The organism is Mycolicibacterium nivoides (assembly GCF_003855255.1).
Classification (GTDB): Bacteria; Actinomycetota; Actinomycetes; order Mycobacteriales; family Mycobacteriaceae; genus Mycobacterium; species Mycobacterium nivoides.
In genome coordinates, this window is sequence record NZ_CP034072.1 from 572,557 (window position 1) to 683,404 (window position 110,848).

120 protein-coding genes (2 of these 120 running past the window's edge) are annotated in these 110,848 nt (G+C 67.2%); 56 read left to right on the plus strand and 64 right to left on the minus strand.

The genetic code is table 11. The features are described 5' to 3' along the window. The 4 genes in view from infB to EH231_RS02815 are tightly spaced (at most 3 nt apart) and all read left to right on the plus strand, a layout consistent with a single transcriptional unit that may run on beyond the window. Nucleotides 1-2,490: the 3' portion of a translation initiation factor IF-2 gene (gene infB, locus EH231_RS02800; protein ID WP_090425206.1), read on the plus strand. It extends 333 nt beyond the left edge of the window; 2,490 of the gene's 2,823 nt are visible here — the last part of the coding sequence; its start codon lies beyond the left edge, outside the window; it ends in the stop codon at nt 2,488-2,490. Between the two features lie 3 nt (nt 2,491-2,493). Next, nucleotides 2,494-2,997, plus strand: coding sequence for a 30S ribosome-binding factor RbfA (gene rbfA / locus EH231_RS02805; RefSeq protein WP_090425207.1), 504 nt, complete (start codon nt 2,494-2,496; stop codon nt 2,995-2,997). Beyond that, the gene (locus EH231_RS02810; protein WP_090426079.1) at nt 2,990-3,994 is read left to right on the plus strand and encodes a DHH family phosphoesterase; all 1,005 of its coding nucleotides are present in this window, start codon (nt 2,990-2,992) and stop codon (nt 3,992-3,994) included. Before rbfA ends, EH231_RS02810 begins: the two co-directional genes overlap by 8 nt. Nucleotides 3,995-3,996: 2 nt before the next feature. After that, nucleotides 3,997-5,331 (plus strand): MATE family efflux transporter, encoded by a 1,335-nt coding sequence (locus EH231_RS02815; protein WP_090425208.1) that lies wholly within the window; start codon nt 3,997-3,999, stop codon nt 5,329-5,331. A gap of 110 nt (nt 5,332-5,441) precedes the next feature. Here EH231_RS02815 and EH231_RS02820 read toward each other — a convergent pair whose 3' ends face one another. Continuing rightward, nucleotides 5,442-6,053 (minus strand): class I SAM-dependent methyltransferase, encoded by a 612-nt coding sequence (locus tag EH231_RS02820; RefSeq protein WP_090425209.1) that lies wholly within the window; start codon nt 6,051-6,053, stop codon nt 5,442-5,444. 46 nt (nt 6,054-6,099) lie between these two features. Here EH231_RS02820 and EH231_RS02825 point away from each other — a divergent pair, with 46 nt between their 5' ends. Continuing rightward, nucleotides 6,100-6,543, plus strand: a complete 444-nt coding sequence (locus tag EH231_RS02825) for a MerR family transcriptional regulator (protein WP_090425210.1) — start codon at nt 6,100-6,102, stop codon at nt 6,541-6,543. A gap of 128 nt (nt 6,544-6,671) precedes the next feature. On the opposite strand, the gene EH231_RS02830 is transcribed toward EH231_RS02825, so the two are convergent. Further along, on the minus strand, nt 6,672-7,427 hold the full coding sequence (locus EH231_RS02830; RefSeq protein WP_090425211.1) for an enoyl-CoA hydratase: 756 nt from the start codon (nt 7,425-7,427) through the stop codon (nt 6,672-6,674). Nucleotides 7,428-7,472: 45 nt separating this feature from the next. On the opposite strand from EH231_RS02830, the gene EH231_RS02835 reads away from it, so the two are divergent. Then, complete coding sequence (locus tag EH231_RS02835; protein WP_164480747.1) at nt 7,473-7,736, plus strand: DUF2277 domain-containing protein; 264 nt, start codon at nt 7,473-7,475, stop codon at nt 7,734-7,736. Then, nucleotides 7,733-8,296 carry a DUF1802 family protein gene (locus EH231_RS02840; RefSeq protein WP_124711827.1) on the plus strand — a complete coding sequence of 188 codons (564 nt, stop codon included), beginning with the start codon at nt 7,733-7,735 and terminating at the stop codon, nt 8,294-8,296. Before EH231_RS02835 ends, EH231_RS02840 begins: the two co-directional genes overlap by 4 nt. Here EH231_RS02840 and EH231_RS02845 read toward each other — a convergent pair. Next, entirely contained in the window at nt 8,285-9,928 is a 1,644-nt protein-coding gene (locus tag EH231_RS02845) for a CocE/NonD family hydrolase (RefSeq protein ID WP_124711828.1), read from the minus strand. The genes EH231_RS02840 and EH231_RS02845 overlap by 12 nt on opposite strands. Before the next feature lie 32 nt (nt 9,929-9,960). Then, nucleotides 9,961-10,557 (minus strand): DUF3558 domain-containing protein, encoded by a 597-nt coding sequence (locus EH231_RS02850; protein WP_090425215.1) that lies wholly within the window; start codon nt 10,555-10,557, stop codon nt 9,961-9,963. 161 nt (nt 10,558-10,718) lie between these two features. Between EH231_RS02850 and EH231_RS02855 the strand changes: the two genes are divergently transcribed. The 3 genes from EH231_RS02855 to truB are packed head-to-tail and all read left to right on the plus strand — an operon-like array spanning nt 10,719 to nt 13,230. Next, nucleotides 10,719-11,675: an ACP phosphodiesterase PptH gene (locus EH231_RS02855; RefSeq protein WP_044519403.1), complete on the plus strand. Its 957-nt coding sequence runs from the start codon at nt 10,719-10,721 to the stop codon at nt 11,673-11,675. Next, the gene (gene pptT, locus EH231_RS02860) at nt 11,672-12,346 is read left to right on the plus strand and encodes a 4'-phosphopantetheinyl transferase PptT (protein ID WP_124711829.1); all 675 of its coding nucleotides are present in this window, start codon (nt 11,672-11,674) and stop codon (nt 12,344-12,346) included. The genes EH231_RS02855 and pptT overlap by 4 nt, the downstream gene beginning before the upstream one ends. 44 nt (nt 12,347-12,390) lie before the next feature. Further along, on the plus strand, nt 12,391-13,230 hold the full coding sequence (gene truB / locus EH231_RS02865; RefSeq protein WP_241178097.1) for a tRNA pseudouridine(55) synthase TruB: 840 nt from the start codon (nt 12,391-12,393) through the stop codon (nt 13,228-13,230). A gap of 10 nt (nt 13,231-13,240) precedes the next feature. Here the strand turns inward: truB and EH231_RS02870 are convergent, their stop codons facing one another. From EH231_RS02870 to mntR, 3 genes are all read right to left on the minus strand, one after another. Beyond that, nucleotides 13,241-14,458, minus strand: coding sequence for an SfnB family sulfur acquisition oxidoreductase (locus EH231_RS02870; RefSeq protein ID WP_124711831.1), 1,218 nt, complete (start codon nt 14,456-14,458; stop codon nt 13,241-13,243). After that, nucleotides 14,455-15,624 carry an LLM class flavin-dependent oxidoreductase gene (locus EH231_RS02875; RefSeq protein ID WP_164480749.1) on the minus strand — a complete coding sequence of 390 codons (1,170 nt, stop codon included), beginning with the start codon at nt 15,622-15,624 and terminating at the stop codon, nt 14,455-14,457. Before EH231_RS02875 ends, EH231_RS02870 begins: the two co-directional genes overlap by 4 nt. Nucleotides 15,625-15,697: 73 nt before the next feature. Continuing rightward, nucleotides 15,698-16,423, minus strand: coding sequence for a manganese-binding transcriptional regulator MntR (gene mntR / locus EH231_RS02880; protein WP_090425219.1), 726 nt, complete (start codon nt 16,421-16,423; stop codon nt 15,698-15,700). A gap of 80 nt (nt 16,424-16,503) precedes the next feature. Here mntR and EH231_RS02885 point away from each other — a divergent pair, with 80 nt between their 5' ends. The 6 genes from EH231_RS02885 to bla all read left to right on the plus strand — a co-directional run bounded on the left by EH231_RS02885 (nt 16,504) and on the right by bla (nt 23,185). Further along, complete coding sequence (locus EH231_RS02885) at nt 16,504-17,490, plus strand: bifunctional riboflavin kinase/FAD synthetase (RefSeq protein ID WP_044517712.1); 987 nt, start codon at nt 16,504-16,506, stop codon at nt 17,488-17,490. Between the two features lie 120 nt (nt 17,491-17,610). Beyond that, on the plus strand, nt 17,611-17,880 hold the full coding sequence (gene rpsO / locus EH231_RS02890; protein WP_044517714.1) for a 30S ribosomal protein S15: 270 nt from the start codon (nt 17,611-17,613) through the stop codon (nt 17,878-17,880). A gap of 10 nt (nt 17,881-17,890) precedes the next feature. Next, nucleotides 17,891-18,391, plus strand: coding sequence for an LppU family putative lipoprotein (gene lppU, locus EH231_RS02895; protein ID WP_407939257.1), 501 nt, complete (start codon nt 17,891-17,893; stop codon nt 18,389-18,391). Between the two features lie 292 nt (nt 18,392-18,683). After that, nucleotides 18,684-20,963, plus strand: coding sequence for a polyribonucleotide nucleotidyltransferase (locus tag EH231_RS02900; RefSeq protein WP_090425221.1), 2,280 nt, complete (start codon nt 18,684-18,686; stop codon nt 20,961-20,963). A gap of 29 nt (nt 20,964-20,992) precedes the next feature. Next, nucleotides 20,993-22,282, plus strand: coding sequence for a M16 family metallopeptidase (locus EH231_RS02905; RefSeq protein WP_110917945.1), 1,290 nt, complete (start codon nt 20,993-20,995; stop codon nt 22,280-22,282). An 18-nt stretch (nt 22,283-22,300) separates the two neighbouring features. Continuing rightward, a complete protein-coding gene (gene bla / locus EH231_RS02910) occupies nt 22,301-23,185 on the plus strand; it encodes a class A beta-lactamase (protein WP_124711832.1) in 885 nt (294 codons plus the stop codon). Here bla and EH231_RS02915 read toward each other — a convergent pair. The 3 genes from EH231_RS02915 to ald all read right to left on the minus strand — a co-directional run bounded on the left by EH231_RS02915 (nt 23,177) and on the right by ald (nt 25,539). Further along, the gene (locus EH231_RS02915; RefSeq protein WP_124711833.1) at nt 23,177-23,647 is read right to left on the minus strand and encodes an Hsp20/alpha crystallin family protein; all 471 of its coding nucleotides are present in this window, start codon (nt 23,645-23,647) and stop codon (nt 23,177-23,179) included. The two genes, bla and EH231_RS02915, sit on opposite strands and share 9 nt — an antisense overlap. A 127-nt stretch (nt 23,648-23,774) precedes the next feature. After that, nucleotides 23,775-24,326 (minus strand): DUF4334 domain-containing protein, encoded by a 552-nt coding sequence (locus EH231_RS02920; RefSeq protein WP_164480750.1) that lies wholly within the window; start codon nt 24,324-24,326, stop codon nt 23,775-23,777. A gap of 97 nt (nt 24,327-24,423) precedes the next feature. Beyond that, a complete protein-coding gene (gene ald, locus EH231_RS02925) occupies nt 24,424-25,539 on the minus strand; it encodes an alanine dehydrogenase (protein ID WP_090425226.1) in 1,116 nt (371 codons plus the stop codon). Nucleotides 25,540-25,633: 94 nt separating this feature from the next. Between ald and aldR the strand changes: the two genes are divergently transcribed. Beyond that, nucleotides 25,634-26,146, plus strand: a complete 513-nt coding sequence (gene aldR, locus EH231_RS02930) for an HTH-type transcriptional regulator AldR (protein WP_090425227.1) — start codon at nt 25,634-25,636, stop codon at nt 26,144-26,146. Between the two features lie 20 nt (nt 26,147-26,166). Here the strand turns inward: aldR and EH231_RS02935 are convergent, their stop codons facing one another. Continuing rightward, nucleotides 26,167-26,937 (minus strand): META domain-containing protein, encoded by a 771-nt coding sequence (locus tag EH231_RS02935; protein ID WP_090425228.1) that lies wholly within the window; start codon nt 26,935-26,937, stop codon nt 26,167-26,169. A 429-nt stretch (nt 26,938-27,366) separates the two neighbouring features. On the opposite strand from EH231_RS02935, the gene EH231_RS02940 reads away from it, so the two are divergent. The 5 genes from EH231_RS02940 to EH231_RS02960 all read left to right on the plus strand — a co-directional run bounded on the left by EH231_RS02940 (nt 27,367) and on the right by EH231_RS02960 (nt 30,816). Next, nucleotides 27,367-28,518, plus strand: coding sequence for an MCE family protein (locus EH231_RS02940; RefSeq protein ID WP_124714157.1), 1,152 nt, complete (start codon nt 27,367-27,369; stop codon nt 28,516-28,518). 164 nt (nt 28,519-28,682) lie between these two features. Further along, on the plus strand, nt 28,683-29,420 hold the full coding sequence (gene dapB / locus EH231_RS02945) for a 4-hydroxy-tetrahydrodipicolinate reductase (protein WP_090425229.1): 738 nt from the start codon (nt 28,683-28,685) through the stop codon (nt 29,418-29,420). Then, nucleotides 29,417-29,887, plus strand: coding sequence for a hypothetical protein (locus EH231_RS02950; RefSeq protein WP_124711834.1), 471 nt, complete (start codon nt 29,417-29,419; stop codon nt 29,885-29,887). The genes dapB and EH231_RS02950 overlap by 4 nt, the downstream gene beginning before the upstream one ends. Beyond that, on the plus strand, nt 29,884-30,339 hold the full coding sequence (locus EH231_RS02955) for a flavodoxin family protein (RefSeq protein WP_090425231.1): 456 nt from the start codon (nt 29,884-29,886) through the stop codon (nt 30,337-30,339). The genes EH231_RS02950 and EH231_RS02955 overlap by 4 nt, the downstream gene beginning before the upstream one ends. A gap of 12 nt (nt 30,340-30,351) precedes the next feature. Continuing rightward, a complete protein-coding gene (locus EH231_RS02960) occupies nt 30,352-30,816 on the plus strand; it encodes a hypothetical protein (protein ID WP_164480751.1) in 465 nt (154 codons plus the stop codon). 7 nt (nt 30,817-30,823) lie between these two features. On the opposite strand, the gene EH231_RS02965 is transcribed toward EH231_RS02960, so the two are convergent. Beyond that, a complete protein-coding gene (locus tag EH231_RS02965) occupies nt 30,824-31,741 on the minus strand; it encodes an HpcH/HpaI aldolase/citrate lyase family protein (RefSeq protein WP_124711835.1) in 918 nt (305 codons plus the stop codon). A gap of 22 nt (nt 31,742-31,763) precedes the next feature. Continuing rightward, entirely contained in the window at nt 31,764-32,513 is a 750-nt protein-coding gene (locus EH231_RS02970; protein ID WP_124711836.1) for a dienelactone hydrolase family protein, read from the minus strand. Nucleotides 32,514-32,555: 42 nt separating this feature from the next. Here EH231_RS02970 and EH231_RS02975 point away from each other — a divergent pair, with 42 nt between their 5' ends. Further along, entirely contained in the window at nt 32,556-33,356 is an 801-nt protein-coding gene (locus tag EH231_RS02975) for a thymidylate synthase (RefSeq protein WP_124711837.1), read from the plus strand. Further along, nucleotides 33,353-33,844 (plus strand): dihydrofolate reductase, encoded by a 492-nt coding sequence (locus EH231_RS02980; RefSeq protein WP_124711838.1) that lies wholly within the window; start codon nt 33,353-33,355, stop codon nt 33,842-33,844. Before EH231_RS02975 ends, EH231_RS02980 begins: the two co-directional genes overlap by 4 nt. On the opposite strand, the gene EH231_RS02985 is transcribed toward EH231_RS02980, so the two are convergent. Further along, entirely contained in the window at nt 33,826-35,067 is a 1,242-nt protein-coding gene (locus tag EH231_RS02985; protein ID WP_124711839.1) for a DUF4303 domain-containing protein, read from the minus strand. The genes EH231_RS02980 and EH231_RS02985 overlap by 19 nt on opposite strands. A 94-nt stretch (nt 35,068-35,161) precedes the next feature. Here EH231_RS02985 and EH231_RS02990 point away from each other — a divergent pair, with 94 nt between their 5' ends. Next, the gene (locus EH231_RS02990) at nt 35,162-36,364 is read left to right on the plus strand and encodes a winged helix-turn-helix domain-containing protein (RefSeq protein WP_124711840.1); all 1,203 of its coding nucleotides are present in this window, start codon (nt 35,162-35,164) and stop codon (nt 36,362-36,364) included. Here EH231_RS02990 and EH231_RS02995 read toward each other — a convergent pair. Further along, the gene (locus EH231_RS02995) at nt 36,341-37,747 is read right to left on the minus strand and encodes an APC family permease (RefSeq protein ID WP_124711841.1); all 1,407 of its coding nucleotides are present in this window, start codon (nt 37,745-37,747) and stop codon (nt 36,341-36,343) included. The two genes, EH231_RS02990 and EH231_RS02995, sit on opposite strands and share 24 nt — an antisense overlap. Nucleotides 37,748-37,778: 31 nt before the next feature. Continuing rightward, the gene (locus tag EH231_RS03000; protein WP_124711842.1) at nt 37,779-38,708 is read right to left on the minus strand and encodes a proline iminopeptidase-family hydrolase; all 930 of its coding nucleotides are present in this window, start codon (nt 38,706-38,708) and stop codon (nt 37,779-37,781) included. A gap of 69 nt (nt 38,709-38,777) precedes the next feature. On the opposite strand from EH231_RS03000, the gene EH231_RS03005 reads away from it, so the two are divergent. Further along, complete coding sequence (locus EH231_RS03005; RefSeq protein ID WP_124711843.1) at nt 38,778-39,566, plus strand: FadR/GntR family transcriptional regulator; 789 nt, start codon at nt 38,778-38,780, stop codon at nt 39,564-39,566. A gap of 16 nt (nt 39,567-39,582) precedes the next feature. On the opposite strand, the gene EH231_RS03010 is transcribed toward EH231_RS03005, so the two are convergent. The 6 genes from EH231_RS03010 to EH231_RS03035 all read right to left on the minus strand — a co-directional run bounded on the left by EH231_RS03010 (nt 39,583) and on the right by EH231_RS03035 (nt 44,859). Next, nucleotides 39,583-40,830 carry a sulfotransferase family protein gene (locus EH231_RS03010; protein WP_124711844.1) on the minus strand — a complete coding sequence of 416 codons (1,248 nt, stop codon included), beginning with the start codon at nt 40,828-40,830 and terminating at the stop codon, nt 39,583-39,585. Next, nucleotides 40,827-41,903 (minus strand): DUF1214 domain-containing protein, encoded by a 1,077-nt coding sequence (locus tag EH231_RS03015; protein WP_090425240.1) that lies wholly within the window; start codon nt 41,901-41,903, stop codon nt 40,827-40,829. The genes EH231_RS03010 and EH231_RS03015 overlap by 4 nt, the downstream gene beginning before the upstream one ends. Continuing rightward, nucleotides 41,900-42,454 carry a TetR/AcrR family transcriptional regulator gene (locus EH231_RS03020; protein ID WP_164480752.1) on the minus strand — a complete coding sequence of 185 codons (555 nt, stop codon included), beginning with the start codon at nt 42,452-42,454 and terminating at the stop codon, nt 41,900-41,902. Before EH231_RS03020 ends, EH231_RS03015 begins: the two co-directional genes overlap by 4 nt. A 139-nt stretch (nt 42,455-42,593) precedes the next feature. Beyond that, on the minus strand, nt 42,594-43,379 hold the full coding sequence (locus tag EH231_RS03025) for a bestrophin-like domain (RefSeq protein ID WP_090425242.1): 786 nt from the start codon (nt 43,377-43,379) through the stop codon (nt 42,594-42,596). Between the two features lie 71 nt (nt 43,380-43,450). Beyond that, nucleotides 43,451-43,732: a hypothetical protein gene (locus tag EH231_RS03030; RefSeq protein ID WP_090425243.1), complete on the minus strand. Its 282-nt coding sequence runs from the start codon at nt 43,730-43,732 to the stop codon at nt 43,451-43,453. Between the two features lie 260 nt (nt 43,733-43,992). After that, entirely contained in the window at nt 43,993-44,859 is an 867-nt protein-coding gene (locus EH231_RS03035) for a DMT family protein (protein ID WP_090425244.1), read from the minus strand. Between the two features lie 184 nt (nt 44,860-45,043). Here EH231_RS03035 and thyX point away from each other — a divergent pair, with 184 nt between their 5' ends. The 4 genes from thyX to EH231_RS03055 all read left to right on the plus strand — a co-directional run bounded on the left by thyX (nt 45,044) and on the right by EH231_RS03055 (nt 49,119). Beyond that, the gene (thyX, locus tag EH231_RS03040) at nt 45,044-45,796 is read left to right on the plus strand and encodes an FAD-dependent thymidylate synthase (protein ID WP_090425245.1); all 753 of its coding nucleotides are present in this window, start codon (nt 45,044-45,046) and stop codon (nt 45,794-45,796) included. A gap of 76 nt (nt 45,797-45,872) precedes the next feature. Beyond that, nucleotides 45,873-46,721: a 4-hydroxy-tetrahydrodipicolinate synthase gene (gene dapA / locus EH231_RS03045; protein ID WP_234927574.1), complete on the plus strand. Its 849-nt coding sequence runs from the start codon at nt 45,873-45,875 to the stop codon at nt 46,719-46,721. Then, nucleotides 46,721-48,397 carry a ribonuclease J gene (locus EH231_RS03050; protein ID WP_124711845.1) on the plus strand — a complete coding sequence of 559 codons (1,677 nt, stop codon included), beginning with the start codon at nt 46,721-46,723 and terminating at the stop codon, nt 48,395-48,397. The genes dapA and EH231_RS03050 overlap by 1 nt, the downstream gene beginning before the upstream one ends. 47 nt (nt 48,398-48,444) lie before the next feature. Then, entirely contained in the window at nt 48,445-49,119 is a 675-nt protein-coding gene (locus tag EH231_RS03055; protein WP_124711846.1) for a hypothetical protein, read from the plus strand. On the opposite strand, the gene EH231_RS03060 is transcribed toward EH231_RS03055, so the two are convergent. Together EH231_RS03060 and EH231_RS03065 are read right to left on the minus strand one after the other, a co-directional pair. Next, on the minus strand, nt 49,105-49,542 hold the full coding sequence (locus EH231_RS03060; RefSeq protein ID WP_090425249.1) for a hypothetical protein: 438 nt from the start codon (nt 49,540-49,542) through the stop codon (nt 49,105-49,107). The two genes, EH231_RS03055 and EH231_RS03060, sit on opposite strands and share 15 nt — an antisense overlap. Continuing rightward, complete coding sequence (locus EH231_RS03065) at nt 49,539-50,165, minus strand: helix-turn-helix transcriptional regulator (protein ID WP_090425250.1); 627 nt, start codon at nt 50,163-50,165, stop codon at nt 49,539-49,541. Before EH231_RS03065 ends, EH231_RS03060 begins: the two co-directional genes overlap by 4 nt. 73 nt (nt 50,166-50,238) lie before the next feature. Between EH231_RS03065 and EH231_RS03070 the strand changes: the two genes are divergently transcribed. Further along, nucleotides 50,239-50,646, plus strand: a complete 408-nt coding sequence (locus tag EH231_RS03070; protein WP_124711847.1) for a group III truncated hemoglobin — start codon at nt 50,239-50,241, stop codon at nt 50,644-50,646. Here the strand turns inward: EH231_RS03070 and EH231_RS03075 are convergent. The 3 genes from EH231_RS03075 to EH231_RS03085 all read right to left on the minus strand — a co-directional run bounded on the left by EH231_RS03075 (nt 50,643) and on the right by EH231_RS03085 (nt 52,749). Then, nucleotides 50,643-51,512, minus strand: coding sequence for an SAM-dependent methyltransferase (locus EH231_RS03075; protein ID WP_124711848.1), 870 nt, complete (start codon nt 51,510-51,512; stop codon nt 50,643-50,645). The two genes, EH231_RS03070 and EH231_RS03075, sit on opposite strands and share 4 nt — an antisense overlap. After that, nucleotides 51,509-52,336, minus strand: coding sequence for a mycofactocin-coupled SDR family oxidoreductase (locus EH231_RS03080; RefSeq protein ID WP_124711849.1), 828 nt, complete (start codon nt 52,334-52,336; stop codon nt 51,509-51,511). The genes EH231_RS03075 and EH231_RS03080 overlap by 4 nt, the downstream gene beginning before the upstream one ends. 95 nt (nt 52,337-52,431) lie before the next feature. Beyond that, nucleotides 52,432-52,749 carry a putative quinol monooxygenase gene (locus EH231_RS03085; RefSeq protein ID WP_090425254.1) on the minus strand — a complete coding sequence of 106 codons (318 nt, stop codon included), beginning with the start codon at nt 52,747-52,749 and terminating at the stop codon, nt 52,432-52,434. A gap of 159 nt (nt 52,750-52,908) precedes the next feature. On the opposite strand from EH231_RS03085, the gene EH231_RS03090 reads away from it, so the two are divergent. Continuing rightward, a complete protein-coding gene (locus EH231_RS03090; protein WP_170856235.1) occupies nt 52,909-55,494 on the plus strand; it encodes a DNA translocase FtsK in 2,586 nt (861 codons plus the stop codon). Nucleotides 55,495-55,551: 57 nt separating this feature from the next. Here EH231_RS03090 and EH231_RS03095 read toward each other — a convergent pair whose 3' ends face one another. After that, entirely contained in the window at nt 55,552-56,073 is a 522-nt protein-coding gene (locus EH231_RS03095; RefSeq protein WP_170856236.1) for an amino-acid N-acetyltransferase, read from the minus strand. A gap of 42 nt (nt 56,074-56,115) precedes the next feature. Between EH231_RS03095 and pgsA the strand changes: the two genes are divergently transcribed. The 5 genes from pgsA to pspM all read left to right on the plus strand — a co-directional run bounded on the left by pgsA (nt 56,116) and on the right by pspM (nt 59,484). Further along, complete coding sequence (pgsA, locus tag EH231_RS03100) at nt 56,116-56,721, plus strand: CDP-diacylglycerol--glycerol-3-phosphate 3-phosphatidyltransferase (RefSeq protein WP_090425256.1); 606 nt, start codon at nt 56,116-56,118, stop codon at nt 56,719-56,721. Then, nucleotides 56,699-57,187, plus strand: coding sequence for a CinA family protein (locus EH231_RS03105; RefSeq protein ID WP_090425257.1), 489 nt, complete (start codon nt 56,699-56,701; stop codon nt 57,185-57,187). Before pgsA ends, EH231_RS03105 begins: the two co-directional genes overlap by 23 nt. Before the next feature lie 97 nt (nt 57,188-57,284). Beyond that, on the plus strand, nt 57,285-57,626 hold the full coding sequence (clgR, locus tag EH231_RS03110; protein ID WP_044519414.1) for a transcriptional regulator ClgR: 342 nt from the start codon (nt 57,285-57,287) through the stop codon (nt 57,624-57,626). A gap of 203 nt (nt 57,627-57,829) precedes the next feature. After that, entirely contained in the window at nt 57,830-58,645 is an 816-nt protein-coding gene (gene pspA / locus EH231_RS03115; RefSeq protein WP_090425259.1) for a phage shock protein PspA, read from the plus strand. A gap of 20 nt (nt 58,646-58,665) precedes the next feature. Beyond that, nucleotides 58,666-59,484, plus strand: a complete 819-nt coding sequence (gene pspM, locus EH231_RS03120; protein ID WP_090425260.1) for a phage shock envelope stress response protein PspM — start codon at nt 58,666-58,668, stop codon at nt 59,482-59,484. 7 nt (nt 59,485-59,491) lie between these two features. Here pspM and EH231_RS03125 read toward each other — a convergent pair whose 3' ends face one another. Further along, a complete protein-coding gene (locus EH231_RS03125) occupies nt 59,492-59,926 on the minus strand; it encodes a limonene-1,2-epoxide hydrolase family protein (RefSeq protein ID WP_090425261.1) in 435 nt (144 codons plus the stop codon). A gap of 41 nt (nt 59,927-59,967) precedes the next feature. On the opposite strand from EH231_RS03125, the gene EH231_RS03130 reads away from it, so the two are divergent. The 3 genes from EH231_RS03130 (at nt 59,968) to EH231_RS03140 (ending at nt 61,628) form a co-directional block, all read left to right on the plus strand. Then, on the plus strand, nt 59,968-61,140 hold the full coding sequence (locus EH231_RS03130) for a glycosyltransferase (protein WP_124711850.1): 1,173 nt from the start codon (nt 59,968-59,970) through the stop codon (nt 61,138-61,140). Between the two features lie 9 nt (nt 61,141-61,149). Beyond that, nucleotides 61,150-61,344 carry a DUF3046 domain-containing protein gene (locus EH231_RS03135; RefSeq protein WP_090425263.1) on the plus strand — a complete coding sequence of 65 codons (195 nt, stop codon included), beginning with the start codon at nt 61,150-61,152 and terminating at the stop codon, nt 61,342-61,344. Between the two features lie 80 nt (nt 61,345-61,424). Next, on the plus strand, nt 61,425-61,628 hold the full coding sequence (locus tag EH231_RS03140; protein WP_090425264.1) for a hypothetical protein: 204 nt from the start codon (nt 61,425-61,427) through the stop codon (nt 61,626-61,628). Between the two features lie 10 nt (nt 61,629-61,638). Here the strand turns inward: EH231_RS03140 and hypD are convergent, their stop codons facing one another. The 18 genes from hypD to EH231_RS03230 all read right to left on the minus strand — a co-directional run bounded on the left by hypD (nt 61,639) and on the right by EH231_RS03230 (nt 77,229). Beyond that, nucleotides 61,639-62,763 (minus strand): hydrogenase formation protein HypD, encoded by a 1,125-nt coding sequence (hypD, locus tag EH231_RS03145; RefSeq protein WP_090425265.1) that lies wholly within the window; start codon nt 62,761-62,763, stop codon nt 61,639-61,641. Between the two features lie 16 nt (nt 62,764-62,779). Further along, nucleotides 62,780-63,052 (minus strand): HypC/HybG/HupF family hydrogenase formation chaperone, encoded by a 273-nt coding sequence (locus EH231_RS03150; RefSeq protein ID WP_044517788.1) that lies wholly within the window; start codon nt 63,050-63,052, stop codon nt 62,780-62,782. Between the two features lie 17 nt (nt 63,053-63,069). Beyond that, nucleotides 63,070-64,167, minus strand: a complete 1,098-nt coding sequence (gene hypE / locus EH231_RS03155; RefSeq protein ID WP_124711851.1) for a hydrogenase expression/formation protein HypE — start codon at nt 64,165-64,167, stop codon at nt 63,070-63,072. Further along, entirely contained in the window at nt 64,164-64,838 is a 675-nt protein-coding gene (locus EH231_RS03160) for a D-sedoheptulose-7-phosphate isomerase (RefSeq protein WP_090425267.1), read from the minus strand. Before EH231_RS03160 ends, hypE begins: the two co-directional genes overlap by 4 nt. Before the next feature lie 4 nt (nt 64,839-64,842). Further along, nucleotides 64,843-65,604 carry a phosphoheptose isomerase family protein gene (locus tag EH231_RS03165; protein WP_124711852.1) on the minus strand — a complete coding sequence of 254 codons (762 nt, stop codon included), beginning with the start codon at nt 65,602-65,604 and terminating at the stop codon, nt 64,843-64,845. Further along, complete coding sequence (locus EH231_RS03170) at nt 65,601-66,350, minus strand: DUF6390 family protein (protein WP_124711853.1); 750 nt, start codon at nt 66,348-66,350, stop codon at nt 65,601-65,603. The genes EH231_RS03165 and EH231_RS03170 overlap by 4 nt, the downstream gene beginning before the upstream one ends. Before the next feature lie 4 nt (nt 66,351-66,354). Continuing rightward, on the minus strand, nt 66,355-68,652 hold the full coding sequence (hypF, locus tag EH231_RS03175) for a carbamoyltransferase HypF (protein ID WP_124711854.1): 2,298 nt from the start codon (nt 68,650-68,652) through the stop codon (nt 66,355-66,357). Further along, nucleotides 68,649-68,903: a HypC/HybG/HupF family hydrogenase formation chaperone gene (locus EH231_RS03180; RefSeq protein ID WP_090425270.1), complete on the minus strand. Its 255-nt coding sequence runs from the start codon at nt 68,901-68,903 to the stop codon at nt 68,649-68,651. Before EH231_RS03180 ends, hypF begins: the two co-directional genes overlap by 4 nt. 3 nt (nt 68,904-68,906) lie before the next feature. Then, nucleotides 68,907-69,389 carry a hydrogenase maturation protease gene (locus tag EH231_RS03185; RefSeq protein WP_124711855.1) on the minus strand — a complete coding sequence of 161 codons (483 nt, stop codon included), beginning with the start codon at nt 69,387-69,389 and terminating at the stop codon, nt 68,907-68,909. Between the two features lie 13 nt (nt 69,390-69,402). Beyond that, complete coding sequence (locus EH231_RS34760; RefSeq protein WP_090425272.1) at nt 69,403-69,522, minus strand: DUF6893 family small protein; 120 nt, start codon at nt 69,520-69,522, stop codon at nt 69,403-69,405. A 12-nt stretch (nt 69,523-69,534) separates the two neighbouring features. Next, nucleotides 69,535-70,854 (minus strand): hypothetical protein, encoded by a 1,320-nt coding sequence (locus tag EH231_RS03195; RefSeq protein WP_124711856.1) that lies wholly within the window; start codon nt 70,852-70,854, stop codon nt 69,535-69,537. After that, the gene (locus EH231_RS03200; protein WP_124711857.1) at nt 70,851-71,501 is read right to left on the minus strand and encodes a DUF6084 family protein; all 651 of its coding nucleotides are present in this window, start codon (nt 71,499-71,501) and stop codon (nt 70,851-70,853) included. Before EH231_RS03200 ends, EH231_RS03195 begins: the two co-directional genes overlap by 4 nt. Then, entirely contained in the window at nt 71,498-72,130 is a 633-nt protein-coding gene (locus tag EH231_RS03205; protein WP_124711858.1) for a DUF5947 family protein, read from the minus strand. The genes EH231_RS03200 and EH231_RS03205 overlap by 4 nt, the downstream gene beginning before the upstream one ends. After that, the gene (locus tag EH231_RS03210) at nt 72,127-73,029 is read right to left on the minus strand and encodes a NifU family protein (RefSeq protein ID WP_124711859.1); all 903 of its coding nucleotides are present in this window, start codon (nt 73,027-73,029) and stop codon (nt 72,127-72,129) included. Before EH231_RS03210 ends, EH231_RS03205 begins: the two co-directional genes overlap by 4 nt. Nucleotides 73,030-73,032: 3 nt before the next feature. Continuing rightward, complete coding sequence (locus EH231_RS03215) at nt 73,033-74,832, minus strand: nickel-dependent hydrogenase large subunit (RefSeq protein WP_124711860.1); 1,800 nt, start codon at nt 74,830-74,832, stop codon at nt 73,033-73,035. A gap of 97 nt (nt 74,833-74,929) precedes the next feature. Then, nucleotides 74,930-75,985, minus strand: coding sequence for an NADH-quinone oxidoreductase subunit B family protein (locus tag EH231_RS03220; protein ID WP_090425278.1), 1,056 nt, complete (start codon nt 75,983-75,985; stop codon nt 74,930-74,932). Between the two features lie 118 nt (nt 75,986-76,103). Beyond that, a complete protein-coding gene (gene hypB, locus EH231_RS03225; protein ID WP_090425279.1) occupies nt 76,104-76,898 on the minus strand; it encodes a hydrogenase nickel incorporation protein HypB in 795 nt (264 codons plus the stop codon). Between the two features lies 1 nt (nt 76,899). Further along, entirely contained in the window at nt 76,900-77,229 is a 330-nt protein-coding gene (locus EH231_RS03230) for a hydrogenase maturation nickel metallochaperone HypA/HybF (RefSeq protein ID WP_090425280.1), read from the minus strand. A gap of 209 nt (nt 77,230-77,438) precedes the next feature. Between EH231_RS03230 and recA the strand changes: the two genes are divergently transcribed. After that, entirely contained in the window at nt 77,439-78,494 is a 1,056-nt protein-coding gene (gene recA, locus EH231_RS03235; RefSeq protein WP_090425281.1) for a recombinase RecA, read from the plus strand. Beyond that, complete coding sequence (gene recX, locus EH231_RS03240; protein WP_090425282.1) at nt 78,463-79,026, plus strand: recombination regulator RecX; 564 nt, start codon at nt 78,463-78,465, stop codon at nt 79,024-79,026. The genes recA and recX overlap by 32 nt, the downstream gene beginning before the upstream one ends. Here recX and EH231_RS03245 read toward each other — a convergent pair whose 3' ends face one another. Then, entirely contained in the window at nt 79,027-79,632 is a 606-nt protein-coding gene (locus tag EH231_RS03245) for a LysE family translocator (RefSeq protein ID WP_241177872.1), read from the minus strand. It lies immediately after the preceding gene. Between EH231_RS03245 and EH231_RS03250 the strand changes: the two genes are divergently transcribed. Continuing rightward, complete coding sequence (locus EH231_RS03250) at nt 79,583-80,254, plus strand: AAA family ATPase (RefSeq protein ID WP_241177873.1); 672 nt, start codon at nt 79,583-79,585, stop codon at nt 80,252-80,254. The two genes, EH231_RS03245 and EH231_RS03250, sit on opposite strands and share 50 nt — an antisense overlap. Nucleotides 80,255-80,258: 4 nt before the next feature. On the opposite strand, the gene EH231_RS03255 is transcribed toward EH231_RS03250, so the two are convergent. From EH231_RS03255 to EH231_RS03270, 4 genes are read right to left on the minus strand one after another with little or no spacing between them, the layout of a single operon-like run. Then, a complete protein-coding gene (locus EH231_RS03255) occupies nt 80,259-81,152 on the minus strand; it encodes an amino acid ABC transporter permease (RefSeq protein ID WP_164480753.1) in 894 nt (297 codons plus the stop codon). Next, the gene (locus tag EH231_RS03260; RefSeq protein WP_090425286.1) at nt 81,152-81,832 is read right to left on the minus strand and encodes an amino acid ABC transporter permease; all 681 of its coding nucleotides are present in this window, start codon (nt 81,830-81,832) and stop codon (nt 81,152-81,154) included. The genes EH231_RS03255 and EH231_RS03260 overlap by 1 nt, the downstream gene beginning before the upstream one ends. Nucleotides 81,833-81,853: 21 nt before the next feature. After that, complete coding sequence (locus EH231_RS03265; protein ID WP_090425287.1) at nt 81,854-82,669, minus strand: glutamate ABC transporter substrate-binding protein; 816 nt, start codon at nt 82,667-82,669, stop codon at nt 81,854-81,856. 38 nt (nt 82,670-82,707) lie between these two features. Further along, on the minus strand, nt 82,708-83,436 hold the full coding sequence (locus EH231_RS03270) for an amino acid ABC transporter ATP-binding protein (protein ID WP_164481144.1): 729 nt from the start codon (nt 83,434-83,436) through the stop codon (nt 82,708-82,710). Nucleotides 83,437-83,594: 158 nt separating this feature from the next. On the opposite strand from EH231_RS03270, the gene miaB reads away from it, so the two are divergent. Continuing rightward, on the plus strand, nt 83,595-85,148 hold the full coding sequence (gene miaB / locus EH231_RS03275; protein ID WP_124714158.1) for a tRNA (N6-isopentenyl adenosine(37)-C2)-methylthiotransferase MiaB: 1,554 nt from the start codon (nt 83,595-83,597) through the stop codon (nt 85,146-85,148). Beyond that, nucleotides 85,136-85,786, plus strand: a complete 651-nt coding sequence (locus EH231_RS03280) for an Rv2732c family membrane protein (RefSeq protein WP_234927108.1) — start codon at nt 85,136-85,138, stop codon at nt 85,784-85,786. The genes miaB and EH231_RS03280 overlap by 13 nt, the downstream gene beginning before the upstream one ends. Here EH231_RS03280 and EH231_RS03285 read toward each other — a convergent pair. Next, nucleotides 85,783-87,033: a DUF349 domain-containing protein gene (locus EH231_RS03285; RefSeq protein WP_164480754.1), complete on the minus strand. Its 1,251-nt coding sequence runs from the start codon at nt 87,031-87,033 to the stop codon at nt 85,783-85,785. The two genes, EH231_RS03280 and EH231_RS03285, sit on opposite strands and share 4 nt — an antisense overlap. Before the next feature lie 236 nt (nt 87,034-87,269). Between EH231_RS03285 and EH231_RS03290 the strand changes: the two genes are divergently transcribed. From EH231_RS03290 to hflX, 4 genes are read left to right on the plus strand one after another with little or no spacing between them, the layout of a single operon-like run. Then, on the plus strand, nt 87,270-87,956 hold the full coding sequence (locus tag EH231_RS03290; RefSeq protein WP_124711862.1) for a class III extradiol ring-cleavage dioxygenase family protein: 687 nt from the start codon (nt 87,270-87,272) through the stop codon (nt 87,954-87,956). Further along, complete coding sequence (miaA, locus tag EH231_RS03295; RefSeq protein ID WP_090426101.1) at nt 87,953-88,861, plus strand: tRNA (adenosine(37)-N6)-dimethylallyltransferase MiaA; 909 nt, start codon at nt 87,953-87,955, stop codon at nt 88,859-88,861. The genes EH231_RS03290 and miaA overlap by 4 nt, the downstream gene beginning before the upstream one ends. A gap of 4 nt (nt 88,862-88,865) precedes the next feature. Continuing rightward, nucleotides 88,866-89,732, plus strand: a complete 867-nt coding sequence (gene dapF / locus EH231_RS03300; RefSeq protein WP_124711863.1) for a diaminopimelate epimerase — start codon at nt 88,866-88,868, stop codon at nt 89,730-89,732. A gap of 45 nt (nt 89,733-89,777) precedes the next feature. Next, complete coding sequence (hflX, locus tag EH231_RS03305) at nt 89,778-91,187, plus strand: GTPase HflX (protein ID WP_090425292.1); 1,410 nt, start codon at nt 89,778-89,780, stop codon at nt 91,185-91,187. A gap of 27 nt (nt 91,188-91,214) precedes the next feature. Here the strand turns inward: hflX and EH231_RS03310 are convergent, their stop codons facing one another. Next, entirely contained in the window at nt 91,215-92,747 is a 1,533-nt protein-coding gene (locus EH231_RS03310; RefSeq protein ID WP_124711864.1) for a PE-PPE domain-containing protein, read from the minus strand. A gap of 108 nt (nt 92,748-92,855) precedes the next feature. Further along, nucleotides 92,856-95,144 carry a molybdopterin guanine dinucleotide-containing S/N-oxide reductase gene (locus tag EH231_RS03315; RefSeq protein ID WP_124711865.1) on the minus strand — a complete coding sequence of 763 codons (2,289 nt, stop codon included), beginning with the start codon at nt 95,142-95,144 and terminating at the stop codon, nt 92,856-92,858. A 100-nt stretch (nt 95,145-95,244) separates the two neighbouring features. Between EH231_RS03315 and EH231_RS03320 the strand changes: the two genes are divergently transcribed. Together EH231_RS03320 and EH231_RS03325 are read left to right on the plus strand one after the other, a co-directional pair. After that, nucleotides 95,245-96,405, plus strand: a complete 1,161-nt coding sequence (locus tag EH231_RS03320; protein WP_090425295.1) for an acyl-CoA dehydrogenase family protein — start codon at nt 95,245-95,247, stop codon at nt 96,403-96,405. Between the two features lie 179 nt (nt 96,406-96,584). Next, the gene (locus tag EH231_RS03325) at nt 96,585-98,960 is read left to right on the plus strand and encodes an LGFP repeat-containing protein (RefSeq protein WP_124711866.1); all 2,376 of its coding nucleotides are present in this window, start codon (nt 96,585-96,587) and stop codon (nt 98,958-98,960) included. A gap of 51 nt (nt 98,961-99,011) precedes the next feature. Here EH231_RS03325 and lexA read toward each other — a convergent pair whose 3' ends face one another. Next, a complete protein-coding gene (gene lexA, locus EH231_RS03330) occupies nt 99,012-99,731 on the minus strand; it encodes a transcriptional repressor LexA (protein WP_090425297.1) in 720 nt (239 codons plus the stop codon). A gap of 254 nt (nt 99,732-99,985) precedes the next feature. Between lexA and EH231_RS03335 the strand changes: the two genes are divergently transcribed. Both EH231_RS03335 and nrdR read left to right on the plus strand, forming a co-directional pair. After that, the gene (locus tag EH231_RS03335) at nt 99,986-100,483 is read left to right on the plus strand and encodes a LysM peptidoglycan-binding domain-containing protein (protein WP_124711867.1); all 498 of its coding nucleotides are present in this window, start codon (nt 99,986-99,988) and stop codon (nt 100,481-100,483) included. Nucleotides 100,484-100,647: 164 nt separating this feature from the next. After that, on the plus strand, nt 100,648-101,103 hold the full coding sequence (gene nrdR / locus EH231_RS03340; protein ID WP_019348288.1) for a transcriptional regulator NrdR: 456 nt from the start codon (nt 100,648-100,650) through the stop codon (nt 101,101-101,103). Between the two features lie 23 nt (nt 101,104-101,126). Here nrdR and EH231_RS03345 read toward each other — a convergent pair whose 3' ends face one another. From EH231_RS03345 to EH231_RS03355, 3 genes are all read right to left on the minus strand, one after another. Beyond that, nucleotides 101,127-101,813 carry a PhzF family protein gene (locus EH231_RS03345; protein ID WP_124711868.1) on the minus strand — a complete coding sequence of 229 codons (687 nt, stop codon included), beginning with the start codon at nt 101,811-101,813 and terminating at the stop codon, nt 101,127-101,129. 68 nt (nt 101,814-101,881) lie between these two features. Beyond that, complete coding sequence (locus tag EH231_RS03350; RefSeq protein WP_090425299.1) at nt 101,882-102,904, minus strand: alpha/beta fold hydrolase; 1,023 nt, start codon at nt 102,902-102,904, stop codon at nt 101,882-101,884. Between the two features lie 36 nt (nt 102,905-102,940). After that, the gene (locus EH231_RS03355) at nt 102,941-103,966 is read right to left on the minus strand and encodes a proteasome assembly chaperone family protein (protein ID WP_124711869.1); all 1,026 of its coding nucleotides are present in this window, start codon (nt 103,964-103,966) and stop codon (nt 102,941-102,943) included. A 167-nt stretch (nt 103,967-104,133) separates the two neighbouring features. On the opposite strand from EH231_RS03355, the gene EH231_RS03360 reads away from it, so the two are divergent. Then, the gene (locus EH231_RS03360; protein WP_090425300.1) at nt 104,134-104,958 is read left to right on the plus strand and encodes a trypsin-like serine peptidase; all 825 of its coding nucleotides are present in this window, start codon (nt 104,134-104,136) and stop codon (nt 104,956-104,958) included. Here the strand turns inward: EH231_RS03360 and sthA are convergent. Next, nucleotides 104,955-106,370: a Si-specific NAD(P)(+) transhydrogenase gene (gene sthA, locus EH231_RS03365; RefSeq protein ID WP_090425301.1), complete on the minus strand. Its 1,416-nt coding sequence runs from the start codon at nt 106,368-106,370 to the stop codon at nt 104,955-104,957. The genes EH231_RS03360 and sthA overlap by 4 nt on opposite strands. Before the next feature lie 166 nt (nt 106,371-106,536). Here sthA and EH231_RS03370 point away from each other — a divergent pair, with 166 nt between their 5' ends. After that, nucleotides 106,537-107,604 carry a DUF4192 domain-containing protein gene (locus tag EH231_RS03370; protein WP_124711870.1) on the plus strand — a complete coding sequence of 356 codons (1,068 nt, stop codon included), beginning with the start codon at nt 106,537-106,539 and terminating at the stop codon, nt 107,602-107,604. A 4-nt stretch (nt 107,605-107,608) separates the two neighbouring features. Here EH231_RS03370 and EH231_RS03375 read toward each other — a convergent pair whose 3' ends face one another. The 3 genes from EH231_RS03375 to EH231_RS03385 all read right to left on the minus strand — a co-directional run bounded on the left by EH231_RS03375 (nt 107,609) and on the right by EH231_RS03385 (nt 110,046). Further along, the gene (locus EH231_RS03375) at nt 107,609-108,298 is read right to left on the minus strand and encodes an iron-dependent transcriptional repressor DtxR (protein WP_055113255.1); all 690 of its coding nucleotides are present in this window, start codon (nt 108,296-108,298) and stop codon (nt 107,609-107,611) included. A gap of 194 nt (nt 108,299-108,492) precedes the next feature. Next, a complete protein-coding gene (locus EH231_RS03380; protein WP_273545707.1) occupies nt 108,493-109,482 on the minus strand; it encodes a sigma-70 family RNA polymerase sigma factor in 990 nt (329 codons plus the stop codon). 117 nt (nt 109,483-109,599) lie between these two features. Continuing rightward, nucleotides 109,600-110,046: a DUF3099 domain-containing protein gene (locus tag EH231_RS03385; protein ID WP_241178099.1), complete on the minus strand. Its 447-nt coding sequence runs from the start codon at nt 110,044-110,046 to the stop codon at nt 109,600-109,602. A gap of 87 nt (nt 110,047-110,133) precedes the next feature. Between EH231_RS03385 and EH231_RS03390 the strand changes: the two genes are divergently transcribed. After that, nucleotides 110,134-110,370 carry a DUF3039 domain-containing protein gene (locus EH231_RS03390; RefSeq protein ID WP_044517849.1) on the plus strand — a complete coding sequence of 79 codons (237 nt, stop codon included), beginning with the start codon at nt 110,134-110,136 and terminating at the stop codon, nt 110,368-110,370. Between the two features lies 1 nt (nt 110,371). On the opposite strand, the gene EH231_RS03395 is transcribed toward EH231_RS03390, so the two are convergent. After that, nucleotides 110,372-110,848: the 3' portion of a YihY/virulence factor BrkB family protein gene (locus tag EH231_RS03395; RefSeq protein WP_090425305.1), read on the minus strand. 516 nt of this gene lie beyond the right edge of the window; the window shows 477 of its 993 coding nt (coding positions 517-993); its start codon lies beyond the right edge, outside the window — the gene reads right to left on this strand; its stop codon occupies nt 110,372-110,374.

Consider the following 110,848-nt stretch of genomic DNA (forward strand, 5'->3'; position numbering starts at 1 on the left):
GCACCGGTCGCCGCGGCCCGGCCCGCAGCACCCAAGCCCGCCGCTCCGCAGCCCCCGGCCGCACCGAGCGTGCCGGCTGCTGCTGCGCCCAGCGCCCCGGCAGCGCCGACTCCGGGTGCTACGCCCGGTCCGCGGCCTACGCCCGGTGCCACGCCCGGCCCGCGTCCGGGCCCGGCGTCGGGTGCCCCGAAGCCGGCCCCGCGCGCTCCGCGTGTCGGCAACAACCCGTTCTCCTCGCAGCAGCCCGTCGAGCGGCCCATCCCGCGTCCGCAGCCGCGGCCGGGTGCCCCGCGTCCCGGCGGCGGCCCCCGTCCGTCGCCCGGCAACATGCCGCCGCGACCGGCAGGCGCCGGTGCTCCGGGTCGTGGCGGTCCGCGCCCCGGCCCGCGTCCCGGCGGCGGCCCCCGTCCCGGCGGTGCCGGTCAGGGTGCTCGTCCCGGTGGTGGTGGCGGTAACTACCGTGGCGGCGGCGGCGCCGGCGGTGGTGCCGGCGCAGGCGGAGCGGCTGCCGGCGGTTTCCGCGGTCGTCCCGGTGGTGGTGGCGGCGGTGGCCGTCCCGGCCAGCGCGGTGGCGCGGCCGGTGCGTTCGGTCGTCCCGGCGGAGCCCCCAAGCGCGGCCGTAAGTCGAAGCGGGCGAAACGCGCCGAATACGAGAACATGCAGGCCCCGGTCGTCGGTGGCGTGCGGTTGCCCAAGGGCAACGGTGAGACCATCCGGCTGGCCCGCGGCGCATCGCTGAGCGACTTCGCCGAGAAGATCGACGCCAACCCGGCCGCACTGGTCCAGGCGCTGTTCAACCTCGGTGAGATGGTCACCGCGACCCAGTCGGTCGGTGACGACACCCTGGAGCTGCTCGGCAGCGAGATGAACTTCAAGGTGCAGGTCGTCTCGCCCGAGGACGAGGACCGCGAACTGCTGCAGTCCTTCGATCTCACCTACGGCGAGGACGAGGGTGACGAAGAGGACCTCGAGTTCCGTCCGCCCGTGGTCACCGTCATGGGTCACGTCGACCACGGCAAGACCCGACTGCTGGACACCATCCGGAACGCCAGCGTCCGCGAGGGCGAGGCCGGCGGCATCACCCAGCACATCGGCGCCTACCAGGTCGAGGTCGATCTGGACGGCAACGTCCGGCCGATCACCTTCATCGACACCCCGGGTCACGAGGCGTTCACCGCCATGCGTGCCCGTGGCGCCAAGGCCACCGATATCGCGATCCTGGTGGTCGCCGCCGACGACGGCGTCATGCCGCAGACGGTGGAGGCCATCAACCACGCGCAGGCCGCTGACGTGCCGATCGTGGTGGCGGTCAACAAGATCGACAAGGAAGGTGCCGACCCGGCCAAGATCCGGGCGCAGCTCACCGAATACAACCTGGTGGCCGAGGAGTACGGCGGCGAGACCATGTTCGTCGACATCTCCGCCAAGCAGGGCACCAACATCGAGGCGCTGCTGGAAGCGGTCGTCCTGACCGCCGACGCATCCCTGGACCTGCGGGCCAACCCCGACATGGAGGCCCAGGGTGTGGCGATCGAGGCGCACCTGGACCGCGGTCGCGGCCCGGTGGCCACGGTGCTCATCCAGCGCGGCACCCTGCGCGTCGGCGACTCGGTGGTGGCCGGCGATGCCTATGGTCGCGTCCGCCGCATGGTCGACGAGCACGGCGACGACGTCGAAGAGGCACTGCCCTCGCGTCCGGTCCAGGTCATCGGCTTCACGTCGGTGCCCGGTGCCGGTGACAACTTCCTGGTTGTCGACGAGGATCGCATCGCCCGCCAGATCGCCGACCGGCGCAGCGCGCGCAAGCGCAACGCGCTGGCCGCACGCAGCCGTAAGCGGATCAGCCTGGAGGACCTGGATTCGGCGCTGAAGGAAACCAGCCAGCTGAACCTGATCCTCAAGGGCGACAACGCCGGCACGGTCGAAGCCCTCGAGGAAGCCTTGATGGGTATCGAGATCGACGACGAAGTGGAACTGCGGGTCATCGACCGCGGTGTCGGTGGCGTCACCGAGACCAACGTCAACCTGGCTTCGGCTTCGGACGCGATCATCATCGGGTTCAACGTCCGTGCCGAGGGCAAGGCGACCGAGCTGGCCAACCGCGAGGGTGTGGAGATCCGGTACTACTCGGTGATCTACCAGGCCATCGACGAGATCGAGAAGGCCCTCAAGGGCATGCTCAAGCCGGTGTACGAGGAGAAGGAGCTCGGCCGCGCCGAGATCCGGGCGATCTTCCGGTCGTCCAAGGTCGGCAACATCGCCGGTTGCCTGGTCACCTCGGGCATCATGCGCCGCAACGCCAAGGCCCGGCTGCTGCGTGACAACCTGGTGGTCGCGCAGAACCTCACGGTGTCCTCGCTCAAGCGGGAGAAGGACGACGCCACCGAGGTCCGCGAAGGTTACGAGTGCGGTCTGACTCTGACCTACAACGACATCAAGGAAGGCGACGTCATCGAGACGTACGAACTCGTCGAGAAGGTGCGTACATAAGCGATGGCTGATCCCGCACGGGCCAAGCGGCTCGCCAAACGGATCTCCACCATCGTCGCTTCGGCGATCGAGTACGAGATCAAGGATCCGCGGCTGAACGGCGTGACGATCACCGATGCCAAGATGACCGGTGATCTGCACGACGCCACGCTGTACTACACCGTCATCGGGACCAGTCTCGATGAGGAACCGGATTATGCCGGTGTGGCGGCGGCGCTGGAGAGCGCCAAGGGTGTGTTGCGGACCAAGGTGGGCGCCGGGACCGGGGTGCGATTCACCCCGACCCTGGCGTTCGTCCGCGACACCGTGCCCGACACGGCGCACCGGATGGAGGAGCTGCTGGCCCGGGCGCGGGCCGCCGACGAGGATCTGGCGAGAGTTCGGGAGGGCGCCAAGCATGCCGGTGATGAAGACCCGTACCGTGTGAGCGGGGCGGAAGACATGGACGGGCTTGCCGACGGGGCAGACACAGAGGATGCCGGTGACCGCGATCGAACGGATGACTGATACTGCTCATTCGGGGGCTCCCAACGGGCGCCCTTCCGGTCTGCGTGTCGACGCGCGTGCGGCAGCCGACCTCCTATCGGGCGCGGCGAGCATCAGCGTCGTGTGCCACGTCTATCCCGATGCCGACACCATCGGCGCCGGGCTGGCGCTCGCGCAGGTGCTCGACGACGCGGGCAAGCAGGTCGAGGTAGCCTTCGCGACTCCCGACCAGCTGCCCGAGTCGTTGCAGACCCTGCCGGGCGGACATCTGATGGTCGCGCCCAGCGCGATCCGGGATGACGCGGATCTGGTTGTCACAGTGGATATTCCGAGTGTCAACCGACTCGGCGCACTGAGTGAACTGGCCGAGAACGGTCGCGAGGTGCTGGTCATCGACCACCATGCGTCCAATCAGCTGTTCGGCACCGCCAATTACGTCGATCCGACGGCGGACTCCACCACGATGCTGGTGGCCGAACTCCTCGACGCCTGGGACAAGCCCATCGACAAACGGGTGGCGCACTGCCTGTACGCCGGCTTGACCACCGACACCGGTTCGTTCCGCTGGGCCACTGCCCGGGCACACCGGTTGGCGGCCCGGTTGGTCGAACTCGGGGTGGACAACGCCTCGATCAGCCGCGCACTGCTCGACACCCACCCGTTTGCGTGGCTGCCGATGCTGTCACGGGTGCTGGCTTCGGCCCGGCTGCTGCCGGAGGCTGTCGGTGGTCGCGGTCTCGTATATGCCGTTGTGCCGCATGACGAATGGTCAAGCGCCCGGCCCGAGGAAGTGGAGAGCATCGTCGACATCGTGCGCACCACCCAGCAGGCAGAGGTCGCCGCGGTGTTCAAAGAGATCGAACCGGAACACTGGTCGGTTTCCATGCGGGCAAAGTCGCTCAACCTGGCGACGGTCGCCAGCTCGTTCGGGGGCGGCGGCCATCCACACGCGGCCGGGTACTCCGCCGCAGGCCCCGCCGACGATGTTGTTCAGGCGCTTGCTCAGGCTCTTGCCTAGCCATGGTTGAGCCGGAAGGCGATATTCCGGTCACTCCCGCCACCACCCGCCGCATCGCCGGCCTGGCGATCCCGGCACTCGGAGTCCTGGCGGCCGAGCCCATCTACCTGCTGTTCGACATCGCGATCGTCGGACGCCTGGGTGCGCTCAGCCTGGCCGGGCTGGCCATCGGCGGCCTGGTCCTCGGCCTGGTCAATTCGCAGGGGACATTTCTGTCCTACGGCACCACCTCGCGTTCGGCCCGGCTGTTCGGGGCGGGTGACCGGAAGGCGGCGGTAGGCGAGGGCGTGCAGGCCACCTGGTTGGCGCTGGGGCTGGGGCTGCTCATCATCGCGGTCGTGCAGGCCGCGGCGGTGCCGCTGCTCGGGGCGATCGCCGGACATTCCGATATCGCGGGCGCCGCGCTGCCGTGGCTCCGCATCGCGATCCTGGCCGCCCCGGCGATCCTGGTGTCGCTGGCCGGCAACGGCTGGATGCGCGGCGTGCAGGACACCGCGCGCCCCCTGCACTACGTGGTGTTCGGGTTTGCGGTGTCGGCGGTGCTGTGCCCGCTGCTGGTGTACGGCTGGCTGGGCCTGCCCCGCTTGGAGCTGGCCGGTTCGGCGGTGGCGAACGTTGTGGGGCAGTGGGTGGCGGCGCTGCTGTTTCTGCGTGCCCTGGTGATCGAGAAGGTCGCGTTGGGGGTCCGGCCGGCGGTGCTGCGGGCGCAGCTGACCATGGGCCGCGATCTGCTGCTGCGATCGATGGCGTTCCAAGCCTGTTTCCTGTCCGCGGGCGCGGTGGCAGCGCGATTCGGTGCCGCCTCCGTCGCGGCGCATCAGGTCGTCCTACAGGTGTGGAGTTTCCTTGCCCTGGTGCTGGATTCGCTCGCCATTGCCGCACAGTCACTGGTGGGTGCGGCGCTGGGTGCGGGTCAGCTCGCGCACGCCAAGAGCGTGGCCTGGCGGGTGACACTGTTCTCCACCTTGGCCGGGGTGGTGCTGGCCGTCGTGTTCGCCGCCGGTTCGTCGGTGATGCCGTCGGTGTTCACCGACGATCGATCGGTGTTGGCCGCCGTCGGGGTGCCGTGGTGGTTCATGGTGGCCCAATTGCCCGTGGCGGGCATCGTCTTCGCGCTCGACGGCGTGCTGCTGGGTGCGGGCGACGCGAAGTTCATGCGCAACGCCACCCTGACGAGTGCGCTGGTCGGCTTCCTGCCGCTGATCTGGTTGTCGCTGCTCTACGGCTGGGGCCTGTTCGGCATCTGGTCCGGGTTGAGCACGTTCATGGTGCTGCGGCTGATCTTCGTCGGCTGGCGCGCGTTCTCAGGTCGCTGGTTGGTGCCGGGGACCGCCTAGTTCCACACCGCCGCGTCGTTGGCACCGCCTCGTTGCACCGCGAGCGACCGTGTCTGTACGCGACACGCCGCTCTTCTCTGTACAAGTGCGGTCGCTCACGGGGGCGGCGCTCACCTTCGCGTACCGCTGACCACCCAGACGGACCCCTTGCCGTCGCCACGCTCGGCCACTGAAACGTCGTCGAATCCGGTGTCGCGACACAGTGTCGCGAACGACTCGGCCTGCTGCAGCGTCCAGCCGTGGCTCGCCAATCCCGTGGCGTCGGGAGGTGATTGACGCTCGATCGCGATCAACCGTCCGCCGGGCACGAGCACGCGGCGTGCCTCGGCAACCGCTTTGTCGACGTCCTGCCAATGGTGCACGGTGGCCAATGCCCACACCACTGTCGCCGATCCGTCAGGCACCGGCAGGGCTTCGGCGGTGCCCACCCTCCAGCTGATGGGTGCGCGTTTCGGTGTGACCAGGCGCGCGATGCGCAGCATGGTCGACGCGGGGTCGACGCCCGTCACTCGCGCACCGCGGCGGGCGGCCACCCGGGCGGCGGTACCCGGTCCGCAACCCACATCCACGACGTGGTCCGCGGAGGAGAGCTGCGCGGTATCGGCGGCCAACCGAGCCTTCGCCCGGCCTACCAAGAGAAAGACCAGCCCGCACAACACCCCGGTGACACCCGCGAACCCAGGGTGATCGGCATGGTGATTGATCGCACGCGCGGCGTCCATGGGGTAGACCTTGCCGGTTCAAGGTGGGTTGAAGTCAAATGGCGGCATGGACGTGATCCCGATCGGCGAGGCCGCTGCGAGGTTGCAGATGAGCCCGTCGGCGTTGCGGTACTACGACGAACGTGGGCTGGTGTCCCCACGGCTGCGGCGGGCCGGCAAGCGCATGTACGGGCCCGAGGAGCTTCGCCGGCTCGCATTGCTCAAGATTGTGAACCGGTTGGGTCTTCCACTCGACACCGCGGCCGCGGTGCTCGACGCGCCGAGTGAGCAGTGGCGCGCGACGGTGCGCGAGCAGATCGCCGCGCTGGATCGGGTGATCGCGCAAGCGCAAGGGGCGCAACAGTTTCTGACGCATGCGTTGCGTTGCCCGAAAGAGCATCCCGCACGCGAATGCGACATGATGATCGGTGCGCTCGACAGGCTGGTCGACGGGATGAGCGTCGAGGAACTCGCCACCGGCGAGGCCGGAACGGGGTGGCTCGTCGACTGATCCTGCGCCTCCTCTGCCGCGCCTGCCGCGCGAGCGACCGCAGATGTACGCGACACACCGGGCGTTGCTGTACAGACACGGTCGCTCGCGGTGCAAGGGGCATCGCGGTGCCAGGAGGGGCGGCAGTGTCAGCGCACCTGCGCGCGCCCCCGCTCGATCACGGCACCGCGGTTGGCCGCGATGTCGTCACCGGTGGCCGTCGCCATCCATTCGCGCGCCGAGGCAGCCTCGATCCAGAGACCCTGATCGGTCTGGGACGCGTCGATGCGGTGATACGAGGCGAGCAGGGCCCGGACGGCGGCCTGATTGTTGGCGACGATCGAGGCGGCCACCCGGCGGGCGGCGGGCAGCAGCTCGTCGTGGGGGACCACCTCGGTGACCAGGCCGGCGCGCAGGGCCTCGGCGGCCGAGAGGTAGTCGCCGGTGAGGCTCATCCGACGGGCCAGGCCCACGCCGACCTTCTGCGGCAGTCGCACGCTCAGGCCCCAGGTCGGCAGCAGACCCACCCGGGCGTGGGTGTCCGCGAACTTGGCCTGCTCCGAGGCGATCAGGATGTCGCAGTACAGCGCCAATTCCAGGCCTCCGGTGACCGCGGCGCCGTTGATGGCCCCGATCACCGGTTTGGTCATCGCGGGCCATTTGGGGGAGATGTCGGGCAGTTCGGTGGTGTCGCCGAGTTCCTTGAGATCCAGGCCCGCGCAGAACACCGGGTCGGCGCCGGTGAGGAGGACGACGTCGACGGCGTCATCGGCCTGTGCTGTGCGCAGCGCACCGTAGAACTCCGTGCGCAGCTGCGTCGACAGCGCATTGCGCGACTCGGGCCGATTCAGCGTCAGGGTTCGGACCCGGTCGGTGGTATCGATCAGCAGCACTGGATCGGTCATTCGCTCACCGTAGCCGCCGGGCCCAACCGGCCTATCGTGGGTGGTATGTGCCGCAACATCACAGAGCTGCGCGGGCTGGAACCCGCCGCCAGCGACGAGGAGATCGAGGCCGCAGCCCGCCAGTACGTGCGCAAGGTCAGCGGTATGACCCGGCCGACCGGTGCCAACGTCGAGGCGTTCGAGGCCGCGGTCGCCGAGGTCACCGCGACGACGACACGGCTGCTCGACGGGCTGGCCCCGCGCCGTCAGCCGCCCAAGACCGTTCCGCCGCTGCGCCGTCCGGAGGTCCGCGCCCGGCTGGCAACATGATCCAGCGCGAGCTGACCCAACCCTCCCTCAAGGAGTGGAGTGCGGCCGTGCACGCGTTGCTCGACGGCCGTCAGACCGTGCTGCTGCGCAAGGGCGGTATCCACGAGAAGCGGTTCTCGGTGGCCGCACCCGAGTTCATCCTGTTCCCGACGATCGCGCACAGCCATGCCGAACGGGTGCGGCCACAACACGCGGACCTGCTCGACGCTGCCGCGCAAGACAGCACCGAGGACGCTGTGGTGATTCGGGCCGGGGCGAAAGTTGTTGCCGCAGTGGAGGTCAACCGCCCGGAGTTCATCGATGAACTCGCCGATCTGCACATCTGGACCTCCGAATCGGTGCGGGCTGACCGGCTCGATTTCCGCCCCAAACACCGATTGACCGTCCTGGTCGTCCAGGTCAGCCCGTTGCTTACACCGATCTGGCTGGCCCGCACACCCGAATTCGCCGGGTGCAAGAGCTGGGTCGACCTGCCGGTCCGGGCGGACTGGGGCCCACCGGTGCACGACGACGCGGTGCTGCGCGACGTCGCCGAGCGGGTGCGAACCTCAGTCGGCTGACGGCGGCACCGGGCCGGCGGGCAGCACCAGCCGCGACATCCCACCCTCGCCGTGATGCACGCTGTGGGTGGCCCGGACCAGCTTGGAACCGGAGATCGGCGGTTCGGCGGTGCCTAGATTGCGGGCGAACCGCGGATGCGATCCACCGGCGATCAGCAGCCGGATCCGTGCCCCTGCCCGGAAGTGGTGTGCGACGGCATCCAGCTCGAGGCGAACCGGCCCGGTGTGGCCGTTCAATCGGCGGAAAGCGTCGGATACGTTGCGGGACCGGCCCTTTGCGTCCACCTCGCTGATCCGGACGAAGATGTCGTGATGCGGGTTGTCGCAGTTGTGTGCCAGCTCGACGACCGGGTTGCCGGCCACGTACAGATCGGCCGAAAGTGGGTCGCCGGTGAACGTCAGCACATCGCTGCGCCGGGCCAGCCGGGTGTCGTCGCGGTAACCGCCCGTCGCGGCCAGCAGTCGCCCGCCGACCGTGGGGGTGGGGTCGGCGGGGTGGTAGGTGAATCCAGACGGTGGCGCGGATTCCGGCGGTGGTGTCTCGCCGAGGCGCCCCGCCGGCTGCAGGAACAACTCGTGTTCGGGCATGACCGGGGGCCAGTCGGCCAGCTCCACCCAACCGTGGCCGTTGACGTGGATCCGGACCGTGCTGCGGTTGGTTTCGCCGTCGCCGGCCAGGTGCGCACCGAGCCAGTCCAGCGATTCGCCGACCACGGTGGTGAGCCCTTTGGTCATCAGCTGCGTATGGGTCCACGGCCCGACCGTGAGCGCAACCGGGACGCCGCGCCGTTGCAGCTGCTCGTACTGCTCCAGCGTCTGGTTCAGGAAGAGGTCCTGCCACCCGCTCAGCAACAGAATGGGCAGTTCGACCCGTTGCAGGGCCTCGTGGAACCGCAGCCGGTCCCAGAACGGATCGTCGCGTTCGGGGTGTTCCAGCCAGGATTCGTACCACGGGGCGCCGTCGCCCAGCAGCTGGCGGCCGGCCTCACCCATCGGCAGGCCGGCGGTCGCCTTGGCCAGCTCCGCGGGGCCCCGCAGCTGCCGGTTCAGGGCCTGCACCAGGCCGGGGTCCTCCTGGCGGGCCACCATCGCGCTCCAGCCCAGAAAATCGTTCAGAGTGAACGCGCCGGTGCCCCAGGCTGATTCGCTGAAATCATGCGGGCCGACGGTGATGACGGCCGCTTTCATCTCCGGCGGCGGGTCGACCAGCAGCGCCCACTGGGTGAAGCCGAGGTAGGACAGCCCCACCGTGGCGAACGACCCGGTGAACCAGGGCTGGTTCCGCAACCAGGCCACGGTATCGGCGCCATCGGCCATCTCGTGCACCATCGGGGTGAACTGACCTCCAGAGCCGAAGGTCCCGCGCACACTCTGCAACACCACGTGATATCCGCGGGCCGCATAGACCTGCGCGAACACCGGGGAGAACGGGAAGCGGCGGCCATACGGTCCGCGTACCAGCAGCGTGCCCGCGGGACGGTCGGTGACGGGCGCGTAGTGGTCGGCGACCAGTTCGACGCCGTCGCGCATCGGCACCCGCAGCCCGTGCTGCACGGTGAAGTCGGTCTCGTGCGGCGGTAGGCCCAGGATCCTGCTGACGGCCTTGCCGGCGTACCGGCCGAATGTGCTCACCTAGCCAGGCTACGGATCGGTCGCGGCAACCCTCAGAACTTGTAGTACGGCGCCAGTTCGTGGGCTCGCTGCAAGTTGGTCTGCAGGCAGTCCGGCCGGTCCGGGGAGTGGACGGGCGAGTAGAACAGCGACTGCTGGATGACGCCGTAGCTGGTGTCGAAGGCGATCATGCAGGTGATCCACCAGCGGTCGTTCCAGTCGGTGGGCTTCATGATCCAGTACTGCGCGGCCCGGTGCCCGTTGATGTCCAGTTCGACCGCGTCGGGCGGGATGGTCTGCTCGTAGGTGCGCCAGACGAATGCCTCGACGGCCATCTGGTAGTCACCGGCGTCGTAGTGGCACCGCAGGCTGTCCTCGGGCTCCGGCGGGGTGAAGGCCAGGCCGAGCCGCTGAACCGCGTCGAACGGGATGTCGTTGCACGGATCGAACGGTGACGGGTCCGTGGTCTCGATGACCGGCCACTTGATCGTCGTGGACACGTTGGTCATCGGGAGGTCTGTGGCATCGAGGTGCAGCGGGCCGGCGCCCGCGACCTCGGTGGGGCCCGACTGCCACCCCACGATCACCGCCGATACCAGCGCCGCAACCATGCCTGTCGATGCCGACAGCAGACGCCACTTGGCGGCCATCACACCCCCTCGTAGTTTGGTGGCAAAACGTTCCCCGGCTTGCGGGGAGTGTAGCGGTCGGTTGCAACGGACTCGACCATAAACGAGAACCTGTTCTAGTTGTCAACGGCCTGCGCCGCCGCCGCCCGGTTAGGCTGGTCCGTTGTGGTGGTGCAACTGTGATTGATCACGAGTCGAGGGACCGGCAGCCGATTCTGTGGGCGATCAGCGATCTGCATACCGGGCACACCGGGAACAAGCCGGTCACTGAGTCCTTGTACCCGGCCTCGCCGGACGATTGGCTGATCGTCGCCGGTGACGTCGGGGAGCGCACCGACGAGATCCGGTGGGCGCTGGACCTGCTGCGCAAGCGGTTCGCGAAAGTCATCTGGGTTCCGGGCAACCACGAGCTGTGGACCACCAACAAGGACCCGATGCAGATCTTCGGCCGGGCCCGATATGACTACCTGGTCGACATGTGCGACCAGATGGGTGTCATCACCCCCGAGCACCCGTTCCCGGTCTGGACCGAACAGGGTGGCCCGGCCACGATCGTGCCGATGTTCCTGCTCTACGACTACACGTTCCTGCCCGAGGGGGCCTCCAACAAGGCCGAGGGGCTGGCCATCGCCCGGGACCGCAACGTCGTCGGCACCGACGAGTTCCTGTTGTCCAGCGAGCCCTACGCGACCCGCGACGCCTGGTGCCGTGACCGCGTGGCGGCCACCCGCAAGCGACTCGAAGACATGGACTGGATGGACCCGACGGTTCTCGTCAACCATTTCCCGCTGGTCCGCGAACCCTGTGACGCGATGTTCTATCCCGAGTTCTCGCTGTGGTGCGGTACGACGGCCACCAAGGACTGGCACACCCGCTACAACGCGATCTGCTCGGTGTACGGCCACCTGCACATTCCGCGCACCACCTGGTACGACGATGTGCGCTTCGAAGAAGTGTCGGTCGGTTATCCGCGGGAGTGGCGCCGCCGAAAGCCCTTCCGGTGGCTGCGCCAAATCCTGCCGGACCCCAACTACACACCCGGCTATCTCAACGAGTTCGGCGGACACTTCCAGATCACGGCCGAGATGCGCGCCCATGCCCAGCAGATGCAGGAGCGGATCAAGGCGAGGCGCTCATGAGCGACACGCTGCTGGGGCAGGTGTTGCCCGACATGCCGGACAAGCTCGCCGCGGCCGAGATGTACGACGACCCGCCGGGCCTGACGGCGCTGCCCGAGGAGGCGGCGCTGGTGGCCCGCGCGGTGGCCAAGCGCCGCAACGAGTTCACCACGGTGCGCTACTGCGCCCGCCAGGCGCTGGACGAGCTCGGCGTGGGTCCGGTGCCGATACTCAAGGGGGACAAGGGCGAGCCGTGCTGGCCCGATGGCATCGTCGGTAGCCTGACGCACTGTCAGGGCTTTCGGGGGGCCGTAGTCGGCCGCGTCGGTGGGGTGAGATCAGTCGGCATCGATGCCGAACCGCACGACGTGCTGCCCGACGGAGTTCTGGGCGCCATCTCGCTGCCATTGGAGCGTTCCGAGCTCGGCGGGCTGCCGGACGGCCTGCACTGGGACCGAATCCTGTTCTGCGCCAAGGAGGCCACCTACAAGGCCTGGTATCCGCTGACGCACCGCTGGCTGGGCTTCGAGGATGCCCACATCACGTTCGGGGTGGACGACACCGGCGCGGCCGGAACGTTCCGGTCCCAGATCCTCATCGACCCGGCCGCCGAACACGGGCCGCCGCTGACCGCCCTGGACGGCCGCTGGTCGGTGCGCGACGGCGTGACGTTGACGGCGATCGTGTTGTGAGCGGTCCAGAAGCCGGCCTGGTGATCGTCGACAAGCCGGCCGGGATGACCAGCCATGACGTGGTGGGGCGGTGCCGTCGGCTGTTCGGCACCCGCAAGGTGGGACATGCCGGCACCCTCGACCCGATGGCGACCGGCGTGCTGGTGGTCGGGATCGAGCGCGCCACCAAGATCCTCGGCCTCCTGACCGCCACCGACAAGTCCTATGCCGCGACAATCCGGCTCGGCCAGACCACGTCCACCGAGGACGCCGAAGGTGAAGTGCTGCAGACGGTTTCCGCTGCCCATGTCACCGACGATCAGATCGAGGACGCGGTCGCGGCACTGCGCGGGGAGATCGAGCAGGTGCCCTCGGCGGTGAGCGCCATCAAGGTCGACGGGCAACGGGCCTACAAGCTGGCCCGCGAAGGCAAGGCGCCGGAGCTTGCGGCTCGGCGGGTCAGGATCGACCGCTTCACGGTGGACGCTGTCCGTCGTGTTGAAGAGTTTGTCGACGTGGATGTCACCGTGGACTGTTCGTCGGGCACCTACATTCGGGCACTGGCCCGCGACGTCGGTGCTGCGCTCGGTGTCGGCGGACATCTGACGGCGTTGCGGCGCACCAAGGTTGGGCGCTACGGACTCGAAGAGGCGCGCACCCTGGAGCAGCTGACCGATGCCGCGAAATTGAGCTATTCGCTGGACGCCGCTTGCCTGCTCGGGTTTCCGCGCCGCGACCTCACCGACGCGGAGACCGAGGATGCCCGGCACGGCCGGGCGCTGGCACCGGCAGGCATCGACGGGATCTATGCCGCCACCGCACCCGACGGTCGGGTCATCGCGCTGCTGCAGGACGGCTCGTCGCGCACCAAGAACGTCGTGGTGTTGCGGCCCGCCACCTTGTAGGCGCCGTGCCTCAAAGCTGGCCGTGGCGAGGCGGTTTCGTGCCCGAGAGGGTGTAGTTGCCGATGTGACGGATCTTCCACCGGGTGGCGTCGTGCAACGTGTGGGTGCGGGCGTCACGCCAGTACCGCGACAGATTGCCCGATGCCGAGGCGCTGCGGGTCCCGCCGAATTCGAACAGTGCGCTGCCGGCCTGCACCGCCGCCCGCGCGGCGGACACCTTGGCGATCGCCACCGCGATCGAGGCCGCCGCGGCGCTGTCCTCGGTGAGATCGGCTCGGGCCGCATCGACCTGGCGGGCCGCCTCGATGAGAAGCGCTTCCGCACCGCGCACCGTCACCGTCAGCTCACCGGCCACCTGCACGAGGGTCGGGTCTTCGACGGCGCTGGACACCGCGGCCTCGAAATGTGGCCGGGCCTTGGCGGCCTGACGCACCGCTTCCTCCAGTGCGCCAGTGGCGATGCCCACGTCGAGCGCCGCATGCAGCACCTGGGCCCGGGCCCCGTACACCGTGGGGCGCGTGAAGATCGGGCTGAACTCGACCACATGTGCCGCCGGCACCTCGACGGCGTCGAGGGTGACGGTGCCAGAGGCCGTGGTCCGCTGGCCCATGCCGTCCCAGTCGTCGACGACCTCCACCCCGTGGGCATCGCGCGGAACGAAGGCGATGGCCTTGGGTGTGGTCGCCGTCGGCACCTGTCCCGAACCATCGGCCAGCGAGGCCCGCACGATCAGCCAGTCGGCGAACAACGCGCCGGTGGAGTAGTACTTGCGGCCGCTCAGGACATAGCCTCCATCGGCCACCGTGAGTGTTGTGGTGTCCACGTCGATGGGGTGCGGGCCCCGTTCGGACTGGGCATTGGCGAACAACGCCCCGTCCAGCACCAGCCCGTAGAAATATGCCTGCTGCGCCGGCGTGCCCTGTAGTCGCAGCGCCTCCAGGAACGTGAAATGCGAGTGCGGGATCTGACCGATGGACGGATCACCGTGTGCCAGCAGGCGGAACACCTCGGCGAGTACGGCGACGGGTACGTCGAGCCCGCCGTGCTCGGCGGGCACGGTCAGTGCCAGCAGGCCGGATTCCTTGAGGGCCCGCACCTGGTCGTGCGGCAGGACCCGGTGCGCGTCGCGGGCACCGGCCCCCTCGGCGAACGATCTCGACAGCTGCGTCGCGGCGGTCAGTGCGGCTTCCGTCGACGAGATGCGGGTGGCACCGGCCAGATCGGTCATCGCGGCGCGCCGACGAACGGTATCGAGGTCGGGGTGGCGGCCTGGTCGCCTCCGCCGAACAGACCGCGCTCGCGCAGGATCGGCACCACCCCCTCGCCGAACCAGAACAGCTCCTCCAGGTGCGGATAGCCGGAGAAGATGAACTCGTCGATGCCGATCTCGGCGTACTCGGCGATCCGGTCGGCCACCTCGGTGTGGCTGCCCACCAGAGCGGTGCCCGCGCCGCCGCGCACCAATCCGACGCCCGACCACAGGTTCGGGGCGATCTCCAGGCTGCGGGCGTCACTCCAGGTGCCGTTGGTGCGGTTGGCCTCGTGCAAGGCCAGCATGCGCTTCTGGCCCTCGGACTGGCTGCGGGCCAGTCCGGCCTGTGCCGCGGCGACGGTCTCCTCGTCGAGGGCGGCGACCAGCCGGTCGGCCTGGGCCCACGCCTCCTCGGAGGTGTCCCGGGAAATGGTGTGCAGGCGGATGCCGAATCGCAGTTTGCGGCCCTGCTCCTCGCCGAGTGCGCGGATCCATTCGATTTTCTTCCGTACGGCGGCCGGCGGCTCTCCCCAGGTCAGATAGACGTCGGAGTGCCGGGCCGCCACCGGGCCGGCGGCCTGCGAGCTGCCGCCGAAGTACAGCGGCGGTACCGGGGTGGGCGGCAGGGCCAGGGAGGCCTCTTCGACGTCGATGTACTCACCCTTGTGGGTCACCGTCTCACCGGCCCACAGCCGGCGGACCACGTCGAGGAACTCGTCGCAGCGCGCATACCGTGCGTCCTTGTCCAGGTGGTCGCCGAAGGCGCGCTGTTCGTGCGCTTCGCCTCCGACGACGACGTTCAGCAGGATGCGCCCCGGTGCGTGCCGGGCGAACGTGGCGGCCATCTGGGCCGACAGGGTCGGGCTGACCAGGCCCGGGCGGAACGCCACCAGGAACGCCAGCGAAGTGGTCTCGCGGGCCAGCAGTGCCGCGGTGATGAACGCGTCCTCGCACCAGGCACCGGTCGGGATGAGTGCGCCGGTGAAGCCGAACCGCTCCGCCGACCGGACGATCGAGGCCAGGTAGTCGATGGAGGCTTCACGGTCACCACCGGCGGCGCCCGCGGGCGTGCCGTGGCCGCCTCCGACGATCAGCCGGCTGTCGCCGTAGGTGGGAAGGAACCAGTGCAGAGAGACAGTCACGAACAGGTCATCTTGGTGCTGAATCGGCCAGAGCGCACGGGTAAAAATCGCCGTGATCCCCTCCGGCGTGTCGTCAGCTCGCGACGACCCAGATCGCCTCGGCCGCCGGATTGCCCAGCTCGACCTGGATGCCGGCGTCGTCTCCGCCGGTGGCCGCGTCGCCGGTCTTACCTGGGCTTTGTACGGCCACCGAGATCACGCCGGCGAAGTCACGTCGCGCCAATACCCGCACCCGGGAATCGAGGCTGATGCCGACGCTGTCGAAGTAGCGCAGCATCTCCGGATCGGCGTCGGAGATGCGGGCCACCGTGCCCGCGTCGCCGTCCTGGCATGCCGACAGCTGGCGGGCCGGCGGGGTCGGTACCTGGCCGTCGGCCGCCGGGATCGGGTCGCCGTGCGGATCGCGGGTGGGGTGGCCCAGCTTGGCGTCGATGCGGTCGAGCATCCGGTCGGATACCGCGTGCTCGAGGATTTCGGCCTCGTCGTGCACCTCGTCCCAGCCGTAGCCCAACTCCTGCACCAGGAAGGTCTCCATCAGCCGGTGCCGACGCACCATCGCCAGCGCCGCGCGTCGGCCCGCGTCGGTCAGCGTCACCGCGCCGTACTTCTCGTGGTGGACCAGGCCCTGGTCGGCGAGTTTGCGGATCGATTCCGACGCCGTGGACGCGGACACGCCGATCCGCTCGGCCAGCAGTTTCGTGCTGACCTTTTCGCGAGACCACTCCTGGGCTGTCCAGATGACTTTTAGATAGTCCTGGGCAACCGTGGAGAGGTCTTGATGGTTACCGTCGGGACTCACAGTAGGAAAGTTTAGGCAATCGTCACCTGATCGGGGGATCTAGAGGCGACCGTGCCGCCTTCGGGTCGTAGGCTGATTGCGTGCAGCGCTGGCGTGGGCAGGACGAGATCCCCACGGACTGGGGCAGGTGTGTAGTCACCATCGGGGTGTTCGACGGGGTTCACCGTGGACACGCGGAGTTGATCAGCCATGCGGTGAAAGCGGGCCGATCACGCGGAGTGCCGGTGGTTCTCATGACCTTCGACCCACATCCGATGGAGGTGGTGTTTCCGGGGAGTCATCCGGCGCAGTTGACGACGCTGACCCGGCGGGCCGAGCTCGTCGAGGAGCTCGGCGTCGACGTATTTCTGGTCATGCCGTTCACCTCGGATTTCATGAAGCTCACCCCTGAGCGCTACATCCACGAACTGCTGGTCGAAGACCTGCATGTGGTGGAGGTCGTCGTGGGGGAGAACTTCACCTTCGGCAAGAAGGCGGCGGGCAACGTCGCGATGCTGCGCGCGGCCGGGGAACGCTTCGGTTTTGCCGTCGAGAGCATGTCGCTGGTGACCGAAACGCTCGACGCCGAGCATCGGGATGAGCGGGTCACCTTCTCGTCGACATACATCCGGTCCTGCGTGGATGCCGGCGACGTAGTGGCAGCCACCGAAGCCCTGGGCCGTCCGCATCGCGTCGAGGGCGTGGTGGTGCGCGGTGACGGGCGCGGCCGGGTGCTGGGCTTCCCGACGGCCAACGTGGCGCCGCCGATGTTCTCGGCGATTCCGGCCGACGGTGTGTACGCCGCTTGGTTCACGGTGCTGGGGCATGGCCCCGTGATGGGCACCGTCATCCCCGGCGAGCGGTACGAGGCCGCCGTCTCGGTCGGCACCAACCCGACGTTCTCCGGGCGGACTCGCACGGTCGAGGCGTTCGTGCTCGACACCAACGCCGACCTGTACGGGCAGCACGTCGCGGTCGATTTCGTGGCCCGGATCCGGGGCCAGGAGAAGTTCGAATCGGTGAAGGATCTGGTCGTGGCCATGGAGGCCGACACCGACCGGGCCCGCGCGATTCTTGCTGCGCAATAGCACGCGATTCTGGCTGCGCAGCAGAAACTGCTAGACTTTCGGCCGATCCGGTGCATGCTGCAGTCCGCGGTGGCTGCGCCGAGAATATGTTCGCGGGACTGAAATGATGGAGTTACTTTCGTGGCGCTTACTGTCGAGCAGAAAAAAGAAATCCTGACCAGCTACGGCCTGCACGAGACCGACACCGGTTCGCCGGAGGCCCAGGTCGCCCTGCTGACCAAGCGGATCTCGGACCTGACCGAGCACCTCAAGCAGCACAAGCACGACCACCACTCGCGTCGCGGCCTGCTGCTGCTCGTCGGCCGTCGTCGCCGGCTGCTGAAGTACGTCGCCCAGGTTGACGTGGCGCGCTACCGCTCGCTGATCGAGCGCCTCGGGCTGCGTCGCTGACGCGGCGTCGATGCCACCACTTTCCGCGGCTGCCCCTATCGGGGCAGCCGCGATACTTTTCATCGCCGGTTTGACGGCATGCTCGTCCGCGGCGGCCGCGGACATGAAGGCAGGGGACTGCCTGAAGATGAGCGGCACGTACGAACGCCCGGACGCCAGTCGGGCGGAGTGCGGCAGCGACGCATCGAACTACAAGGTGATCTCCACGGTCACCGACAGCGACCAGTGCCCCGGCGACGTCGACACCTACTACTCGGTGCGCAGCGCATTCGATGACGAGACACAGACGCTGTGTCTGGACATCGACTGGATCACCGGCACCTGCATGAGCATCGATCCGGAGAACGACAAGGACCCGTACCGGGTGGATTGCGCGGATTCGTCTGCGCCGCACCGGCAACGGGCCACCGAGGTCCTCCGCGGGGTTTCGAACGTCGATCAATGCGCCAGCGGAGTGGGCTACGCATACTCGGAACGCCAGTTCACCGTATGCGTGGAGGACGTCTCCTAAGCAGGTCTGCAATGGCGGTCATGCTGTTGCTGCCGTGTAACATGAGGTCGTTCAGCGGCAGAAGTCTGCGCTGAACACAGGTGCGGCACCCGCGAACCGCGGGTGTTGTTCCTGCGAGTCATATCGGGCCCGCCTGGTCGGGCGGTCTTCGGTAGTGGCAGCCGGAACCCCATTGCGGGGCCCATCCGGCCGCTTCGATCGACGGCCGTAGCCGTAACCAGGGCCCGTGGCGTATCGCCACCGTGACGCCGCGAAAACAGTTGAATGAATTCGAAAGAGGCCAACGGACTCTATGTCTGTAGTTGAACTTGAAGACGGTGTGTTCGAATCCACCGCAACCCTCGACAACGGGAGCTTCGGCACCCGCACCATCCGTTTCGAGACCGGGCGGCTCGCCCAGCAGGCCGCCGGCTCCGTCGTCGCCTACCTCGACGACGAGACCATGCTGCTGAGCGCCACCACCGCCAGCAAGACGCCGAAGGATCACTTCGACTTCTTCCCCTTGACCATCGACGTCGAGGAGCGGATGTACGCCGCGGGCCGGATCCCCGGCTCGTTCTTCCGGCGTGAGGGCCGTCCCTCCACCGATGCGATCCTGACCTGTCGCCTGATCGACCGGCCGCTGCGCCCGTCGTTCGTCAGCGGTCTGCGCAACGAGATCCAGGTCGTGGTCACCGTGCTGAGCCTGGATCCGAAGGATCTGTACGACGTGCTGGCCATCAACGCCGCCTCGGCGTCGACCCAGATCTCCGGCCTGCCGTTCTCCGGTCCGGTCGGCGGCGTGCGCGTCGCCCTGATCGACGGCCAGTGGGTCGCCTTCCCGACCGTCGAGCAGCTTGAGAAGGCTGTCTTCGACATGGTCGTCGCGGGCCGCAAGGTGGGCGACGACGTCGCGATCATGATGGTCGAGGCCGAAGCCACCGAAAACGTGATCGAGCTGGTCGCCGGCGGCGCTCAGGCTCCCACCGAGGCCGTCGTCGCCGAGGGCCTGGAGGCTGCCAAGCCATTCATCGCGACCCTGTGCGACGCCCAGGCCGCGCTGGCCGAGAAGGCCGCCAAGGAGATCGCCGAATACCCGCTGTTCCCGGACTACGCCGAGGACGTCTACGACGCCGTGGCCGCGGTGGCCACCGACGCGCTGTCGGAGGCCCTGACCATCGCGGGCAAGCACGAGCGCGATGACCGCACCAACGAGATCAAGGTCGAGGTGCTCGAGCGCCTGGGCGAGACCTACGCCGGCCGCGAGAAGGAGATCGGCGCGGCCTACCGCTCGCTGACCAAAAAGCTTGTGCGCCAGCGCATCCTGACGGACCACTTCCGTATCGACGGCCGTGGTGTGACCGACATCCGCGCCCTCTCGGCCGAGGTGGCCATCATCCCGCGGGCGCACGGCAGCGCGTTGTTCGAGCGCGGCGAGACCCAGATCATGGGTGTCACCACGCTGGACATGGTCAAGATGGCCCAGCAGATCGACTCGCTCGGGCCCGAGACCAGCAAGCGCTACATGCACCACTACAACTTCCCGCCGTTCTCGACCGGTGAGACCGGTCGCGTGGGTTCGCCCAAGCGCCGCGAGATCGGCCACGGTGCGCTGGCTGAGCGGGCCCTGGTTCCCGTGCTGCCCAGCGTCGAGGAGTTCCCCTACGCCATCCGTCAGGTGTCGGAGGCCCTGGGCTCCAACGGCTCGACCTCGATGGGCTCGGTGTGTGCCTCGACTCTGTCGCTGCTGAACGCCGGTGTGCCGCTCAAGGCGCCGGTGGCCGGCATCGCCATGGGCCTGGTCTCCGACCAGATCGAAAATGAGGCCGGTGAGTCCGAGCGTCGTTTCGTGACCCTGACCGATATCCTCGGCGCCGAGGATGCCTTCGGCGACATGGACTTCAAGTGCGCGGGCACCAAGGACTTCGTCACCGCCCTGCAGCTCGACACCAAGCTGGACGGCATCCCGTCCAAGGTGCTGGCCGGTGCGCTGGCGCAGGCCAAGGACGCGCGCCTGACCATCCTCGACGTGATGGCCGAGGCCATCGACGCGCCCGACGAGATGAGCCCGTACGCACCGCGGATCACCACGATCAAGGTGCCGGTCGACAAGATCGGCGAGGTCATCGGGCCCAAGGGCAAGATGATCAACTCGATCACCGAGGAGACCGGCGCGTCGATCTCCATCGAGGACGACGGCACCGTGTTCGTCGGCGCCAGCAATGGCGAGGCGGCTCAGGCCGCGATCGACAAGATCAACGCCATCGCCAACCCGCAGCTGCCCAAGATCGGTGAGCGGTTCCTCGGAACCGTGGTCAAGACCACCGACTTCGGCGCGTTCGTGTCGCTGCTGCCGGGTCGTGACGGCCTGGTCCACATCTCCAAGCTGGGGCGTGGCAAGCGCATCGCCAAGGTCGAGGATGTGGTGAAGGTCGGCGACAAGCTGCGCGTCGAGATCGCCGATATCGACAACCGCGGCAAGATCTCGCTGGTGCTCGTCGATGAGGAGTCAGCAGAGCAGGCCGACGGTGGCGACAAGGCTGCCGACGGCGCCCCGGCCACGGCCGACGCCGCTGCCGCTGCCGAGTCCTGATCACCTCAGCTCGACACAAGGCGTCTGCACTGAACACCACACATGTCCGCCGGACAGATCTTCCCGGCGGACTCCGGGTGGTCACTGAGTACATCCCGTCGGTGCGTTCCGCATCCGTCGGGGTCTGGGTGGGTGTCGGTTCCCGCGACGAAGGACGAAGCGTCGCGGGTGCCGCCCACTTCCTGGAACACCTGCTGTTCAAAGCCACCCCGACGCGTAGCGCAGTCGAGATAGCTCAGGCTGTCGATGCCGTCGGCGGTGAGCTGAACGCGTTCACCACGCGCGAGCACACCTGCTACTACGCACACGTGCTCGACTCCGACCTGGAACTCGCGGTCGACCTGGTGGCCGACGTCGTGCTCCGTGGTCGTTGTGCCACCGAGGATGTCGAGGTGGAACGCGACGTCGTCCTCGAAGAGATCGCCATGCGCGACGACGACCCCGAGGACAGCCTCGGCGACGTCTTCCTCTCGGCGATGTTCGGCGATCACCCGGTGGGACGTCCGGTGATCGGCAGCGTCGAGTCGATCGAGACGATGACGCGCGCGCAGCTGCACTCGTTCCACGTCCGTCGTTACACGCCCGAGCGGATGATCGTGGCGGTGGCGGGCAACATCGACCACGACGTCGTGTTGTCGTTGGTGCGACAGCATTTCGGTCCGCGGCTGGAAGCGGGGCGCACCGCGGTGGCTCCGCGTAAGGGTGCGGGACGGGTCGGCGGCAAGCCGTCGTTGCTCGTGGTCGACCGCGACGGGGAGCAGAGCCACGTGTCGCTCGGCGTTCGCACGCCCGGCCGGCACTGGGAACACCGGTGGGCGCTGTCGGTGCTCAACACCGCGCTCGGCGGTGGCCTGAGTTCCCGTCTGTTCCAACAGATCCGGGAATCCCGCGGCCTGGCCTACTCGGTGTACTCGACGGTCGACACCTTCGCCGACAGCGGGGCGCTCTCGGTGTATGCGGGATGTCAGCCGGAACGGTTCGAAGAAGTGGTCCGGGTTACCACCGATGTCCTGGAAGGCGTTGCCAGAGACGGGATCACCGCCGACGAATGCCGCATCGCCAAGGGCTCGTTGCGTGGTGGGCTGGTGCTCGGGCTGGAGGATTCCGGTTCGCGCATGCACCGGATCGGGCGTAGCGAGCTCAATTACGGTGAACACCGGACCATCGATCACACGTTGTCCCAGATCGAGGCGGTTACTCTCGAAGAGGTCAACGCGGTGGCTCACCAGTTGCTGTCTCGGGACTACGGTGCCGCGGTTCTCGGTCCGTACCGTTCGAAAAAGACTCTGCCGCAACGGCTTCAAGCTCTCGCCGGCTGACCCGCTACGCTGGGTCCGATGACGGGACTCTCGCGACGCAATGTTCTGATCGGTTCGCTCGTGGCGGCGGCTGCCGTCGGTGCCGGTGTGGGTAATGCCGCACCGGCTCTCGCGGCCCCGGTCGACGACCAGATCGCCGAACTGGAACGTCGTGACAACGCCCTGATCGGCTTGTACGCGGCCAATCTGGATTCCGGGCGGATTCTCACGAACCGGCCCGACGAGATATTCGCGATGTGCTCGACGTTCAAGGGCTATGCCGCCGCGCGGGTGCTGCAGATGGTCGGGCGCCGTCAGATCTCGCTGGACAACCGGGTGTTCGTGGACCCGGAGGCGATCGTGCCGAACTCCCCGGTCACCGAGACCCATGCCGGTGCCGAGATGACGTTGGCGGAGCTGTGTCAGGCAGCGTTGCAGCGCAGCGACAACACCGCGGGCAACCTGCTGCTGAAAACGATTGACGGGCCAGCAGGTATCACCGCATTCGCCCGCAGCGTCGGAGACGAGCGCACCCGGTTGGACCGCTGGGAGGTTGATCTGAACTCGGCGATACCCGGCGACCCCCGGGATACCTCCACCCCGGCGGCATTGGCGGTCGGGTACCGCGCGGTGCTGGCCGGTGACGCGTTGAGCCCGCCGCAGCGCCGCCAGTTGGAGGACTGGATGCGGGCCAATCAGACCTCGAGCGTGCGTGCGGGGCTTCCGGAGGGCTGGACCACGGCCGACAAGACCGGGAGCGGGGATTACGGCAGCACCAACGACGTCGGGATCGCCTATGGGCCGAACGGGCAACGATTGTTGCTGGCGGTGATGACACGGTCGCAGGCCGACGACCCGAAGGCCGACAACCTGCGCCCGCTCATCGGTGAGTTGACGGCGCTGGTGCTGCCGTCGCTACTCTGAGTGCTCGGCGGATTCGATTGCCGTCGAGCCGTTTTCGGTGTTCTGGATCTCGATCTGGCGGGCACCGGCGGGGTTCTCCGACAACGGCACCCGCACGGTCAGGATGCCGCGCTCGTAGCCGGCGGTGATGTTGTCCTCGTCGGCTTCGGCGGGCAGTGTCACGGTGCGCAGGAACGAGCCGTAGGAGAACTCCGACCGCGCGGTGGTGTCGGCTCGCTCCGAACGCTCGGCCTTCACCGTCAGCTGGCCGTCGGCCACGGTGATCTGAACGTCGTTGGCCGGATCGATACCGGGGATCTCGGCACGCAGTTCGTAGTGGTCCTCGGTGACCTCATCCTCGATGCGCATGAGGTTGCGCTCGAAGATCGGCCGCAGGCTGGCGAACGGGGTGATCCCGGCGAAGAACTCCGAGAGCTCGGGCAGCAGCGGGCGGGGCTGGTGCGCGACGGGCAGGTTGACCATGGGTGACTCCTCAGTTCTGGAACGTCGATCGGAGGAAAAGGCCTTGTAACGCTTGCCCTTTCGATCCAAGCACCGACGTGGAGCCACCGGCCGAATGTGTGGTGAACAGCGTGCGTACGGGCGGCTGCTAGGTCACCCGCAGGGAGTCGTCGCGCTGCAGGACGAAGAAGTAGGGCTTGTGGGAGTTCCGCAGGTCCATCGCCCCGATCACGGCGTCGTCGGACAGGCGCCGGAACACGTCGTTGATGGGCAGCTGGTCGTAGACCATCGTCGCGGTATCGACGCCGCGGTAGCGGGTGGTCCGCAACCTGGCCTTGGGCGCACGGGTTTGTAGGACGGGCCGCAACGCTGCGATCGGCGCCGACATCGACCGGTTCCGAAGCAAAGGGATCTTGGTCGACACCGCGAGGCCCGCGAAGGCCGGCGCCGGGTTGAGGGCCCACAGCGACGTGCCGTCACCGGCGGGGAACAGCAGCGGGTGAACGGTCTCGCCGTCGACGAACTGTTTGCCCCACCAGCCGCTGGCCGCCAGCAGGCCGTCCATCGGATGGCCGGTCGGCAATTCGGCACCGTGCCAGGTGCCGAGCATGAACTCCGGCTCGACGGCCTCGGCCGCGTCGAAGGCGCCCAGCGCCTCACTCGTGGTCATCGGAACAGTGGGAAACAACTGCTGCAGCATGGACGCCACCATACTTGACACGTGTCAAGAATGGCTACGGGCCGAAATGCGCATCGCCCGGCCGGAGCGAACTCCAGCCGGGCGACAGTGCGTGAGATCAGGCCAGGACCGTGGCCGGATCGGTGAACGGCATGTTGAGGTCGAAGGCGACCTGCTCGGACAGCAGCGCGCCCTCGTGCGTCGAGAGGCCCTTGGCCAGTGCCTGGTCGGCCTCGCAGGCGGCCTTCCAGCCCTTGTCGGCCAGCTTGAGCACGTACGGCATGGTGGCGTTCGTCAGCCCGAAGGTGGACGTGCGCGGCACCGAGCCGGGCATGTTGGCCACGCAGTAGAACACCGTGTCGTGCACGGCGAACGTCGGATCGTCGTGGGTGGTGGGCCGCGAATCCTCGAAGCAGCCACCCTGGTCGATGGCGATGTCGACCAGCACCGCGCCCGGCTTCATTTGGGCCACGGTCGAATTGGTGACCAACTTGGGGGCCTTGGCGCCCGGGATCAGCACCGCGCCGATCACCAGGTCGGCCTTCTTGACGGCCTCTTCCAGTTCCAGCGACGACGAGTAACGGGTCTCGATGCTGCCGTTGTTCTCGTTGTCGATCTTGCGCAGCGTGTTGATGTTCAGGTCGAACACCGTGACGTGGGCGCCCATACCCTTGGCGATGCGCGCGGCGTTGTAGCCGGCGACGCCACCCCCGATGACGACGACCTCCGCCGGTGCGACGCCGGGGACGCCACCCATCAGCACGCCGCGGCCGCCCTGCGTGCGCATCAGGTGGTAGGAGCCGACCTGAGCGGACAGACGCCCCGCGACCTCGCTCATCGGGGCGAGCAGCGGCAGCGCTCCGTCAGCGGTCTGCACGGTCTCATAGGCGATCGAGGTGGTGCCCGAGGCCAGCAGCGCGTCGGTGCATTCCTTGGATGCCGCCAGGTGCAGATAGGTGAACAGCGTCTGGCCCTTGCGCATGCGCGAGTACTCGGCCGCGATGGGCTCCTTGACCTTGAGGAGCAGTTCGGCGTCGGCCCAGACCTGGTCGGCCGTGGTGACGATCTGAGCCCCTGCGGCCTTGAAGTCGTTGTCGGAGATGGCCGAGCCTTCGCCCGCGCCGGCCTGGATGATCACGTCGTGTCCGCGTCGGGTCAACTCCGCCACGCCCGCCGGGGTGATCGCCACGCGGTACTCGTTGTTCTTGATCTCGGTCGGGACACCGACGAGCATGATCGCTCCTTCACAGTTTGGGATGCTGAAATAATTGTGAAGAACCTTCGGTTATTGAGCAATATCTCCGATAAAGATTCGTTAGAATCGTCTAGTGGTGGAAGAATCGTCAATATTGCCCGGACGTGCGGCCCGTTCGCCGAAGGATGTTCGGCACGAACTCGATGAAGTGGACCGGCGCATCCTGCTGGCGCTGCATGCCGATGCCCGCATTTCCAACAGCGCGCTGGCCGACGCGGTTGGTGTCGCCGCGTCGACCTGTCACGGTCGGGTGCGCAGGCTCCAGGAGATCGGGGTGATCCGGGGCTTCTACACCGACATCGATCCGGCTGCTGTGGGGCTGAGCCTGCAGGCGATGATCTCGGTGAGCCTGCAGTCGAACGCGCGGGGCAAGATCCGCAATTTCATCGCCCACATCCGCAAACTACCGCAGGTGATGGACGTGTACTTCCTGGCCGGGGGAGACGACTTCATCCTGCATGTGGCTGCTCGGGACACCGATGATCTGCGGGCGTTCGTGGTGGAGCACCTCAACGCCGACGCCGATGTCGCGGGTACGCAGACGTCGCTGATCTTCGAGCATCTGCGGGGAGCGTCACCGCTCTGAAGGTCACCCCCCCCTTGACGTCACTGCGCCCGCAGTACCAGCCCGTTGCCGTCGGTGCCGGAGAGCTTCAGTTCATCGGCGTCGATGGCGGTCTGGACCGTGCCCTTGAGGACCCGCAGCACGGCCTGCTCAACTTCGCCGACCTCCGGTGCGCAGGCCATCCTGGTGGTGGCCAGCGGGCCGAACTCGATGACTGCCGGCGACCCGGAAACCGTTGCGTGGCCGGTGATCCGGTTGCATCCGGTCGAGCCACTCACGGCGCCGTCGTCCCCGATGGTCAGCGTGGGCTTGGACTGCTCGAGGGCGACCGAGGTGGTGACCGCCTGCGCGGACACCAGGCTGGTGACCTGCCAGGTGGTGCCGGTGAGCGGGCGATCGGGGTCGACCACCTTCTTGTCCCGCAACGTGACGGTCGCGGCGTCCGTGCGCAACGTGAGGGCATCGCCGGACAGCGACCAGGTGGGCTTGGCGTCGAAGAACTTCGATACCCAGGCGTCGGAATCGCCGACCGGTGGCGCGCAGGCCATCATCGTCATGGCCAGCTGTGTGGTGATCCGCCCATCAGCCAGATTGGCGGTGCCCGAGCCGTGGTTACAGCCGGCGAAGATGCTGATCTGCGTCCCGTCGAATCCGACGGTCAACGGGCCGCCGCCGGGGATCTGGTCGCCCTCGACCTGGACCGAGACAAAGGTGCGGCCGTTGAGGTCATCGGCGTCGGCAGCGGCGTTGTCAGAACACCCCATGAACAGAAGGACAGCGACGGCGAACGGCACCAGCGGGATCAGACGCATGGGTCCACCGTAGATGGCGGATTCCTCTGCGCCCCGGTTATATGCAATCAGCTTGGATGACAGTCGTTTTCGTCGCCATCTTCACTCGTATCGACGTCAGGCGCATGTCACTGAGGGATGGCGGGAGAGCTGCGCGTCCGGCCCGCGATGCTCCGGATGCGACTCGCGGAGCGTTAGGTCAGTTACTTCTACCCAGAAGGTGTGACGCGCGCCTCCCGCCGGTGGCAATTTGATGTTTGCCGCACTCGGGGCCTTGCAGTTGCAGTCGTCTCTGATCGTTTGCGAGAGTTCTGCTCGCTCACTCGCTGACCAACTGGTTGGCCGCGTCAACAGTTTGGAGGTTTGTGCGTGGCCTCATCGCGGTTCCAGCCCGAACGGCAATTCAAGCACTGGCGATACGACCCGCCCTACAAGACGGCGTGCGCGGGGATGATCATCGTGCTGGTCGCGGTGCTGACGCTGACGTGGATGCAGTTCCGGGGTGCGTTCGAGGAGAAGACGCAGCTGACCGTGTTGTCGGGCCGGGCCGGTCTGTCGATGGACCCGGGCTCGAAGGTCACCTTGAACGGTGTGCCGATCGGTCGCCTGGCGTCGGTCGACGTCGTCACCGTCGACGACAACCCCGAGGCCAAGCTGACCCTGGACGTCAAGCCTCAGTACCTGAAGCTGATCCCGGAGAACGTGACCGCCGAGCTGCGGGCCACGACGGTGTTCGGCAACAAGTACATCTCGTTCCTGTCGCCGGCCAACCCGTCGGCAGCGCGGTTGTCGCCCGGAACGCCGATCCGGGCCCAGGGTGTGACGACGGAGTTCAACACCCTGTTCGAGACGATCACCGCGATCTCCGAGCAGATCGACCCGATCAAGCTGAACCAGACGCTGACGGCCACCGCGCAGGCCCTCGACGGCCTGGGTGACAAGTTCGGCCAGTCGATCGTCAACGGCAACGACATCCTGTCGGACCTCAACCCGCGTATGCCCCAGATCCGCCGCGACATCGCGGGTCTGGCGGACTTGGGCGAGGTTTACGCGAATGCGGGTCCGGACCTGTTCGACGGTCTGACCAATGCGGTCGCCACCGCCCGCACGCTCAACGAGCAGCGCGACAATCTGGATCAGGCGTTGGTGGCGGCGGTCGGCTTCGGCAACACCGGCGGGGACATCTTCGAGCGCGGCGGCCCCTATCTGGTCCGCGGCGCCCAGGACCTGCTGCCCGTCAGCGAGATGCTCGACCGCAACAGCCCGGCGTTGGCGTGTTCTGTCCGCAACTATGCGGAGGCAGCGCCGAAGTTCGCCGCGCAGACCCGCAACGGCTACGCGCTTGAGCTGCACGATTTCCTGATCGGCGTTGGTAATCCGTACGTCTATCCCGACAACCTGCCGCGGGTCGACGCCAAGGGTGGACCCGAGGGCCGGCCCGGCTGCTGGCAGCCGGTCACCAAGGACCTGTGGCCGGCTCCATACCTGGTGATGGACACCGGGGCGTCGATCGCCCCGTACAACCACCTCGAGATGGGGCAACCTTTGGTGTCCGAGTACGTGTGGGGCCGCCAGATCGGCGAGAACACCATCAACCCGTAGGCGTCTGGACGAGCCAAACGGCCCGCCACACTGTTCATGATTCGAACGTTGGTTCGATGCTGTGACCCTCCTATTCGGTTTGAGGCTGCAGTGACAAGAGGGGTCAAAGTTTTCTCGGACCGGCCCGAACATCGCCGACAGCGCCGGGCAGTAGGCTCCCAACCATGCGAGTTGGCGTTCTCGGAGCTAAGGGCAAAGTCGGCGCGACCATGGTGCACGCGGTCGAATCCGCGGAGGATCTGACATTTTCGACCGGGGTCGATGTCGGTGATCCGTTGACGTTGCTCACCGACACCAAGACCGACGTGGTCATCGACTTCACCCATCCCGATGTGGTGATGGACAACCTGAAGTTCCTCATCGACAACGGTATTCACGCCGTCGTCGGCACCACCGGATTCACCTGGGAGCGCATCGAACAGGTCGAGGCCTGGCTCAAGGAGAAGCCCGAGGCGGCGGTGCTCATCGCGCCGAACTTCGCCATCGGCGCCGTGCTCTCGATGCACTTCGCCCAGAAGGCCGCCCGCTATTTCGAATCGGTCGAGATCATCGAACTGCATCACCCGCACAAGGCCGACGCGCCGTCCGGCACGGCCGCACGCACCGCGAAGCTTATCGCCGAGGCGCGAAAAGGCATGCCGCCCAACCCGGACGCCACCAGCACCGGCCTAGACGGCGCCCGCGGCGCCGATGTGGACGGCGTGCCGGTGCACTCGGTGCGACTGGCCGGGCTGGTCGCTCACCAGGAGGTGCTGTTCGGAACCCAGGGCGAGACCCTGACCATCCGGCACGACAGCCTGGACCGGTCCTCGTTCGTGCCCGGTGTGCTGCTGGCCGTGCGCAAGATCGGCGAGCGGCCGGGTTTGACCATCGGCATTGAACCGCTGCTCGATCTGTCGTGAGCGACGGCGCGCGGTCGCTGCGCATCCAACTGGTGATCGGCTTCATGTGCCTGGCCCTGATCGCCTACTTCCTGATGCTGGGGCGCACCGCGGTCGTCTTCATCGGCTCGGGGGAGCCGGCCGCGATCGGCCTGGGCGCAGCGCTGCTGGCTTTTCCGCTGATCGGTGTCTGGGTGCTGGTCACCACGCTGCGTGCCGGCCTGGCGCACCAGCGGTTGGCCCGTCTCGCGCGCGAGCAGGGCATGGAACTGGACGTCAGCGAATTGCCGACGCGGCCGTCGGGGCGCATCGAACGCGATGCGGCCGATGAACTGTTCATGACGGTCAAGGCCGAACTGGAAGCCGACCCGGACAATTGGGTTCGCTGGTACCGGCTGGCCCGAGCCTATGACTTCGCCGGTGACCGTGGTCGCGCACGCGAGACCATGCGCACGGCAGTGCGGTTGCAGGAGCAGCAGTCGGCATGACCAAGACACTGCTGGTGGTGCATCACACGCCGTCTCCGGCGACGCGAGAGCTCCTGGAAGCAGTGCTGGCCGGAACACACGATCCGGACATCTCGGGCGTCACGATCGAATCGAAGCCCGCGTTGGCTGCAACCGTCACCGACATGTTGTCCGCGGACGGCTATTTGTTCGGCACCACAGCGAATTTCGGCTATATGAGCGGTGCCCTGAAACACTTCTTCGATACTGTGTACTACCCGAGCCTCGATCATGTGGCCGGGCGTCCGTACGGGCTGTGGGTGCACGGCAACAACGACACGGTCGGTGCGGCGAGCGCGGTCGACAAGATTGTGACCGGGCTGGCGTTGGTCAAAGCGGCTGACGTGCTTGAAGTTACGGGTGAGGTAGACGGCGGTGTCCGGGAACGGGCCTATGAGCTGGGCGGCACCCTGGCCGCAACGCTGATGGAGTGATGGAGGGACGGTATGCCAGGAATCGCCGAACTTGCGCTAGGGGCGGCGCCCATCGCCGGTGGTGCGATGCTCGGGGTGATCGCGGGCAATCTCAAACCGCCGGACATCCGCGGCATGATCACCAAGGACCTCGACCTGCTGGACCGATTGCCGGCCGAGGATGTCGAGCGGAAGGCGCGGCTCAAGGCCAGTATCGACGAACGAATCGACGGCCTGATCGATGCGAGTGACCGCAGTCGCGAGATCCGTGAAGCCGCGATGTCCTACCGCGGGAATTGGCGGGACATCGTCGTTTTCGTCTGCGCGCTGCTGTTCACGTTCATCTGGTGGAACGTCAGTCACAGCCGGTCCAACTGGCTGGTGATGTTCATTGCGATGATCATCGTGTCTGTCGCCGCGGGCATCTACGCGGGCCGCGGTGTGACGCGTGCGATCAGTACGTTCCTGCACCGCAACGACGCCAACCCGCAGCCCTGAGCCACCCTCAGTAGTGGTACGTGTCGGACGGGGCCGGCACGTGATCCGGATCGTCGCTGTACTCGGGTTCGTGGATGCCGTACGCCCTGGCCAGATCGAGGATCTTGTTGGCCCGGGCGATACGGGGCAGGTCCGACCCGTTGCGGATCTCCCCGCCGTCACGCTGGAATTCGGCGAAAAACTCTTTGGCCCAGCTGATCTCGTCCTGGGAGGGGGCCAGGCCCTCGTTGACCGTCGGGCACTGGTCTGGCGTCAGGCAGATCTTGCCGGTCATTCCGAACTCGGCCGAGACCGCGGTGGCCTCCGATAGCCGCAGCGCGCTGGACCCCACGGTGGGGCCGTCGATGGCTCCGGGTAGCCCGGCGGCCTTGGCAGCGATGGTGAACCGTGACCGCGCATACGCCAGGGTTGCCGGGTTCTCGCCGAAGCCGGTGTCGCGCCGGAAGTCGCCGATACCGAAGGCAAGCCGGAACGCGCCCTTGGCTGAAGCGATCTCGGTGATCCGCTCCAGGCCGCGGGCGGTCTCGACCAGCGCGACGATCGGCACGTCGGGCAGGCGGCGGGCCGTCTCGGTGACGTGGTCCACCGACTCGACCATGGCCAGCATCACACCGCCGACCGATGTGCCGGCCAGCATCTCCAGGTCATCGGCCCACCACGGGGTGCCGAAGCCGTTGATCCGGACCCAGTCGCTGTTGTCGTCGGCCAGCCACCGGGTCACCTTCTCGCGCGCGGCCACCTTGTCCTTGGGGGCCACCGCATCCTCGATGTCGAGGACGACGATGTCGGCGCGGGAGCGGGCCGCCGGGGCGAACCGCTCATACTGTGCGCCGTTTACCAGCAACCAGCTCCGGGCCAATACCGGGTCGATCCGGAATCCGGGCTCGGTGGGATGGGACTCATCGGAGAAGGGCTGGTCATACACGCCGTCAATCGTCGCTTACTGCCTATGCCGGGGTGAAAGCGGCCCCGAACACCCGCTCGGTGTTCTCCCAGTGCCGCTTTGCGGCTGCTTCGTCATACACCGCCGCATGATCGGGCACCGCGAAGCCGTGCGCTGCGGGATAGAACTCGATGGTGTGGTCGACGGCGGCGCCCGACAACGCGTCCTCCAGCCGTTTGGCGTCGTCTTCGGTGAAAGAGGCGTCGTTCTCGGCTGCGGCCACGTAGACCACGGCCTGGATCTTGTCGGCCAGCAGGTGGGGGCTGTCCGGATCGTCGGCGACTGCCAGCCGGCCGCCGTGGAAGGAGAGCGCGGCCGCGACCCGCTCCGGCACCCGGGTGGCGACGATCAGGGATGCCCGCCCGCCCATGCAGTAGCCGGTGGTGCCGAACTTCTCCCCGGTGACATCCGGCCGGGCCGCGAGGTAGTCGAAGAACGCCTCGGCGTCGGCGGCGAGGATCTCCGGGGTGAGCGTGCTCATCAACTCGAAGAGCTTTTTGCGCTGCTCCTGGTCGGTGAACACGGTGTTGAGGTCGATGGGTCCCCAGCCGGGGTTTCGGTAGTAGACGTCGGGTACCAGCACGACGTAACCGAATCCGGCCAGCTTCGCCCCCATCTCTTCCATGGTGGGTCGCAGGCCGCCGGCGTCCGGGAACAAAACGACCCCAGGCCAGGGGCCGTCTCCCTCCGGCGTGGCGACGGTGACGCGGCAGGTGCCATCGGAGGTGGTGATCGTGTCAGTGGTGGTCGGCATGGCTACCGTTCTACTCCCCGTGACGGCACGTAAGCTGAGTGTGTGCCGATCCAGACCCCCTACGAGGACCTGTTGCGGAAGGTGACCGAGCAGGGGGTGGTGAAATCCGATCGCACCGGTACCGGCACCCGCAGTCTGTTCGGGCACCAGATGCGTTACGACCTGGCCGCCGGCTTTCCGTTGATCACCACCAAGAAGGTGCACACCAAATCGGTCATCTACGAGCTGCTGTGGTTCTTGCGCGGAGAGTCCAACGTGCGGTGGCTGCAGGACCACGGTGTCACCATCTGGGATGAATGGGCCAGTGAGACAGGCGATCTCGGTCCGGTTTACGGCGTGCAGTGGCGTTCGTGGCCGACTCCGTCAGGTGAACACATCGACCAGATCTCGAACGCCCTCGATCTGCTCAAGCGTGATCCCGATTCGCGGCGCAACATCGTCTCGGCGTGGAATGTCGGCGAGATCCCGCAGATGGCGCTGCCGCCGTGCCACGCCTTCTTCCAGTTCTATGTGGCTGACGGGAAGTTGTCCTGCCAGCTCTACCAGCGGAGCGCAGACCTCTTCCTGGGTGTGCCGTTCAACATCGCCAGCTATGCCCTGCTGACGCACATGATGGCCGCGCAGGCCGGGCTGGGCGTCGGTGAGTTCGTCTGGACCGGCGGTGACTGCCACATCTACGACAACCACGTCGAGCAGGTGGCCCTGCAGCTGAGCCGGGAACCCCGGCCGTATCCCGAACTTGTTCTGGCGCATCGTGATTCGATATTCGACTACACCTATGAGGACGTCGCGATCGTGAATTACGATCCGCATCCGGCGATCAAGGCTCCTGTCGCTGTATGACCGACGATCTTCGAGCCCTGTCGATGATCTGGGCCCAGTCGACCTCTGGCGTCATCGGCCGGGACAACGACATCCCGTGGCACTTGCCGGAGGATCAGGCCCGGTTCAAGCAACTCACCCTCGGGCAAACCGTGGTGATGGGTCGCCTGACGTGGGAATCGTTGCCCGCCAAGGTCCGTCCGCTGCCTGGGCGGCGCAACGTCGTCATCACCCGCGACCCCGGGTACGTGGCCGAAGGCGCCGAGGTGCTGACCGGACTCGATGACGTCTTCCGGGGCTGGGTGATCGGCGGGGCCCAGATCTATGCGCAGGCTCTTCCACACGCCGTCCGGTGCGAGGTGACCGAGATCGACGTCGACCTGCCGGCCGTCGCGGGGGATGCGTTGGCGCCGGTGCTCGACGACTCCTGGACCAAGACCACCGGGGAGTGGATGACCAGCGGCTCGGGACTTCGGTACCGGTTCTGCAGCTACGTGCGGGCGCGGTAGCCGGCCAGCCTGCGCACTTCGCTGTCGGGGTCGTCGGCCGCGAGCTCGTCGATCCGTTTCTCCAGGGCCTTCACCTCGTCGCTGTCGAGGTTGCCGGGGCCCATGGGGCCGATCAGATCGCTGATGACGATGACCGCGTGGCAGCGGATCAACGGCTTGGAATGGTCGAGTCCGAGCCGGGTGCCGGGCAGGTCAGCGGCGTCGAGCGTGCAGTATCCACGTCCCGGCTTCAGATCTTCTGCCACGATCGGCGCGACAGACGGATCCGCGAGCCCGGCGGCCAACAGTGTGTAATCCAGCGGCGGGTGCCCTCGCCCCTGATCGCGAAACGAACGGTACGGCGCGGCGACCGCGGCCGATCTGCTGCCCGCCGGCAGCTCGGTGCGGGCCAACACCTCCAGGCCGACGCCGAGGCGGCCCAGGGCAGTCGCCACCCAGTCGTGGGCGTTGCCGCGGAGCGGTAGCGCTGCCCACAGTGCGTCCAACACCTCGGGCGTCGCGATGTTCAGGTCCGCGAGGAGTTTGGCGCCCACCCACGCGGTCTCGGGGTGGCCGAGTGCCGCAATCCCGACCGGCACCGCGGCGGTACCGGTGTCGAGCAGGAGTTCGATCGCGCGTTCCCGGCCGAGTTCGGTGGGTGGCCCGGGGGCCAGTCCTGCCGCCGCGGCGAGGGCTGACACCCGCTGCTCAACCGGCATGGCCAGCACGTTTCGTTCGGTCTCGGCTGCGGCGACGTACTCGGGAAAGTGGCGCCGCAGTTCATCGGCGGTCAACGACCTAACGAGCAGCTCCGCGTCCTCGTCATCGAGGTAGACCACAGCGTCGGCGGGCAGGGTGCCGTCGGCGACGAGCGCCGTGCGGGTTCGGGCAGCGATGTTGAGCATCGCCTCCGCGAACCGCTCCCATTCCTGTTCCCACTGCGCGCGGGGCAGCCCGGTGACGGCTGCGCTGAGCCGCTCACCCCACTGCGGATCGGTGTCGGCCCACTCGTAGTGCTGGTATTCCCAGTCGGGCGGGCTGAACCGGCAGTCCGGGTCATCGACCGACTCCTCGGTGGCCAGCGCCAGGTTGGGGAGGTAGATCACCCCGGTGGTCTCGGCGTAGAACTCGCTGAACGCCACGGCGTACGGCGTCTCGGCGTCGGCCGCCTCGACCATCTCGCGGACCGCCTTCGCGGCGGCCATGCTCAACTCCGTCTCGAACGCATCCCAGTCGAACGCCACGCGGACCAGTATCGCCAATCCGCTTCGCTACTTGTCGGGCCCCTCGCTCCAATCCGCTTCGCTACTTGTCGGTCCCCTAGGGAACGATGGTCGGGTGGCCACACTGACTCCCACGCAGGCCCGCCGCATCGCCGTCGCGGCGCAGGGTTTTCACGAATCCAAACCCCGCGGCCCGGTCACCCGTGCGCACCTGCGCAAGCTGATCTCCCGGATTCAGGTGCTGCAGCTGGATTCGGTGTCGGTGGCGGTGCGGGCGCACTACGCCCCCGTGTTCAGCCGGCTGGGACCGTACGACCGCGACACATTGGACCGGGCCGCGTGGTCGCACAGCGCGCGTTCACCCAGGCTGCTGGTGGAGTATTGGGCACACGAGGCCGCACTGATGTCCGTCGAGGACTGGCCGCTGCTGCGGTGGCGGATGCGGGAGTACACCCACGGCCGGTGGGGCACCGAGATCGTCCGGAAGAACCCCAAGCTGGCCGAGGACATCGTCGCTGCCGTCGCCGAACTCGGCCCGTCGACCGCCGGACAGATCGAGGCTCACCTGGAATCGGAGCCGCGCGGCCGCAAGGGACCGTGGTGGGACCGCAGCGAGACCAAGTGGGTGGCCGAGGCGCTGTGGTCCTCGGGGGTCTTGACGACGGCGACGCGAGTGGGGTTCGCCCGGCACTACGACCTCACCGAACGGGTGCTGCCACCGGAAGTACTGGGCCGGGAGGTCGGCGACGAGGAGGCAGTTCGCGAGCTCGCGCTCCGGGCCGCCACCGCGCTGGGCGTCGGCACCGAGGCCGATATCCGTGACTACTTCCGGATGGGGGCCAGACAGGTCAAGCCGGCCATCGCCAAGCTGGTGGCAGACGGGGAGCTGGAGCCCGTCGACATCGACGGAACCCCGGCGTATCTCCGCGCGGGCCAGGCCGTGCCGCGCCGTGACCGCGGGACAGCGCTGCTGTGCCCGTTCGACCCGTTGATCTTCTTCCGCCCCCGGGTGGAGCGGATGTTCGATTTCCACTACCGGATCGAGATCTACACACCCGCGCCCAAACGCCAATTCGGTTACTACGTATGGCCGTTCCTGCTGGACGGTGAACTGGTGGCGCGGGTGGACCTGAAACGCACCGACGCGGCGCTGCAGGTGCCGGGCGCGTTCATCGAGAACGGCCAGGACCCCGCGCGGGTGGCGGAGGCCCTGGCCGTCGAGCTGAGGACGATGGCGTCGTGGCTGGGGGTGGGCGAGGTCGAGGTGGGGGGCCGTGGCGACCTCGCCGAGCCGTTACGTCGCCGGTTCCTCAGCTAGCTCGGGGACCCCGCGTCCTCGGATCATGTTGGTGATGAAGATGATCCCGCCGATCACCAGCCACACGATGCCGCCGATCTTGGCCAGCGCGTCGGCGTTGATCAACACGTAGCCGATGATCAGGAAGCCGATGGTCGGCACCACGAGGTGCAGCAGGTAGTTCTTCGACTTCTGGCGCACCAGGTAGTACCAGATGACCGAGGCGTGCAGCAGGCAGAAGCCGAACAGCGCACCGAAATTCACCAGCGACGAGATCAATCCGATCTGACCGACGAAGAACAGCACCAGCACCAGGCTCAGGGCGCTGACCACCAGGATGGCTGCGATCGGCACCTTGCGGGAGCTGATCGTGGACAGGAATGCGGGCAGCTGGCGGTCGCGGCTCATCGAGAACAGCAACCGGCTGGTGGCGGCCTGGGCTGCCATCGCGTTGGCGAAACCGACGGCCAGCACGTTGACCACGAAGAACGCGTTCATCCAGCCGGTGCTCGACGCGGCCTGCACCAGTAGGAAGAACGCGTTGCCCACCTCGTCGTCGCTGAACGATTCGCGGCCTCCGGCCAGCAGGCTGGCCAGCCAGGTCTGGGTGATGAACAGGAACGCCACCACGAACAGGGCGACGATCATCGCCCGGCCGGCCGGGTTCTTCTTACCGGTCGATTCCTCGGCCAGTGTCGAGATGCCGTCGAAGCCCAAGAAGCTCAGCACCGCGATCGACAGCGCGGCCGCGATCAAGGGCGCGGTGACCACCTCGGAGTTCCAGATCGGCAGCGCACTCCAACCGACGTCGGGGAGGGACTGTCCGTTGATGGCGCGTACCGCGATGATCACGAAGAGCACGACGAAAACCAGTTCCACGGCGAGGAATACGCGGTTGACGAGCTTGAGCGAACCCACGCCGAGCAGGTTGATGATGGTGTTCACCACCACGAAGACGATCGCCCACACCCAGCGCGGAGTGTCCGGGAAGAGTCCGACCATCGATTCGGCGGCGAAGACGTAGAGCAGAGTGGGGATCAGCAGGTAATCGAGCAGTATGGCCCAGCCTGCGAAGAAGCCCAGGCCGGGGTGGATTCCGCGGCCCACATAGGCGTACACCGATCCCGCCAACGGGAACGACTTGGCCATCTGGGAGTAGGCCAGCGCGGTGAACACCATCGCGATCAGCCCGATCAGGTAGACCAGCGGCACCATGCCCGACGCGCTGTTGTAGACCGTCCCGAAGATGGTCCACGGTGCGATGGGCACCATGAACACCAAGCCGTAGACGATGAGGTCGGCCGTTGAGACGGAGCGGCTGAGTTCCTGCTTGTAGCCGAATGATTCGAGATCGCGTTGCCCTTCACCGGTGGTGAGATGGGCGGCGGCCGCTTCGGTTGCCATGGCGTTCCTGTCGAGTCGAAGGTGAGAAGGGTCAGACCCGGGCGGCAGCGGCCAGATCGTGCTGATGCAGGAACTCGGCGATCACCGAGCGGAACTCCTCGGGTTTCTCCAGATGAGTGCAGTGGCTGGTGCCGGGGAACACGTGACTGCGGGCATCGGGAATGAGGTCGGCATAGGGCTGCCAGGTCGCCGGGGTGGCCTCGTCGAACTCGCCGGCGATGACGAGTGCCGGGGCGGTGACCGACGGCAGCCGGTCGATGATGGTCCAGTCGCGCAGAGTCCCGATGACGTGAAACTCATTGGGGCCGTTCATCGTGTGGTACACGGTCGGCTCGGCCTCCATCTGGGCCACGGTGTCGGCGAAGTCCTTGGGCATCGGCTCGACCCGGCAGACATGGCGACGGTAGAACTCCTCCGTTGCGGCCAGGTATTCGGGATCGGTGACCGTGCCATCGGCCTCGTGACGCTCCAGCGCGGACCGGACCTCCGGGGGCAGTTGGGCGCGAAGTTCGGCGGCGCCCTCGACCCACAACTGCATCGAGGCAGGCGAGTTGCAGATTGACAGCGAAGCCAGTCCCTCCGGGACACGGACGGCGATCTCGGCGCCGAGCATGCCGCCCCACGACTGTCCGAGCACGTGATACCGGTCGATCCCGAGGGCCTCGCGGACGGTGTGGAACTCGTCGACGAAGAGCTGCGGTGTCCAGAAGCCGGCAGGGGCGTCGGGCAGGTGTGTGCTGTTACCGCAACCCAACTGGTCGTAGTGGATGACGGTGCGGCCGGTCTCGTCGGCCAGCGCGGCGATGTTGGCGACATAGTTGTGGGCCATGCCGGGGCCACCGTGCAGGACGAACAGGGGGAGGGCGCCGGGGTGCGCGGATTTCGGGGTGGTGATCTGGACCCAGGTCTCGTGGCCGCGGAAGGCCACCGTGCGGGTGGAACAAGGCATGGCGGACAGCATGGACCAATAATGGTCTCGCAACAAGACCATTAATCAGAATTTAATTTGAGACGTCGATATTGTGTGCCCATGGGGAATCCCGAGCCGCAGACGACAGAGCCCGTGGGCGCCATGCCCGGGTTGCTCGAGCGCGAACTCGAATCCTCCTCGCGGGTGGACGAGATCACCGACCGTCTCGTCACCGCATTGGCGATCGGCGAATACCTGCCCGGATCCCGCCTGCCTGCCGAGCGTGAACTCGCCGCGTCCCTGCGGGTCGGGCGGATGACGGTACGAGCGGCCCTGTCCAGGCTGGTCGAGCTGGGCTTGGTGGAGACCCGGCGCAGCGGCCGCGGCGGCGGCACCTACGTGCTGCAGCAATGGCCGGAATCGTCGACCGCCGCCGTCGGGCGCACCCTGACCATGCGGCTCGATGAACTGCGGGACCGCTGCGACGCCATCTGCCGCATCCACGGTGCGGTGTGCCGTGCAGCCGCGGAGTCGCGCACCGATCACGATCTGTCCATGCTGCGGGAACGGCTTGAGGCCTACCGTTGCGCCGAGAGCGGACTGGCCGCCCAGCAGGCGGACAGCGCGTTGCACCTGGCGATCATGGACGCGGCCGGCAATCCGGTGCTCAAACAGATGCTGCTCGAGTTGGAAGCCTCCGTGAGCATCGCCGCACCGGCCCACCTGTGGGGTGAATCGGCGACCATGCGCCACATGGAACTACGGGCCCTGCGGGAGCACGAACAGCTGATCGATGCGATCGCCGGGCGTCGCGGGGACGACGCCGAAGCACTGGCACGCGCACACCTGGCGATCGACTTCGAACACATCACGGCCGCGATGCGGCGCGCCGGAGGCCTGGCCGACTGATGGTCGGCCAGGGCGCCTAGCCGAGGAACCGCTCGCGGTAGTCGCGGAATCGCTCGGCAAGAGCGGCCGGATCGAGGTTCAGGTTCGCCGCGTCGTAGATGACCCCGCCGTAGCGTCCGCGCGGGTGTTCGGTGAGGAAGTCGGTCATCGCCGCACGTACATCGTCACCGAACGGCTGGTCGGCGAGTCGGTAGATGTCGGCCAGCGTGGCCCGCTCGTCAGCCATGAAGTCGTCGAACCGGACGTCGATGGATTGCCCGGCGGGCAGCACATCGCGGTCGCGGATGCAGCCGGTGAGCAGATCGTCGATGCGGTTCAGCCAGTGCCCGGTCATCTTGGCCACATCGGGCTGAGCCACGGCCATCCGCATGGCATAGCAGATCATGGTCATCATCGACAGCGTCACGTCGACCGGATCGCGGTGGGTGACAACGAAAGTCGCGTCCGGGAACGTCCCGGCCAGGGTCGGGAACTGTTCCAGATGCTGTGGTGATTTGAGTACCCAGCGGGTTCCGCCGCGCAGCCATTGCATCGCCTGCAGGCTGCGCTTGACGTACGCGTATGACGGCGCCTGGTCGTGTGCCTTGTAGTGGGCGGTGAAACTCGGCACGTAATAGGTCGTTTCGAACAGCATGCCGGAGATGTCGTTGGCCAGGAGCTGGATCTCCTCGTGCGCGTGCTCGACGGTCATGTCATGCATGCGGCGAAACTCCGGCAACGAGGTGTTCACCAGTTCCAGGCCGGCGGCACAGCGATCGCGGCGCGGTTCGGGTGTGTCCTCTCCGGGGCCGGGCAGCGGTTCGAGGCTTTCCCAATAGGGCAGGTAGCGGAGAGTGGGATCGGCGGCGAGGAGGTTGTGCAGATGCGTGGTGCCGGTACGGGGGAGACCGCAGATGATGATCGGTCGTTCGATCGCGATGTTCTCGATCTCGGGATGATCAGCGATCAGTGCCTCCAGGCGCAGCCGGTTGACCAGGTTGCCCACCAACTGCTCGAATGCGATCGCGAGTCCCGTATCGGACAAGCCCGCCTCGTCGCGCAATGCGGTACAGAGCACGTCGAGACGTTCCCGGAACGCCGGGTCGCCGAAATCGTCCAGCCCGGTGCGCTCGGTTGCGACCGCCAGCACCGCGTCCGGATTGAGATCCAGATTCGCGCCGTAGGCGGCCAGTCCGTCGCGGATGAGTTGGGCCGCAGGGGGATACACCGGATTGGCCAGATCATCGAACCGGATCGGCGCCGGACGTTGCATGCTGGTGGTCACAGGGCCGCTACCTCGGCCACGTCCACAACCCGGCACTGTGGGTGCGCCGGGGTCTCCTCGGGCAGGAACCAGCGCAGCCAGATGAGACCCTTGGACCTCCCCGCCGTCGACACCCAGTTCGGGTGCCCGGGATCCTTGTCGCTGATCACGATCCGCCAGGATCCGTCCGGTTCGTAGGTGACGTGCGCGCCGTTGATCGTGACGCGTTCGTGGGTGTAGTCGTAGGTGTGCAGGAACGGATTCCACAGGCACAGATTCCAGAACACGCACTCAGGTGAGGTGCCCTCGATGACCAGGGCCTGATCCGGCGTCAGATCGTAGGAGCCCATGGAGTACGCCGCGTCACCGGCGGACCACCCGTAGGCGTTCTGGGGGACCGGGAACGGCGGGTGCAGCTGATTGGCGGGCTCCACCTTGGTGGGCAGGAAGGAAACCTGTTCGTGCAGCCAGTTCTTGGCGTAGCGGAAGCGGCGGGCCAGCTCCGCGGCACTGTCTGAACGCCGGGCGGGCGGATTGAGCGTCTCGATCCGCCACACCGGCCGGCGCCCGGTGGCAGAATCGTTCAGATAGTCACGGGTCAAGGCGAATTCGGCGTCGGCTTCCAGTTTGAGCCAGGCGCCCGGGTGCTGGTCGGGACTCATGATGAACTCGAAGTTCCCGTCCTCGTCGAATTCCAGATCGCGATCGTTGATGGTGCCGACGATGCGGTCGCTGTATCGGCCCTCACCCGGCCCGCCGTAGACCGTCAGCGACAGGTACACCGCGTCACCGCGGTTGCCGGTGACGCGGTAGGTGCGGTCCGGGTTCAGCGGGGCGAGCTGATAGAAGGCGTCCGCGTTGTCTCCGCCCCATTTGAGGTAGGGGCTGGTGACGTCGATCAGGATCGGCTTGTCGCGGTCGCCCCGCACATAGGCGTCGACGCTGACCTGCAGCACGCTGAATGCCAGGCGGTATCCGTCGAGCAGGTCGGGTTCGCTCAGCGCAGGTTCGGCGTTGAGCAACTTCTGCTCGATGCCGCGCACCTCGTCGAGAAGCGCGTTGAACGCCTCGGACAGCTCGGCCTTGTCGGTCATTGGTGATCCTTCCTTCGGGGGTGGGTAAGTCCGGCTCCTTCGATCAGCAAGGAGCACAGTCGGTCTGCGGTGTCGTCGACGTCCACGTCCGGCTCCATGTGGGCGGTGTAGAACGCGGTACCGAGTACTGCTTGGTAGACCATGTCCACGTCGACATTGGGGTGGACATGGCCCTGTTCAACGCCGGAGGAGACCAGAGACCCGAAGGCGGCCTTGGTCCGCTCATCGAGCAGTTGTTGGGTCCGGATGTGCAGCTCCGGGTCGCGACGGCGTTCGGTGAGTATCCCGAGCGCGGCGGCCTCGACCACCGGATCACGCCAGAACGTGAGCACCGCGCGGGCGAAGGCGCGCAGATCAGTCTCGAAATCTCCTGATGCCGATAGGAGTTCGCCGCCGGGAGGCTGGCCGAATGCGGCGTCGAAGACCAGGTGGGCCTTCGACGGCCACCGCCGGTAGATGGTGGGCCGGCTGACGCCGGCCTCGCGCGCGATGGCCTCGATGGACAGCTGGTCATAGCCGTCACATGCGAGCAGGCGACGGGTGGCGCTCATGATGTCGCGCTGAGTTTGTGGATCACGCGGCCGTCCGGGGCCTGTGAGCGAGGACACACGATTAAATTACGATGCGTCACGTAATTAAGTCAAGGCTCAAGTTTTGACGCATGCGACGGGACATGGGATCGCGATCCGGTCAGGTTCCTTGGTCGATCAGGTCGAACACCATTAGCGCGTGTGAAAAGCGTTGTGGAGTAACGCCTATCGGGCCATAGGGGTGATCCAGCATGAAGACCAGGAACAGCAGCAACGACAGCAGAACGGTCACCGTGCTCACCAGGATCATGTGGGCGCGGTTGTTCTCCAGCCGCATGAAGCTCGCGAGGGTGATCAGGACCAGACTGCCGAAGATCAGCGCGCACCACAGCAGTGGGGGTATTCGTGGACTCGAGTTGAGGATCCGTGCGCTGCGGTCCGAGGTCAGGACGGCCAGTTGGCTGAGGAACTGGCTTTCGATCGGGGTCGCGGTGGCGTCGGGTTTGGCGGTGCCGACGATGCGATACATCTCGGTGAGTGCGTGCCGGCCGTCGTTGTTGATGGTGCCGAACTCCTCCTTGCCCCATTCCGGGCCCTGGACTGCGGCCGCATACCTGCGGAGTTGTTCGCGCACCTGGGCCTGTTCCGGCTGCGGCATGGCCACGGTCTGGCGATACATGGTTACCAACGTCGAGGCTTCGTTGGACACGTTCGTCTCAGCTGAAAGGTATTGCTGCCATCCGACGACCACGGTGAACCCGAGGAGCGCCCCGTAGACGAGGCCGACGACCGTGAGGAACGGCGACAACACCGAGTTGTGTTCTGGTCGTGTGTCACGCGCGATGACCCGGCTGGCCAGCAGCACGCTACCGACCGCCAGTGCCACCGCGCCGACGACCACCACGGCGAGCATGGTCCAAGCTCCGAACAACCCGAAGTCGCCCATAGTCGACCAAGGATGTCAGCAAAATACTCGGCGCGGAGGTGGATCTTTCCGTTTGGCCTGCGGTTGGCAGATCAGATCATCTGCAGTGCGGCGAGATGGAGATCGGTCGAGGCGAAGGTATTGGCGGGCTTGATGCGCTTGTGGGCGACGCCACCGAGGCGCCGCTCGGAGAAGATGATGCGGCCATCCGGGCTGAACCCGATCTCCAGTTCGGTCACCACACCTGTTGCGCTGAGCAGGGGGTGCTCCCACACCATGGTGCGGTACTCCGCGTTGGGTCCGCTGTCGAAGATCAGGTCCCAGTCCTTCTCGTTGGCGCGTTCTCGGACCAGATCCAGTATTTCGTAGTGCACGGTCGCTCCTCTCGTGATCGCTGTCGTTCGGTATGGCGGAGATATGTTGTGCTGCAGGGGGATCGGTGGGATTCTCGCAGAAAGCACCGAGCTTGTTCGTGCCCCAAGTTTGGTGTAGTCAGTGTCCGGCGTCTGTCCGCTGATCGGCCCGGCACTCGGGCCAACCCGGATCCGCCGATCGGGGGACAACGAGGGCCGAAAGGTACTGGGGTGGGTCGGTCTGGATATCCGCCGGGCGGCTCAGGATGCAGCGACCACCCTCAGGAACTCTGGGCGCGGTCGTACTCAGCTGCGCCGGAGATGGCGAGTGCCACGGCGCCGGTCACGGCGGCGATGAAGGCGATGACGACCAACCAGCCGTATCCCGGCCGTGAGGCATCACCCAGCAGCACGACGCCGACAATGCCGGGCACCACGGTTTCGCCGACCACCAATGCCGCCGCCACGCCGTTCACCGAACCCACCTGCAGGGCAACGGTGAACAGGTAGAAGCCGCCGAGGCCCGCGACCAGCACGGCCCACATCGCCGGGTCCGCGATCAGCACGCGGAGGTTCAGGGGATCGAGACCGTCGACGAGTCGTATCGCCACCGCCATCGCCCCGTAGAGCACGCCGGCGATCAGGCCCGCGGGCACGGCAGCATTGCGCCCGAGCAGCCGGACCAGTGCGGCGCCCAGACCGAGGATGATCGCGGACACCACCAGGACACCCCAGTGCGTGACCGCGCCGGGATCCCGGTCGCCCAGGGGTCCCGCGGTGGCTCCCAGGATGCACAGCGCCACAAGAACTATGGCGATCGCGGTCCAGTCGCGCCGATGGAGCCGAACGTGGAGAACGAACAGGCTCAACACGGCGGTGACCACGAGATTGGCGCTGATGATCGTCTGCGACAGGAACAGTGGGATCAACCGGGCCGAGACCAGGCTGCCCACGAAGCCGAGTAAGTCCAGCGCCATGCCTGCGATGAAGACCGGGGCGAGCATCGCGCCGATCGTCGAACGCAGGGTGGGGCCGCGGTCTGCGGTTTCGGTTGCGTCGACGGAATGGCTTGCGGCGTACGACTGCAGCACCGAGGCGGTGCCGTAACCGACGCACGCGAGCAACGCGGCCGCTACTCCGATCAGCACTGCGAACCGCCGGACATCAGGCGATTGTAGGAGCGCGACAGGCGCGGCAGGGCGAACCGGCGCCGATTTCTACCGCAGGGTCGTGGTTGTGGCGGCACTGACAACCCTGGCGTGGAAATCGGCGCGCTGCCGATCCGCGCCGGACCCGTCAACGGTCCGGACCCCGCAACAGTAGGGTGGGCGAGTGGCCGAGATCGCGCCGCTGCGCGTGCAGCTGATCGCCAAGACGGAATTCCAGGCACCGCCTGACGTGCCGTGGAGCACTGATGCCGATGGCGGGCCCGCGCTCACCGAGTTCGCCGGCCGGGCCTGTTACCAGAGTTGGTCGAAGCCCAATCCGAGGACGGCGACCAACGCGAGCTACATCCGTCACATCATCGACGTCGGGCATTTCTCGGTGCTCGAACACGCCTCGGTGTCCTTCTACATCAGCGGTATCTCCCGGTCGGCCACCCACGAGCTGATCCGGCACCGGCATTTCTCCTACTCCCAGCTCTCGCAGCGCTATGTGCCCGAGAACGACGCCGAGGTGGTGGTGCCGCCCGGGTTCGAGGACGACCCGGAGCTGGTGGAGATCTTCACCACCGCCGTCGACGCCAGCCGCGCCACCTACGCCGAACTGCTCGCTCGTCTCGAAGCCAAGTTCGCCGACCAGCCCAACGCTGTTTTGCGCCGCAAGCAGGCCCGACAGGCCGCCCGGGCGGTGCTGCCCAACGCCACCGAGACCCGCATCGTGGTCACGGGCAACTACCGCGCCTGGCGCCATTTCATCGCGATGCGGGCCAGCGAACACGCCGATGTGGAGATTCGCAGGCTGGCGATCGCCTGTCTGCGCGAGCTCGTCGGAGCAGCTCCGGCGGTGTTCTCCGATTTCGAGATTTCGACGCTGGCAGATGGTAGTGAGGTGGCAACCTCCCCGCTGGCGACGGAGGCTTGAGACCACCGGGTAATCTTGGCGCGTGAGTACGAGCGGAATCGATGTAACGGCGCAGTTGGGCACGGTGTTGACCGCAATGGTGACGCCGTTCAAGCCCGACGGCTCGGTTGATCTCGATGCCGCCGCCCGGCTGGCCAATCACCTGGTCGACGCCGGCTGCGATGGCCTGGTGCTCTCGGGTACCACCGGCGAATCGCCGACCACCACCGATGCCGAGAAGCTCGCGCTGTTGCGCGCCGTGCTGGAGGCGGTGGGGGACCGGGCCCGCATCATCGCCGGTGCAGGCAGCTATGACACCGCCCACAGCGTGCACCTGGCCAAGGCCTGCGCCGCCGAGGGCGCACACGGCCTGCTCGTGGTGACGCCGTACTACTCACGGCCCCCGCAAGCCGGTCTGATCGCGCACTTCACCGCCGTCGCCGACGCGACCGGTCTGCCGAACCTGCTCTACGACATCCCGCCGCGGTCCTCCATTCCGATCGCCTGGGAGACCATCCGCGTCCTGGCCGGACACCCGAACATCGTGGGCGTCAAGGACGCCAAGGGTGACCTGCATGGCGGCGGCCAGATCCTCGCCGAGACCGGGCTGGCCTACTACTCGGGCGACGACACCTTGAATCTGCCCTGGTTGGCCATGGGTGCCGTCGGCTTCGTCAGTGTCTGGGGACATCTGGCCGCAGGTCAGTTGCGAGACATGTTGACCGCGTTCAATTCCGGCGATGTCGCCACGGCCCGCAAGATCAACGTGTCGCTGGCCCCGCTGGCCCGTGCCCAGGCCCACCTCGGCGGGGTGACCATGTCCAAGGAGGGCCTACGGTTGCAGGGATTCGATGCCGGTCTGCCACGGCTGCCGCAGATCCCTGCCAGCCCTGCTGAAATCGAGGCGCTGGCCGCCGACATGCGTGCGGCAGCGGTGTTGCGCTAGTGAGCACCGAACTCGCGCCCCCCAAGCCACTGGCCCCCGGCGGTCTGCGAGTTACCGCGCTGGGCGGAATCAGCGAAATCGGCCGCAACATGACGGTCTTCGAGCATCTGGGCAAATTGCTCATCGTGGATTGCGGTGTGCTCTTCCCGGGACACGACGAACCCGGGGTCGACCTGATCCTGCCGGACCTGCGTCACGTCGAGGACCGGCTCGACGATGTCGAAGCGCTCGTCGTCACCCACGCCCACGAGGACCACATCGGCGCTATCCCGTATCTGCTCAAGCTCCGTCCCGACATCCCGGTGGTCGGCTCGAAGTTCACCATCGCGCTGATCCGCGAGAAGTGCCGCGAGCACCGCATCAAACCCGAGTTCATCGAGGTCGCCGAGCGGCAGAGCAGCCAGCACGGGGTCTTCGAGTGCGAATACTTCGCGGTCAACCACTCGATCCCGGGATGCCTGGCCGTCGCCATCCACACCGGTGCCGGCACGGTGCTGCACACCGGTGACATCAAGCTCGACCAGCAGCCGCTCGACGGCCGTCCGACCGATCTGCCGGGCATGTCGCGGCTCGGTGATGCCGGGGTCGACCTGTTCCTGTGCGACTCGACCAACTCCGAACACCCGGGCGTCAGCCCGTCCGAGACCGAAGTCGGCCCGACGCTGCACCGGTTGATCCGCGGTGCCGAGGGGCGGGTGATCGTCGCCTGCTTCGCGTCGAACGTCGACCGCGTGCAACAGATCACGGATGCCGCGGTGGCGCTCGGCCGGAAGGTTTCGTACGTCGGACGCTCGATGGTGCGCAACATGGGCATCGCCCGCGAGCTGGGCTACCTGAAGGTCGACGACGCCGACATCCTCGACATCGGCGCGGCCGAGATGATGCCGGCCGAGAAGGTCGTCCTGATCACCACCGGTACCCAGGGTGAGCCGATGGCTGCACTGTCGCGGATGTCGCGCGGCGAGCACCGCAGCATCACGCTGACCGCGGGCGATCTGATCATCCTGTCCTCGTCGCTGATCCCGGGCAACGAGGAAGCGGTCTACGGAGTGATCGACGCGCTGGCCAAGATCGGCGCCCGCGTGGTCACCAATGCCCAAGCGCGCGTGCATGTTTCCGGCCACGCCTACGCGGGTGAGCTGCTGTTCCTCTACAACGGGGTGCGTCCCCGCAATGTGATGCCGGTACACGGCACCTGGCGGCACATGCGGGCTAATGCGGCGCTGGCCGCCAGCACCGGGGTCCCGCCGGAGAACATCGTGCTGGCGGAGAACGGCGTGAGTGTGGACCTGGTGGCCGGTAAGGCCTCGATCTCCGGTGCGGTGACCGTCGGCAAGATGTTCGTCGATGGATTGATCACCGGGGATGTCGGCGACGCCACCCTCGGCGAACGTCTCATCCTTTCTTCGGGTTTCGTGGCGGTGACGGTGGTCGTGCACCGCGAGACAGGGAAGCCCGCCGCTCCCGCCCACCTGTATTCCCGCGGGTTCTCCGAAGATCCCAAGGCACTGGAGCCGGTGGCCCGCAACGTCGAGCGGGAACTGGAAAGCCTTGCCGCCGATAACATCACGGACCCGACGCGGATCGCCCAGGCCGTCCGGCGCACAGTAGGCAAGTGGGTGGGCGAGACCTACCGTCGCCAGCCGATGATCGTTCCGACCGTCATCGAGATCTAGCCGAATTGGTGCGCCGAGCGACGCGGCGCTGCCGTTAGATTGGGTTGGTGAGCCGTCCCGCACCGCAGGTGCCGTTCGAGCGACGTCGTCCGATTCCCCCGTTGAACTCGGTGGACGAGGTAAAGCGCGCGGTGGTGTACCCGCACGCAATCCGTTTCATGGTGGCGACGATGGCTGTCGCGGCTGTGTTCGTCGTGAGCATGGCCGCCTATGCCATCATCAACCGCGATCACCAGAACATGGTCCTGTACACGGTGTGCGTGGCGGTGTGGCTCGCGTTCTACTTCGGTAGCAACAAATTCGTGTTCCCGCGCCTGCTGAGTCGCTTCTACGACCGGGTGATGCGTGGCGGGGTGCTGTGCGACGTGTATCCGGCCGGTTTTCCGGATGCCAGGACCGCGATTCTGATCGACGCACGGCTACCCGAAGCGCAGGCCGCGCATGTTCACCACACGATCGTCTCCTGGCTCGGATGGCTGGCGTCGAATCCCACGGCCCTCACGCAGGCCGGCGATCTGTTCGCCGACGGTCCGATTCGCAGTGCCGACGAACTCGCCGGCCCGGGGGCGGGCGGTGGATTTCTCGTGGCCGGTGACAAGAATCCGGCCAAGGGCTGGCGGCTGATTCTTCCCGAGACGAATCCGCGTGACCCGCACCGGCCGTACTCGAATGGTCTTGTGGTTCAGGTCGACACGCCGAGCCTGGAGTCAGCCGGCAAGTAGCAGGACCCCACCGGTCAGCAGGGCGACGACCTTGATGAGCTCGAACGCGACGTAGACGTAGTGCGCCTGCGACCGCCCCGCTGCTTCCTCCCCCGGGGCGACGGCCAACACGGCGTTCGAGCGCTGAGTCAGCTTGGGCCGCACGGCGATCAGTTGCACGGCCAGCGCCGCGACCGCAATCGCGAAGGCCGTGATGGTTGCCGTCGACGGGCGGTGCATGGCGAGGGTCACGATGATGGCAACGGCGAACGCGGTTTCCACGGTGTTGAGCGCACGGAAAACCATGCGCCCGATGCCGAGTCCGATCTGCAGCGTCACACCCGGCGCCCGGAACTTCAGCGGCGCCTCGATGAACGAGATCGCCAGCACCATGCCCAGCCAGCAGAACGTCACGGCGACCGCGACAGCCAGACCGGCATTCATCGTGAATCTCCTTTCGGGCCCAGACGGGCCACGCACAGATCCGGTTCGACGAATGCGTCGAGCCGCTCGACCGCAACGGGTGCATGCCAGCCTTCCAACGCCCCCTGCATCAAACCCAGGTGGATCGGGCACACGACCGCGGCGCGGGTCTGGGCAAGTTCCAGAAATGGGCAGTGGCGCAATCGGAGCTGGTCATCCTCGGGCGGCTCGGGCGCGAAGCCGATGTCGCTGAGTGTCTGTACGAGGGCGTCAACGGGGGAGTCGGCAGCCGGGCGCGGCATCGTGCGTCCCCAGGCGCGACCCACCTCCCGGGCCTTGGCCGCCGGATCGTCGTCGGCGGCCAATCCGTTGGCGAGGATCTCGGCCAGCATCCGGTAGTGGGTCGGCCCGGCCGGGTCCATCCGGCGCACCGCCCGGTACAGCTGCGGGGGGCGTCCGGGGCCGCGGTGGTGAGGTTGGACACGTTCCACCTGTCCGGCGGCCTCGAGGTGTTCCAGGTGAAACCGCACGGTGTTGGCGTGAACTGCGAGTTCGGAAGCGATCTGCGCGATGGTCATCGGCGCGGCCGAGACCTTCAACGTGCTCAGCACGTCGACCCGGCGCTTCCCGACGGCGGTGACCATGGCTAGAGTTTATACAACTGGATGTTGTAGAAACTAGGGCCACGCACCGCCGATCCGGAAAGGGACTTGTCCGATGGCTGAAGACCTGTCTGGCCACGACGGTGTCGAGCTGCTGCTGTGGCGCTTCTACAGCAAGGCGCTTTCCGATCCGCTGCTTGCCGAGCCGTTCTCCGAACTGCGCGCGAAAGGCCTGCGATCCCATCTGCCCGTCATGTGTGACTTCTGGGAGACCGTGCTGTTCCGTGCCGGGCTCTACCAGCGCAGCGCGCTGATCGTGCACCGTGAACTGCACGCCCGTCATCCGTTGTCGGCGGAGCATTTCGTGCGTTGGCTGACGTTGTGGACCGACACCGTCGACGAGCTGTTCGAGGGCCCGCACGCCGAGCGGGCCAAGCTCCAGGCGGGGCGCATCGCCAAGGCCATGCACCGGCGACTGGCCGGCGTCGATGCCGCCGAGCTCGACGCTCTGGTTGCCTGCTAACGCTTTTCGGCGAAGGCCGTCCATTCCACCTGTGAGGCAGCCAGATTCCGGCCCGATGGTGAAATGTAGTGCTCGATGAGGTAATCGGGCCCGGCCTGCTCGGCCAACCGCCAGCCGTAGGGCTCGACGAAGGCCGCCACCCGCTCGGGGGCGAGCCCGAACTGCCACAGCCGGCTGCGAACCCGGAATCGCCGATACAACGATTCGGCCCCGTACCGGTTGGTGCCGTCGATGAAATCGCTGCGGACATACGTGAACGCCAACCGGCTCCCCGGCGCCGCCGAGCGGAGGAACTCAAACGTCGACCCGACGCCATCGGCGCTCAGATACTGCGTCACGCCCTCCCATACGAAGAAGGTGCGGTGTGTACCGAGGTGGCCGTGCCTGGCGAGTTCGGCCGCCAGGTCGTCGCGTTCGAAATCCACCGGCACCAGGTGCACCGAGTCCGGCACGGTTCCCAGCGCCCGGCGCACCACCGAGCGTTTGCGTTCGATGTTCACGGGCAGGTCCACCTCGAACACCGGGATCGCGCTGTGCCGGGCCAGGCGGCAGCCCTTGGTGTCCAGGCCGGCGCCGAGAATCACCACGGCGTCGATGTCCGCCAACGCCTGCGTGAGCTTGTCGCCGATGTAGCGCTTGCGACAGGTCAGGTTCGCCCAGAGCCCCGGACCCGAGCGCTCGGTGGCCTGGATCAGAAGTCTGCGGGCAACGGACCATCGTGTGGCCCGGGTGAATGCGCGCAGCGCGGGCGGCAGGAACGCGGCCGCCAGATCGTCGTCGACGAGCCGGCGCCGCACCGGCTCGTACTGCTCGACCGCGGCCAGCACCATCGGGCCGATCGCGGTCGCGGCGACGGGATCGCTCATCGCTTGTTGACGATGCCTGCATCCACGGGAAGTGTCACGCCCGTGACGTAACGCGCCTGGTCCGACACCAGCCAGGCCACCGCGTTGGCGATGTCCTCGGCCTGCACCACCTGCACCGGCAGCGCATTGGAGAAATCGGTTGGCGCGTTGAGTTCCTCGGAGATGTGGCGCAGCCAATCCCGGGTGAACTCGTTGTTGATCATCGGGGTGTCCACTCCGGTGGGGTGGATCGAGTTGACCCGAATGCTGTGCGGGGCAAGGAAATTGGCGTAGGCCCGCATCAGGCCGACGACCCCGTGCTTGGCAGCGGTGTAACCGAGTGAGCCGCGGTCACCGCCGCCGACGCCGATCAGGCCGGCTGCCGAGCTGATCAGCACGATCGATCCGCCGTCGCCCTGGGCGACCATGATCGGGATCGCCGCCTCGACGGTGTGGTGCACACCGGTCAGGTTGACGTCGATGACGTCGCGCCAGCCGTCGGGGCCCGACTGCATCGGGGCGATCCCGGCATTGGCGACGACGATGTCGAGCCGGCCGAGCTGGTCCACCCCGGCCTGCAGCGCCGCACGCAGAGCCTCCTCGTCGCGGACATCGGCCTGCGTGGCGACGATGCGTGCACCGGTCTCCTCGACGAGCTTGACCGTGGCGGCCAGATCATCGGGCGTGGCCAGGGGATAGGGCACCGACTCGATCTGGTCGCACAGATCTATCGCGATGATGTCGGCCCCGTCGGTGGCCAGTCGCAGGGCCTCGGCCCGCCCCTGGCCGCGCGCGGCGCCGGTGATGAAGGCGACCTTCCCGGCCAGGGGAGCTTCGGCGGTCATCAGTGCGTTCTCTTCTTCGCGCAAGCGCTCATCAGTGCGTTCTCTTCTTCGCGCAAGCGCTCATCAGTGCGTTCTCTTCCTCGCGCAAGCGCTCATCAGCCGGCGCGCAGCTGTCCCTTGGCGGGGTCACCCGCGACGACGGGCTGCAACATTTTGATATCGGGGGCGCCGTCGAGCAGTTCGCCGATCGCGCCGAACAGGGTGCCGATCGCCGGGGCGGTGCTGTGGGCCTTGAGCGCATCGGCGTCGGCCCACTGCTCGACGAAGACGAAGGTGCCGTCGGCCTCATGCAGCGAATACAGCTGGCAGCCCGGCTCCTCGTGGACGGCTGCGACCGCGTTGGTGCAGGCCTCGCGCACGGCGTCGACGGATTCGGGCTTGGCCTTCATGGTGGCGACGACGACAACAGGCATAGGTGCAGAACTCCTCGATGAGTGCCGAAACTGGACGAGCGTCCACCCTAGGCGATACGCGGGCGGATTTGGTTCGTATGGCTAAGTGTCATTTGATACCGTCTTGTGACCCGTGTGGCAGATGGTGAATATGGGGCATATGCGACTAGGCTTGCGGGCATGGCTAACAAGACCGCCGGCCGATCCGGAGCGCGTTCGAGCAGGTCGAATGCCAGCTCGCGGAGTGGTTCGCGGCGCCAGGCGCCGGCCCGTAAGGGGCGCCCGGCGGCACCGCGGCGTAAGCCCGCACGCCGGCCCCAGGCCTCGCCTGTCTCCGCGGCCGGCCAGAAGCTCGGCCAGGGAGCCCGCGCCGGCTGGCTGATGCTCGCCAAGGGAGCCGGATCGACCGCCCGTTCGGTGGGCCGGGCCCGCGATATCGAACCCGGCCATCGCCGCGACGGTCTGGCGCTCGCGCTGCTCGGCATCGCCGTCGTCGTGGCCGCCAGCTCCTGGTTCCATGCGGCCGGCCCGGTGGGGCAGTGGATCGACACCGCGGTCCGCACCCTCATCGGCGGACCGGTCGTCCTGGTGCCCGTCGTCCTGGGTGCCGTCGCCGTCGTCTTGATGCGCACCGAACCCGATCCGGAAGCCCGCCCCCGGCTGATCCTGGGATCGGCCATGATCGCGTTGCCGATGCTCGGCCTGTGGCACCTGTGGTCGGGATCGCCGCAGGATCCGATCGCACGCCAGCACGCCGCCGGATTCGTCGGCTTCGCCATCGGAGGGCCCCTGTCCGACGGCCTGACCGAGTGGATCGCCGCACCGCTGCTGTTCATGGGCGTGCTGTTCGGTCTGTTGCTGGTCACCGGCACGACGATCCGTGAGGTGCCTTCGACCCTGCGGACCATGTTCAGCACGCGGGCGTTCCATGACGATGACTACGACGACGAGTACGACGGGGACTACGCCGACGAGTTCGACGACGAGGACGGCTACGACGACCTGTCCGACGGCTACTACGACGACGACACCGCACGCGGTGACACGCGGGCCCAGACCTGGCCGACAGCCGCGATCGAGGCACCCAAGGCGCCGACCGGCACGCCGATGGACAACTACCCGCTGCCCGAGGAAGCTGACGCGCCCACCGTCCCCGAGCCCGCCGTCAAACCGCGGCGCAAGAAGGCAAGAACCGAATCCGAGTCGAAGCCGGCCAAGGAGACCGACGAGACCCTGGTGATCGACCGGGTGGTCGAGGGCGACTACACCTTGCCGCCGCTGGACCTGCTGGCCGAGGGTGACCCACCGAAGCGGGTCGGCCGGGACAACGACCGCATCGTGAACGCCATCACCGAGGTGATGGAACAGTTCAAGGTCGACGCCACGGTCACCGGTTTCCAGCGCGGCCCGACCGTCACCCGGTACGAGATCGAGCTCGGGCCCGGTGTCCGCGTCGAACGATTCACCCAGTTGCAGCGCAACCTGGCCTACGCGGTGGCCAACGAGCACATCCGCCTGCTGGCGCCGATCCCGGGCAAGTCCGCCGTCGGCGTCGAGGTCCCCAACAGCGACCGCGAGATGGTCCGCCTCAAGGACGTGCTGAACGCACCGACCACCCGCAAGGACCACCACCCGATGGTGTTCGGCATCGGCAAGGACGTCGAAGGCCACTTCATCAGCTACAACCTGGCCAAGATGCCGCACCTGCTGGTGGCCGGCTCCACCGGTTCGGGTAAGTCGAGCTTCATCAACTCGATGCTGGTGTCGCTGCTGCAGCGGGCCACGCCGGACGAGGTCCGGATGATCCTGGTCGACCCGAAGATGGTGGAGTTCCCGCCGTACCAGGGGATTCCGCACCTCATCACGCCCGTGATCATCGACCCGAAGAAGGCCGCCGCCGCGCTGGCCTGGCTGGTCGAAGAGATGGAGCAGCGCTACCAGGACATGAGCGCCAGCGGTGTCCGCCACATCGACGACTTCAACAAGAAGGTCCGCTCGGGCGAGATCACCGCGCCGCTGGGTAGCGAGCGGGTCTACAAGACCTACCCGTACATCTTGTGCGTCGTCGACGAGCTGGCCGACCTGATGATGCAGGCCCCTCGCGACGTCGAGGACGCGATCGTCCGCATCACCCAGAAGGCCCGCGCCGCGGGCATCCACCTGGTGCTGGCAACCCAGCAGCCGGTGGTATCGGTGGTGACGGGTCTGATCAAGGCGAACGTGCCGTCCCGCATGGCGTTCGGCGTCACCAACGCCACGAACTCGCGCGTCATCCTCGATCAGATCGGCGCTGAAAAGCTCACCGGTAAGGGTGACGCACTGTTCCAGCCGTCGGAGGCGCCCAAGCCGATCCGGGTGCAGGGCGCTTACGTCAGCGACGACGAAATCCAGGCCGTCGTCGCCTTCACCAAACAGCAGGCCCAGCCCGAGTTCATCGACGGCGTCACGGTCAAGACCGTCGAGAAGCGCGACATCGACAGCGACATCGGCGACGACATGGACGTCTTCCTACAGGCCGTCGAGCTCGTGGTGTCCTCGCAGTTCGGGTCTACCTCGATGCTGCAGCGCAAGCTGCGCGTCGGTTTCGCCAAGGCAGGCCGCCTGATGGACCTGATGGAGACCCGGGGCATCGTCGGGCCGTCCGAGGGCTCCAAGGCCCGCGAGGTGCTCGTCAAGCCCGATGAGCTGGCCGGCACGCTGATGCTGATCCAGGGCGGCTCGGACGCCAACGGTGCCGACGCCCACGATGATCCCGACGAGTTCTGAACCCGCGATTTGTGGAGTCTCACCCGTGACCGGCACGGGTGAGACTCCACAAATCACTTAGAGCGTCAACAACATCCGGGTGTTGCCCAAGGTATTGGGCTTGACGTAGGACAGGTCGAGGAACTCCGCCACACCGGTGTCGTACGAGCGGCACATCTCTTCGTAGACCTCGGCGGTCACCGGGGTGCCCTCGATCTCCTCGAATCCGTGCTTGCCGAAGAAGTCGACTTCGAAGGTGAGCACGAAGATCCGCCGTAGGTGCAGATCCCTGGCGACATCGAGCAACTGCTCGACCAACGCATGGCCGACGCCGGTCCCGCGGACCTTCGGATGCACGGCCACCGTGCGTACCTCGCCGAGATCGGCCCACAGCACGTGGAGCGCGCCGCATCCGACCAGTTCGCCGTCGAGTTCGACCACCCAGAATTCCTGGACCGCCTCGTACAGCGTCACCAGGTTTTTCTCCAGCAGGATCTTGCCCGCATAGACGTCGACCAGGCTCTTGATCGCCGGGACATCGGACGTGCGGGCGCGCCGCACCACAGGGTGTTTGCGCGACTCGACACTGCCTGGGTTCACAGGCGCAAGAGTATCGGTTACGGCAACCGATATTCTGTTGCGGTGCCGGGCCAACCTTCTACCGATCCGGTGGTCCCGCGTGCGCGCGTGGCCAACCTCGCCAACGTGCTCACAGGTGTGCGGATGGTGCTTGTTCCGGTCTTCCTTGTCTTCCTGTTCGCCGGCGACGGCCATGAAACCGGCTGGCGGATCGCCGCTTTCACGGTGTTCGCGGTCGCGGTGATCACCGACCACTTCGACGGGGCCTTGGCCCGCAGCTACGGGATGATCACCGAGTTCGGCACTCTGGCCGATCCGATCGCCGACAAGGCGCTGATCGGAGCCGCTCTGATCGGCCTGTCGATGCTGGGCGATCTGCCGTGGTGGATCACCGTGGTGGTGCTGGTGCGTGAGATCGGGATCACGGTGTTGCGGTTCGCGGTGCTGCGCCACGGTGTGATCCCGGCCAGTCGCGGCGGCAAGCTCAAGACGCTGGTGCAGGCCGTGGCCATCGGGCTGTTCGTGCTGCCGCTACATGCGTGGCCGCCCATCTGGCTCGATGTCGCCTGGGTGATCATGTGGGCCGCCGTGGTCCTGACCGTGCTCACCGGTGCCGACTACGTCATATCCGCGATCAGGGATTCGCGTGGACGATCCGCTGCTCACTGACGACGCCAGGGCCCTGGTCGCCGACCTGACGGTGCGCTCACAGAGTGTGGCCACCGCCGAGTCGCTCACCGGCGGCCTGCTCGCGGCGACGCTGGCCGGGGTGTCCGGGGCCAGCGCCGTTCTACAAGGTGGCCTGGTCACCTACAACGAGGACACCAAGATCTGGCTCGCCGGAGTGGCTCCGCAGGTGCTCGACGCGGTCGGCCCGGTCGCGGCTCCCACCGCGCGGGCGCTCGCGGTCGGCGCCCGGCAGCGTTGCGCAGCTACCTGGGGCGTCGGCCTGACCGGCGTGGCCGGGCCGGAACCGCACGGCGGGCACCCGGTGGGCACCGTGTTCATCGGCCTGGCCGGGCCGGTCGACACCGAAGTCATCGAGTTGTCGCTGTCAGGCTCACGCTGGGACATCCGCCGCGCCGCCGTCGACGAGGCGATCGCCCGATTGCGATTCCTGGTCGAGAACCAGTAACCGAAATCTGCTCGACGGTTTCCTTCGGGAACCTTGCGGTGGCCCGCGGCGTTGGTCTTTTAGCGAACCTGCGACAGGCGAGGCGAAGGAGAGCGCGATGACGACATTGCTGCGTGAGGTGATCGGCGACGTGCTGCGTAACGCCCGAACCGAGCAGGGGCGCACGTTGCGCGAAGTATCCGACGCGGCGCGGGTGAGCCTCGGGTACCTCTCGGAGGTGGAGCGGGGCCGCAAGGAGGCTTCCAGCGAACTGCTCAGCGCCATCTGCGACGCCCTGGACGTCCCGCTGTCGCGGGTACTGACCGATGCCGGGGAGAACATGGCCGAGCGTGAACACGCCAGCGCTGCGGCCGCTGTGCCGGCGCACGCCAATGTCGCCCGCATCGACGCGGCGACCAAGGTGGTCATTCCACAGGTCGTGTCGATGGCCGTTGCCTGACACGAGCACGGTTCCGGCGCCTGCCTGATTTCGCTGTTCGTGCCTGCGGCGCGAATTTTCGCAAAACACCCATACGAACAGCCTGCGGGGCTGTGGCTGCATGTCCGGAACCGATAAGTTGGCATCAGAGGAATTGCGGCAACCTGAACGACAAGGCCCCATCAAGGGCCTGACAAGCCCGATAGATAAGGCGGAACGAACTCATGGCCAATCCGTTCGTCAAGGCGTGGAAGTACCTGATGGCGCTGTTCAGCTCCAAGGTCGACGAATACGCCGATCCGAAGGTGCAGATCCAGCAGGCCATCGAGGACGCGCAGCGTCAGCACCAGGCACTCACGCAGCAGGCCGCCCAGGTCATCGGTAACCAGCGCCAGCTGGAGATGCGGCTGAGCCGCCAGCTCGCCGACATCGAGAAGCTGCAGGTCAACGTCCGCCAGGCGTTGACGCTGGCCGATCAGGCCACCGCTGCCGGCGATGCGGCCAAGGCCACGGAGTACACCAACGCCGCCGAGGCGTTCGCGGCGCAACTGGTGACCTCCGAGCAGAGCGTCGAGGACCTCAAGGCTCTGCACGATCAGGCCCTGCAGGCCGCCGGGCAGGCCAAGAAGGCCGTCGAGCAGAACGCGATGATGCTGCAGCAGAAGATCGCCGAGCGCACCAAGCTGCTGTCGCAGCTGGAGCAGGCCAAGATGCAGGAGCAGGTGAGCTCCTCGCTCCGGTCGATGAGCGAGGTCGCCGCGCCGGGTAACACCCCGAGTCTCGATGAAGTGCGCCAGAAGATCGAACGCCGTTACGCCAACGCCATGGGCGAGGCCGAGCTCGCGCAGAACTCTGTGCAGGGCCGCATGATGGAGGTGCAGCAGGCCAGCGTCCAGATGGCCGGCCACTCCCGGCTCGAGCAGATCCGCGCCTCGATGCGCGGCGACGCCCTGCCCAGCGGTGACGCCGCTCCGGCGACGCCGGCCTCCCCGGCGACCAACCAAACTACTGCCACCCCCGAAAACCCGCTCGGCCAATAGCGATTCGAGTGTTGTAGATCATGGCTACCAAGACCGGTCGACCGGACGCCTGGAGATCGTTGGCGCAGCGGGTCATCGACACCGCGGCCGATCTGTCCGGTGCGCTGACCGAAAAGCTCAGCGCCGCCGCCGATCCGCGCGCGAAGTTGTTGCGCAAGCGGCGGTGGGCGGTGCGCTTCGGGGTGTTCTTCACCCTGTCCAGCGTGTTCTGGGTTTTGGTCACGGCGCTGCTCGCGTCGTGGAGCACACCGGTCTGGGGCCTGATCATCAGCGGAGCGATCGCAGCCGGCGCGGCGTTCCCCGCGACGCTGTTCTGGCTGCGGTACCGGTGGCTGCGCGCGGAACCGCTTCCGGCGCAGCGGCCGGTCTCCGGGCGCCGGTTGCCGCCGTGGGGTTCGGCGGCCCGTCAGCCCATGGCGGCTCTGGTGGCCTCCGAGCGGGGCATGTTCTCGTTGCTCGGTGTGTTGGAGCGCGGGCGGATGCTTCCGGCCGACGAACTGCGCGAGCTGGCCGCGGTGGCCAACCACACGGCGCGGACCATGGCGGCCACCGCGACCGAGGTGGTCTCGATGGAGCGGGCGATCAGCAACGCCCCGCAGTCGCGCCAGCATCTGGTTCCGACCATCAACGCGTTCACCGCTCAGCTCGGTCAGGGCGTGCGGCAGTACAACGAGATGGTCACTGCCGCAGCGCAGCTGGTATCGACGGTGAACAGCGGCCAGGGTGCGGCGTCGCCGTTGTCCCAGCAGCGTTACCGCAGCGAGCTGACCGGTGCCACCGATCGCCTGGTGGGCTGGGCGCAGGCGTTCGACGAACTCGGCCGGCTGCGCCGCGCCTGAATCGCGGTTACAGCGACGCGCGCAGCGACGGCACGACCACGCCGACCAGGCCCCGCACCGTCGCCTTGAGAAAGTCGAACATGTCGAAGTAGTCCCGCCACAGGGTGATTCGGCCCTCGTAGACCTCGAACACCCCGCACACCCAGAACTGCACGCGCAGTGGCCCGAACGTGAGGGCATCGGTGCGCTCGGTGATCACGGAGGCGCCATCAGCAGCGATCCGGTGAATCTTCACCTCGAAGCCCATCCGGCTCGGCATCGAGCGGAAGAGCTTGATCGCGCGGTTGCGCCCATAGATGGTCGGAAAACCGACGTTCTGATAGACGAGGTTCTGCGCCAGCGTGTTCTCGGCTGTGTCGTAGTCCTGCTCCTGCAACGCGTTGAGGAAGGTCTCGACCGTGCCGGTCTGCGTCACAGCAGCGGTCGTGGATTGGTCAGCCATGCCCGCAGCCTAATGGTGCGGCGCTGTGGCAGGGTAGGCCGGTGCGCGTAGCTGTGGTCGCCGGACCCGATCCCGGACATGCCTTCCCGGCCCTGGCGTTGTGCCTGAAGTTCCTGGCCGCGGGCGATATCCCGACGCTGCTGACCGGGGTGGAGTGGCTCGATACCGCGCGGGCAGCCGGCATCGAGGCTGTCGAACTCGTCGGCCTCGATCCGACCGATGTCGACGATGACGCCGATGCCGGGGCCAAGATCCATCAGCGCGCCGGGCGGATGGCGCAGCTCAACGTGCCGGTACTGGAGCAGCTGCGCCCGGATCTCGTGGTCTCCGATGTGATCACCGCTTGTGGCGGGCTGGCGGCCGAGCTGCTCGGGTTGCCGTGGGTCGAGCTCGATCCACATCCGCTGTACCTGCCGTCGAAGGGGTTGCCGCCGCTGGGCAGCGGGCTGGCCCCGGGTGTCGGCCTGCGTGGACGGCTGCGCGACACCGTCATGCGGGCGCTGACCTCGAGGTCTGTGCGGGCCGGCCTCGCTGAACGGGCCGCGGTACGGACCCAGATCGGGCTTCCTGCGAAGGACCCCGGTCCGTTGCGGCGGTTGATCGCCACCCTGCCTGCGTTGGAGGTGCCCCGCCCGGATTGGCCTGCCGAGGCGGTGGTGGTGGGTCCGCTGCATTTCGAGCCGACCGACGCGGTGCTGACCGTGCCGCCGGGTTCGGGGCCGGTCGTGATGGTGGCGCCGTCCACCGCGACCACCGGGACGCAGGGGATGGCCGAACTGGTCCTGGAGTCGCTGCGCCCGGGTGAGACGCTGCCCGAGGGTGCCCGCGTGGTGGTGTCGCGACTGGGCGGAGCCGATGTCGAGGTACCGCCGTGGGCGGCGGTGGGGCTCGGCCGCCAGGACGAGCTGTTGTCGCACGCCGATCTGGTGATCTGCGGCGGTGGACACGGCCTGGTGTCCAAGGCGCTGCTGGCCGGTGTGCCGATGGTGGTGGTACCGGGCGGCGGTGACCAGTGGGAGATCGCCAATCGTGTTGTGCGCCAAGGTAGTGCGCAGCTGGTGCGGCCGTTGTCCGGAGAGGCGCTGACCGCCGCGGTCGGCACCGTGCTCGGGTCTTCGTCCTACCGTGCTGCCGCGCAGCGCGCCGGCGCTTCGCTGGCCGAGGTGGCAGATCCGGTACGGGTGTGCCATGACGCACTCGCCGGCACTGGGTAGGTTGGGCCCGTGCGGTTGACCGAATTCAATGAGCTCGTCGAAGGCCAGTTCGGCGCGATGCGGGGTCGTTCGCTGCTCGTCGACCACGTGCTCAGTGCTCTCGACGGCCGTACGGCCGCACAGGCCATCGAGGACGGGGTGGAGCCGCGCAGTGTGTGGCGGGCGCTGTGCGCTGACTTCGACGTCCCGCGCGACCAATGGTGAACGGTCACCGGTGACGATGCGCTGAGCTCAGCGGCCGGCCGGGGCTTTTCCCGCCCGTACTTTCGGCGTATACCGGACTTATGGGTCTCGGTGATCATCCGATGCGGACGCCGCTCTACGGCGTTCTGCTGGTGATCGCGGCGGTGCTGCTGTGTTGGCTGGTGGCGTCGACCTTGGCCGGATGGCAGGCGGCGCTGGGATATTTCCTGGCCGTCGCCGTCGGCGCATTCGGGTTCGTGTTGACGCTGCGGGATCTCGACAACTTTCCGAACTGGCGTCGTTGATCCCGTATCGCTAATGCCGCAGCAACAGCTGCGCGGTTTCGCGATGCAATCTGCCGAAGTTGTAGTAGGCCGCGCAGGCACCCTCGGGGGACACCATGCAGGTACCGATCGGGGTTTCCGGCGTGCAGGCCGTCCCGAACACCTTGCACTCCCACGGCTTGATGACGCCCTTGAGCACCTCACCGCACTGGCAGGCCTTGGGATCGGCCACCCGCACCCCGGGCATCTCGAAGATCAGCTCGGCGTCGTAGCCGGCGTAGTCGGGATGGATCTTGAGCGCGCTCTGCGAGATGAAGCCGAGCCCGCGCCATTCGAAGTGCGGCCGTAGTTCGAAGGTCTCGGCCATCAGTTTCAGTGCCGCGGTGTTGCCTTCCGGCCGCACCACGCGGGTGTACTGGTTTTCCACCTCGCAGCGTCCGTCGCGGATCTGGCGCAGCAGCATGTGCACCGAGGCCAGGATGTCGAGCGGTTCGAAGCCCGCCACCACGATCGGTTTGTGGTAGACGGCGGGGACGAAGCGGTATGGGCGCAGACCCACCACGGTCGAGACGTGACCGGGTCCCAGGAATCCCGAAAGTCTCAGGTCAGGCGACTCCAGGATGGCTTTGATCGGCGGGACGATCGTGACGTGGTTGCAGAACACGCTGAAGTTGTCGACGCCGAGTGCGCGGGCGCGCACCAGCGTGACGGCGGTGGACGGCGCCGTCGTCTCGAACCCGACCGCGAAGAACACCACATGGCGGTCGGGATTGTCGCGGGCGATCTTGAGTGCGTCGAGCGGTGAGTAGACGAACCGGACGTCGGCGCCGCGGGCCTTGGCCTCGATGAGGTTGCCGTTGGACCCCGGTACCCGCATCATGTCGCCGAACGTGGTGAAGATGACGCCGGGCTGTTCGGCCAGCCACATGGCGTCGTCCACCCGGCCCATGGGGATCACGCACACCGGACATCCGGGCCCGTGGACCAGTTCGATCGATTCCGGGAGCAGATGCTCGATCCCGTGCCGGTAGATCGTGTGGGTATGGCCGCCGCAGACCTCCATGAACTTGAACTCGTCACCGGCGGCGAGTTCGGTGATCGCTTTCACCAGGGCACGGGCGGCCGCCGGGTCCCGGAATTCGTCGACGAACTTCATCGGACACCCCTTTGCGTCAAGCGATTTCGGAGGAATTGAAGGCGTCGATCTCCGTCGTGTAGTCGGCGCCCATTTTCTGGACCTGATCGAGCGTCAGCGTCGCCTCGCGCTCGTCGATCTTGGCCATCGCGAACCCGACGTGCACCAGTACCCAGTCACCGACGCGCAGGTTGTCGTCGGCGAGCAGGCGCACGCTGATGACCCGGCGTACCCCGTTGACATCGACCTTGGCGAGGTGGGCCTCGGCGTCGACGATGTCGACGACCTGGCCGGGAATGCCCAGACACATGGGACTGCTCCTTTCACCTAGCAGATCCGGGGGAGCGGATCGCCCACGAGCATGTCGACGATCCGGCTGCCGCCGAAAGCGGTACGCAGCGCGACGATCCCGGGCGGCTCGGCGACGATCTCGCCGACCACCGTCGCCCGGGCGCCCTGTGGATGGGCGTGCAGCGCGGTGACCGCGGCGTCAGCCTCGTCGGCCGGGACGATCGCGACGAATTTTCCTTCGTTCGCGACGTAGAGGGGGTCGATGCCCAGTAGGTCACAGGCACCCGCGACCTGCGGCTCGATGGGAATGCGGTCCTCGTCGAGGATCACCGCGAACGGTGAGTCCTTGGCCAGCTCGTTGCACACCGTGCCGACACCCCCGCGGGTGGCGTCGCGCATCCACCGGGTGGATGGTGCGGCGGCCAGCAGGATCTCGACGAGTTCGTGCAGAGGTGCGGTGTCAGAGACGATATCGGCGTCGATGGCCAGGTCACCGCGGGCCAGCATGACCGCCATTCCGTGGTCGCCGATCGTGCCCGAGAGCAGGACCCGGTCCCCGGAGCGGACGTTATCCCGCGACAACCGTCTGCCCGCGGGCACGATTCCGACCCCGGCGGTGCAGATGTACATGCCGTCGGCGGCTCCTTTACCGACGACTTTCGTGTCGCCCGTGACGATCTGGACTCCGGCCCGCGCGGCGGCCTCGCTCATGTCGGCGACGATCTCGCGCAACTCCGCGATGGCGAAGCCTTCCTCGATGACGAAGCCTGCCGAGAGCCATTGCGGGCGGGCGCCCGAGACAGCCAGGTCGTTGATGGTTCCGTGTACGGCGACGTGCCCGATTGAACCGCCCGGGAAGCGATGGGGCGCAACCACATACGAATCGGTGGAGAACGCCAGTGTGTCACCGGACGGGGTACGCAGCAGGGCGGCGTCCCCGAGCTGTTCGAGCTCGGGGTTGCGGAACGCCTCGACGAAGACCGCATCGACCAGTGCTGCCGACGATTTCCCGCCGGCGCCGTGCGCCAGGGTCACGACCTCGTCGATCAGGCGCGGACGCCGCTGCCGGAACTTCTCGATCCGCTCCAGCACGCGGTCCTCGCGCTGGGCTGCGGAGGCGGCGACGGTGCTCATGATGCGTACGCCCGTGCCATCTGGTCCTGCACCACTGTCCACAGCCGATAACCGAGCATCGCATGGCTCTCCTGGATGCGGTGAATGCTCTGGCTGTGCACCGTGAAACAGAAGTCCAGATCCCCGGACTCCCCGGCCACGATCGCCATCCGCCCGCCGTCGTGCCCGGAGAATCCGATGGTGAGCACGCCGCGCGACTTGGCCTCGGCGATGGCCGTCATGAGGTCTTCGGAGTTACCCGACGTGGACAGTGCGATGGCGATGTCGCGATCGCGGGCGTGGGCGATGATCTGGCGTTTGAAGATCAGGTCGAAACCCACGTCGTTGCCCAGCGCGGTGACCACCGCCTCGTCGGCGGCGAGTGACCAGGCCGCCACCGGCCTTCCCCTCGCGGGCCGGCTGAACAGGGAGGCCAGGGTCGCCGCGTCGGTGGAGCTGCCACCGTTTCCCAGGGTGTACAGGCGGCCCCCGCGCAGGAAGCGGTCGGCCATGGCGGCCCCGGCCGCGTTCAGGCCTTCGGTGTACTCCTGAAGTGATTCCTGTTGCAGCCGTGTGCTTTCGGCGGCCTTACCGCGTGCCGAGGCCGCCAGGTCGTCGAGCAGTGCTCGGACGTCGGTCTCTTCGGATTCGATGAACGGATAGAGGAAGCCGGTGCTCTCCGTGTCGGTCATGACTTCACCTGCCTTCCTGCGGCAGCGCGATCGCCGTCCCCGCGTGTATCAGGATCAGGTCGTTGACGGTGACCCGTTCGAGCATGGCGCTGTCCACCCATTCCTCTCCGGCGGCGCTGCGGACCAATGCCCGCCCACCGGCTTCGGTAGGGGCGATCACGACTTCGGCCAGACGGCCTTCGTCACCGCACGTGACGCAGGCCGGGCCGGTGTCCTCGGGTGCGGGCGTCAACAGGCCGGGGTGTTCGAAGCACACATGGGTGAGCTCCCACAACAGGTGGTAGATCAGGACGAACCGGCCGGTGGCCGGGACCATCGGGTCATCGGAATCGACCCAAAGGACGTGGTGGGCGGCACCGGCGGCAGGGCGTGGGCCGCAGCCGATCCACACCGTCGTGACACCCCATGCGGCGGCCCGCCGCATGGCATCGACCGCCGCCGGCTGGTCGGCCGAGGCCACCGCCAGGAGCAGATCTCCGGGCTGACTGGCGACCCTGGCCTGGGCCACCGGATCGGGCTCGACCAGCGCGACCGAGGGCAGTGCGCGCTTGCCGACGATGACCGGGTGGACGAACTCGACGGCCACGTGATGGGCGTGGGGTTCCCATTGGGGCGCAAGGACCCAGAGTGTGGCGCCGTCGTGGAATTTTCGGGCCACATCCAGCGCTGCCGCGGCCAGATCGGCGGCCAGGTCCGTGTCCACGAAAGGCGCACCCGGAGGCCCGGTAACGGTCGGCGTGCTGACGGCCGGTGTCGTGGTACTCATGGTCGACCTCCTGTGTTGACCAGGTCGAGGGTGGCGCGGGTGGCGTCGGCCAGGGCTGCGGCCTCGCCAGGCGTCAGCGTGTCGCACACCCAATCCCAGTGCGCGGACACGGTGTCACCCGGTGCGGGCATGTTCGTCAGGGACTTCCCGTCCCGGCTCCACCGGACCCGTTCGGTGACGGGCGCGCCGATCGTGAGGCGACTGTCGTCGAGCACCAACGGGCAGGACTCGATGGCAACATGCTCATCCTCGACCGCTGCGACTGTGCCCCAACGGATCCGGCAGTTCTGTAGAACCTTCAACGCGGTGCCCGGATCCCGGTCAAGGAACCGGATCCACGGGTACACGACGAACACGTGGAAGCTGTGGTGGGCCAGTACCGCGCCGGCAGTCGTCCCGGTGGCGGACACGGTGTCGAGCCCTCCGGTCACCTGACCCTGGAATGCCGCGCGCAGCTGGGCCAGCAGGTTGCCCGGATCCACCCGATCCAGGAGCGGTCCGCCTACCCAATAGCTTCGAACCACCTCGGCGTCCAGCGGGGCGGCACCGATCACTTCGGCGATGGAGTGCAGATACGGCCATGCGCCGTCGAATTCCCTTGCATGTGACGCCAATTCGGCCGTGTTGTCCCCGGGTGCGGCTGCCGGGCCTGTAGGGCCGCAGTAGCCGAGTTCGTTGGGCGGGAAGGCATACCGGGCGAACAGCCGGTATCCGGTGGGCAGTTGCTGTGTCGGCAGTGCGGTCATGGCTTCACCCCGCATTCCCGACCAGTAGCTGGCCAAGGGCGATACCGCCGTCGTTCGGCGGCACCCGGCGGTGGGTGATCACTTCCAGGCCCTGTCGACGCATTCCGGCCAAGGTCAGGCGCAGCAGCAGGAGGTTCTGGAAAACCCCGCCGGACAACGCCACGGGCTGCCCCGCGCAACCGTTCGCATCCACCAGTGCGAGCGCCAGGTCGACGATGAGCCCGGCGACAGCGTGGTGGAATCGGGTACCGATCACCGCTGGTGTCACACCGGCGCGCAGGTCGGCGATGATCGCCGCCAGCACGGGCGCCGGGTCGATGCTGACGGGTGATGCGCCGTAGTCCACCTCGAACGCATACCGGCGTGGGCCCGCCGCTGCGCCACGTGAGATCCCTTCCAGCTCGATGGCGGCCTGAGCTTCGTAGGCAACCGTCTGTCGCACCCCGATCAACGCCGACACCGCGTCGAACAACCGGCCCATGCTCGATGTCGCGACGCAGCCGGAACCGGTCGCCAGTTGATGCGTCAGGGTCCGGAGTTCGTCGTCGGGACACGCGCGGACCGGCGGCAGGTCGGGATCCCACGGCAGCCCGGCGGCCCACAGATGGGACAGCGCCATCCGGTAGGGGCGCAGCACGCTGATATCACCGCCGGCCATCGGTACCTGCGTGAGATGGGCAACCCGCCGAAAGCCCTTGTAGTCGGCGACCAGCACCTCGCCGCCCCACACGGTGCCGTCGGGACCGTATCCGGTTCCGTCGAAGGCGAATCCGAGCACATGCTGCGTGCCGTCCAGGCCGTGTTCGGCCATCACCGAGGCGATGTGGGCGTGGTGATGCTGGACCGTCCTCAGCGGGTGCGACCCGGCATTGCGATGCGCCCAGTGGCTGGACCGGTATCCCGGATGCGCGTCGCAGACCAGGGTTTCGGGTTCGACGCCGGTCAGTGCCTCCAGATGGTGGACTGCGCGCTCGAACGCCGACAACGTGGCCAGGCTGTCCATATCGCCGATGTAGGCGCTCAGCCAGGCGTACCGGTGGTCGGCCACCGCGATGGTGTTCTTGAGGTCGGCGCCGACCGCCAGGGTCGGCGGCACCGCGACCGGCAGGGCGACTGGTAGCGGCGCGTACCCCCGGGATCTGCGGATGGCCAGTTCGTCGCCGTCGGCGACCCGCACCACCGAATCGTCGCAGGGCACCAGGATCTCGCGGTCGTGCATCAGCCAGCCGTCAGCGATGTGTGACAGCCGGCGCCGTGCGTCGTCATCGGAGAAACAGATCGGTTCGCCACTGAGATTGGCCGACGTCATCACCAGAACCCTCGGGCCGGGCGGATCGCCGGGGAGCCCGAACAGCAGGGTGTGCAGTGGCGTGTAGGCGAGCAGGACGCCCAGGTCGGGGTTGCGGGGCGCCACCGATTCTGCGACCGGTGCACCGGGCGCGCGGGGCAGCAGAACGATCGGCCGCTGCGGTCCGCACAGCACGCGGGCCGCGGTGTCGTCGACCTCGGCGATCTGGCGGGCGGTGGGCAGGTCGGGAACCATCACCGCGAACGGCTTGTCGCCCCGGCGTTTACGCCGGCGAAGCTCGGTGACCGCGGCGGCGTCCGCGGCGTCGCAGGCGAGGTGGTAGCCACCGACGCCCTTGACCGCGAGGATCGCTCCGTCGGTCAGCAGGCGTCTGGCCCGCCGCAGCGCGGCTTCGCCGGTGAGCACACCGGATTCGTCGTCCCACTGCAACGTCGGGCCGCAGTTCGGGCAGCACACGGGCTGCGCGTGGAAGCGGCGGTCGGCCGGATCGGCATACTCGCGCGCACATTCGGCGCACATGGCGAAGCGCGCCATCGTGGTGGCATCGCGGTCGTAGGGCAGTGAGGCGATGATGGTGAACCTGGGGCCGCAGTTGGTGCAGTTGACGAAGGCGTGGCGGTACCGGCGGTTGGACGGATCGCGTTGCTCGGCGGTACATTCCGGGCACATCGCCACGTCGGGAGAGGCCAGGGTGCGGCCACCGCCGGCCCTTGAGGTATCGGCGATGGTGAATCCGGTGCCGCCGCGGACGGGCATCGGCCGGGTCTCTGTCGACTCGATCACCGCCAGGACAGGTGGGTCGGTACGCAGCCGGTGCAGGAACGCCTCGAGATCGCCGGGGGCACCTTCGATCTCGATGACGGCGCCGGAACTGTCGTTGCGGACACAGCCGGTCAGCCCGAGCGCGGCCGCCGTGGTATAGACGAACGGCCGGAAGCCCACGCCCTGGACGACTCCGTGTACGCCGATCCGCAGCCGGCGCCGCGCGGTCATGGTGGCACCTCGGTGGTGCGGCCGCGCCCCAGCAGCTCCAGGCCCCGCATCGCTGCCTCGGCGCCGGCGTGGTCGGTCTTCTCCACCGCGAAGCCCATGTGGATGATCACCCAGTCGCCGGGGGAGAAGGTCTCGTCGGGCAGCATGCCGATATTGACCTTGCGATGCTCGCCCGCGACGTCGACGAGGGCTAGCTGGTCGCCGTATCCCGGGAGCATCCGGACCACCTGGCCGGGGATTCCGAGGCACATGACTCAACCCTTCCTGACCGGGGCCGACAACCGTGCCACAGCAGCTTCCACCGCTGTCACGGCACCGGGAACTGCTGCCGCAACGGGCTCCGAGAGCCCGATACCGTCAGCCACGGTGGCCGCCTCGCAACCGATGACGACCGTGTAGGGCGGGCTGCCGCCAAGCGCCCGCATGCCGGCGAACACCGCGACCGGGTCCATCGCGTGTGCGTCCAGACCCGGAGCGCCCGAAAGGCTTTCACGATCAGCCTCGAACACGTGCAGCGTGCCCGGAACGCCCCGGCACGGCAACGCGTCGACCAGGACGAGGGAATCCCAGCCGTCGAGCAGGTCGTAGGCCAGGTGCACACCTCGAATCCCGTAGTCACACAGCCGAACCTCCGGGCCTGCGAGACTCGGTGGCAGACGCCGCATCACCTCGGGACCGAATCCGTCGTCACCGAGAAAGATATTGCCGATTCCGGCTACCAGAACTGAAGACGTGATCGCACCTCGCCCGTCACATACGCCGAATCTTCAGGTAGCGCCGGGCGTCCGGGATCGAACGGACCCCGATCACCACCCCGGCGGCCACGACTGTCGCGACAGCGATGACAGCGATCCAACCCACAACTTCCATCTCGAACTCCTCTCACTGCGCCAATGGCTCGACTTCGTCGGCGGCGAAGTACAGATAGCGGCCGTACCACGCGTGCAGATCCGCCGCCGGGTCGTCGTCCAGCACGACGCCGATGTGCCGCTCGCCCTCGACGTCCTCGTGGACGGAGGCCACCTGCGCGGTGCGGCCGGCGAAGAAGATGTCCTGCGCGTCGGCCCGGCGGGACGGGTGCAACCGCACCCGGCTGCCGCGGCGGACGCGTACCCCGTTGATCAGGACCGCATCGACGGCGGGATCCACGGCGTTGTCGGCCAGGGGATCCCACCAATCGATGCCGTCGGGAATCTGCGGAATCAGGCCTGGATCGGCGGCGTGCGGATCGCGTAGGACCCCGTGCAGGTCGAGCATCGCCTCCGGGGACATCGAGTCACAGCGGTCGATGATCGCGGCGGCCCGGGGATCGGTGGCCCGGGCGCTGGCTTTCTCCTCGTCGGTCATCGTCATGACCCTCAGCGTCAGGATCTCGTCGATCTCGCACGAGTCGAAGAGATCGCCCTGGCTCTGTTCTGCGATCTCGGGGTAGTCGTAAAGGATGATCGGCGAAACCAGCATCGTGTCGTGGGTGCCGGGCGGCCCGGCGAGTACCGGGAAGCAGCGGTGCCGACTGCATCGCGAGACCGCGGCGACGGCCGATTCATCGGGCTCCAGCAGCGACACGAAGTCACCATCGGTCACCTCGGCGATCAGGTGCGTGCCGATCAGCGACACCGCGATCGCATCGTCTTTGTCCAGCGCCGGTGCGGCACAGTTGCGTACCGTCATCGTGAGCCGGACCAAGCCCTCGTCGGCTTCTACGGCGATGGTGAACTCACCGTGCAGCTGTCGACGGCGGCGAACGATCCGGCCACCGTCGACATTCTCGATGTCGGTGCCTGGGTGCACCACCACGGGAAGCGTCCGCGGCGCCTCCAGATCGGCGATATCGAAGGGGCCGAAGGTGATCTGGTGTTCGACCGCCTCGTCCCAACTGAGCCAGGACTGGTCTGCGACGGTGAGCTGATCGACCGGCTCGAAGCTGCCGTCGTCAGCGAGGCATTCGACGGTTCGGCGTTGCAGCTGCAGGAACCGGACCATGACCGAGACCGTCGGGCGCCCGTGGCCGCGCACCAGAAGCTGGGCGGACAGCGAGCTGTCTTCTCCGATCCCGGCGCGTTCGGCGTCGGCCGGGCCGAGTACGCCGAACTGCCAGCGGGACTGGTTCTTGCGCGAGTCGGCGCGGTACGGATAGAGCAGGTAGCCCTCGTACAGAACGGCATCGGCCACCGAGAGGACCTGATCCAGATTGCCGCTCATCGGATTTCCTGCCGTGTCAGCAGATTGTCGATCGCTTCCTCGAACGACAACATGCCCCAGCGTGCCTTGTAGTTGGCCAGCTCGTCGAGCGTGTCGTGGCGAAGCCGTAGCCAGCCGGTGTCGGGAAAATGCTGAGCCATCAGCTGTCGCCACACCGCAACCGGCATGTCGAAGTGATCTTCGCGGTCCCACGGCACCTGCTGCACCGCGAAGCCGCGAGTACCGCGGGTGAAAACGGTTCCGCTGAACAGGAACTGCAGCGGCACCATGCCGTCATCGAGTGCGTGCAGGTACTTGGCGCCCACCACCTCCAGGTCGTAGGTGCATTCCAGCGGTAGCTCGACCTGGGTGCTGCCGGTGAACCCGGGAATCATGGCGGTGCTGTGCTGCCACAGGAAGTTGCGCTGCGTGGTGCCCCAGCGCTCGCGAGGGCCGAACAGGTCCAGCATGCCGGCCGCCTCCGCGTCGGTGTAGCTGCGCCGCAGCGGTTCGATGCGCACCTGGCAGCGCAGCGCGATGGCGTGCACCGGATCCTCGCCCACCGCGGCCACGCCTACCCTCGCGGTCAAGATCGGCGTCACCGCATACGGTTCCGGTGCGATGTCCAGAACGGCGAACGTCACCGCCGTCGTCGCGGGCCCGGTCATCGTGGCACCAGCTTGCCGCGGTCGTCGAGAATGCCGAAGAACTCGTCGACATAGTTGCGCGCATCCTGCCCACCGTCGAAACCGCGCCACAGTGTTCGCAGCCGGCCGACGAACTCGTAGCAGGCGTCGACGGGCACCAGATGACACGACAGTGACCAGTTTTGGTCGTCTGGGACCCGGACCATCAACGCCTCGGTGTCCTCGGCCAGCAGATCGACCCTGGAGTCGGTTTCCCGGACGGAATTCCAGGTGTCGAGGTCGAGTTCGGATTCGGTGGCTCCCGCCGGACCCGGGTAGAACGCGACGACGCGGCTCAGTGCCGAGTTCCGGAAGAAGAATGCCAGCCCGACCGGAATCTGCAGCGACTCCCATTCCCGCCTTCCCACGGCGAAGTCGGGAAACCTCAGGTAGCGATCGGGGACCGCGCGGTAGCGCAATTCGGCCTGGGTGTCGGTGAACAGGAGATAACAGCCGCGGCACACGCACAGCAACTGGCGGTCTTCGACATTGACCACATGCTGGTGTTCGTCGGCGATCGGTTCCGAACACATCTCACACTGCTCACCGATCTGCTGCGGCGCATCCCGGTTCGCCCGGATGCGGGCCAACACGTCCAGCGGGCCGGTCACGATGCGACCTCCTCCGCAACCGCCATCGCCGGCACGCCGTCACGGAGCAGCACGGGAACCGGTTCCAGGTGAGGGCCGGCCGCGTCACCGACCGCCATACCCGCGTGCACCACGTCGAAACCGGAACCGCAATGCGGACAACGCAACACGGTGCCGGTCAGCGTGGCGCCGGCGAACTCGCGGGTGCAATCCGGGCAGCCGTCCCGGTAGGCGAGGATCTCGTCGCCGACCCGGCAGGCCAGTACCGCGGCACCGGCGACGGAAAATCCCCCGACCTCCCCGGGCGCGAGCTCGGCAAGCGTGGGAACGGGCTGCCAGGTGGCGTGCCGACGCCCGTCGTCGTGCAGCCGGGCCAACAACGACTCGGCGGGGATCACGTGCGCCGCCGGGTCGTCGGTGACGACATCGATCGTCGAGATCTCGGGCGCGGCCGCCATGATCGCGTCCTCGATGGTCAATTCGAGGGTGATCGCCGAGGACGGGCAGCTTTTGCAGCTTCCGGCGAACCGCAGCCGGACGACCGGCGGTGCGACTTCCAAGAGATGGACATCGCCCCCGTGCGATCCGAGATACGGGCGTACGCGGTCGAGCGCATCGGCGATGCGCCGCTCGACCGGATGCGGATGCAGACCGTGCACCAGCAGCAGACTGGCCACCAGATCGTCAGCGGCGACGGCATCCGCCACTGTGGGATCGGTGGATGCGGCGATCCGCAGCATCCGGGCCAGGGCGGCGCCGTAGAGATCGGTCACCTCCCGGACGAGTTGCTCGGCGCGATCCAGGGCCACCGAACCGCCTGCTGCGCAGGCCTGCAGCAGGTTCTCGATGCGATCGCCCGCCGTGCGCCATCGTGCGTCTTGCTCGGGGAGGTCCGGGACTCGATCGGCGGCGGGCGTCATATGTCATTCCCCGGTGGCGGATTGAGTGGGGGAGTGCATCAGCTCCAACGACTTTCCGTTGCCCAGGTACATGTGCACCCCGCAGGGCAGACACGGATCGAAACTGCGCACCGTCCGCATGACGTCGATGCCCTTGAAATGCTCCCGATCGTTCTCCTCGAATATCGGCTGGCCCTGCACCGCGTCCTCGTACGGGCCCGGGGTGCCGTAGCTGTCGCGCGGACTGGCGTTCCACGGTGTCGGCGGATACGGGTGGTAGTTCGCGATCTTGCCGTCGCGGATGACCATGTGATGGCTCAACACCCCGCGCACCGCTTCGGTGAAGCCGCAGCCGATGGCCTCGCCGGGAACCTCGAAGGGCTCCCAGGTCTTGGTGCGGCCGGCCCGGATCTCGACGAGTGCCTTCTCGCAGAAGTGCAGCGCGCAGGCGGCGGCGTACGCCTGGAAGTACGTACGGGCCCGGTTGCGTTCGATTGTGTTGCTGCCCTTGGCCGGGATCTTCCACTCCAACTCGACCGGGCCCTTGAGCGCGGTCTTGGGGAGGTTGATCTGGACACTGCTGCCGGTGGCCTTGACGTAGTCGATGTCGACCATCCCCGCCAGCGCGGTGGACCACAGCCGCGCGAGCGGGCCGCCGCCGGTGTCGAGGGCGAGATGGTCCTTGCCGTCGAACCACCGTGGCGACATGACCCAGCTGTAGTTCTCGTCGAACTCGCGCTTCTGCGGCTTGGGGTTGGTGTGCTGGTTCCACGGGTGGCGCCGGTCGATCGGGTTGCCCAGAGGATCGGTCTTGGCGAACATCTCCTGGTCGGTCCAGTCGTCGTAGTAGCTGTGACCCAACAGGATTCGTATCCCGAGGTTGATGTCGACCAGTGAATGCGTCAGCAGTTTGCCGTCCACCACGACGCCGGGGGTGACGAACATGGCGTCGCCCCAGCGCTCCATGTCCTTGTAGGCGAAGTTGCAGACCTCGGGATCCTGGAAGGATCCCCAGCATCCCAGCAGGGTGCGCCGGAGGCCGACCTTGTCGTAGCCGGGCAGGGCTTCGTAGAAGAAGTCGAACAGATCGTCGTGCATCGGCACGACCTTCTTCATGAACTCCACGTAGCGCATCAGCCGCGTCATGTAGTCGGTCATCAGCTGAATGGTCGCGGTCGTCCCGATGCCGCCCGGGTAGAGCGTCGACGGGTGCACGTGGCGGCCTTCCATCAGGCAGAACATCTCCCGGGTCCACCGGCTGACCTGCAGTGCCTCCCGGTAGAACTCACCGGTGAACGGGTTGAGCGCGCGCATGATGTCGGCGATCGTGCGGTGGCCGTGTGCGTCGGCATGTGGTGCCGCGGTGTTCTCCGCCTTGGCCAGCACGCTCGGGTTGGTCTCGGACACCATCTTCTCGCAGTAGTCCACGCCGACCAGGTTTTCCTGGAAGATGTTGTGGTCGAACATGTATTCCGCGGCCTCGCCGAGGTTGACCAGCCATTCACCAAGGTGCGGGGGTTTGACCCCGTAGGCCATGTTCTGGCAGTAGCACGAGCAGGTGGCGTGGTTGTCCCCGCAGATACCGCAGATGCGGCTGGTGATGAAGTGAGCGTCGCGAGGGTCCTTGCCCTTCATGAAGATCGAGTAACCACGGAAGATCGACGACGTGCTGTGGCACTCGACCACCTCGCGGTTCTCGAAGTCGATCTTGGTGTAGATGCCGAGGCTGCCGACGATGCGCGTGATCGGATCCCATGCCATCTCCACCAGTTGACCGGGCTCGCGCTTCACTTGTGACGGTTCGGGGATGATTGTTCCGGTCATCGAACTTCACTTTCGTGTAAACGGCTGTAATGCAACGGGGTCCGACGTACGTGATGGCGTCGTGGCCGGGCGTTGACGAACCGGCGGCTCGCCACGCCTACCAGGTGCGGGTGGCTCCGGTTTCGAGCTTCGTACCGCGATGCCGCCACTTGGGCTCTTTGTCGACGGTGTGGCCCGTGACGTGCCGCAGGCTGCGGATGACCGAGCCGTAGAGGCCTGACGCCGCGGTCGACACCTTGCCGCCCGGCGGCTCGTCCATGAACGGCATGAACTTGTCCGGGAATCCCGGCATCGTGCACCCGATGCAGATGCCGCCGACATTCGGGCAACCGCCGATGCCGTTGATCCAGCCGCGCTTTGGGACGTTGCACTTGACCACAGGTCCCCAGCAGCCCAGTTTCACAATGCATTTCGGCGATCCGTATTCGGTCGCGAAGTCGCCCTGCTCGTAATAGCCCGCCCGGTCGCATCCTTCGTGGACGGTCTTGCCGAACAGCCACGTGGGACGCAGCTCTTCGTCCAACGGGATCATCGGGGCCTGGTCGGTGGCCATGTACAGCAGGTAGGTCAGGGTCTCGGCCAGATTGTCCGGCTGGATCGGGCAGCCGGGAACGCAGACGATCGGAATCCCCGCCTTGCTCTTCCAGTCCCAGCCGAGATAGTCGGGCACGCCCATCGCGCCGGTCGGGTTACCGGCCATCGCGTGGATGCCGCCGTAGGTGGCGCAGGTCCCGACAGCGACGACGGCGGTGGCCTTGGGCGTGAGCCGGTCCAGCCATTCGCTGGTGGTCATCGGCTGGTTGGTCGCGGGATTGTTGCCGAACCCGCACCAATAACCCTCTTCCTTGACCTGCTCGTTCGGGATGGATCCCTCGACGACCAGGACGAAGGGCTCCAGTTCATCTCGTTCGGCCTTGAAGAACCAGGACAGGAAATCGTCGGCGCCCCCGCTCGGACCGCACTCGAAGTCGATCAGGGGCCAATGGACGGCGATCTTGGGCAGACCGGGAAGCGCCCCAAGGGCGATTTCCTCGATGCTCGGCTGGGTGGCGGCAGTCAACGCCACCGAATCGCCATCACAACTCAGACCGGCATTGATCCACAGCACGTGGATCAGTGCCTCTTCTGCTTTGACTGCTGCCTCGGTTGGCATAGGTCACAGCTTTCCGGGGCCAGGGCTGGCGGCCCCAATGGCTCGAGCTTAGCCGCGCGCAGCCTGCGTGAGACCTCAAACTCCGGGATAGTTTCCTGGGTGGTTGTCTTGTCAAAGGCTAGTGCGCGGGCGTGTTGTTCACGTGTGCGTCAACCCAGGTGTACCAGGCGTCGAGCCCGTCGCCGCGAGTTGCCGACGTCGGCAGGATCGTGACGTCGGGATTGACGGATCGTGCATGGCGGCAACAGGTTTCGACGTCGAAGTCGACGTAGGGGAGCAGGTCGATCTTGTTGAGGATCACCAGGCCCGCCGCGGCGAACATGTGCGGATACTTCAAGGGTTTGTCGGTGCCTTCGGTCACCGATACGACAACGACCTTGCTGTGTTCGCCGAGATCGAACAATGCCGGGCAGACCAGGTTGCCGACGTTCTCGATGAACAGCACCGATCCGGGGGCGGGATCGAGGCTTTCGAGCGCCCGGTGGATCATCGCCGCGTCCAGGTGGCACCCCGCGCCGGTGTTGACCTGAACCGCGCGCGCTCCCGCGGCCCGGATCCGGTCGGCATCGAGCAGCGTCTCCTGGTCTCCTTCGATCACCGTCACCGTACGGGTCGCGCCGAGTTCGCGGATGGTCCGTTCGAGCAGCGTCGTCTTGCCCGCTCCCGGTGAACTGGTGACGTTGAGCGCCAGGATGCCGCGTTCGGCCAGCCACTGCCGGTTCTGCTCGGCGATGAGGTCGTTCTTGGCGAGCACCTTCTGTTCCAGCGAGACGGTCTCGGTGTGCTGGTGGTCGCCGTGGGAATGGTCGTGGGGGTGGTCGTGATCGTGGGGATGCTGGTGGTCGTGGGGATGGTCATGGCCGGCCAGGGTGATGACGGCTCCGTCCTGACCGCAGCCGCAGGTTGCGCACATGTCAGCTCACTTCCATCGAGAGAATCCGCAGTTCCCGGCCGGCGGTCACCTCGACGTCGGCGCTTCCGCATGGGCACAACAGGATCAGATCGGGCAGGTCGAACTGCGCTCCGCAGCTGCGGCAGTGTGCCGCTCCCGGGTGGATGTCGAGGTCGAGGCGGGCGCCATCGGCCAGCGTGCCCTGGGTGACCAGGTCGAAGCAGAAGAGCATGGAATCCGGGACGACCGCGCACAACGCGCCCACTTCGAGCTTCACGCTGTGCACACGGCGGCCTGCGGCGTGCTCACACACCGCGTCGACAACACTCTGGGTGATCGCCATCTCGTGCATCGCTGCCCCGTCTCCGGGCCGGATGCTCCCACGATAGGCCGGTTTGGGTGCACGTACGGCGTGTCTGCTTGAATCGAACACGTGTTCGTCTACTGTGGTCGACATGCGATGGCGAGATGCTGGTCAAGCCGACTTGTCAGTGGCTGCCTCTAGCGTCACGGCCAACTGATCGAAACCGATCACCGAACATCACTAGGACGGAGACCCCCATGGCGCCCCAGGCCCCGGATCGCGAAAAAGCGCTCGAACTGGCGATGGCCCAGATCGACAAGAACTTCGGTAAAGGCTCGGTGATGCGGCTCGGCGAGGAGGTGCGCCAGCCGATCTCGGTGATCCCCACCGGTTCGATTTCCCTGGATGTGGCACTCGGCATCGGCGGCCTGCCGCGCGGCCGCGTGGTCGAGATCTACGGCCCGGAATCCTCGGGTAAGACCACTGTGGCGCTGCACGCGGTGGCCAACGCCCAGGCTGCCGGCGGTATCGCGGCGTTCATCGACGCCGAGCATGCCCTGGATCCCGAATACGCCAAGAAGCTCGGGGTGGACACCGATTCACTGCTGGTGAGCCAGCCCGACACCGGCGAGCAGGCGCTGGAGATCGCCGACATGCTGGTGCGCTCGGGTGCGCTGGACATCCTGGTGATCGACTCGGTGGCAGCCCTGGTGCCCCGCGCCGAGATCGAGGGTGAGATGGGTGACAGCCACGTAGGTCTGCAGGCCCGCCTGATGAGCCAGGCGCTGCGCAAGATGACCGGTGCGCTGAACAACTCGGGCACCACCGCGATCTTCATCAACCAGCTCCGCGAGAAGATCGGCGTGATGTTCGGCTCGCCCGAAACCACCACGGGTGGTAAGGCTTTGAAGTTCTACGCCTCGGTCCGTCTGGACGTCCGGCGCATCGAGACGCTCAAGGACGGCACCGACGCCGTCGGTAACCGGACCCGCGTCAAGGTCGTCAAGAACAAGGTCTCGCCGCCGTTCAAGCAGGCCGAGTTCGACATCCTGTACGGCCACGGCATCAGCCGCGAAGGCTCGCTCATCGACATGGGTGTCGAGCACGGCTTCATCCGCAAGTCCGGGTCCTGGTTCACCTATGAGGGCGAGCAGCTGGGCCAGGGCAAGGAGAACGCCCGCAAGTTCCTGCTGGAGAACGTCGATGTCGCCAACGAGATCGAGAAGAAGATCAAAGAAAAGCTCGGCATCGGTGCTGTCGTGACGGCCGAGGCGAAGGCTGATGACGTCCTTCCCGCCCCGGTTGATTTCTGAGCCGTCGGGTACGCCCGAGGGGGAGCAGGCGCAGGATCCTCGCAAACGTGAGGAGCAGGCCAAGAACGTCTGCCTGCGCCTGCTCACCGTACGGGCCCGCACCCGTGCCGAGTTGACCGAACAGCTCACCAAACGGGGTTACGAAGAGGACCTCAGTGCCAAGGTGCTGGATCGGCTCACCCAGGTCGGCCTGATCGATGACGAGGACTTCGCCGAGCAGTGGGTGCGGTCCCGGCACGCCAACGCGGGAAAAGGTAAGCGCGCCTTGGCTGTTGAGCTTCGCAAGAAGGGCGTCGACAACGACGTCATCGACGCGGCGCTGGCCGACCTGGATCCGGCTGCCGAACGGCAACGGGCCGAGCAGCTGGTCCGTGACAAACTACGCCGCGAACGGCTCGACGACGATGACGGCGACGTGAAGGTGACGCGCAGGCTGGTCGGCATGCTGGCTCGCCGCGGCTACAACCAGTCGATGGCCTTCGACGTCGTCAGCGTCGAGCTGGCCGGCGAACGCGAGCGCCGCCGGGTGTGATCAGTCTTTTCGGCCGGTGGCGGCAACGGTCACGCCCAACCCGATCATGGCGAGTCCGCCGACGCCGCCGACCATGGCGAGCCTTCGCGGTGAATGCGCGAACCAGCTTCTGGCCGTAGCTGCGACCAGGCCCCACACGGAGTCGGAAGCTATCGCGATCAGATTGAAGACCAGCCCGAGGATCAACATCTGAACGATGACGCCGTGACCGTGGCCGCGTTCGACGAACTGTGGCAACACCGCGGCGAAGAACACGATGGTTTTCGGATTGGCGACGCCGACCGCGAATCCATCCCAGAGTGTGCGTCCGACGCCGTGTTGTGGGCCGCCGCCATCGAGAGTGGATTGCAGCCTGCCACGATGACGGAAAGCGGTGATGCCGAGGTAGATCAGGTACGCGGCACCGGCAAGCTTGAGAGCGGTGAACGCGACAACGGATCGCTCGACGACAGCGCCGACACCGAATGCCACGGCGACCACAAGGACGTAGGCACCCAGCGCATTGCCGGCAACTGTGGTGAGCGCAGTCTGGCGGCCGTGCGCCAACGCCCTGCCGATGACGAACAAGACGCTCGGCCCCGGCACGACGATCAGTACGAACGACATCGCCGCGAACGCCAGCAATCTGTCAGCGGTGACCATGAGCGCAGCTTATCGATCGACCGTCTGCACGGTAGCTTTACTCAACGTGAACGGTGACGTGGTCATCCTGTCCGGTCCCCCCGCAAGCGGAAAGACCACGGTGGCTGACCTCATCGCCGGCTCGGCGGACAAGCCGACCGTGCATCTGACGACCGACCAGTTCTACCGCGCGATCCGCGCCGGATACATCGCGCCGTATCTGCCTGAGGCACAAGGCCAGAACGAAGTGGTCATCGATGCGATCGTCGCTGCGGTCGCGGCTTATGCCGGCGGCGGCTTCGATGTGGTGGTCGATGGAATCGTCGGACCGTGGTTTCTCGGACCGTTCCGCGGCTTGGCTGCACAGGCCGGACTCACGATTTCCTACATCGTGTTGCGGCCGACGCTCGATACGGCTCTACGGCGTGCGCAAACGCGCAGTGGCCAGGATCTGAAGGATCCCGATGCCATCACCGGTATGCATCGTGCGTTTGCCGAACTCGGCGAACTGGCGAGTCACGTCATCGACAACAGCGGACTCGATGCGGCCGAGACCGCCGACCAGGTTCGGCGGGCGGTCGCCTCGGGCGGCTACCGCCTGACTTGAGCCGTCAGTCCCGTTGGGTGTGCAACACCTGCGCGCCCGGTGCGCCTTCCTGCTCGACGGCCTCGGCCTCCAGCGGCGCGGGGCCGCGGCTGGAACGACGCAAGCGCTGCTCGATCCTGGTGGCCAACGACGACAACGCCATGTTGACGCTGATCATCAAGACCGCGATGACGATCAGGGCGGGCAGGATGTTGGCGTAGGCCGACCCGATATTCGTACCCTGACGAACCATCTCCACGAACGTGATCTGGTAGCCGATGGCGGTGTCCTTGAGCACCACGACCAGTTGCGAAACCAGCACCGGCAGCATCGCGGTGATCGCCTGCGGCAACAGGATCAGTCGCATGGTCTGCGTCCACGTCAATCCCAATGACCACGCGGCCTCCTGCTGACCACGGGGAAGGGAATGGACGCCGGCTCGAACGATTTCGGCGATTACCGCCCCGTTGTAGAGCGTCAGCCCGGTCACCACTCCGGCCAGCGCGATGTACTTGGACGGGAACACGTCGTACATGCCGAAGAGGAAGAACGCGAACAACATCATGATCAGCACCGGCACCGCGCGGAAGAACTCCACGACGACCGAGCAGATCCATCGGATCGGAGCAATCGGTGACAGCCGGCCGACACCGAGCACCATGCCCAACACCAGGGCAAAAACGATCGACACCGCCGCCGCGGTCAGTGTTCCCTGCACCCCGGGAAGCACGTAGGTGACCCACAGATCCGAGGTCAGGAACGGTTTCCACTTCTCGGGTTGGAGCTGATCCTTCTCCCAGAGCCGGTAGAGCACGAACACGATCAGTGCACCGGCGCCGAACGCGGCCAGCACCGCCAGGATGAAGTTGCGTGCCCGCGCCCGCGGCCCCGGGGCGTCGAACAGGACCGATGCGCTCATCAGCGAGCCACCGCCAGACGCTTACCCAACCACCCGAACAGCAGCCCCAGCGGCAGCGTCAGCAGGATGAACCCGGCGGCCATGATGGCACCGACGGTGAGCACCGCGGCGGTCGACTCGATCATCTCCTTCATCAACAAGGCGGCTTCCGCCACGCCGATCGCCGACGCGATCGTGGTGTTCTTCGTCAGCGCGATCAACACCGAACCGAGCGGGATGATCACTGCGCGAAATGCCTGCGGCAGCAGGATCAATCGCAGGTTCTGCCCAAAGGACAAGCCCAGTGACCGGGCGGCCTCGGCCTGACCCATCGGAACCGTGTTGACCCCCGAACGCACCGTCTCGCATACGAAAGACGCGGTATAGACCGTCAATCCGAGCACGGCCAGGCGAAAGTTGCTGTCCGCGATCGATGTCGGTGAATGCGGGTCGACCAGGGTGATCCGCAGCGTCTGCCCGACTCCGAGTGCACAGAACACGATGATCAGGGTCAGGGGAGTGTTGCGGATGACGTTCACGTACGCGGCGCCGAGCCAATTGAGCACCGGCACCGGAGCCAGCCGCATGGCGGCCAGCCCAGTGCCCAGGATCAGCGCACCGATCGCGGAGTACACCGTGAGCTGGATCGTGGTCCAGAACGCCGCGAATATCTGATCGCGGTATGCGTCGAAGATCTCCACAGTCGGTGCGCTGTCTCCGGATCAGTTGCGCTCGACGGCGGGCGGTGCCGGGGTGGGGATACCGGCGGGGCCGAGGTTGCGCTCGAACGCTTCTTTCCAGGCGCCGCTGGACTCCATCTTCTCGAGCGCGGTATTGATCTTGTTGCGCAACTCGGTGTCACCCTTCTTCAGGCCGATGCCGTAGCGCTCCTCGGAGAAGGTGTCCCCGGCGATCTTGAAGGTGCCCGGGCTTTGCGCGGCGTACCCGGCCAGGATCACCTCATCGGTGGTCAACGCGTCGACGGCACCGCTCTTGAGTGCATCCAGGCACAGCGTGTACGTGTCGTACTGCTGCAGCTGCACCTTCGGGTACTCGTCCTTGATCCGCTGGGCCGGGGTAGAACCCGACACTGAGCACAGCTTCTTGTTGTTCTCCAGCGAAGCTGCGCCGGTGATGTCGGTGTTGTCCGCGCGGACCAGCAGGCTCTGCCCGGTGAGCAGGTACGGGCCGGCGAAGTCGACCTTCTCCTTGCGTGCATCCGTGATCGAGTAGGTCCCCACGATGTACTCGACCTGACCGTTCTGGATCAGCGTCTCGCGCTGCGGCGAGGGGGCTTCCTTCCACTCGATCTTGTCCTCGGGGTAGCCGAGTTCATTGGCCACGTACTTGGCCACGTCGACGTCGAAGCCGGACATGGTGCCGTCGGGCTTCTTCAGACCGAGCCCGGGCTGGTCGTACTTGGTGCCGATGACAATCTTGCTGGAGTCACCGCCGCCGCCACCACAGGCCGTCGCGGCGAAGGGGAGGGCGATCGCGAGCGCGAGGGTACCGACCAACTTGAACGGCACGAATGGCATGTTCGGGTTCCTTTCGGGTGCAGCGTCAGTGCGGAGCGTCAGTGATGAAGGATCTTGCCGAGAAAATCTTTGGCGCGATCGGATTTCGGATTGTCGAAGAACTCGGCCGGCGGTGCGTCCTCGACGATGGCGCCGTCCGCCATGAACACCACCCGGTCAGACGCCCGGCGGGCGAAGCCCATCTCGTGGGTGATCACCACCATCGTCATGCCCTCGCCGGCCAGCGAGGTCATCACCGCCAGAACCTCGTTGATCATCTCGGGGTCCAGGGCGCTGGTGGGCTCGTCGAACAGCATGACCTTCGGGTTCATGGCCAGTGACCGCGCGATGGCGACGCGTTGCTGCTGACCACCGGACAGCTGAGCCGGGTACTTGTCGGCCTGATTGGCAACCCCGACGCGATCCAGCAGGGCCATAGCCTTCTCGCGCGCTTCGGCCTTGGACTTCCGGCGCACCTTCACCGGCGCCAGCGTGACGTTCTCCAGGATCGTCTTGTGCGCGAACAGGTTGAAGGACTGGAACACCATGCCGACATCGGAGCGGAGCTGTGCCAACTTGCGCCCCTCGGCCGGCAGCGCTTGGCCGTCGATCGCGATGCTGCCGGAGTCGATGGTCTCCAGCCGATTGATCGTGCGGCACAAGGTGGACTTACCCGAACCCGACGGGCCGAGCACCACGACGACCTGGCCACGGCCCACTTCGAGGTTGATGTCGTTCAGTACGTGCAGCGATCCGAAATGTTTGTTGACTCCCGACAGTGAGATCATCGGCACATCTATAGGTGCTGCATTGTCGACCTGCGGCTGCTCGCCGGGGCTTCCCATGGCAGGTGACCTTACCCAGGGAACGTCCAGCCTGCCCGGATCTCGTGAATCCGCCGCGTTAACGTTTTGGGTGGCTCCGTACCATTGAGGCCGTGACGACGATGGTGAACCGGGACGCGACGGCCGACCCGGCTACCGACGAGCGCTCGCGCGAGGAGTCGACGACCTGCGAGCGTGCCGTGCGCACCTATCAGGTCCGCACCTACGGCTGCCAGATGAACGTGCATGACTCCGAGCGGCTGTCGGGCCTGCTGGAGGACGCCGGATACCGGCGGGCCGAGGACGGCTCCGACGCCGACATCGTGGTGTTCAACACCTGTGCGGTGCGGGAGAACGCCGACAACAAGCTCTACGGCAACCTCAGCCACCTGGCCCCGCGCAAGCAGGCCGATCCGGACATGCAGATCGCCGTCGGCGGTTGCCTGGCGCAGAAGGACCGTGATTCGGTGCTGCGCCGCGCCCCGTGGGTCGACGTGGTCTTCGGCACCCACAACATCGGGTCGCTGCCCACGCTGCTGGAGCGGGCCCGCCACAACCGCGCCGCCCAGGTCGAGATCGTCGAGGCGCTGCAGGAGTTTCCGTCCACCCTGCCCGCGACGCGCGAGTCCGCCTACGCGGCGTGGGTGTCGATCTCGGTGGGCTGCAACAACACCTGCACGTTCTGCATCGTGCCGTCGTTGCGCGGCAAGGAGGTGGACCGTCGGCCCGGCGACATCCTGGCCGAGGTGCAGACCCTCGCCGACCAGGGCGTGCTCGAGGTCACCCTGTTGGGGCAGAACGTCAACGCCTACGGTGTGTCGTTCGCAGACCCAGAACTGCCGCGCGACCGCAGCGCGTTCGCCAAGCTGTTGCGCGCCTGCGGCGACGTGGAGGGGCTGGAGCGGGTCCGGTTCACCTCGCCGCACCCGGCCGAGTTCACCGACGACGTGATCGAGGCGATGGCGCAGACCCCCAACGTGTGCCCCACGCTGCACATGCCGCTGCAGTCCGGTTCGGACCGCATCCTGAAGGCGATGCGTCGCTCGTACCGGGCCGACCGCTACCTGGGCATCATCGACAAGGTCCGGGCCGCGATCCCGGACGCCGCGATCACCACCGACCTCATCGTGGGTTTCCCCGGTGAGACCGAGGAGGATTTCCAGGCCACCCTCGACGTCGTCGAGCGCTCCCGGTTCGCCGCCGCCTTCACCTTCCAGTACTCCATCCGGCCCGGTACCCCGGCCGCCGAGATGCCTGACCAGCTGCCGAAAGCGGTTGTCACCGAACGCTATCAGCGCCTGATCGACCTGCAGGAGCGAATCTCCCTGCAGGAGAACCAGGCTCAGATCGGCCGGACGGTCGAGCTGTTGGTGGCGACGGGCGAGGGACGTAAGGACGCCGCCACCGCTCGCATGTCGGGCCGGGCCCGCGACGGCCGCCTGGTGCATTTCACCCCCGGAGACAACGACATTCGGCCCGGCGACATCGTCACCACGACCGTGACCGGCGCCGCGCCGCACCATCTGATCGCCGACGCCCCGCTGGCGAGCCATCGGCGCACCCGCGCCGGCGACGCCCACGCGGCCGGGCAGCGCCCCCGTACCGGCGTCGGACTGGGGCTGCCGCGGATCGGTGCGCCGGAGACCCCGCCGCCATCAGGAGGATGTGGCTGTTGAGCAACGAAGGCGACTTCGAGCGGTTCGAGGACGACCTCGCCGCCGTCGAACGCAAGGTCACCCGGGAGTTCGACTCGGGTCCGCGCGCGATGGTGGTGGCGATCCTGGTGTTCGTGGTGCTGCTGTCGTTCGTGCTGCCGCACACCGGCTCCAGCAAGGGATTCGACGTTCTGGTCGGTGACGCCACGGCTGTCGCCGACGGCATCTCACTGCCTTCGCGGGTGTTCACCTGGCTGGCGCTGGTGTTCTCGGTCGGGTTCTCGACCTTGGCGCTGATCACCCGCCGCTGGGCGCTGGCCTGGGTGGCCCTGGCCGGTTCGGCGGTTGCCAGCGCGCTCGGGATGCTCGCGGTGTGGTCGCGTCAGACCGCCGCCGGCCATCCCGGCCCCGGGATCGGGCTGATCCTGGGCTGGCTGGCGGTGATCGTGCTGACCTTCCACTGGGCGCGGGTGGTGTGGTCGCGCACCGCGCTGCAGCTGGCGGCCGAGGAGGATCGTCGCCGCCAGGCCGCGGAGCAACAGCAGCACGGCGTGCTCGGCATCCCCGGTGCCGGTACGCCCACGCCTGATGTCACCAAGCCTGACGTCACCAAGTCCGACCCCGCAGTCAAGAAGCCGGACCAGCCGGACCAGCCCTAGCTGCGCTTGCCCAGCGCTTCCGCCGCCGCGTCGGCCCACTGACGCCACTGCTCGGCGCTCGCCCTGGCCTCGGCCGCGTCCTTGGCCCGGCCTGCGGCCTCCGCCTTCTCGGCCTGCTTCTCGAACTGCTCGGCACGTGAGCGGAACTGGTCGGCACGAGCCTGGGCCTCGGGATCGACGCCACCGGCCGGAGCGTCGCGGACCTTCTTCTCCACGGCGCGCAGCCGTCGTTCCAGGTCAGCGGAGCGTTCGCGGGGAACCTTGCCGATCGCGTCCCACTTGTCGCCGATGGTCCGCAATGCCGCGCGGGCCGCATCCAGATCGGTCGTGTCGATCTTCTCGGCCTCGGCCAGCAGCGCCTCTTTGGCGGTGGCATTGGCCTTGAACTCGGCGTCGCGTTCGGCGTTTGCGGCGTTGCGGGCCGCGAAGAACGTGTCCTGGGCGGCCTTGAACCGGTGCCACAGCGCGTCGTCGACGTCTTTGGCGGCGCGTCCCGCGGTCTTCCACTGGGACAGCAGGTCGCGGAAGGCCGCGGCGGTGGCGCCCCAGTCGGTCGACCCGGACAGCTGCTCGGCCTGATCGCACAGCCCCTCCTTGACCTGGCGGGCGCCGACCCGGCCGCGGTCGAGTTCGGCGAAGTGCGAGCCGCGACGGCGGTTGAACGTCTCCCGCGCGGTCGAGTAGCGCTTCCACAGGGCGTCGTCGAGCTTGCGGTCAAGTCCGGTGATGGTGCGCCACTCGTCGAGGATCTCGCGCAGCCTGTCACCGGCGGACTTCCACTGGGTGGAGTTCGCGGCCAGATCCTCGGCCTCGGCCGCCAGGGCCTCCTTGCGTGCGGTCTGTGCGGCGCGGTGCTCGTCACGCTGGGCCCGCTCGGTCGCAGCGGCGGCGTCGGCGTGTTCCAGGATCGCTGCCAGACGTGCGCTCAGGGCATCGACGTCGCCGAGAACCGCTGCGGTGGGCAGACTTTCGGCCAGTGCGGCGGCCGCGGACTTGATCTTGCGGGCATCGCCGGTGCCGGAGGAGAGCCGACGTTCCAGCAGAGCCACCTCGGTGTGCAGATCGTCGAAGCGCCGGCCGAAGTGGGTGAACGCCGACTCGGTGTCGCCGGCCTGCCATGAGCCGATGACGCGCTCACCGGATCCGCTGATCAACCACACCGTGCCGTCGTCGTCCACCCGTCCGAACCGGGGCGTGGGCCCGGAGGTGGTCGGGGGGGTGGCTCCGCCTGGCTCACTGGTTGTCATATCCGCTCCTCGTACTCCGCGCGGTTGCCCGCGCATCTGCCGCGCGACGCGGCGCCTGATGCTGTTGCTTGTCCGCTATTCAAGCAGGTCGTGCTGTGCCGTGCCCACGGCTTTCGGCTCAATGCCCTGACAAACTCCGATGTGCCGGGACGGATCGGCCGCATCCGGCGGCGTCGCAGGCGTCGATCACCACCACTCCTCGCAGCGCAGCGGGGGCCGCGCATTAGTTTGGTGACGTGCTGAGCGCCATCGCGATCGTCCCCGCCACGCCGGTTCTCGTACCCGAACTCGTGGGGGCGGCGGCGACCGAGGTGGCCGGGTTGCGCGACGCGGTGCTCGCCGCAGCGGGTTCGCTGCCTGCGCGCTGGCTGGCTGTCGGTGTCGGCCCCCGCGACGAGGTGTACGGACCCGACTGTGCCGGGACCTTCGCCGGCTACGGCGTCGACGTCCCGGTGGCGCTCGGTCCCGGCGCGGTGGGCGAGCCGGCCGAACTGCCGCTGTGTGTGCTGGTGGCCGGGTGGATCCGCGGCCAGGCCACGGCCGGTGCCGGGATCGAGGTGCACGCCTACGCCGCATCCCACCCGGTAGGTGAGGCGCTGGCCCGGGGCCGCGCGCTGCGGGCCAGGATCGACGAATCCCCGGAGCAGGTCGGCGTCCTGATCGTGGCCGACGGGTTGCACACCCTCACGCCCTCGGCCCCCGGCGGTTACCTGCCTGATTCTCCTGCCACGCAGCAGGATCTCGACGACGCGCTGGCCACCGGTGACCTCGCCGCGCTGGCCGAGCTGCCCGAACCGGTACTCGGCAGGGTGGCCTACCAGGTGCTGGCTGGCCTGATCGGATCCGCTCCCGGCTCGGCGCGGGAGATGTACCGCGGTGCGCCCTACGGGGTCGGCTACTTCGTCGGCGAATGGCTGCCATGACGCGGCCGATCGCGATCATCGGGCCCACCGGCACCGGGAAATCGGACCTGGCATTGGCGGTTGCCGAGCAACTGGGCGGCGAAATCGTGAATGCCGACGCGATGCAGTTCTATCGCGGCATGGACATCGGCACGGCCAAGCTGTCCGTCGCCGAGCGGCGCGGCATCCCGCACCACCAGCTCGATGTCCTGGAGGTCACCGAGACCGCCACGGTGGCCCGCTACCAGCAGGACGCCTCCGCCGACGTAGAGGCGATCGCGGCCCGCGGCGCCGTCCCGGTGATCGTCGGCGGCTCGATGCTCTATATCCAGTCGCTGCTGGACGAGTGGACATTTCCGGCGACCGATCCACAGGTGCGGGCCCGGTGGGAAGCTCGGCTGGCCGAGGTGGGGGTGGCCGCCCTCCACGTCGAGCTGACCCGGGTGGACCCCGCCGCGGGGGCGTCGATCCTGCCCACCGACGGTCGGCGGATCGTGCGGGCCCTGGAGGTCGTCGAGCTCACCGGCCAACCGTTCGCCGCCTCGGCGCCGAGTATCGGTACACCCCGCTGGGATACGGCGATCATCGGACTGGATTGGGAGACAACCGTTCTCGATGAACGTCTGCAGCGGCGCACCGACCTGATGTTCGCCGGCGGTCTGGTGGACGAGGTGCGGACGCTGATCGGCCGGGGCCTGCGTGATGGGGTCACCGCCGCACGTGCCCTCGGTTACGCGCAGGTGCTGGCCGACCTCGACGGCGGGGGAGACGGGGCCGCGGCACGGGAACCGACGTTCGTCGGCACCCGCCGCTATGTGCGCCGCCAGCGCTCCTGGTTCCGGCGCGATCATCGGGTGGCGTGGCTGGACGGGGCGGCCGACGGGCTGGTGCACGACGCGTTGCGGGTGTGGCGGCACGTATCCTGAACAGGTGATCTTCGCTAAAGGGCACGGCACGCAGAACGATTTCGTGGTGCTGCCCGACCTCGACGCCGCGCTGTCGCTGACACCGGCGGCCGTGGCCGCGCTCTGCGACCGCCGCCGCGGTCTTGGCGCCGACGGCGTGCTCCGGGTGACGACCGCCGGAGCCGCGCAGGCCGCCGGCGTTTTCGAGCGACTGCCCGACGGGGTCGCGGCATCCGATTGGTACATGGACTACCGCAACGCCGACGGCTCGATCGCCCAGATGTGCGGCAACGGGGTGCGGGTTTTCGCGCATTACCTGCGCGCCTCCGGGCTGGAATCCGCCGACGAGTTCGTGGTCGGCTCGCTGGCCGGGCCACGTCCGGTGGTGCTGCACAACGTCGACGACACCACCGCGGACGTCACCGTCGAGATGGGCAAGGCCAACCGGTTCGGTTCGGGAACCGCAGTGGTCGGTGGCCGCAGCGTCAGCGGTGTGGCCGTCGACGTGGGCAATCCGCATCTGGCTTGTGTCGGGCTGACCGAGGGCGAGTTGGCGGCCCTTGATGTGGGTGCGCCGGTGTCCTTCGACGAGCAGCTGTTCCCCGAGGGCGTCAACGTCGAGGTCCTCACCGTTCCGGTCGATGGCGCGGTGGCGATGCGCGTCCACGAGCGCGGCGTCGGAGAGACCCGCTCCTGCGGTACCGGCACCGTCGCGGCCACGCTTGCGGCCCTGGCGCATGCGGGCGCGGGCACCGGGACGTTGCGGGTGCGGATCCCCGGCGGTGAGGTCACCGTGACCATCACCGAGTCCACGAGCTATCTGCGTGGCCCCTCGGTACTGGTGGCCCGCGGTGAGCTGAGCAACGACTGGTGGAACGCTGCGCACGCCTAATTGGGGTGCGCGCGGCCCGATCCACGTGACAACCTGTAAGTACATATGACTCATCCAGAACATCCCGTCACTCCCAGCACCGGTGAGCTGGCCCTCGAAGATCGCGCCTCACTGCGCCGCGTCGCCGGGCTGTCCACCGAACTCACCGACGTCACCGAGGTCGAATACCGCCAGCTGAGGCTGGAGCGCGTGGTCCTGGTCGGTGTGTGGACCGAGGGCAGCGCGGCCGATGCCGATGCCAGCCTGGCCGAGTTGGCGGCGCTGGCCGAGACCGCGGGCTCGGAAGTGCTCGAGGGGCTCATCCAGCGCCGCGACAAGCCCGATCCGGCCACCTACATCGGCTCGGGCAAGGCTGTCGAACTGCGCGAGGTGGTGCTCGCGACCGGGGCCGACACCGTCATCTGCGACGGCGAGCTGTCACCCGCGCAGCTCAACTCGCTGGAGAAGGTGGTGAAGGTCAAGGTCATCGACCGCACCGCGCTGATCCTGGACATCTTCGCCCAGCACGCCACGAGCCGGGAGGGCAAGGCGCAGGTGTCGCTGGCCCAGATGGAGTACATGCTGCCCCGGCTGCGCGGCTGGGGTGAATCGATGTCACGACAGGCCGGCGGTCGCGCCGGCGGGGCCGGTGGCGGCGTGGGAACCCGCGGTCCCGGTGAGACCAAGATCGAAACCGATCGCCGCCGCATCCGTGAACGGATGGCCAAGCTGCGCCGCGAGATTCGCGACATGAAGAAGATCCGCGACACCCAGCGCAGCCGGCGGCTGTCCTCGGATGCCGCCTCGGTGGCCATCGTCGGCTACACCAACGCCGGCAAGTCCAGCCTGCTCAACGCTTTGACCGGGGCCGGTGTGCTGGTGGAGAACGCCCTGTTCGCAACGCTCGAACCCACCACGCGGCGTGGAGAATTCGACGACGGGCGGCCATTCGTGCTGACCGATACCGTCGGCTTTGTCCGGCACCTGCCCACCCAGCTGGTCGAGGCGTTCCGGTCCACCCTCGAAGAGGTGGTGGACGCGGACCTCCTGGTGCACGTGGTGGACGGCTCCGACGAGCATCCGCTGGCGCAGATCAACGCGGTCCGTCAGGTGATCAACGATGTGGTCGCCGAGTACGACATCGCCCCACCGCCGGAGTTGTTGGTGGTCAACAAGATCGACGCTGCCACCGGCCTGGGGCTGGCCGCGCTGCGGCGTGCCCTGCCCGACGCGGTGTTCGTCTCGGCGCACACCGGTGACGGGCTGGACCGGCTGCGGGCCCGGATGGCGGAGATGATCCCGCCCACCGACGCCACGGTGGACGTGACGATTCCCTACGACCGCGGGGACCTGGTTGCGCGGGTGCACGCCGAGGGCCGGGTGGACGCCACCGAGCACACCACCGAGGGCACCCGGATCAAGGCGCGAGTACCCATGGCACTCGCGGCGAGCCTGAGCGAGTTCGCCACCTTCTGATCCGGCTCGTCGGCCGTGCGGCGGGTCTCAGGCCGCGGGCTTCTTCTCGCTGGTGTTGGCCGCCTTGACCTTGCCCTTGGTGCCCTCTGTGCCGTTCGGGCCAGCCAGCGCCTTGCGTACGGTGCTGCGGATCGACTTCGCCAGGTCACGCGCCGGGTGGATGTCGCCGGCCCGCAGCTTGGGCCGCTTGATCTCGGTGGCCGGTGTGTCTTCGCCCCCGGTGGTCGTCTCGGCCAGTGGGTTCACCTTGAGCACATTGAGTCTGGGCAATTCAGGAAGCTTGGGCGACTGGGGTGTGTTTGCCGTGGTGCTCGAAACCTTCACGGCGTCTTGCGCGTTGGCGGTGGCGGATTCAGTGGGGTCGGACCAGCCCGGCAATGGGTCGAGGCCAGGGTTGCGTGCTGCCTGGATTCCCTCGGGGATGTCGTTGATGAGGTCGGTGACGAGCTTCACCGGATTGACCCTCGGCACCAGCTGGAACGGCGTCGGGCTGCCGTAATCGCCACGGTCATAGCCGGTTTCGATCAACGTCTGCATCGCCGGTGAGACCAGATCGACAAGCGGGATCACCACAGCGGACGTTCCGGTCGCCGCGCCGAGGTCGATCAGCGGCTGCATGATCGGCAGATACTTTGCCGGCAGCGTGATGTAGCGGGTGTCGCCGTGCACCTGGCAGTGAGTGGCCTCCGAGCAGTTGGCCTGGGCATTGGCGACCGCGGCCTGCACTTGCTCGGGTGTGTACCCATAAGGCGTCGCGCCGGCCTCGTCACCGCCCTTCGGGGCCAGGTAGGTGCCGTGCACGTATTCGAACCCGGCGAGCGCATTGACCAGGGACAACGGGTTCAGTACCCAGGACGGTGCGTCGGCGACGCCGTCGTACTGCAGCGCGATGTCATCGGTGTTGATCACCCCGTCGGGCGCGGTGTCGGTGGGCGTCGGATTGCCGAACGTCGCGTCCAGGACGGGCACGGTGCCCAGCGCTGCGAGACGTTCGAACAGGCCGCCGTTGGGCCGGTTCGGGTTGCCGATCAGGACGAACGAGACGTTGGTGGGCAACGTCGGGTCGGCGGGGTTGTTGAGATATGCGAGATTGCCCTTGTAGATGCCGGCGACGGTGGCGCCCTGCGAATAGCCGAAGATCACGACCTCGTGGTCCGGGTTGTAATTCTGCTCTTGGCCGGGAGCCGGCGGGGTCAGCTGCGCACCGTAGGCGGTGGCCAGACTCGAGACTCCGCTCTGCACCGAGACGTTCCACTTGGCGCCCTCCAGCCCGCCCCACCCGGCGAACGGGAACGGCCAGAACTGGGCGATGTAGGGAACACCGACGCACGTCACGTCGGTGCAGGTGCTGCCCGGTGCCACGTAGTACTGGACCGCGTGATCCTCGTAGTTCTGCGACAACGCCGGGTTCGGTGTGCCGGTACCCGGAACCACCAGCACCGTGGCGCTGAGCACGACGTCGGCGGTGAAGGTCGTGGTGACCGCTATCGCGGCGGAACCGGACAGGGCCACGGTGCCGACCAGCAGCGACCTGGCAGCAGAACGGGGTGAGAATCGCATCGGCCAGATCTCCTTCTGCTGACGCCGCGGTCAGCGCTGAAGGGGATCTTTGCACCGGCACACAACCGCTACCGCACAAACGGCCGAAGTGGCGGCCGCCCAACGGTTTCAGCGTGTCCTGATCACCGGTGGCTCGTGCGCCCGTACCGGGGGCAGCGTGCGGGCGAACTTCTCGACCTGCACCAGGACGTGCGCGCCGGTGCAGCCGCGGGCCAGCGAAGAGGTCCCGACGTCCTCGGTCAGCACGTTGGGATTGCCGTGGATGCACATCGAATCGGGGTCGGCCGGATCGGCCGGGTCGAACCAGGCCCCGGTCGACAGTTGCACCACGGCCGGGCGAAGCCGGTCGTCGATCACCACTCCGGCCAGGCACGCCCCGCGGTCGTTGAACACCCGCACCACGTCGCCATCGGCGAGCCCGCGGTCCGCCGCGTCATCCGGGTGGATCCGGATCGGTTCACGGCCTTGAACTTTCGATGACTGGCTGGTGGCGCCGCCGTCGAGTTGACTGTGCAGGCGGGTCGCGGGCTGATTGGCCAGCAGGTGCAGCGGATATGCCTGGGCGCGCCGCCCGCCGAGCCACTCCGTCGGTTCGTACCAGCGGGGGTGGCCTGCGCAGTCGTCGTAGCCGAACCCGTCGATCTCGGCGGAGAAGATCTCGATTCGGCCGCTCGGTGTGGCCAGCCGCCGCCCGACCGGGTCGGCGCGGAAATCGGCGAGCAGCGTCAGCCCCGGTTCGGTGGGGAGGCGCAAGTGTCCGGCGGCCCAGAATTCGTCGAATCCGGGTACCTCGAAATCCAGCCCGGCAGACCACTTTTCATACATGTGGGCCAGCCACTCGCGCGCTGTGCGGCCCTCGGTGAACCGCGGGCCGAAGCCGAGCCGCTCGGCCAGGGCGGAGAACGTGGTGTAGTCATCGCGGGAGTCGGCATACGGTTGCGCCAGCGCGGGCATGGCCACGAGCAGCGGGTCGTTGCGTGATCCCGAGTAGTCCTCGCGTTCATAGGCGGTGGTCGAGGGCACCACGATGTCGGCGTGCTTGGCCATCGCGGTCCAGTACGGGTCGTGCACCACGATGGTGTCGACGCGGGACAGGGCCCGGCGCAATCTCGGGATGTTCTGGTGATGGTGGAACGGATTGCCGCCGGCCCAGTACACGCACTTGATGTCGGGGTAGGTCAGTTGCATACCGTTGTAGTCGAACGGCTGACCTGGGTGCAGCAGCATGTCGGTGACCGCCGCGACCGGGATGAACGTCCGCACCGGGTTGGGCCCTTGCGGCAGGGCGGGCAGGCCGCAGCGTAGCGGCGGCAGCCCCGGCTCGTTCATCGAGCCATAGCCGTGCCCGAAACCTCCTCCGGGGAGCCCGATCTGGCCGAGCATCGCGGCCAGGGTCAGTCCCATCCACGGAGCCTGTTCGCCGTGCCGGACCCGCTGCAGCGACCAGCTGACGGTGACCAGGGTGCGCGAGGCGGCCATCCGCCGAGCCAGTGCGGTCAGTTCCTCGGCGGGCAGCCCGCTGATCGCCGACGCCCACTCCGGGCTCTTGGCAATGCCGTCGTCGCGGCCCAGCAGGTACCGTTCGAACCGCTGGTATCCGGCGCAGTGTGTGTCGAGGAAATCGAGATCGGCCAGGCCTTCTGTGGCCAGAACGTGGGCCAGCGCGAGCATCACCGCCACGTCGGTGCCGGGGACCGGGGCCAGCCAGTGGCAGTCGCCGTCCACGTCGTCGCGCAACGGGCTCAACGACACGATCTGCCCGCCGCGGTCACGCAACCGGTGCAGCGCGTCGCGGGCCGGATGTGCCGTGGTGCCACCGTGATTGATGCCGGTGTTCTTCAGTGCGACACCGCCGAAGCACACCAGCAGCTCGGTGTTCTCGGAGATGACGTCCCAGTCGGTGGAGCGTTTGAACAGGTCGTCGTGGGTCCCGACCACCCGTGGCATGATTACCCCGGTCGCGCCCAGGCTGTAGGAATGCCGGGAAAACGTATAGCCGCCAAGCATTTTCAGAAAGCGGTGCACCTGGCTCTGGGCGTGGTGGAAGCGTCCGGCGCTGGCCCAGCCGTAGGAGCCGCCGTAGATCGCCTCGTTGCCGTAGGTGTCGACGACCCGTCGTAGCTCGCCGGCCAGCAATTCGGTGAGCTCGTCCCAGGACACCGCGACGTACTCATCGGCGCCCCGCTCTGCGCTGGGGCCGGGGCCGTCGTCCAGCCAGCCTCGGCGCACCGCGGGTCCGGTGACCCGGGAGCGGTGCCGGATCGAGCCGGCCAGGTTGCCCAGCAATGGCGAGGGGTCGGCGTCACCGGCCAGCGGGGTGACGGCGCTGATGTCGCCGTCGGCGAGGTCGGCGGTGAAGGCACCCCAGTGCGCGAGGCTCGCGGGGGACTGGGGCATGTCCCGAGTTTACGGGCGGTAGTCACCCACCCCGGGCTGACCAACCACCCGGTTGGTATAGGTTGGCCCCAAATCCGTAACCAGTACCGGAGGTCACACCATGAGCAGTGTTGTGAAGTACGACCGCACGTTGTTCGAGCCCGAGCACGACTTGTTCCGCGAGTCGTACCGGGCGTTTCTGGACAAGCATGTCGCGCCGTTCCACGACCAGTGGGAAAAAGACAAGATCGTCGACCGCGGCGTCTGGCTCGAGGCGGGGAAGCAGGGCTTTCTCGGGATGGCGGTGCCCGAGGAGTACGGCGGCGGCGGCAACGACGATTTCCGGTACAACACGATCGTCTGTGAGGAGACCGTCGCCGGCCGCTACAGCGGCATCGGCTTCAGCCTGCACAACGACGTTGTCGCGCCCTACCTGTTGCGGCTGGCGACCGAGGAGCAGAAGCAGCGCTGGCTGCCCAAGTTCTGCACGGGCGAATTGATCACGGCGATCGCAATGACCGAACCCGGTACCGGCAGCGACCTGCAGGGCATCAAGACCCGGGCGGTCCGCGACGGCGACCACTACGTCCTCAACGGGTCGAAGACCTTCATCACCAACGGCATCAACGCCGATCTGGTGATCGTCGTCGCTCAGACCGACCCCGAGAAGGGGGCCTTGGGCTTCTCCCTGGTCGTGGTGGAGCGCGGCATGGAGGGCTTCGAGCGGGGCCGGCACCTGGACAAGATCGGCCTGGACGCCCAGGACACCGCCGAACTGTCGTTCACCGATGTCAAGGTGCCTGTCGAGAACCTGCTCGGCGAGGAAGGCCAGGGCTTCGTCTACCTGATGCAGAACCTGCCGCAGGAACGCATCTCGATCGCCATCATGGCCGCAGCGGCGATGGAGGCGGTGCTGGAGCAGACGGTGCAGTACACCAAGGAGCGCAAGGCATTCGGCAAGCCCATCGGCAGTTTTCAGAACAGCCGATTCCTGTTGGCCGAGCTGGCGACCGAGGCCACCGTGGTGCGGATGATGGTCGACGAGTTCATCCGGCTGCACCTCGACGAGAAGCTGACCGTGGAGCAGGCCGCGATGGCCAAGTGGTACTCCACCGAGAAGCAGGTCGAGCTCATCGACCGCTGCCTGCAGATGCACGGCGGCTACGGCTACATGCGGGAGTACCCGGTCGCGCGGGCCTACCTGGATGCCCGGGTGCAGACCATTTACGGCGGCACCACCGAGATCATGAAGGAGATCATCGGACGCAGTCTGGGTGTCTGACGCACCGGAATCACCCGGCGTGGCGCCCCGAGAAGCCCAAATCTGGGGCGTCAGACCCAGATATTGGGGCTTTTTTGGTCATGATCGGCCGCGTTAGTTGGTTATCGTCACCTGCTGAAGCAAAGTTGTCGGGGCGGGACATTTCTGAGAAAACTTTGCCGAACGAGCGGGGAGAGCGCATGACTAGGCCTGGAGCGAGGCTGAGCGCGGCCGTGTGGCGGTTGGCGGTCGGCATGCTCGCACTCGTGGTCGCTGGCTTGATGGTGCCGGCGGTGGCTTCGGCCACCCCGGAGTCGGACGCCGACGCCGCCGTCACCGCCGCCTGGGAGGCCAGCGGCGGCGACGGTGGCCCACTGGGACCGCGTCAGGGCGGCGTGTACGCAGCGGGTTCGGGCTTCGCGCAGAACTTCGCCGGGGGCAAGATGTTCTTCACCCCGGCGACCGGCGCTCACTTCATGCAGGGTGCGATTCTGGAGAAGTACGAGTCGTTGGGTGGCCCGGCCGAAGGCGACCTGGGATTCCCCACCATCGACGAAGGCGCCGGGCGTGCTCCCGACAGCCGCAACTCGACGTTGAGCGCGCCTGACAATCCCGTCATCTTCTGGACCCCGTCCACCGGTGCCCGGGTGGTCCGGGGCGCCATCAACGCCGCATGGGACAAACTCGGCGGTTCTGCCGGTGTACTGGGCGTCCCGGCCGAAGATGAGTCGTTCGACGGCGACGTGAGCTCTCAGAAGTTCACCGGCGGCGAGATCTCCTGGAACCGCAAGACCAAGGCGTTCACGACCGTGCCGCCGGAGCTAGCCGATCAGCTCGCCGGCCTGGACATACCGTCGGATCCCGCCGCGGCGATCGCCGCGGCGCGGCGTGCGGCAGGCGGGGCGATGGGCCCGCTGGGAGCCAAGGACGGCGACCAGTATCCGATCAGTGACGGTGGGTTCGGCCAGAACTACGCCGGCGGCAAGATCTTCTACACCCCGGCCACCGGGGCCAACGCCATCACCGGCCAGCTGCTGGAGAAGTACGAGAGCGTCGGCGGTCCCGAGGGCGATCTGGGCTTCCCGACCGCCAGCGAGTCCGAGGGCGGGCTGGGCCCGAACAGCCGGATCAGCACCTTCGCCGCCGCCGACAACCCCGTCATCTTCTGGACTCCCGATTACGGCGCGGTGATCGTCCGCGGCGCCATGAAGGCGGCCTGGGACAAGCTCGGCGGGGCGAAGGGCGCACTGGGCGCCCCGATGGCCGACCAGACCGAAGACGGCACCGTCATCAGCCAGCGGTTCAGCGGTGGAGCGATCTCCTGGGACCGCGACGCCAACACGTTCACCACCGAGCCCTCGAAACTCGCCTCCGAGCTGAGCGGGCTGGAGGTTCCGGGTGTGGGACAGCCGCACGCCACCGGTCCGCAGCCTTCCGGCCCGGACACCAAGAAGCCGTTCTCCTGGCATTGGAGCTGGTGGTGGCTGATCGCGGTGGTCCCGGTTCTGCTGCTCGCAGGGCTGATCGTTGGTGCGGCGCTGTGGCACCGCCGCCGGGCCGGTGACGATGACGACTTCGACCACGATCCGTTCGACGACGACTACGACGGCGGTCCCGGCGAACCGCGCTATGACGAGGGCGGGTACGACGACGCGCGCTACGAATCGCGTGGGTACGACGACGAGTTCGGTGACGAGCGCGGGGCGCGGGAGGCGGGTTACGCGCCGAGTTCCGTCTACGGTGCCGGTGAGGCCACGACGGCGCGATTCGCCGGGCCGGGCGAGGAATCGGCGGGGGGCGCGGCGGCGTCCCCGTACGACGGTCCCACCGACATCGCGATGCCGGTCAGTCAATGGGCCGCTCCGCACGGATCGCCCGGCGGCTATGGAGCGCCGGGCGAGGAGGACGAGCCACCCGAGGATTCCTCGCAGCTGGCCGGCCCGGAGCCCCAACAGCGTTACGACAGGTACGAAGACGACGGCTACCAGGACGACGACGACTTCGATGATGACGACGACTTCGAAGAAGATGACTTCGAGGACGACGATTTCGACGAGGACGAGGATCCCGACGCGCCCATAGATGCCGACTTCGAGGAAGTCGCCGAAGGTGATGACACCGAAGGTGAGATCGAAGCGGAACTCGCGGACGAGGACCTGACGGATACCCGGGCGCTCGCGAGCCCGGCCGGCGGGGTGCGTGAAGCGGCGGGTTTCGCGGCGGCGGGCTTGGCCGTGCCGAGCGATCAGGACAACGTCGACACCGCTCCGACCCGGGTCATCACCGAGGCCGAGGCCTACAGCAGCAGCCAGGCCTACAGCAGTGAGGCCTATAGCAGCGAGGCCCACAGTGGGCGCCATGCGGCCATCGAACTCGATGAGATCCCCAGCGCCACGGCCATTCACCTACCGCTGGACGACCCGAACCGCGCACCGGAGGGCTACCCGATCAAGGCCGACACGAAGTCCGGTCGGTACTGGGCGCCCGACAGCAGCGAGTACGACGACGCGACGGCCGAGATCTGGTTCGCCAGTGAGGAATTCGCTCGCACAAACGGATTTGTGCGAGCCGACTGAAATCGAAAGGCCCGGCCACATCGAGGTGCGGCCGGGCCCGATCTCGGCTGGTCAGATCTTGCGGATCACGGTGACGACCTTGCCGAGCACCGCGGCGTCGTTGCCCGGGATCGGGTCGTACGCCGGGTTGTGCGGCATGAGCCAGACCTGACCGCGCGTCCGCTTGAATGTCTTGACGGTGGCTTCGCCGTCGATCATGGCTGCCACGATGTCGCCGTTGTCGGCCACGCTCTGCTGGCGCACCACCACCCAGTCGCCGTCGCAGATCGCGGCGTCGACCATCGAGTCTCCGACGACCTTGAGCAGGAACAGCGAGCCTTCGCCGACCAGTTCGCGGGGCAGCGGGAAGACGTCTTCGACGGCCTGCTCGGCCAGGATGGGACCACCCGCGGCGATGCGCCCCAGCACCGGCACGAAGGTCGGTTCGGGTAACGCGTCGGAGCCGGCCACATCGGTGGACACCACTGCGGCCGCCGGATCGTCGGAGGCGCGCACGTCGACGGCACGCGGCCGGTTGGGGTCGCGCCGCAAGTAGCCCTTGCGTTCGAGGGTGCGCAACTGATGGGCGACCGATGAGGTCGAGGTCAAGCCGACCGCGTCGCCGATCTCGCGGATGCTGGGCGGGTAGCCGCGACTGGTCACCGACGCGCGGATCACGTCGAGGATGGTCCGTTGCCGGTCGGTGAGGCCGCCCTCGGCCCGGCGTGGGCCCGCGCTGTCCGATCCGGCCGGGCTGTCGATGCTGCCGTCCCTGCTGCGGTCGTCGCTCATGAGGCCGAATGTAGTCGCTGGTCGAACATTAATCAAACATGTGTTCGACGCGTGTTGCGCGCGTGTCCGCTGGTGGGATGCGCGAGGGGCTCACGAGGGGCCTGGCGCGGGTCGTGCGCGGGCTTCGCGGCCCGAACTTGTCGGTGGTCCGTTCTATCGTTTGGCAACAGTTCGATCACATGTTCTATCCATCGAACACATGAGCGACTATGTTCGAACACAAGAGCGAACACGACCCACCGAAAGGCAGTCAGATGGCGATCATCGATATCCCCGCCGATAGCCGTTCCAGCGCTGTTCGGGCCACGCAGAAGTCGCAGCCGCCCCGCGCCCGCGCCCAGTTCGGCGCCGCCGCGCCGCGGCCGGTACGCCGGGTCCAGCGGCCCGCGCCGTCCCGTCCCGACATCGGTGCGGTCCGATACCGCGGAACCGGCGTACTGATGTCGCGGGCGTCTCATCGCAGCCGGCCCATCACGCCGTTGACCACGGTCCTGTTGGCTCTCGTCGCCGCCGGCATCACCGTGTGGCTGGGGTTGGTGGCACAACTCGGCGGGGTCGTGGGCGCCGAGACTCCGACGCCGACCGAACTGGCCGTGGTCCAGGTGAAGTCGGGGGAGACGCTGCAGCAGGTGGCCCGGCGCGTCGCCCCGGATGCTCCGGTGGCCCGGGTCGTCGAGCAGATCCGCGATCTCAACCAGCTCGACTCGGTGGCGATCGACGCAGGGCAGACGCTGCTCGCCCCGGTTGGCTGAGCAGTGCGATGTCCGCTGAATCGTCCTGGCTGCCAGCCACACTGGCCGGCGTCGGCTTGAGCACCTACACCCCACTGCACCCGGCGGTGAGTCTCCCGCGGGCAACGCGGGTACGCTCAAGGGCGCTCGAGCTAGTTGTCCGGCGGCATGACGAAGGAGCGGTAATGCATTGTCCGTTCTGCCGTCACCCTGATTCGCGTGTGGTTGATTCCCGCGAGACCGACGAGGGACAGGCCATCCGGCGCCGGCGGTCCTGCCCTGAATGCGGACGCCGATTCACCACTGTTGAGACGGCCGTGCTGGCCGTGGTGAAGCGCAGCGGGGTGACCGAGCCGTTCAGCCGCGAGAAGGTCATCCGCGGGGTACGTCGGTCCTGTCAGGGCAGGCAGGTCGATGACGACGCCCTCAACGTACTTGCACAGAAGGTCGAGGACGCCGTCCGCGGACTGGGCACACCCGAGATCCCCAGTCACGAGGTCGGCCTGGCGATACTCGGACCGCTTCGCGAACTCGACGAGGTCGCCTACTTGAGATTCGCCTCGGTGTACCGGTCATTTTCGTCAGCCGAAGACTTCGAGCGCGAGATCGAGGCCCTGCGGGCCCACCGCGCCGAGGCGTAATCCGGCCCGGGTTCGGTCCCGGTTCAGTCCAGTCGGGAGGTGCCGTCGTTGACGACGCGGCCGGCCAGGCGAACCCAGCCCTCCGGACTCCAGCGGGTCTCGATCACCGAGCCCTTGCCCTGGATGATCGTCAGATCCCGGCTGAGATAGTCGGTCATCCGCACCGCCGCCGCGCCGGTGGCCTCATCTTCGGGGATCCCCAGGTGCGGGGCGAACGACCTCGATCGCAAGGTGCCGTTCGCCTCGTCGATCCAGGCCCACAGGTAGTTCTCGTCGGCATCGGTGAAATCGTCGGGATCGGCGGCGAGCAACTCGTCGACCGAGGCCAGGTCGTAGATGGCGAACTCCGGTGCCCACTCCGAGCGGGCGTTGACGACGGCGCGATCGTCGTCGTACTCCACCTGGAGGATTCCCGCGGGCACTCGCAGGGTGTGGACCGGCAGCCCTGTTTCGCGCAGCCACCACGAGGCACCGACCGTCGGGTGCCCTGCGAACGGCAGCTCGGCGACCGGGGTGAAGATGTGAGCACTGGCCGAGTTGCCGCCGGGCTGCGGCAGATCGATGAATATGGTTTCGCTGTAACCCAATTCGGCCGCGATCCGTTGCCGGTCGCCGGGGGCGACGGTGCTGTTGTCGACGACGCCGAGCGGATTGCCGTACTTGCCGTCGGAGTCGGTGAACACGCGTAACACGGTGACGTCGATGGCCATGGTCCGATGCTACGTCGCCGCCCACCCTCCCCGGGCGGACCGCGACGAGACCCCGTTCGGGTAGAAGGTCAGGTCGCGCTGCGTTCGTCGGCGTCCATCGCGTCGAGCACCGCGATCTGGGTATCGAACGGCCCGGTCATCGCCGATTCGGTCCGTCCGCTGCGCAGCAGGGCGCGGAGCCGATCCTGGTCGTAGACCGACGGTTCGGTCGTGTCGATGAAGCGTTCGACCACCTCGACGAAGCGGTCGGGATCGTCGTGGAACGGAAAATGCCCGGATCCCTTGAAGATCTCCAACTGGGAACCGGGCATCGCGGCGTGGGCCATCCGGGCGTGGCCGACTGGGATCACCGAGTCGGAGTCGCCCCAGATCAGTTGCACGGGAACAGATTCGGTCAAATAACAGCGGTCCAGCATGGTGACCACTTGGCCACGCCAGTCCACCACGGCACGCAGAGTCCGGGCGAACGCCGCCGATGCCGTCGGCTCCGGCAGATCGGCCAGGATACGCACCATGTCCGGAATGTCATGCCCGAGACCGGTTGAGCCCAGCATTGCGCCCGCGGCGCGGGCGGCCAGCTGCATCGCCGGCAGCACCAGGGGAAGCCGCAGCAGCGCCAGGGCCTCACTGCCCATCGGCAGGGAGGCGACCCGCAACGCCACGTTGACGTCCTTGGTGACCCCGCCGGCGCCGACGAGGATGAGGCGGTCGACCAACTGCGGGAACTGGTAGGCGAATTGCATGGCCACGCCGCCGCCCAGGGAATGGCCGACCACGGTCACCCTGTCGATGTCGAGCACGCTGAGCAGGTCGCGCATGCCGTTGGCGTAGGCCGCCACCGAATAGTCCGCCCGCGGCTTGTCAGAGCTGCCGTGGCCGAGCAGATCCGGGGCGATCACGGTGAACCGCTGCGCAAGCGCCGACTGCACGGTGTGCCACGTGGTCGAGTTGTCGCCGATGCCGTGGATCAGCAGGATCGCCGGACCTGATCCGGCGACCCGGAAGGCCCGCCGGTAACCGTGGATCGTGCGGTACTCGAGCGTCGGGGTGAGCTCGCGAACGGTCCGCAGATGGGGTTTGCGCTCGGTCATGCTGGTCAACCTCGCTCTCGGCCCGCCATCGGGCTCCTATGAGTGGTTGTCGCCGGTCGGGAATCCGTCGCCGAAGCCATCTCGTCCGTCTTTGTACTTGTCGTCTTTGTACTTGTCACCGGTCTGCTGGGCGAGGAACCGTTCGAACTCGGCTCCCAGCTCGTCACCGCTGGGCAGCTCCTCGTCACGCGCGAGCAGAGACCGATTCTCCTGTGCGGCAACGAACGCATCGTACTGGCGCTCCAACCCGGTCACCACTTGGGCGACCTCGGCACTGGCCTCTACCTGCTCGTTGATCTTGCCGTACACCTCGGCACCGGCCTCGGACAGCTTCTCCAGCGGCAGTTGTAGCGAACCGGTCCGGGCCACCTCGGCCAGCAGGGCCTCGGCGGCCGGTGGATAGGCCGTCTGGGCCAGGTAGTGCGGGACGTGGACGGTGTAACCCACCACCTCGTGGCCGTGCTGGGCCATCCTGAACTCGAGCAGGTTGGAGACGCTCGCCGGAACCTGGACTTCGCCGACCCAGGGGGTGTGGTCGGCGATCAGTTCCTTGTTGTTGGCGTGCGCGGTGAGCATGACGGGGCGGGTGTGCGGCACCGCCATCGGGATGGTGCCGAGGCCGATCACCCGCCGCACCGCGAGCTGCTCGGAGAGCAGCCGCACCGCGGTGATGAACCGCTCCCACCTCAGGTCCGGTTCCAGGCCGGCCAGCAGCAGGAACGGCGTGCCCACGTCGTCGTGCAGCGCGTACAGGTTCAGCTCGGGTTCTTCGTAGCTGGTGAAGTGGTCGGTCTTGAACGTCATCAGCGGCCTGCGGGACCGGTAGTCGAGCAGCTCGTCGATGGCGAAGGAGGCCACCAGTTCGGTGTCGAGGGTGTCCTTGAGGTGCTCGGCGGCGAGCCGGATGGCGTGACCGGCATCCGAGAACCCCTCCAGGGCATGGATCAGTACCGGGCCACTGCCATCCGAGGAGGACAGCTGCGGCGCCGGGAACTCAAGCTCGTACATACCGCTCTGATCGGGCTGGTAGTGCTGGTCTGGGGTGTCGGTGCTGTCGGTCATCTCGCTTCGTCTCCTCGCTGCGGCAGGACGCTGTGACGGCCTACCGCCATGCCATCTAGTGTCCCGCATACCCGGGCTGGGGGTCGTTCCGCCCCGCTAGTGCGTGCGAACGCGCCGGGACGGGTTCGGCATTCCGGCGGATATCCCCACGATCAGGCAAAATCGTGATGATGCAGGTGACCCGGATGGTGAAGCTCACAGTCGCGGCGGCAGCGATGACTGCCGGGGTCGCGGCGTGCACCGGTCCCGGCGCCATGACCGCAGGCGGCGGAACCGCCCCCACCTCGGCCCCGCCGAGCAGTCCGCCGGTGGCGGCCAGCCCGTTGTCGCAGGCCGGGGCCGAGTCGGTGACGCCGGACCGGCGGGTCGGTGCGCTGTTCCTCGGCGACACCACGACGCACACCTGTAGCGGATCTGTTCTGGCCAGCGCGTCCGGCAATCTGATCCTGACGGCTGCGCACTGTCTACTCGACGGTGTCGACACCACATTCGTCCCCGGGTTCGACGCCAGCGGTGGTGATACCTGGCATGTCAGCACGGTGTATCTGGACCCGCGCTGGCTCGCCGAGCAGGATCCGCAAGCCGACTACGCCATCGTGCGGGTCACCGGCGGCTCCGGGGTGAGTCTGCTCGCGGCGGCCGGGGGCGGGCTGACACTGGGTTCGGCGCCCGCGCCGGGTGTTCCGGTGACGGTGACCGGCTACCCGATGGGCGAGGGCGGCAGCCCACTGGCGTGTCGCGGCGCGACCGAATGGTCACCGCAGGGGTTCCCGTCTCTGGCCTGCGCGGGCCTGACCGACGGTTTCAGTGGTTCCCCGTGGGTTTCCGGGTCGACGGTGACCGGTCTGGTCGGCGGACTCGACGGGGGAGGATGCGACGACGACGTGTCCTACTCGCCGCACTTCGACGACCGGATCGCCCGGTTACTGGTCCGGGCCGAGGCAGGCGGACCCGGCGACGCCGCGCCCGCCGCACTCGAATCCGACTGCTAGAACCGGAACTGGTTGAGCGCGCGCAGCTTGTTCATCACGTCGAGCGCCGCGACCTTGTACGCCTCTGAGAACGTCGGATAGTTGAACACCGCGTCGACGAGGTATTCGACGGTGCCGCCGCAACCCATCACGGCCTGCCCTATGTGCACCATCTCGGTGGCGTTCGTGCCGAAGATGTGCACGCCCAGCACCCGCAGGTCCTCGGTGGACACCAGCAGTTTGAGCATCCCGTAGGAGTCGCCGGCGATCTGGCCGCGGGCCAGTTCGCGGTACCGGGATACGCCCACCTCATATGGGATCGAGTCCTTGGTCAGCTCCACCTCGGTGGCCCCGACGAAGGACACCTCCGGGATCGAGTAGATGCCGATCGGTTGCAGGCTCATCATCGCCTTGGTGGGCTCGCCGAAGGCATGGTAGGCGGCCAACCGGCCCTGCTCCATCGATGTCGCGGCCAGCGCCGGGAAGCCGATGACATCGCCGACCGCGTAGATGTGGTCCACCTTCGTGGTGAAGTTGTCGTCGACGTAGATGCGGCCGCGGCTGTCGGCTTCCAGGCCGGCGTTGGCCAGATCGAGATGTTCGGTCTGCCCCTGGCGCCCAGCCGAATACATCACGGTCTCGGCGGGGATCTGCTTGCCGCTGGCCAGGGTGGTCACCGTGCCCGAGGTACCGATGTCGACAGCGGTCACCTCTTCGCCGAACCGGAACGTCACCGCGAGGTCGCGGAGGTGGAAGCGCAGGGACTCGATGATCTCGGGATCGCAGAACTCCAGCATGTCGTCGCGTTTCTCGACGACGGTGACCTTGGTGCCGAGGGCGGCGAACATCGACGCGTATTCGATGCCGATCACCCCGGCCCCGACCACCACCATCGAGGTGGGCAGAGTAGCGAGATTGAGGATGCCGTCGGAATCGAGCACGCGTGCCTCGTCGAATGTCACCCCGGCCGGCCGGGCCGGTTTGGTCCCGGTGGCGATGACGATGAAACGTCCACGGACAGTGACGAGTTCGGCGCGACCGGGATCCTCGACGACGATCGTGTGGTCGTCGGAGAACCGGCCGTGGCCGGTGTAGAGCTCGACGCGGTTGCGCATCAGCTGGGACCGCACGACGTCGATCTCCTTGCCGATGACGTGCTGGGTGCGGGACAACAGATCGGCCGGGGTAATCTTGTCCTTGACGCGGTAGCTGGCGCCGTAGAGCTCGCGCTGGCTCATGCCGGTCAGGTAGACGACCGCCTCGCGCAGCGTCTTGGACGGGATGGTGCCGGTGTTGACGCACACCCCGCCGAGCATCATGCCCCGCTCGATCACCGCAACGGACTTGCCGAGCTTGGCCGCGGCGATGGCGGCGCGTTGACCGCCGGGACCCGAACCGATGACGACGAGGTCGTACTCCTGCATCGAACCCATGGGAAAACTATTTACGCCGGTTGCCGCCTTCTCGCATGTCGGCGAGACCGAATACCGGATGAACAAATGCCTCGGGTTATCCCCAGCGCGGAGTCCATCCCCAGCCGGCGGCAACCGGCGGGTTCGGGCGACGGCCCGTGACGGCTCCGGTTGGCACGGTCGGGCCATGACAACGCCATCGCCATCCTCGCCAGAGTTCGACTTCCACCTCACCCGTCCCGGTGCGCTGATCGCCGCGCTACCCGCAGTGCTCGGATTCGTGCCGCACCGCAGCCTCGTCCTGGTCACGGTCGACCGGGGCGAGTTGGGCTGCGTCATGCGCGCCGATCTGGCAGACGACATGACCGAATGCGTCGAGCATCTGGTCGGCCTCGCGGCCGCGGCCGGCGTAGACGCGGTCATCGCGGTAGTCGTGGACGGGGACAGCCCGGACTGCCAGGCGTGCGATGACCGCTATCGCGACCTGGCGTCGATGCTGGACCAGGCGCTGGCCGCCGACGGCATCGAGCTCTATGCCGCGCATGTCGTGGACAAGGTGGCTGCCGGTGGTTTCTGGCGCTGTGCCGACGGCTGCGGTGAACACGGGAGGGTGGACGACCCCGGTGCGTCGCCACTGGCGGCGGCCGCGGTGCTGGACGGCAGGCGGCTCTACGCCAGCCGTGACGAACTGCTGCGGGTGATCCAGCCGGACCCGGTCGCCACTGACGCGATGAGGCGCCCGCTGGCGCTCGTGACACAGCGGCCCGGGTGCCCGGAGGCGCGCCCCGATGCCGAGGTGCGTCGGGATGTCGAGGCCGCGATGACAGCGGCCCTGCAGGTGGCGAAGGGCGATGCACCCGGTGTGGCCGAATTGGCGCAGCTGGCCGTGGGGCTGGCCGATCCACGGGTCCGCGACACGCTCTACGCGCTGGCGGTCGGGGAGTGCGCCGATCAGGCCGAAGCCTTGTGGGCCCTGCTGGCCCGCAATCTTCCCGACCCGTGGCGGGTGGAAGCTCTTGTCCTGCTGGCTTTTTCGGCGTACGCGCGTGGTGACGGCCCGCTGGCCGGAGTTTCCCTGGATGCGGCGTTGCGGGCGCGGCCGACGCACCGGATGGCCGGCATGCTCGACTCCGCGCTGCAATCGGGGATGCGCCCGGAGCGGATCCGGGAGCTGGCGGTCACCGGGTATCGGCTGGCCGAGCAGGTCGGCGTCCGGTTACCGCCACGACGGACGTGGCGGCGCAGGGCCGGTTGAGCGGCTAGACCTTTTCGACGCGGACCGCGTGCGCCATGTGATGGGGCAGCTCGACCTGTTCGTGCCCGGGGATCACGATCATCACGCCGCCGTGGTCGTTGGCCTCCACGGTGACCCTGGCGTTCGGCACAACGCCGGCATCCTTGAGCCGGCCGATGAGCTCGGTGTCGCCCTGCACGTGCTCGGTGAGCTGGCGCACCACCACCGCCACAGGCAGCCCGACGGGGAGTTCGGTGAGCCGGACCAGGCTGACATCGTCGTAGCCGGCCGCGCCGACCCCGAGATCCGACAGGCCCGGGATGGGATTGCCGAACGGCGAGGTGGTGGGGTTGTCGAGCACCTGGACCAGGCGCCGCTCGACATCCTCGCTCATCACGTGCTCCCAGCGGCACGCCTCGGCGTGGACGTCCTCCCACGGCAACCCGATCACGTCGACGAGCAACCGCTCGGCCAGCCGGTGCTTGCGCATCACGGCGACCGCGAGGGCGCGGCCCTTGTCCGTCAGTTCGAGGTGGCGGTCGCCGGCCACGTGCAACAGGCCGTCGCGCTCCATGCGCGACACCGTCTGGCTGACCGTCGGACCGCTCTGGTCGAGCCGTTCGGCGATGCGGGCACGCAGCGGCACCACGCCCTCTTCCTCGAGGTCGTAGATCGTTCGTAGGTACATCTCGGTGGTGTCGACCAGATCGTTCATGCGCGCCTTCCCAGCCCAAACGTCACCGCACAGTCTACCGTTCCCGGCGTCTGAACTGCGGCGCAACATAGGGGCGTCGGGCAGGTCACATCATCGCGGAAAACCCCAGGACATATGGGCAAAAAATGACCGGAAACACCTGGATACGCGATGTGCCCCGCCGGGAAACCGGCGGGGCACATCGTCAGGAGGGACTAGCTGGCGTAGGAGCGGAGCCGATCGGCACGCTCGCCATTGCGGAGCTTGGCCATCACCTCACGCTCGATCTGGCGGACCCGCTCGCGGGACAGGCCGAACAGCTTGCCGATCTGGTCCAGGGTGCGGGGCTGGCCGTCGTCCAGGCCGAACCGCAACCGGATCACCTGCTGTTCGCGCTCGTCGAGCGTGGCCAGCACGTGGCGGATGTCGGTGTGCAGCAGCTCGGAGATCACGGCGTTCTCGGCCGACATCGCCTCGGAGTCCTCGATGAAGTCGCCCAGCGGGGCTTCTTCGTCGGTGCCGACCGGCATGTCCAGGCTCACCGGATCGCGGCTGTGCTCCAGCAGGTCGTTGATCTTCTCGACCGGGATACCGGACTCTTCGGCCAGTTCCTCGTCGGTGGCCTCGCGGCCCAGGTTCTGGTGCATCTCACGCTTGATCCGGGCCAGCTTGTTGACCTGCTCGACCAGGTGGACCGGAAGACGGATGGTGCGGCTCTGGTCCGCCATCCCGCGGGTGATCGCCTGGCGAATCCACCACGTGGCGTACGTGGAGAACTTGAAGCCCTTGGTGTAGTCGAACTTCTCCATCGCGCGGATCAGACCTAGGTTGCCTTCCTGGATCAGGTCCAGCAGCGGCATTCCACGACCCGTGTAGCGCTTCGCCAGTGAGACCACCAGGCGGAGGTTGGCTTCCAGCAGGTGCCGGCGCGCTGCCTCTCCGTCGCGGACCACAGTGGCCAGATCGCGTTTGCGGTTCTCGCCCAGGCGCTTCTTGGTGCTCAGCACGTGCTGGGCGTACAAGCCTGCCTCGATGCGCTTTGCGAGCTCTACCTCATCGGCGGCGTTGAGCAACGCCGTTTTGCCAATGCCGTTCAAATACACGCGCACGAGGTCGGCGGCAGGGCTCTGGGCGTCCAGATCACTGTCGACGCGGCTTGTGGTGGCATTTGCCATGACGGCCTCCTGATCAGCTCGAACTGTCATGATCTACAACGTCGTAGACGCCATGAGAGTTCCCGCCGATCCCCGGATTCATACCCGTTGAGCTGGGGTTTTTCCGAACCGACCTGAGAATGTCCTGAGAATAGCTAAAGAAGCCGCTCAGGCGGGGTCATCGTCGCCGGATCGCGCTGCGTCCGGTTGCGGTGGCACAAACGGTTCCTTCTGTAACGCCGGCCGCTCCGCGGTGGGGAACAGTGGAATCCGCTCGCCGTGACCGGCGTAACGCCGTGGCTCCTCGGCGCTGCGCGGGGGACGATCGTTGGCGATCAGCACCGCCATCCAGGGCAGCGGTATCGACGCCACGATGATCGCGAGCGAGATGAGCCCGTTCTGCCAGATGTTGTAGGCGACGGCGGCGAGGATGAGTGCGGGGATGCGGAAGGCCATCAGCGTCAGGTACTTGCGGACACGCTGGCGATGCTGCACTTCGTAGGAGGGTGCGGCTTTGGTGATGAGAACCGGGCGGGCTTCCTTGCCGAAATCGTCGCCGAAATCGTCGTCGAAACTCAGCTCGTGGCTTTGTTTCATGCCTCTACTGTTCCACACCTGGACCGCGTGGTGGCAGGCGGATTTCCCTATGCCCCGCAGCCAGGCACAATAAAAACCCGCGGACGTGAGGAGCACAATAAAACTATGCAGACCCAGACCATCGAGCGCCCGGACACCGACGAACGCGTCGACGACGGGACCGACGACGACACCCCCAAGTTCTTCCACTACGTCAAGAAGAACAAGATCGCCGAAAGTGCCGTCATGGGCACCCATGTGGTCGCGCTGTGCGGCGAGGTGTTCCCCGTGACGAAATCGGCCAAGCCGGGCTCTCCGGTGTGCCCGGATTGCAAGAAGATCTACGAATCGCTCAAGAAGTAACTCACGAAGCGGGCGGCGGCCGGGGCGGTGACAGGGGCTCGGGCACTCGGGGTTCGACCGGTGCCTGGGCGCCGCCGTTGAGGGCTTTGTCCTCCAGCCATTCCCGCAGTCTCCTGGCGTGGGTGTCCGACGCGGGCCACTCCTCTTGAATGGCCGCATTGAGTTCGGCGCCGAGCATGATGGCAAAACCCAGGAAGAACGCGAACAGCAAGAACGCGATCGGCGTGGCCAGCGCGCCGTAGGTGTAGCCGGTGCTGGTGATCCAGGTCAGGTAGATCCGTAACCCGAACGTGGCGACCAGGAACACCACGGTGGCCAGCACCGCGCCGAGCATCAGGCGGTGCGTCGGGATCGGTGCGGGCAACGAGACCCGATACAGGATGGTCACCCCGACGAACACCGCCAGGAACAACGCCGGGTAGTAGCCGTAACGCAGCACGTTGTCCCAGCTGTCCGGGATGTGTTCGGAGATCGCCCG

Coding starts and splice junctions, on each gene's coding strand:
- rbfA (WP_090425207.1), top strand. CDS start 2,494: ATGGCTGATCCCGCACGGGCCAAGCGGCTCGCCAAACGGATCTCCACC.
- EH231_RS02810 (WP_090426079.1), top strand. CDS start 2,990: ATGACTGATACTGCTCATTCGGGGGCTCCCAACGGGCGCCCTTCCGGT.
- EH231_RS02815 (WP_090425208.1), top strand. CDS start 3,997: ATGGTTGAGCCGGAAGGCGATATTCCGGTCACTCCCGCCACCACCCGC.
- EH231_RS02820 (WP_090425209.1), bottom strand. CDS start 6,053: ATGGACGCCGCGCGTGCGATCAATCACCATGCCGATCACCCTGGGTTC.
- EH231_RS02825 (WP_090425210.1), top strand. CDS start 6,100: ATGGACGTGATCCCGATCGGCGAGGCCGCTGCGAGGTTGCAGATGAGC.
- EH231_RS02830 (WP_090425211.1), bottom strand. CDS start 7,427: ATGACCGATCCAGTGCTGCTGATCGATACCACCGACCGGGTCCGAACC.
- EH231_RS02835 (WP_164480747.1), top strand. CDS start 7,473: ATGTGCCGCAACATCACAGAGCTGCGCGGGCTGGAACCCGCCGCCAGC.
- EH231_RS02840 (WP_124711827.1), top strand. CDS start 7,733: ATGATCCAGCGCGAGCTGACCCAACCCTCCCTCAAGGAGTGGAGTGCG.
- EH231_RS02850 (WP_090425215.1), bottom strand. CDS start 10,557: ATGGCCGCCAAGTGGCGTCTGCTGTCGGCATCGACAGGCATGGTTGCG.
- pptT (WP_124711829.1), top strand. CDS start 11,672: ATGAGCGACACGCTGCTGGGGCAGGTGTTGCCCGACATGCCGGACAAG.
- truB (WP_241178097.1), top strand. CDS start 12,391: ATGACCAGCCATGACGTGGTGGGGCGGTGCCGTCGGCTGTTCGGCACC.
- EH231_RS02870 (WP_124711831.1), bottom strand. CDS start 14,458: ATGACCGATCTGGCCGGTGCCACCCGCATCTCGTCGACGGAAGCCGCA.
- lppU (WP_407939257.1), top strand. CDS start 17,891: ATGCCACCACTTTCCGCGGCTGCCCCTATCGGGGCAGCCGCGATACTT.
- EH231_RS02900 (WP_090425221.1), top strand. CDS start 18,684: ATGTCTGTAGTTGAACTTGAAGACGGTGTGTTCGAATCCACCGCAACC.
- bla (WP_124711832.1), top strand. CDS start 22,301: ATGACGGGACTCTCGCGACGCAATGTTCTGATCGGTTCGCTCGTGGCG.
- EH231_RS02915 (WP_124711833.1), bottom strand. CDS start 23,647: ATGGTCAACCTGCCCGTCGCGCACCAGCCCCGCCCGCTGCTGCCCGAG.
- EH231_RS02920 (WP_164480750.1), bottom strand. CDS start 24,326: ATGCTGCAGCAGTTGTTTCCCACTGTTCCGATGACCACGAGTGAGGCG.
- ald (WP_090425226.1), bottom strand. CDS start 25,539: ATGCTCGTCGGTGTCCCGACCGAGATCAAGAACAACGAGTACCGCGTG.
- EH231_RS02935 (WP_090425228.1), bottom strand. CDS start 26,937: ATGCGTCTGATCCCGCTGGTGCCGTTCGCCGTCGCTGTCCTTCTGTTC.
- EH231_RS02940 (WP_124714157.1), top strand. CDS start 27,367: ATGATCATCGTGCTGGTCGCGGTGCTGACGCTGACGTGGATGCAGTTC.
- dapB (WP_090425229.1), top strand. CDS start 28,683: ATGCGAGTTGGCGTTCTCGGAGCTAAGGGCAAAGTCGGCGCGACCATG.
- EH231_RS02955 (WP_090425231.1), top strand. CDS start 29,884: ATGACCAAGACACTGCTGGTGGTGCATCACACGCCGTCTCCGGCGACG.
- EH231_RS02960 (WP_164480751.1), top strand. CDS start 30,352: ATGCCAGGAATCGCCGAACTTGCGCTAGGGGCGGCGCCCATCGCCGGT.
- EH231_RS02970 (WP_124711836.1), bottom strand. CDS start 32,513: ATGCCGACCACCACTGACACGATCACCACCTCCGATGGCACCTGCCGC.
- EH231_RS02980 (WP_124711838.1), top strand. CDS start 33,353: ATGACCGACGATCTTCGAGCCCTGTCGATGATCTGGGCCCAGTCGACC.
- EH231_RS02995 (WP_124711841.1), bottom strand. CDS start 37,747: ATGGCAACCGAAGCGGCCGCCGCCCATCTCACCACCGGTGAAGGGCAA.
- EH231_RS03000 (WP_124711842.1), bottom strand. CDS start 38,708: ATGCTGTCCGCCATGCCTTGTTCCACCCGCACGGTGGCCTTCCGCGGC.
- EH231_RS03005 (WP_124711843.1), top strand. CDS start 38,778: ATGGGGAATCCCGAGCCGCAGACGACAGAGCCCGTGGGCGCCATGCCC.
- EH231_RS03015 (WP_090425240.1), bottom strand. CDS start 41,903: ATGACCGACAAGGCCGAGCTGTCCGAGGCGTTCAACGCGCTTCTCGAC.
- EH231_RS03020 (WP_164480752.1), bottom strand. CDS start 42,454: ATGAGCGCCACCCGTCGCCTGCTCGCATGTGACGGCTATGACCAGCTG.
- EH231_RS03025 (WP_090425242.1), bottom strand. CDS start 43,379: ATGGGCGACTTCGGGTTGTTCGGAGCTTGGACCATGCTCGCCGTGGTG.
- dapA (WP_234927574.1), top strand. CDS start 45,873: ATGGTGACGCCGTTCAAGCCCGACGGCTCGGTTGATCTCGATGCCGCC.
- EH231_RS03060 (WP_090425249.1), bottom strand. CDS start 49,542: ATGAATGCCGGTCTGGCTGTCGCGGTCGCCGTGACGTTCTGCTGGCTG.
- EH231_RS03065 (WP_090425250.1), bottom strand. CDS start 50,165: ATGGTCACCGCCGTCGGGAAGCGCCGGGTCGACGTGCTGAGCACGTTG.
- EH231_RS03070 (WP_124711847.1), top strand. CDS start 50,239: ATGGCTGAAGACCTGTCTGGCCACGACGGTGTCGAGCTGCTGCTGTGG.
- EH231_RS03075 (WP_124711848.1), bottom strand. CDS start 51,512: ATGAGCGATCCCGTCGCCGCGACCGCGATCGGCCCGATGGTGCTGGCC.
- EH231_RS03080 (WP_124711849.1), bottom strand. CDS start 52,336: ATGACCGCCGAAGCTCCCCTGGCCGGGAAGGTCGCCTTCATCACCGGC.
- EH231_RS03085 (WP_090425254.1), bottom strand. CDS start 52,749: ATGCCTGTTGTCGTCGTCGCCACCATGAAGGCCAAGCCCGAATCCGTC.
- EH231_RS03090 (WP_170856235.1), top strand. CDS start 52,909: ATGGCTAACAAGACCGCCGGCCGATCCGGAGCGCGTTCGAGCAGGTCG.
- clgR (WP_044519414.1), top strand. CDS start 57,285: ATGACGACATTGCTGCGTGAGGTGATCGGCGACGTGCTGCGTAACGCC.
- pspA (WP_090425259.1), top strand. CDS start 57,830: ATGGCCAATCCGTTCGTCAAGGCGTGGAAGTACCTGATGGCGCTGTTC.
- pspM (WP_090425260.1), top strand. CDS start 58,666: ATGGCTACCAAGACCGGTCGACCGGACGCCTGGAGATCGTTGGCGCAG.
- EH231_RS03125 (WP_090425261.1), bottom strand. CDS start 59,926: ATGGCTGACCAATCCACGACCGCTGCTGTGACGCAGACCGGCACGGTC.
- EH231_RS03140 (WP_090425264.1), top strand. CDS start 61,425: ATGGGTCTCGGTGATCATCCGATGCGGACGCCGCTCTACGGCGTTCTG.
- hypD (WP_090425265.1), bottom strand. CDS start 62,763: ATGAAGTTCGTCGACGAATTCCGGGACCCGGCGGCCGCCCGTGCCCTG.
- EH231_RS03150 (WP_044517788.1), bottom strand. CDS start 63,052: ATGTGTCTGGGCATTCCCGGCCAGGTCGTCGACATCGTCGACGCCGAG.
- hypE (WP_124711851.1), bottom strand. CDS start 64,167: ATGAGCACCGTCGCCGCCTCCGCAGCCCAGCGCGAGGACCGCGTGCTG.
- EH231_RS03160 (WP_090425267.1), bottom strand. CDS start 64,838: ATGACCGACACGGAGAGCACCGGCTTCCTCTATCCGTTCATCGAATCC.
- EH231_RS03165 (WP_124711852.1), bottom strand. CDS start 65,604: ATGAGTACCACGACACCGGCCGTCAGCACGCCGACCGTTACCGGGCCT.
- EH231_RS03170 (WP_124711853.1), bottom strand. CDS start 66,350: ATGACCGCACTGCCGACACAGCAACTGCCCACCGGATACCGGCTGTTC.
- hypF (WP_124711854.1), bottom strand. CDS start 68,652: ATGACCGCGCGGCGCCGGCTGCGGATCGGCGTACACGGAGTCGTCCAG.
- EH231_RS03180 (WP_090425270.1), bottom strand. CDS start 68,903: ATGTGCCTCGGAATCCCCGGCCAGGTGGTCCGGATGCTCCCGGGATAC.
- EH231_RS34760 (WP_090425272.1), bottom strand. CDS start 69,522: ATGGAAGTTGTGGGTTGGATCGCTGTCATCGCTGTCGCGACAGTCGTG.
- EH231_RS03195 (WP_124711856.1), bottom strand. CDS start 70,854: ATGAGCGGCAATCTGGATCAGGTCCTCTCGGTGGCCGATGCCGTTCTG.
- EH231_RS03200 (WP_124711857.1), bottom strand. CDS start 71,501: ATGACCGGGCCCGCGACGACGGCGGTGACGTTCGCCGTTCTGGACATC.
- EH231_RS03210 (WP_124711859.1), bottom strand. CDS start 73,029: ATGACGCCCGCCGCCGATCGAGTCCCGGACCTCCCCGAGCAAGACGCA.
- EH231_RS03215 (WP_124711860.1), bottom strand. CDS start 74,832: ATGACCGGAACAATCATCCCCGAACCGTCACAAGTGAAGCGCGAGCCC.
- EH231_RS03220 (WP_090425278.1), bottom strand. CDS start 75,985: ATGCCAACCGAGGCAGCAGTCAAAGCAGAAGAGGCACTGATCCACGTG.
- hypB (WP_090425279.1), bottom strand. CDS start 76,898: ATGTGCGCAACCTGCGGCTGCGGTCAGGACGGAGCCGTCATCACCCTG.
- EH231_RS03230 (WP_090425280.1), bottom strand. CDS start 77,229: ATGCACGAGATGGCGATCACCCAGAGTGTTGTCGACGCGGTGTGTGAG.
- recA (WP_090425281.1), top strand. CDS start 77,439: ATGGCGCCCCAGGCCCCGGATCGCGAAAAAGCGCTCGAACTGGCGATG.
- recX (WP_090425282.1), top strand. CDS start 78,463: ATGACGTCCTTCCCGCCCCGGTTGATTTCTGAGCCGTCGGGTACGCCC.
- EH231_RS03250 (WP_241177873.1), top strand. CDS start 79,583: ATGACGAACAAGACGCTCGGCCCCGGCACGACGATCAGTACGAACGAC.
- EH231_RS03245 (WP_241177872.1), bottom strand. CDS start 79,632: ATGTCGTTCGTACTGATCGTCGTGCCGGGGCCGAGCGTCTTGTTCGTC.
- EH231_RS03255 (WP_164480753.1), bottom strand. CDS start 81,152: ATGAGCGCATCGGTCCTGTTCGACGCCCCGGGGCCGCGGGCGCGGGCA.
- EH231_RS03265 (WP_090425287.1), bottom strand. CDS start 82,669: ATGCCATTCGTGCCGTTCAAGTTGGTCGGTACCCTCGCGCTCGCGATC.
- EH231_RS03270 (WP_164481144.1), bottom strand. CDS start 83,436: ATGATCTCACTGTCGGGAGTCAACAAACATTTCGGATCGCTGCACGTA.
- miaB (WP_124714158.1), top strand. CDS start 83,595: ATGGTGAACCGGGACGCGACGGCCGACCCGGCTACCGACGAGCGCTCG.
- EH231_RS03280 (WP_234927108.1), top strand. CDS start 85,136: ATGTGGCTGTTGAGCAACGAAGGCGACTTCGAGCGGTTCGAGGACGAC.
- EH231_RS03285 (WP_164480754.1), bottom strand. CDS start 87,033: ATGACAACCAGTGAGCCAGGCGGAGCCACCCCCCCGACCACCTCCGGG.
- miaA (WP_090426101.1), top strand. CDS start 87,953: ATGACGCGGCCGATCGCGATCATCGGGCCCACCGGCACCGGGAAATCG.
- hflX (WP_090425292.1), top strand. CDS start 89,778: ATGACTCATCCAGAACATCCCGTCACTCCCAGCACCGGTGAGCTGGCC.
- EH231_RS03310 (WP_124711864.1), bottom strand. CDS start 92,747: ATGCGATTCTCACCCCGTTCTGCTGCCAGGTCGCTGCTGGTCGGCACC.
- EH231_RS03315 (WP_124711865.1), bottom strand. CDS start 95,144: ATGCCCCAGTCCCCCGCGAGCCTCGCGCACTGGGGTGCCTTCACCGCC.
- EH231_RS03320 (WP_090425295.1), top strand. CDS start 95,245: ATGAGCAGTGTTGTGAAGTACGACCGCACGTTGTTCGAGCCCGAGCAC.
- EH231_RS03325 (WP_124711866.1), top strand. CDS start 96,585: ATGACTAGGCCTGGAGCGAGGCTGAGCGCGGCCGTGTGGCGGTTGGCG.
- lexA (WP_090425297.1), bottom strand. CDS start 99,731: ATGAGCGACGACCGCAGCAGGGACGGCAGCATCGACAGCCCGGCCGGA.
- EH231_RS03335 (WP_124711867.1), top strand. CDS start 99,986: ATGGCGATCATCGATATCCCCGCCGATAGCCGTTCCAGCGCTGTTCGG.
- nrdR (WP_019348288.1), top strand. CDS start 100,648: ATGCATTGTCCGTTCTGCCGTCACCCTGATTCGCGTGTGGTTGATTCC.
- EH231_RS03345 (WP_124711868.1), bottom strand. CDS start 101,813: ATGGCCATCGACGTCACCGTGTTACGCGTGTTCACCGACTCCGACGGC.
- EH231_RS03350 (WP_090425299.1), bottom strand. CDS start 102,904: ATGACCGAGCGCAAACCCCATCTGCGGACCGTTCGCGAGCTCACCCCG.
- EH231_RS03355 (WP_124711869.1), bottom strand. CDS start 103,966: ATGACCGACAGCACCGACACCCCAGACCAGCACTACCAGCCCGATCAG.
- EH231_RS03360 (WP_090425300.1), top strand. CDS start 104,134: ATGATGCAGGTGACCCGGATGGTGAAGCTCACAGTCGCGGCGGCAGCG.
- sthA (WP_090425301.1), bottom strand. CDS start 106,370: ATGGGTTCGATGCAGGAGTACGACCTCGTCGTCATCGGTTCGGGTCCC.
- EH231_RS03370 (WP_124711870.1), top strand. CDS start 106,537: ATGACAACGCCATCGCCATCCTCGCCAGAGTTCGACTTCCACCTCACC.
- EH231_RS03375 (WP_055113255.1), bottom strand. CDS start 108,298: ATGAACGATCTGGTCGACACCACCGAGATGTACCTACGAACGATCTAC.
- EH231_RS03380 (WP_273545707.1), bottom strand. CDS start 109,482: ATGACAGTTCGAGCTGATCAGGAGGCCGTCATGGCAAATGCCACCACA.
- EH231_RS03390 (WP_044517849.1), top strand. CDS start 110,134: ATGCAGACCCAGACCATCGAGCGCCCGGACACCGACGAACGCGTCGAC.